Origin of the sequence: Bordetella genomosp. 5, assembly GCF_002261475.1 — a bacterium.
In the GTDB taxonomy this organism is placed as follows: domain Bacteria; phylum Pseudomonadota; class Gammaproteobacteria; order Burkholderiales; family Burkholderiaceae_B; genus Bordetella.
This window is the reverse complement of record NZ_NEVN01000004.1, coordinates 343,872-458,557: the sequence shown is the minus strand read 5'-3', so window position 1 is coordinate 458,557 and position 114,686 is coordinate 343,872. Positions and strand designations below refer to the sequence as shown.

The 114,686-nt window shown below is 65.7% G+C and carries 101 protein-coding genes and 1 pseudogene (1 of these 102 only partly in view); 50 read left to right on the top strand and 52 right to left on the bottom strand.

Annotated features, from left to right (window positions below):
- Nucleotides 1-104: 104 nt before the first annotated feature.
- The 5 genes from CEK29_RS08525 to CEK29_RS08505 are packed head-to-tail and all read left to right on the top strand — an operon-like array spanning nt 105 to nt 4,690.
- Nucleotides 105-737, top strand: a complete 633-nt coding sequence (locus CEK29_RS08525) for a GntR family transcriptional regulator (RefSeq protein ID WP_094799173.1) — start codon at nt 105-107, stop codon at nt 735-737.
- A 25-nt stretch (nt 738-762) separates the two neighbouring features.
- Nucleotides 763-1,737, top strand: a complete 975-nt coding sequence (locus tag CEK29_RS08520; protein WP_094857832.1) for a Bug family tripartite tricarboxylate transporter substrate binding protein — start codon at nt 763-765, stop codon at nt 1,735-1,737.
- 23 nt (nt 1,738-1,760) lie between these two features.
- Nucleotides 1,761-2,753 carry a Bug family tripartite tricarboxylate transporter substrate binding protein gene (locus CEK29_RS08515; protein ID WP_094857831.1) on the top strand — a complete coding sequence of 331 codons (993 nt, stop codon included), beginning with the start codon at nt 1,761-1,763 and terminating at the stop codon, nt 2,751-2,753.
- A gap of 27 nt (nt 2,754-2,780) precedes the next feature.
- On the top strand, nt 2,781-3,842 hold the full coding sequence (locus tag CEK29_RS08510) for an isocitrate/isopropylmalate dehydrogenase family protein (protein WP_094857830.1): 1,062 nt from the start codon (nt 2,781-2,783) through the stop codon (nt 3,840-3,842).
- Nucleotides 3,842-4,690 carry an amidohydrolase family protein gene (locus CEK29_RS08505; protein ID WP_255176103.1) on the top strand — a complete coding sequence of 283 codons (849 nt, stop codon included), beginning with the start codon at nt 3,842-3,844 and terminating at the stop codon, nt 4,688-4,690. The genes CEK29_RS08510 and CEK29_RS08505 overlap by 1 nt, the downstream gene beginning before the upstream one ends.
- Before the next feature lie 95 nt (nt 4,691-4,785).
- Here CEK29_RS08505 and purL read toward each other — a convergent pair whose 3' ends face one another.
- Nucleotides 4,786-8,835 carry a phosphoribosylformylglycinamidine synthase gene (purL, locus tag CEK29_RS08500; protein WP_094857829.1) on the bottom strand — a complete coding sequence of 1,350 codons (4,050 nt, stop codon included), beginning with the start codon at nt 8,833-8,835 and terminating at the stop codon, nt 4,786-4,788.
- A 385-nt stretch (nt 8,836-9,220) separates the two neighbouring features.
- On the opposite strand from purL, the gene CEK29_RS08495 reads away from it, so the two are divergent.
- The 3 genes from CEK29_RS08495 (at nt 9,221) to CEK29_RS08485 (ending at nt 12,141) form a co-directional block, all read left to right on the top strand.
- Nucleotides 9,221-9,751 (top strand): TRAP transporter small permease, encoded by a 531-nt coding sequence (locus tag CEK29_RS08495; protein ID WP_094799168.1) that lies wholly within the window; start codon nt 9,221-9,223, stop codon nt 9,749-9,751.
- Nucleotides 9,748-11,046, top strand: coding sequence for a TRAP transporter large permease (locus tag CEK29_RS08490; RefSeq protein ID WP_094857828.1), 1,299 nt, complete (start codon nt 9,748-9,750; stop codon nt 11,044-11,046). The genes CEK29_RS08495 and CEK29_RS08490 overlap by 4 nt, the downstream gene beginning before the upstream one ends.
- Nucleotides 11,047-11,115: 69 nt before the next feature.
- Entirely contained in the window at nt 11,116-12,141 is a 1,026-nt protein-coding gene (locus tag CEK29_RS08485) for a DctP family TRAP transporter solute-binding subunit (RefSeq protein WP_094799166.1), read from the top strand.
- A gap of 202 nt (nt 12,142-12,343) precedes the next feature.
- Here CEK29_RS08485 and greB read toward each other — a convergent pair whose 3' ends face one another.
- The 5 genes from greB to CEK29_RS08460 form a co-directional block, all read right to left on the bottom strand.
- Nucleotides 12,344-12,904: a transcription elongation factor GreB gene (gene greB, locus CEK29_RS08480; RefSeq protein ID WP_094799165.1), complete on the bottom strand. Its 561-nt coding sequence runs from the start codon at nt 12,902-12,904 to the stop codon at nt 12,344-12,346.
- Between the two features lie 54 nt (nt 12,905-12,958).
- Nucleotides 12,959-13,804 carry a 3',5'-nucleoside bisphosphate phosphatase gene (locus CEK29_RS08475; RefSeq protein WP_094799164.1) on the bottom strand — a complete coding sequence of 282 codons (846 nt, stop codon included), beginning with the start codon at nt 13,802-13,804 and terminating at the stop codon, nt 12,959-12,961.
- Nucleotides 13,805-13,895: 91 nt separating this feature from the next.
- Nucleotides 13,896-14,840 (bottom strand): alpha/beta fold hydrolase, encoded by a 945-nt coding sequence (locus CEK29_RS08470; RefSeq protein WP_094857827.1) that lies wholly within the window; start codon nt 14,838-14,840, stop codon nt 13,896-13,898.
- A gap of 137 nt (nt 14,841-14,977) precedes the next feature.
- Nucleotides 14,978-15,979: a Bug family tripartite tricarboxylate transporter substrate binding protein gene (locus CEK29_RS08465; protein ID WP_255176102.1), complete on the bottom strand. Its 1,002-nt coding sequence runs from the start codon at nt 15,977-15,979 to the stop codon at nt 14,978-14,980.
- A gap of 51 nt (nt 15,980-16,030) precedes the next feature.
- The gene (locus CEK29_RS08460; RefSeq protein ID WP_094857826.1) at nt 16,031-17,176 is read right to left on the bottom strand and encodes an NAD(P)/FAD-dependent oxidoreductase; all 1,146 of its coding nucleotides are present in this window, start codon (nt 17,174-17,176) and stop codon (nt 16,031-16,033) included.
- A gap of 140 nt (nt 17,177-17,316) precedes the next feature.
- Between CEK29_RS08460 and CEK29_RS08455 the strand changes: the two genes are divergently transcribed.
- Nucleotides 17,317-18,060, top strand: a complete 744-nt coding sequence (locus CEK29_RS08455; RefSeq protein WP_094857825.1) for a helix-turn-helix domain-containing protein — start codon at nt 17,317-17,319, stop codon at nt 18,058-18,060.
- On the opposite strand, the gene CEK29_RS08450 is transcribed toward CEK29_RS08455, so the two are convergent.
- Entirely contained in the window at nt 18,047-18,412 is a 366-nt protein-coding gene (locus tag CEK29_RS08450) for a cupin domain-containing protein (RefSeq protein WP_094799462.1), read from the bottom strand. The two genes, CEK29_RS08455 and CEK29_RS08450, sit on opposite strands and share 14 nt — an antisense overlap.
- 51 nt (nt 18,413-18,463) lie before the next feature.
- Complete coding sequence (locus CEK29_RS08445; protein WP_094857824.1) at nt 18,464-20,920, bottom strand: DNA internalization-related competence protein ComEC/Rec2; 2,457 nt, start codon at nt 20,918-20,920, stop codon at nt 18,464-18,466.
- Between the two features lie 363 nt (nt 20,921-21,283).
- Between CEK29_RS08445 and CEK29_RS08440 the strand changes: the two genes are divergently transcribed.
- The 4 genes from CEK29_RS08440 (at nt 21,284) to CEK29_RS08430 (ending at nt 26,032) form a co-directional block, all read left to right on the top strand.
- Nucleotides 21,284-22,258: a hypothetical protein gene (locus CEK29_RS08440; protein ID WP_094857823.1), complete on the top strand. Its 975-nt coding sequence runs from the start codon at nt 21,284-21,286 to the stop codon at nt 22,256-22,258.
- A 719-nt stretch (nt 22,259-22,977) separates the two neighbouring features.
- Nucleotides 22,978-24,270 carry a hypothetical protein gene (locus CEK29_RS23660; protein WP_141218325.1) on the top strand — a complete coding sequence of 431 codons (1,293 nt, stop codon included), beginning with the start codon at nt 22,978-22,980 and terminating at the stop codon, nt 24,268-24,270.
- Between the two features lie 41 nt (nt 24,271-24,311).
- A complete protein-coding gene (locus CEK29_RS23655; protein ID WP_141218324.1) occupies nt 24,312-24,605 on the top strand; it encodes a hypothetical protein in 294 nt (97 codons plus the stop codon).
- A gap of 452 nt (nt 24,606-25,057) precedes the next feature.
- Nucleotides 25,058-26,032, top strand: a complete 975-nt coding sequence (locus tag CEK29_RS08430) for a hypothetical protein (RefSeq protein ID WP_094857821.1) — start codon at nt 25,058-25,060, stop codon at nt 26,030-26,032.
- Nucleotides 26,033-26,881: 849 nt separating this feature from the next.
- Here CEK29_RS08430 and CEK29_RS08425 read toward each other — a convergent pair.
- The 7 genes from CEK29_RS08425 to CEK29_RS08395 all read right to left on the bottom strand — a co-directional run bounded on the left by CEK29_RS08425 (nt 26,882) and on the right by CEK29_RS08395 (nt 36,216).
- Complete coding sequence (locus tag CEK29_RS08425) at nt 26,882-27,814, bottom strand: putative phage abortive infection protein (protein WP_094857820.1); 933 nt, start codon at nt 27,812-27,814, stop codon at nt 26,882-26,884.
- Nucleotides 27,815-28,297: 483 nt separating this feature from the next.
- Nucleotides 28,298-29,620, bottom strand: coding sequence for a DegT/DnrJ/EryC1/StrS family aminotransferase (locus tag CEK29_RS08420; protein WP_255176118.1), 1,323 nt, complete (start codon nt 29,618-29,620; stop codon nt 28,298-28,300).
- A gap of 5 nt (nt 29,621-29,625) precedes the next feature.
- Nucleotides 29,626-30,378 carry an SDR family NAD(P)-dependent oxidoreductase gene (locus CEK29_RS08415; protein ID WP_176456861.1) on the bottom strand — a complete coding sequence of 251 codons (753 nt, stop codon included), beginning with the start codon at nt 30,376-30,378 and terminating at the stop codon, nt 29,626-29,628.
- A gap of 74 nt (nt 30,379-30,452) precedes the next feature.
- Nucleotides 30,453-32,891, bottom strand: a complete 2,439-nt coding sequence (locus CEK29_RS08410; RefSeq protein WP_176456860.1) for a patatin-like phospholipase family protein — start codon at nt 32,889-32,891, stop codon at nt 30,453-30,455.
- A gap of 39 nt (nt 32,892-32,930) precedes the next feature.
- Nucleotides 32,931-33,575, bottom strand: a complete 645-nt coding sequence (locus CEK29_RS08405) for a dTMP kinase (protein WP_094857817.1) — start codon at nt 33,573-33,575, stop codon at nt 32,931-32,933.
- Nucleotides 33,572-34,096, bottom strand: coding sequence for an NUDIX hydrolase (locus tag CEK29_RS08400; protein WP_094857816.1), 525 nt, complete (start codon nt 34,094-34,096; stop codon nt 33,572-33,574). Before CEK29_RS08400 ends, CEK29_RS08405 begins: the two co-directional genes overlap by 4 nt.
- A 494-nt stretch (nt 34,097-34,590) precedes the next feature.
- Entirely contained in the window at nt 34,591-36,216 is a 1,626-nt protein-coding gene (locus tag CEK29_RS08395; RefSeq protein ID WP_141218321.1) for a P-loop NTPase fold protein, read from the bottom strand.
- Between the two features lie 58 nt (nt 36,217-36,274).
- Here CEK29_RS08395 and CEK29_RS08390 point away from each other — a divergent pair, with 58 nt between their 5' ends.
- From CEK29_RS08390 to CEK29_RS08380, 3 genes are all read left to right on the top strand, one after another.
- Nucleotides 36,275-36,766, top strand: a complete 492-nt coding sequence (locus CEK29_RS08390) for an RNA polymerase sigma factor (RefSeq protein ID WP_176456859.1) — start codon at nt 36,275-36,277, stop codon at nt 36,764-36,766.
- Nucleotides 36,763-37,773 carry a FecR family protein gene (locus CEK29_RS08385; protein ID WP_141218320.1) on the top strand — a complete coding sequence of 337 codons (1,011 nt, stop codon included), beginning with the start codon at nt 36,763-36,765 and terminating at the stop codon, nt 37,771-37,773. Before CEK29_RS08390 ends, CEK29_RS08385 begins: the two co-directional genes overlap by 4 nt.
- A 125-nt stretch (nt 37,774-37,898) precedes the next feature.
- Nucleotides 37,899-40,310: a TonB-dependent siderophore receptor gene (locus tag CEK29_RS08380; RefSeq protein ID WP_255176101.1), complete on the top strand. Its 2,412-nt coding sequence runs from the start codon at nt 37,899-37,901 to the stop codon at nt 40,308-40,310.
- 237 nt (nt 40,311-40,547) lie between these two features.
- Here the strand turns inward: CEK29_RS08380 and CEK29_RS08375 are convergent, their stop codons facing one another.
- Nucleotides 40,548-42,089, bottom strand: coding sequence for an amidase (locus tag CEK29_RS08375; protein WP_176456858.1), 1,542 nt, complete (start codon nt 42,087-42,089; stop codon nt 40,548-40,550).
- A 276-nt stretch (nt 42,090-42,365) separates the two neighbouring features.
- Between CEK29_RS08375 and CEK29_RS08370 the strand changes: the two genes are divergently transcribed.
- The 6 genes from CEK29_RS08370 to CEK29_RS08345 all read left to right on the top strand — a co-directional run bounded on the left by CEK29_RS08370 (nt 42,366) and on the right by CEK29_RS08345 (nt 48,546).
- Nucleotides 42,366-44,099: an acetolactate synthase catalytic subunit gene (locus CEK29_RS08370; RefSeq protein ID WP_094857811.1), complete on the top strand. Its 1,734-nt coding sequence runs from the start codon at nt 42,366-42,368 to the stop codon at nt 44,097-44,099.
- Nucleotides 44,100-44,126: 27 nt separating this feature from the next.
- Nucleotides 44,127-44,873, top strand: coding sequence for an SDR family oxidoreductase (locus tag CEK29_RS08365; protein ID WP_170948406.1), 747 nt, complete (start codon nt 44,127-44,129; stop codon nt 44,871-44,873).
- A gap of 84 nt (nt 44,874-44,957) precedes the next feature.
- Nucleotides 44,958-45,713, top strand: a complete 756-nt coding sequence (locus CEK29_RS08360; RefSeq protein ID WP_255176100.1) for an SDR family NAD(P)-dependent oxidoreductase — start codon at nt 44,958-44,960, stop codon at nt 45,711-45,713.
- A 44-nt stretch (nt 45,714-45,757) separates the two neighbouring features.
- Complete coding sequence (locus CEK29_RS08355; RefSeq protein WP_094857809.1) at nt 45,758-46,723, top strand: tripartite tricarboxylate transporter substrate binding protein; 966 nt, start codon at nt 45,758-45,760, stop codon at nt 46,721-46,723.
- A 69-nt stretch (nt 46,724-46,792) separates the two neighbouring features.
- Complete coding sequence (locus tag CEK29_RS08350) at nt 46,793-47,548, top strand: SDR family NAD(P)-dependent oxidoreductase (RefSeq protein WP_094857808.1); 756 nt, start codon at nt 46,793-46,795, stop codon at nt 47,546-47,548.
- A gap of 26 nt (nt 47,549-47,574) precedes the next feature.
- Nucleotides 47,575-48,546: a Bug family tripartite tricarboxylate transporter substrate binding protein gene (locus CEK29_RS08345; protein WP_094857807.1), complete on the top strand. Its 972-nt coding sequence runs from the start codon at nt 47,575-47,577 to the stop codon at nt 48,544-48,546.
- Between the two features lie 25 nt (nt 48,547-48,571).
- On the opposite strand, the gene CEK29_RS08340 is transcribed toward CEK29_RS08345, so the two are convergent.
- From CEK29_RS08340 to CEK29_RS08330, 3 genes are all read right to left on the bottom strand, one after another.
- Entirely contained in the window at nt 48,572-49,321 is a 750-nt protein-coding gene (locus CEK29_RS08340) for a GntR family transcriptional regulator (protein WP_170948405.1), read from the bottom strand.
- A 124-nt stretch (nt 49,322-49,445) separates the two neighbouring features.
- The gene (locus tag CEK29_RS08335) at nt 49,446-50,501 is read right to left on the bottom strand and encodes an RNA methyltransferase (protein WP_094857806.1); all 1,056 of its coding nucleotides are present in this window, start codon (nt 50,499-50,501) and stop codon (nt 49,446-49,448) included.
- Between the two features lie 125 nt (nt 50,502-50,626).
- A complete protein-coding gene (locus CEK29_RS08330) occupies nt 50,627-52,549 on the bottom strand; it encodes a WG repeat-containing protein (RefSeq protein ID WP_176456857.1) in 1,923 nt (640 codons plus the stop codon).
- Nucleotides 52,550-52,909: 360 nt separating this feature from the next.
- Between CEK29_RS08330 and CEK29_RS08325 the strand changes: the two genes are divergently transcribed.
- Together CEK29_RS08325 and CEK29_RS08320 are read left to right on the top strand one after the other, a co-directional pair.
- Nucleotides 52,910-53,911 carry a cytochrome-c peroxidase gene (locus CEK29_RS08325; protein ID WP_094857804.1) on the top strand — a complete coding sequence of 334 codons (1,002 nt, stop codon included), beginning with the start codon at nt 52,910-52,912 and terminating at the stop codon, nt 53,909-53,911.
- A 180-nt stretch (nt 53,912-54,091) separates the two neighbouring features.
- Nucleotides 54,092-54,559 carry a hypothetical protein gene (locus CEK29_RS08320; protein WP_094857803.1) on the top strand — a complete coding sequence of 156 codons (468 nt, stop codon included), beginning with the start codon at nt 54,092-54,094 and terminating at the stop codon, nt 54,557-54,559.
- A gap of 40 nt (nt 54,560-54,599) precedes the next feature.
- Here the strand turns inward: CEK29_RS08320 and CEK29_RS08315 are convergent, their stop codons facing one another.
- On the bottom strand, nt 54,600-55,292 hold the full coding sequence (locus CEK29_RS08315) for an NUDIX hydrolase (protein ID WP_094857802.1): 693 nt from the start codon (nt 55,290-55,292) through the stop codon (nt 54,600-54,602).
- 150 nt (nt 55,293-55,442) lie between these two features.
- On the opposite strand from CEK29_RS08315, the gene CEK29_RS08310 reads away from it, so the two are divergent.
- The 4 genes from CEK29_RS08310 to CEK29_RS08295 are packed head-to-tail and all read left to right on the top strand — an operon-like array spanning nt 55,443 to nt 60,363.
- A complete protein-coding gene (locus CEK29_RS08310; RefSeq protein WP_094857801.1) occupies nt 55,443-56,333 on the top strand; it encodes an isochorismatase family protein in 891 nt (296 codons plus the stop codon).
- A gap of 15 nt (nt 56,334-56,348) precedes the next feature.
- On the top strand, nt 56,349-57,545 hold the full coding sequence (gene pncB, locus CEK29_RS08305; RefSeq protein WP_094799111.1) for a nicotinate phosphoribosyltransferase: 1,197 nt from the start codon (nt 56,349-56,351) through the stop codon (nt 57,543-57,545).
- A 24-nt stretch (nt 57,546-57,569) separates the two neighbouring features.
- Nucleotides 57,570-59,282 carry an NAD+ synthase gene (locus CEK29_RS08300; protein ID WP_094857800.1) on the top strand — a complete coding sequence of 571 codons (1,713 nt, stop codon included), beginning with the start codon at nt 57,570-57,572 and terminating at the stop codon, nt 59,280-59,282.
- 16 nt (nt 59,283-59,298) lie between these two features.
- A complete protein-coding gene (locus CEK29_RS08295) occupies nt 59,299-60,363 on the top strand; it encodes an NUDIX domain-containing protein (protein WP_094857799.1) in 1,065 nt (354 codons plus the stop codon).
- 72 nt (nt 60,364-60,435) lie between these two features.
- Here CEK29_RS08295 and CEK29_RS08290 read toward each other — a convergent pair whose 3' ends face one another.
- Both CEK29_RS08290 and CEK29_RS08285 read right to left on the bottom strand, forming a co-directional pair.
- The gene (locus CEK29_RS08290) at nt 60,436-61,728 is read right to left on the bottom strand and encodes a type II toxin-antitoxin system HipA family toxin (RefSeq protein ID WP_094857798.1); all 1,293 of its coding nucleotides are present in this window, start codon (nt 61,726-61,728) and stop codon (nt 60,436-60,438) included.
- 9 nt (nt 61,729-61,737) lie between these two features.
- The gene (locus tag CEK29_RS08285; protein ID WP_094857797.1) at nt 61,738-62,085 is read right to left on the bottom strand and encodes a helix-turn-helix domain-containing protein; all 348 of its coding nucleotides are present in this window, start codon (nt 62,083-62,085) and stop codon (nt 61,738-61,740) included.
- Between the two features lie 523 nt (nt 62,086-62,608).
- On the opposite strand from CEK29_RS08285, the gene CEK29_RS08280 reads away from it, so the two are divergent.
- A complete protein-coding gene (locus tag CEK29_RS08280; protein ID WP_094857796.1) occupies nt 62,609-64,228 on the top strand; it encodes a PQQ-dependent sugar dehydrogenase in 1,620 nt (539 codons plus the stop codon).
- 187 nt (nt 64,229-64,415) lie between these two features.
- Here CEK29_RS08280 and CEK29_RS08275 read toward each other — a convergent pair whose 3' ends face one another.
- Complete coding sequence (locus CEK29_RS08275) at nt 64,416-65,438, bottom strand: NAD-dependent epimerase/dehydratase family protein (RefSeq protein ID WP_094857795.1); 1,023 nt, start codon at nt 65,436-65,438, stop codon at nt 64,416-64,418.
- 3 nt (nt 65,439-65,441) lie between these two features.
- Nucleotides 65,442-65,609: a hypothetical protein gene (locus CEK29_RS23850; protein WP_170948404.1), complete on the bottom strand. Its 168-nt coding sequence runs from the start codon at nt 65,607-65,609 to the stop codon at nt 65,442-65,444.
- A 222-nt stretch (nt 65,610-65,831) separates the two neighbouring features.
- Between CEK29_RS23850 and CEK29_RS08270 the strand changes: the two genes are divergently transcribed.
- Complete coding sequence (locus CEK29_RS08270; protein ID WP_094857794.1) at nt 65,832-67,043, top strand: diguanylate phosphodiesterase; 1,212 nt, start codon at nt 65,832-65,834, stop codon at nt 67,041-67,043.
- Between the two features lie 148 nt (nt 67,044-67,191).
- On the opposite strand, the gene CEK29_RS08265 is transcribed toward CEK29_RS08270, so the two are convergent.
- From CEK29_RS08265 to CEK29_RS08235, 7 genes are all read right to left on the bottom strand, one after another.
- On the bottom strand, nt 67,192-68,175 hold the full coding sequence (locus tag CEK29_RS08265; RefSeq protein WP_176456856.1) for a TraB/GumN family protein: 984 nt from the start codon (nt 68,173-68,175) through the stop codon (nt 67,192-67,194).
- A gap of 172 nt (nt 68,176-68,347) precedes the next feature.
- On the bottom strand, nt 68,348-69,712 hold the full coding sequence (locus CEK29_RS08260) for a sensor histidine kinase (RefSeq protein ID WP_094857792.1): 1,365 nt from the start codon (nt 69,710-69,712) through the stop codon (nt 68,348-68,350).
- Complete coding sequence (locus tag CEK29_RS08255; protein WP_094857998.1) at nt 69,712-70,374, bottom strand: response regulator transcription factor; 663 nt, start codon at nt 70,372-70,374, stop codon at nt 69,712-69,714. Before CEK29_RS08255 ends, CEK29_RS08260 begins: the two co-directional genes overlap by 1 nt.
- Nucleotides 70,375-70,489: 115 nt before the next feature.
- Entirely contained in the window at nt 70,490-72,124 is a 1,635-nt protein-coding gene (locus CEK29_RS08250) for a methyl-accepting chemotaxis protein (RefSeq protein ID WP_176456855.1), read from the bottom strand.
- A 280-nt stretch (nt 72,125-72,404) separates the two neighbouring features.
- Nucleotides 72,405-72,980 carry a restriction endonuclease gene (locus CEK29_RS08245; RefSeq protein WP_094857790.1) on the bottom strand — a complete coding sequence of 192 codons (576 nt, stop codon included), beginning with the start codon at nt 72,978-72,980 and terminating at the stop codon, nt 72,405-72,407.
- Nucleotides 72,977-73,204, bottom strand: coding sequence for an RNA-binding S4 domain-containing protein (locus tag CEK29_RS08240; RefSeq protein ID WP_094799095.1), 228 nt, complete (start codon nt 73,202-73,204; stop codon nt 72,977-72,979). The genes CEK29_RS08245 and CEK29_RS08240 overlap by 4 nt, the downstream gene beginning before the upstream one ends.
- 111 nt (nt 73,205-73,315) lie before the next feature.
- Nucleotides 73,316-74,053 (bottom strand): IclR family transcriptional regulator, encoded by a 738-nt coding sequence (locus CEK29_RS08235; protein ID WP_094857789.1) that lies wholly within the window; start codon nt 74,051-74,053, stop codon nt 73,316-73,318.
- A gap of 98 nt (nt 74,054-74,151) precedes the next feature.
- Here CEK29_RS08235 and CEK29_RS08230 point away from each other — a divergent pair, with 98 nt between their 5' ends.
- From CEK29_RS08230 to CEK29_RS08180, 11 genes are all read left to right on the top strand, one after another.
- Complete coding sequence (locus tag CEK29_RS08230) at nt 74,152-75,120, top strand: Bug family tripartite tricarboxylate transporter substrate binding protein (protein ID WP_094799093.1); 969 nt, start codon at nt 74,152-74,154, stop codon at nt 75,118-75,120.
- Nucleotides 75,121-75,209: 89 nt separating this feature from the next.
- Nucleotides 75,210-75,893 (top strand): RraA family protein, encoded by a 684-nt coding sequence (locus tag CEK29_RS08225; protein WP_094799092.1) that lies wholly within the window; start codon nt 75,210-75,212, stop codon nt 75,891-75,893.
- Nucleotides 75,890-76,831: an NAD(P)-dependent oxidoreductase gene (locus CEK29_RS08220; RefSeq protein ID WP_094857788.1), complete on the top strand. Its 942-nt coding sequence runs from the start codon at nt 75,890-75,892 to the stop codon at nt 76,829-76,831. Before CEK29_RS08225 ends, CEK29_RS08220 begins: the two co-directional genes overlap by 4 nt.
- Before the next feature lie 11 nt (nt 76,832-76,842).
- The gene (locus CEK29_RS08215) at nt 76,843-77,913 is read left to right on the top strand and encodes a cyclase family protein (protein ID WP_094857787.1); all 1,071 of its coding nucleotides are present in this window, start codon (nt 76,843-76,845) and stop codon (nt 77,911-77,913) included.
- A gap of 80 nt (nt 77,914-77,993) precedes the next feature.
- Nucleotides 77,994-78,947 carry a Bug family tripartite tricarboxylate transporter substrate binding protein gene (locus CEK29_RS08210; protein WP_094857786.1) on the top strand — a complete coding sequence of 318 codons (954 nt, stop codon included), beginning with the start codon at nt 77,994-77,996 and terminating at the stop codon, nt 78,945-78,947.
- 47 nt (nt 78,948-78,994) lie between these two features.
- Nucleotides 78,995-79,960, top strand: coding sequence for a Bug family tripartite tricarboxylate transporter substrate binding protein (locus CEK29_RS08205; protein WP_094857785.1), 966 nt, complete (start codon nt 78,995-78,997; stop codon nt 79,958-79,960).
- 25 nt (nt 79,961-79,985) lie between these two features.
- A complete protein-coding gene (locus CEK29_RS08200; protein ID WP_094857784.1) occupies nt 79,986-80,972 on the top strand; it encodes a Bug family tripartite tricarboxylate transporter substrate binding protein in 987 nt (328 codons plus the stop codon).
- 34 nt (nt 80,973-81,006) lie between these two features.
- Nucleotides 81,007-81,948, top strand: a complete 942-nt coding sequence (locus CEK29_RS08195) for an SMP-30/gluconolactonase/LRE family protein (protein ID WP_094857783.1) — start codon at nt 81,007-81,009, stop codon at nt 81,946-81,948.
- A 319-nt stretch (nt 81,949-82,267) separates the two neighbouring features.
- Nucleotides 82,268-83,707, top strand: a complete 1,440-nt coding sequence (locus tag CEK29_RS08190; protein ID WP_094799085.1) for an NAD-dependent succinate-semialdehyde dehydrogenase — start codon at nt 82,268-82,270, stop codon at nt 83,705-83,707.
- 115 nt (nt 83,708-83,822) lie between these two features.
- The gene (locus tag CEK29_RS08185) at nt 83,823-84,314 is read left to right on the top strand and encodes a GNAT family N-acetyltransferase (protein ID WP_094857782.1); all 492 of its coding nucleotides are present in this window, start codon (nt 83,823-83,825) and stop codon (nt 84,312-84,314) included.
- Between the two features lie 62 nt (nt 84,315-84,376).
- Complete coding sequence (locus CEK29_RS08180) at nt 84,377-85,174, top strand: hypothetical protein (RefSeq protein WP_094857781.1); 798 nt, start codon at nt 84,377-84,379, stop codon at nt 85,172-85,174.
- 66 nt (nt 85,175-85,240) lie between these two features.
- On the opposite strand, the gene CEK29_RS08175 is transcribed toward CEK29_RS08180, so the two are convergent.
- Nucleotides 85,241-86,797, bottom strand: a complete 1,557-nt coding sequence (locus tag CEK29_RS08175) for an AMP-binding protein (protein WP_094857780.1) — start codon at nt 86,795-86,797, stop codon at nt 85,241-85,243.
- 273 nt (nt 86,798-87,070) lie between these two features.
- Between CEK29_RS08175 and CEK29_RS08170 the strand changes: the two genes are divergently transcribed.
- Complete coding sequence (locus CEK29_RS08170; protein ID WP_176456854.1) at nt 87,071-88,018, top strand: Bug family tripartite tricarboxylate transporter substrate binding protein; 948 nt, start codon at nt 87,071-87,073, stop codon at nt 88,016-88,018.
- A gap of 9 nt (nt 88,019-88,027) precedes the next feature.
- Here the strand turns inward: CEK29_RS08170 and CEK29_RS08165 are convergent, their stop codons facing one another.
- Entirely contained in the window at nt 88,028-88,936 is a 909-nt protein-coding gene (locus CEK29_RS08165; RefSeq protein ID WP_094799080.1) for a LysR family transcriptional regulator, read from the bottom strand.
- An 83-nt stretch (nt 88,937-89,019) separates the two neighbouring features.
- Between CEK29_RS08165 and CEK29_RS08160 the strand changes: the two genes are divergently transcribed.
- Nucleotides 89,020-90,180: an acyl-CoA dehydrogenase family protein gene (locus CEK29_RS08160; RefSeq protein WP_094857778.1), complete on the top strand. Its 1,161-nt coding sequence runs from the start codon at nt 89,020-89,022 to the stop codon at nt 90,178-90,180.
- A 93-nt stretch (nt 90,181-90,273) separates the two neighbouring features.
- Here CEK29_RS08160 and CEK29_RS08155 read toward each other — a convergent pair whose 3' ends face one another.
- The 7 genes from CEK29_RS08155 to CEK29_RS08125 all read right to left on the bottom strand — a co-directional run bounded on the left by CEK29_RS08155 (nt 90,274) and on the right by CEK29_RS08125 (nt 96,616).
- Nucleotides 90,274-91,590: an MFS transporter gene (locus CEK29_RS08155; protein WP_094799078.1), complete on the bottom strand. Its 1,317-nt coding sequence runs from the start codon at nt 91,588-91,590 to the stop codon at nt 90,274-90,276.
- 63 nt (nt 91,591-91,653) lie between these two features.
- Nucleotides 91,654-92,310: a DUF4286 family protein gene (locus CEK29_RS08150; protein WP_094857777.1), complete on the bottom strand. Its 657-nt coding sequence runs from the start codon at nt 92,308-92,310 to the stop codon at nt 91,654-91,656.
- A gap of 122 nt (nt 92,311-92,432) precedes the next feature.
- On the bottom strand, nt 92,433-93,344 hold the full coding sequence (locus tag CEK29_RS08145) for a LysR family transcriptional regulator (protein WP_094799076.1): 912 nt from the start codon (nt 93,342-93,344) through the stop codon (nt 92,433-92,435).
- A gap of 42 nt (nt 93,345-93,386) precedes the next feature.
- Nucleotides 93,387-93,734, bottom strand: a complete 348-nt coding sequence (locus tag CEK29_RS08140; RefSeq protein ID WP_094799075.1) for a hypothetical protein — start codon at nt 93,732-93,734, stop codon at nt 93,387-93,389.
- A 95-nt stretch (nt 93,735-93,829) separates the two neighbouring features.
- Nucleotides 93,830-94,654 carry a TatD family hydrolase gene (locus CEK29_RS08135; protein ID WP_094857776.1) on the bottom strand — a complete coding sequence of 275 codons (825 nt, stop codon included), beginning with the start codon at nt 94,652-94,654 and terminating at the stop codon, nt 93,830-93,832.
- A gap of 32 nt (nt 94,655-94,686) precedes the next feature.
- Entirely contained in the window at nt 94,687-95,391 is a 705-nt protein-coding gene (locus CEK29_RS08130) for an ABC transporter ATP-binding protein (RefSeq protein ID WP_094799073.1), read from the bottom strand.
- A complete protein-coding gene (locus CEK29_RS08125; protein WP_255176117.1) occupies nt 95,384-96,616 on the bottom strand; it encodes a lipoprotein-releasing ABC transporter permease subunit in 1,233 nt (410 codons plus the stop codon). The genes CEK29_RS08130 and CEK29_RS08125 overlap by 8 nt, the downstream gene beginning before the upstream one ends.
- 181 nt (nt 96,617-96,797) lie before the next feature.
- Here CEK29_RS08125 and CEK29_RS08120 point away from each other — a divergent pair, with 181 nt between their 5' ends.
- From CEK29_RS08120 to CEK29_RS08095, 6 genes are all read left to right on the top strand, one after another.
- Entirely contained in the window at nt 96,798-97,739 is a 942-nt protein-coding gene (locus tag CEK29_RS08120; RefSeq protein ID WP_094857774.1) for a hypothetical protein, read from the top strand.
- Nucleotides 97,721-99,421 (top strand): single-stranded-DNA-specific exonuclease RecJ, encoded by a 1,701-nt coding sequence (gene recJ / locus CEK29_RS08115; RefSeq protein WP_094799070.1) that lies wholly within the window; start codon nt 97,721-97,723, stop codon nt 99,419-99,421. Before CEK29_RS08120 ends, recJ begins: the two co-directional genes overlap by 19 nt.
- Before the next feature lie 162 nt (nt 99,422-99,583).
- Nucleotides 99,584-100,688, top strand: a protein-coding gene (gene prfB, locus CEK29_RS08110; RefSeq protein WP_141217894.1) for a peptide chain release factor 2 whose coding sequence is annotated in 2 segments (ribosomal slippage) — nt 99,584-99,664 and nt 99,666-100,688 — 1,104 coding nt in all. Because the reading frame shifts where the segments join, the coding sequence is not laid out codon by codon here.
- 26 nt (nt 100,689-100,714) lie between these two features.
- Complete coding sequence (locus CEK29_RS08105) at nt 100,715-101,467, top strand: SDR family oxidoreductase (protein ID WP_094857773.1); 753 nt, start codon at nt 100,715-100,717, stop codon at nt 101,465-101,467.
- A 6-nt stretch (nt 101,468-101,473) separates the two neighbouring features.
- Complete coding sequence (lysS, locus tag CEK29_RS08100) at nt 101,474-102,994, top strand: lysine--tRNA ligase (protein ID WP_094799068.1); 1,521 nt, start codon at nt 101,474-101,476, stop codon at nt 102,992-102,994.
- An 18-nt stretch (nt 102,995-103,012) separates the two neighbouring features.
- Nucleotides 103,013-103,312 (top strand): hypothetical protein, encoded by a 300-nt coding sequence (locus CEK29_RS08095; protein WP_094857772.1) that lies wholly within the window; start codon nt 103,013-103,015, stop codon nt 103,310-103,312.
- Nucleotides 103,313-103,380: 68 nt separating this feature from the next.
- Here the strand turns inward: CEK29_RS08095 and CEK29_RS08090 are convergent, their stop codons facing one another.
- The 8 genes and pseudogenes from CEK29_RS08090 to CEK29_RS08055 form a co-directional block, all read right to left on the bottom strand.
- Nucleotides 103,381-104,010, bottom strand: coding sequence for a TetR/AcrR family transcriptional regulator (locus tag CEK29_RS08090; protein ID WP_094799066.1), 630 nt, complete (start codon nt 104,008-104,010; stop codon nt 103,381-103,383).
- Entirely contained in the window at nt 104,007-105,164 is a 1,158-nt protein-coding gene (locus CEK29_RS08085; RefSeq protein ID WP_094857997.1) for a thiolase family protein, read from the bottom strand. Before CEK29_RS08085 ends, CEK29_RS08090 begins: the two co-directional genes overlap by 4 nt.
- Nucleotides 105,164-106,954, bottom strand: a complete 1,791-nt coding sequence (locus tag CEK29_RS08080) for an AMP-dependent synthetase/ligase (protein ID WP_094857996.1) — start codon at nt 106,952-106,954, stop codon at nt 105,164-105,166. The genes CEK29_RS08085 and CEK29_RS08080 overlap by 1 nt, the downstream gene beginning before the upstream one ends.
- 62 nt (nt 106,955-107,016) lie before the next feature.
- Nucleotides 107,017-107,820 (bottom strand): ABC transporter ATP-binding protein, encoded by an 804-nt coding sequence (locus tag CEK29_RS08075; RefSeq protein ID WP_094857771.1) that lies wholly within the window; start codon nt 107,818-107,820, stop codon nt 107,017-107,019.
- Between the two features lie 9 nt (nt 107,821-107,829).
- Nucleotides 107,830-108,996, bottom strand: a complete 1,167-nt coding sequence (locus CEK29_RS08070; RefSeq protein ID WP_432759229.1) for an ABC transporter substrate-binding protein — start codon at nt 108,994-108,996, stop codon at nt 107,830-107,832.
- Between the two features lie 59 nt (nt 108,997-109,055).
- The gene (locus CEK29_RS08065) at nt 109,056-110,093 is read right to left on the bottom strand and encodes a branched-chain amino acid ABC transporter permease (RefSeq protein ID WP_094799064.1); all 1,038 of its coding nucleotides are present in this window, start codon (nt 110,091-110,093) and stop codon (nt 109,056-109,058) included.
- A gap of 1 nt (nt 110,094) precedes the next feature.
- Nucleotides 110,095-110,973: a branched-chain amino acid ABC transporter permease gene (locus CEK29_RS08060; RefSeq protein ID WP_094857770.1), complete on the bottom strand. Its 879-nt coding sequence runs from the start codon at nt 110,971-110,973 to the stop codon at nt 110,095-110,097.
- Nucleotides 110,973-111,772, bottom strand: a pseudogene (locus CEK29_RS08055) (ABC transporter ATP-binding protein). Before CEK29_RS08055 ends, CEK29_RS08060 begins: the two are co-directional and overlap by 1 nt.
- A gap of 245 nt (nt 111,773-112,017) precedes the next feature.
- On the opposite strand from CEK29_RS08055, the gene CEK29_RS08050 reads away from it, so the two are divergent.
- The gene (locus CEK29_RS08050; protein ID WP_094799061.1) at nt 112,018-112,818 is read left to right on the top strand and encodes an enoyl-CoA hydratase/isomerase family protein; all 801 of its coding nucleotides are present in this window, start codon (nt 112,018-112,020) and stop codon (nt 112,816-112,818) included.
- A gap of 36 nt (nt 112,819-112,854) precedes the next feature.
- Here the strand turns inward: CEK29_RS08050 and CEK29_RS08045 are convergent, their stop codons facing one another.
- From CEK29_RS08045 to hscA, 4 genes are all read right to left on the bottom strand, one after another.
- Nucleotides 112,855-113,742, bottom strand: coding sequence for a methylglyoxal synthase (locus CEK29_RS08045; protein WP_094799060.1), 888 nt, complete (start codon nt 113,740-113,742; stop codon nt 112,855-112,857).
- Nucleotides 113,743-113,942: 200 nt separating this feature from the next.
- Complete coding sequence (gene iscX, locus CEK29_RS08040) at nt 113,943-114,137, bottom strand: Fe-S cluster assembly protein IscX (protein WP_094799059.1); 195 nt, start codon at nt 114,135-114,137, stop codon at nt 113,943-113,945.
- Between the two features lies 1 nt (nt 114,138).
- Nucleotides 114,139-114,480, bottom strand: a complete 342-nt coding sequence (fdx, locus tag CEK29_RS08035; RefSeq protein WP_094799058.1) for an ISC system 2Fe-2S type ferredoxin — start codon at nt 114,478-114,480, stop codon at nt 114,139-114,141.
- A gap of 8 nt (nt 114,481-114,488) precedes the next feature.
- On the bottom strand, nt 114,489-114,686 hold the end of the coding sequence (gene hscA / locus CEK29_RS08030; RefSeq protein WP_094857769.1) for a Fe-S protein assembly chaperone HscA. 1,665 nt of this gene lie beyond the right edge of the window; only the last 198 of its 1,863 coding nucleotides appear in the window; its start codon lies beyond the right edge, outside the window — the gene reads right to left on this strand; its stop codon occupies nt 114,489-114,491.

The window sequence follows — 114,686 nt, the reverse complement described above, 5'->3', positions numbered from 1 at the left end:
TTTTAAGCCCGGCGGCGCCCGCCCGCAGATACCCGGCCCCGATTTCTCTGCTTGGCCGTGGATTTTATGTATGCAAAAATATACAAAAACACGGACGAGACGCCATGCCCATTTCCAAGGTCAATTCGCAGGCCTATGCGGCCTACACCGAGATCAAGCGCCGCATCCTGGCCGGCCTGTTCACGCCGACCGACCGCCTGCGCGAGATCGAGGTCGCGCAGTTGCTGGAAATGGGCCGCACGCCGGTGCGCGAAGCGCTCAAGCGCATCCAGGATGAAGGCCTGATCACGCACGAACCCGGCCGCGGCCTGGTGGTCACGACCATGAGCCAGCAGGAAGTGGGCGAGCTGTATGCGATGCGGCAGGTGCTCGAAGGCGCGGCCGCCGCGCTGGCCGCGCGCCATGCCTCCGACGCCGAGATCCTGCACATGCAGACCATCCTCGACGACGGCGATGCCGGCGACGCGGTGGCGCAGAACCTGGACTTTCACCAGGCCATCTACAGCGCCGCGCACAACCGCTATCTGATCCGATCGCTGCAGTCGCTCACCGACACCACCTATCTGCTGGGACGCAGCACGCTGAGCTCGCCCGAGCGGGTGGGCCAGTCCAACGAAGAGCACAACGCCATCGTGGCCGCGATCCGCGCGCGCGATCCCGTGCGCGCCGAGGCCGCCGCACAGCACCACATCAACCAGGCCCTGCTGGAACGACTGAAGATGCTGCGCCAGGGATAAAGCCCGGCATCACGGAGACAAAAAAATGTGGAAGCACCTGCGAGCCCGCCTGGCGGCGGGCCTGGGCCTTGTTTTGCCCGCGATTTGTGTCGGCGCCCCCGCCGCCGGCGCGTTTCCCACTCAGCCCATCACGCTTGTCGTGCCGTTCGCCCCGGGCGGCGGCACCGACAGCATTGCGCGCGATCTGGCCCGCACGCTCGCCGAGCGCCTGGGCCAGCCGGTGGTCGTGGAGAACCGCGGCGGTGGCGGCGGCTCGATCGGCGCGGCGCTGGTCGCGAATGCCCGCCCCGACGGCCACACGCTGCTGTTCGCGACCTCCACCTTCGTCACCAACGCGGCCGCCGGCATCGCCACCAGCTACGACGTGCAGCGCTCCTTCGCGCCCGTGGCCATGCTGGGCCGCGGCCCGCTGCTGGTCGTCACCAGCAAAGACCTGGGTCTCAAGAGCGTGGCCGACCTGCGGGCGCGCGCCGCGAAAGAAAGCCTGAACTACTGCTCGGCCGGCAACGGCAGCATCAACCACCTCACGGGCGAACTCTTCACGCAGCAGGCCAGGGTCGAGATGACCCATGTGCCCTACAAGGGCAGCGGTCCCGCCACCGTGGATCTGCTCGCGGGCCGGGTGCAGGTGTTCTTCGCCACGGTGCCCACGATGCTGTCGCAGGTGAAGGAGAACCGGGTCGACCTGCTGGCCGTGACCGGCAAGACCCGTTCGCCCCTGTTTCCGGACACGCCCACGCTGGACGAGGCCGGCGTGCCCGGCTTCGACATCACGACCTGGTGGGGCGTGCTGGCGCCGGCCGACACGCCGAAGCAGGTCGTGGCAACGCTGAACAACGCCATCAACGAGGCCGCCGCGGACCCGCGCGTGAAGGACCGCCTGACGCACGAAGGCGCGCAGACGCTGCGCGGCACGCCGGATGACTTCGGAAAGGCGCTGGGCGAAGAGCTCACGCTCTGGCGCGAGGTGGTGCGCAAGTCCGGCATGCAACTGAACTGAGCGACAGCACAAGGAGACACGCCATGACGCACTTCACCTGCTCACGCCGGCAACTGCTGCGCGCCGGCGCGGCCAGCGCCCTGCTCGCGCTGGCGCCACGGCTGCACGCGCAGTCGGCCTGGCCCGCCAAACCCGTGACGCTCATCGTGCCGTACGCCCCCGGCGGCCAGGGCGACGTGTTCGCCCGCATTCTCGCCGAGCAGCTGGGCAAGCGTTACGGCCAGAGCTTCATCGTGGAGAACCGCCCCGGCGCATCGGGCGCGCTCGGCGCACGCCTGGTGCTGCGCGCAGCGGCCGACGGCTATACGCTCATGCTCGGGCAGACCGGCGAGATCGCGGTCAATCCGTACGCCATGAAAGCGCCGGGCTACGACCCGCTGAAGGAATTCGCGCCGGTGATTCTGGTGGGCGACTCGCCGCTGGTGCTGGCCGTGCCGCAGCAGTCGCCCTATGCCGACCTGCCCGCGCTGCTCGCGGCCGCGCGCGCCCAACCCGACAAGATCGTCTATGCGTCGTCGGGCACGGCTACGCCCGGCCACCTGGCGGCCGCCGCGCTGGCGCTGGCGACGCAGACGCGTCTGATCCACGCGCCGTACAAGGGCGCGGGTCAGGCCATGACCGACCTGCTCGGCGGGCACGTGGACTGCTTCTTCTCGAGCGCATCGGCCGCCATGCCGCACGTCAACGCGGGCCGCCTGCGCGTGCTGGCGGTGTCCTCGCGCGAGCGGCTCGCCATCCTGCCGCAGGTCCCCACCGTGGCCGAGGCGACCGTGCCTGGCTTCCAGTTCAGTCTGTGGGGCGGCGTGTTTGCGCCCGCAGCCACCCCGGCCGCCATCCTCGACGACCTCAACCGCAGCCTCAATGCCATACTGGCCGATCCGGCGATCAAGTCGCGCCTGGAGAGCGACGGCGCCGCGGTGCGGCCGAACGACCGGCCCGAGTTCGCGCGCTTCGTGCAAGCCGAAGCCCTGAAATACCAGCGCCTGGTGCAAGCCACCGGCGTGAAGATCGATTGACCTCCCTCCCCCTACCGGAAGCCCCTCATGAAAATCATCGTTCTGCCCGGCGACGGCATCGGCCCTGAAACCATGGCGGTCGCCGTGGACGTACTGCAAGCCGCCTCCGAGCGCTTTGGCCTGGGCCTGCAGCTCGACTTCGACGTGGCCGGCCACGACAGCCTCAAGCAGCATGGCGCGACCGTCACGCCCGCCCTGCTCGACAAGGTCAAGGCGGCCGACGGCCTGATGCTCGGCCCGATGGCGACCTTTGAATTCAAGGATGCGTCGCGCGGCGAGATCAATCCGTCGATGTGGTTCCGCAAGCATCTGGACCTGCACGCCAACATCCGCCCCGCCCGCACCTACCCCGGCATGCAGGCGCGCCTGGGCGAGTTCGATCTGGTGGTCGTGCGCGAGAACACCGAAGGCTTCTATGCCGATCGCAACGTCGAATCGGGCGGCAGCGAAATGCTCATCACCCCCGACGTGGTGGTGTCGCTGCGCCGGATCACGCGACTGTGCTGCGAGCGGATCGCGCGCTCGGCCTTCGAGCTGGCCATGACGCGCAAGAAGCACGTCACCATCGTGCACAAGGCCAACGTGCTGAAGCTGGGCGATGGCATGTTCATCGACACCTGCCGCGAGGTCGGCAGGGCGTTCCCGGAGGTGACCATCGACGACGTGATCGTCGACGCGATGATGGCGCATGTGGTGCGCGCGCCGCAGCGCTACGACGTGATCGTGACCACCAATATGTTCGGCGACATCCTCTCCGACCTCACCGCCGAACTCTCCGGCAGCCTGGGTCTGGGCGGCTCGCTCAATGCCGGCCGCGACTATGCCATGGGCCAGGCCGCGCACGGCTCCGCGCCCGACATCGCGGGTCAGAACATCGCCAACCCGGCCTCGCTGATCCTGTCGGCCGCCATGCTGCTCAACTGGCACGGCAACAAGCGTGGCGACGCGCGCTTCCAGCAGGCCGCCGCCGCGATCGAAGCCACGCTGGCCGACACCATCGCCGCGCACGAGTGCACGCGCGACGTGGGCGGCACGCTGGGCACCCGGGAAGCCGGCGCGGCATTCCTCAAGCGTCTGACGGCCCGCTGATGAACGCGCCCCCCCTGCCCGCGCTGACCTGCGACTGCCACGTCCATATCATCGGGCCGCAGGCCGACTACGCCATGCTGCCCGACCGGCACTACACCCCGCCTGAGGCGCACCTGGACCAACTGCGCGCGCATCTGAGCGCGCTGGGCGCAAGCCGCGCCGTCATCGTGCAACCCAGTGTCTACGGCACTGACAACCGCCTGCTGCTCGACAGTCTGGCGGCGCTCGGCGAAGACGCCCGAGGCGTGGCCGTGCTGGACGACGACGCCGACGACGACACGCTCGTGCGTCTGCACGATGCGGGCGTGCGCGGCCTGCGGATCAATCTCGAGAGCGTGGGCGCCAGCGATCCGGCCCGCGTCACGCGGGCGCTGTCGCAGTGGGGCACGCGCCTGCGCGGTCAGGGCTGGCACCTGCAGGTGTATGCCTCGCATGGCGCGATCGCGCAGGCGGCGCCCGCGCTGGGCGCGCTGGGCGTGCCGGTGGTGCTGGATCACTTCGCCATGCTGCCGCCCGACGTGGCGCTCGAATCGGTCCGGCCCATCCTGGACCTGATCGCCTCCGGCGCGGCCTACGTCAAGCTGTCGGCGGCGTACCGCATCGGCACCGACGCCGAGGCCGTCGCCACCCTCGCGCAGCGGCTGGTGGCGCTGCGGCCCGATCGCATGCTGTGGGCGAGCGACTGGCCACATACCAACCGCACGCCCGGCGCGGCAGCCACCACGGTCAGCCCCTATCGGGAGATCGGCACCGATCACTTGCTGGGCGAAGTGGCCGCCTGGCTTCCCGACGACGCCGTCCGCCGTGAGGTGCTGGTGGACAATCCGGCCCGGCTCTACGCCTTCTGAGCGATCGCTCGGCCAAAAAGAAAGCGGCTCCCGAAGGAGCCGCTTTTTCGTTCAGGCCCCCGCCGTGAACCACCGGCACAGGCGCGTGCCCCGGATCAACCCAGCCAGACGCGCGCGTTGCGGAAGAAGCGCATCCAGGGCGTGTACACACCGCCGGCATCGCGCTCGCCCCACTGCTCGGGCGCCCACGACATCATCACGTTGCGCGTGACGCGCTCCGGATGCGGCATCAGCACCGTGAAGCGGCCGTCCTGGGTCGTGACCGAGGTCAGGCCCTGCGGGCTGCCGTTGGGGTTGAAGGGATAGGCCTCGGTGACCTTGCCGTGGTTGTCGATGTAGCGAGCGGCGGCCAGCACGCGGCTGGCGTCCCCCTGCTGCGAGAAGTCGGCATAGCCCTCGCCGTGCGCCACGGCCACCGGGATACGCGCGCCTTCCATGCCGGCGAAGAAGATCGACGGCGACGACTGCACCTCGACCAGCGACAGGCGGGCTTCGTACTTCTCGGACTGGTTGCGCGTGAAGCGCGGCCAGAACTCGGCGCCCGGGATCATCGGCGCCAGGGCCGCCATCATCTGGCAGCCATTGCACACGCCCAGCGCGAAAGTGTCGGGACGCGCGAAGTACGCGGCGAACTGATCCGACAGCTTGCTGTTGAAGCGGATCGTGCGGGCCCAGCCTTCGCCGGCGCCCAGCACGTCGCCGTACGAGAAGCCGCCCACGGCCACGAGCCCCTGCATGCCGTTCAGGTCGATGCGGCCCGACAGCAGATCGGTCATGTGGACGTCGACCGCTTCAAAGCCCGACGTGTCGAAAGCCCAGGCCATTTCGACCTGGCTGTTGCAACCCTGCTCGCGCAGGATGGCCACGCGCGGACGCTTGCCGGTGGCGATGAACGGCGCGGCCACGTCCTCTTGCGGGTCGAACGCCACACGCGGCGACAGGCCCGGATCCTTGGTGTCGTTCCAGGTATCGAACTCGGCCTGCGCGCAGGCGGGATTGTCGCGGCGGGCCATGATGCGGTGGCTGACCTCGCTCCAGGCGCGACCGAGATCGGCGCGCGGCTGGCTCCAGATCTTTTTGCCATCGCGATAGAACTCGACCTCGTCGGCGGCGTTCAGGCCGCCGATCACATGCGAGTGGGCCGACAGACCGGCGCCACGCAGCACCTGCATAACGGCGTCGCGCTGCGCGGCCGGCACCTGAATCACGGCGCCGGCTTCTTCGGAGAAGAGCGCCTTGAGCGTGAGCTCGTCGCGCTGCACGGCCACCTGCTCGGGACGGATCTTGTAGTCGCCCCAATCGGCCGAATTCGGATCGAAGGTGAGCATGTCGAGGTTGACCGAGATACCGGTACGGCCGGCGAAGGCCATCTCGGTCAGCGTGGCGAACAGGCCGCCATCGGAACGGTCGTGGTAGGCCAGGATCGTGCCGGCTTCGGCCAGCGTGCGGATCGTGACGAAGAACGTGCGCAGATCCTGTGCCACATCGATGTCGGGCACGGTCTCGCCGACCTGGTTGTAGGTCTGTGCGAGGATCGAGCCGCCCATGCGATGCTGGCCACGGCCGAGGTCGATCAGGATCAGCACGCTGTCGCCCGCGTCGGTGCGCAGCTGCGGCGTGAGGCTGGCGCGCACGTCGGTGACCGGCGCGAACGCGGTGACCACGAGCGACACCGGCGCGACCACGTCACGCTTCTCGCCGTCTTCGGTCCAGGTGGTTTTCATCGACAGCGAGTCTTTGCCGACCGGGATCGACAGGCCCACGGCCTGGCAGATCTCGCTGACGGCCGACACGGTGTCGTACAGCGCGGCATCCTGCCCCGCCACGCCGCAGGCCGCCATCCAGTTGGCCGACAGCTTGATGTCTTCGAGGCGTGCCACATCGGCCGAGACCAGGTTGGTCAGGGCTTCGGCCACCGCCATGCGGCCCGACGCGGGCGCGTCGAGCATGGCGATCGGGGTACGCTCGCCCATGGCCATGGCTTCGCCGCGCACACCCTCGTAATCGGCGAGCGTGACGGCGGCGTCGGCCACCGGCACCTGCCACGGGCCGACCATCTGGTCACGGCTCGACAGGCCACCCACCGTGCGGTCACCGATGGTGATGAGGAAGGTCTTGTTGGCCACCGTGGGGTGGCGCAGCACGCGATAGGCGGCCTCGGTGAGGTCGATGCCGGCCAGATCCAGCGGCGCGCTCACGCCGGGCTGGCGCTGCACGTCGCGCGTCATGCGCGGCGGCTTGCCCAGGATCACGTCGATCGGCACATCCACCGGACGAACTTCGTCGGCGCCCTGCGGACGGATGGCGTCCAGGCCCGGCAGGCCTTCGCCATCGACCACGCGCAACTGGCGCTCTTCGGTCGCGACGCCCACCACCGCGTAGGGGCAGCGCTCGCGCTTGGCGATCGCGTCGAAGCGGTCGAGGTCGTGCGGCTGGATCGCGAGCACGTAGCGCTCTTGCGATTCGTTGCTCCAGATCTCGGCGGGCGACATGCCCGACTCTTCGAGCGGGACACGCTTGAGGTCGAACGTGGCGCCACGGCCGGCGTCGTTGACCAGCTCGGGGAATGCGTTGGACAGACCGCCCGCGCCCACGTCGTGGATCGCCAGGATCGGGTTGGACTCGCCCAGCTGCCAGCAGCGGTCGATCACTTCCTGCACACGACGCTCGAGCTCGGGGTTGCCACGCTGGACCGAGTCGAAATCGAGCTCGGCCGAGTTGCTGCCCACGCTCATGCTCGAGGCGGCGCTGCCGCCCATGCCGATACGGAAGCCCGGGCCGCCCAGCTGCACCAGCAGCGCGCCCGGCGGCAGCGGATCTTTGTGCGTGAGGCCCGCGTCGATGCTGCCCAGGCCGCCCGCGATCATAATGGGCTTGTGATAGCCCCAGCGCGTGCCGCCGGCGGTTTGTTCGAAGGTGCGGAAGTAGCCCAGCAGGTTGGGACGGCCGAATTCGTTGTTGAACGCGGCGCCGCCCAACGGGCCGTCGATCATGATCGACAGGGGGCTGGCGATGCGGTCGGGCAGGCCGTGGTGGTCGGCCTCCCAGGGATTGAGGGCGTCGTCGAAACGCAGGTGCGACACGGTGAAGCCCGTGAGGCCGGCCTTGGGCTTGGAGCCACGGCCGGTGGCGCCTTCGTCGCGGATCTCGCCGCCCGCGCCGGTGGCCGCGCCGGGGAACGGCGCGATCGCGGTGGGGTGGTTGTGGGTCTCGACCTTCATCAGCGTGTGCACGAGCGCGTCGCGGCGCACGTAGCGCGCGGCGTCGGCGCCCTCGCCCGCGATGCCGGGCACGCCGGCCTGGAAGCGCTGCGCCTGGCCGCCTTCCATGATGGCGGAGTTGTCGGAGTAAGCCACCACCGTGCCGGCGGGCTGGGCCTTGTGCGTGGCGCGGATCATGCCGAACAGCGTGTTGGGCTGCTCCGTGCCGTCGATCACCCATTGAGCGTTGAAAATCTTGTGGCGGCAGTGTTCGCTGTTGGCCTGCGCGAACATCATCAGCTCGACGTCGGTCGGATCGCGGCCCAGCTCGGTGAACGAGGTGGTCAGGTAATCGATCTCATCGTCGGAGAGCGCGAGGCCCAAGCTCACGTTGGCCTGTTCGAGGGCGCCACGGCCCTCGGCCTTGACGGCCACGGTGCGCATGGGCTTGCCGGCCAGCGGCGTGAACAGCGTCTGGCCGTCGAAATCGCCCTGCACCACGGTTTCGGTCATGCGATCGTGCAGACAGTCGGCGGCGCGCGCCAGCATGTCGGCATCGATGCTCTTCGCACCCAGAAGCCCGCGCTCGGGCGTGATCACGTAGCGCACGCCGCGCTCGACGCGGCGCACCGCGGCCAGACCGCAGTTGCGGGCGATGTCGGTGGCTTTGGAGGCCCACGGCGAAATCGTGCCCAGACGCGGGATCACCAGCAGCTCGAGCTGCTTGGCGGCGGGTTCGGCGCTGTACGGCGTGCCGTAATCGAGCAGTTGCACGAGGTGTTGCTGAGCCTCGGCCGACAGCTCGCTGTCGGTGTGGACGAAATGCTCGTAGCGGGCGGAGACGTCGGCTACCGGCAGACCGGCCTTTTTCAGTTGTGCAAGCAGGCGCTCGCGACGAAACGGGGAAAGAACCGAGGAACCGGGCAGATGCTGGACTAGGGACACGATGCGGGCGCCGTTGGGGAGGTGGAGATCAAAACGGGATTTTACCTTCTTATGGGGTAAACCCCGGGGCTGCTCGACCCGGGTTGTCCCTGGGATGGGGCCGACGTTACAAAATTGTGGCCGGCAGGCGCCCCGGTTGTTGTTGCGTTGCCGCAATCCCGGCGCTTCGCTGCGCCCCGTGAAGTTCTCCCATGACAACGAGCGAAGCGCGCCGCCCCGCCGCCGCGGGCAATGTCCGAAAGTCGGCGCGGGACCGGGTTTTCTTGCTGCCACGCAGCATGTTGCAGCGCGCCCCACCCGCGGGAAAACACGAGCTATCGGCCGTCCGGGCCGGCGGTAGGATGCACCGTCCCTTCTTTACCAGCCGTCCCATACGCTGTTTGCGATGCAACGCTCCGACGCTCCCGACGAACCCGTCGAACCCATCATCGCCCCCGAGCCCGACCCCGCCGTGAAGGTGCCGCTGGCCTTCGAGGACTGGCTCGCCGTGATCCTGCTGGCGCTGCTCGCCCTGATCACCTTCGGCAATGTGCTGGTGCGCTACTTCACCGATCAGTCGTTCGCCTGGACTGAAGAGATTTCCGTGTTTCTGCTGATCGTGCTGACGATGGCCGGCGGCAGTATTGCTTTCGTCCGCAACCATCACATCCGCATCGAGATCCTGGCCGACAACGGCTCGGCGCGGCGTCAGCGCGTGATGGGCCTGATCGCCAACGGCTGCGTGCTGGCCTTCTTCGCCCTGCTCACCGTGCTGTCCGCCCGGCTGGTATGGGATGAGTACCGCTTCGAAGAAACCTCGCCCGCGATCGGCCTGCCGACGTGGTGGTATTCGATCTGGCTGCCGCTGATGGCCGCGGTGATCACGCTGCGGGTGCTCGGCATCGTGATCCGGCTGGCGCGAGGACAGGCCAAATGATCGTCACGCTGCTGTTCGTGATCTTCATCGCGCTGATGGTGATCGGCGTGCCGGTCGGCGTGGCGCTGGGCCTGGCCGGCACCGTGGCCATCGCGCTGGCCAACCAGGACGTGCCGTGGTTCGGCCTGCTGGCCGTGCCGCAGAACTTCTACGCCGGGCTGGCCAAGTATCCGCTGCTGGCCATTCCGATGTTCGTGCTGGTGGGCTCGATCTTCGATCGATCCGGCGTGGCCAAGCGGCTGGTGAACTTCGCGATCGCCATCGTCGGACGCGGCCCGGGCATGCTGCCGCTGGTGTCGATCCTGGTGGCGATGTTCCTGGGCGGGATCTCCGGCTCGGGCCCCGCCTGCGCGGCGGCCGTAGGCGCGGTGATGATCAGCGCCATGTCGCGCGCCGGCTATCCGCGCCCCTACTCCGCTTCGGTCGTGGCGGCGGGCGCCGCCACCGACATCCTGATTCCGCCGTCCGTGGCGTTCATCATCTACTCGGTGCTGGTGCCGGGCGCGTCGGTGCCGGCGCTGTTCGCCGCCGGCATGATCCCCGGCATCCTGGCCGGCGTGGCGCTGATCGTGCCGGCCGTGTGGCTGGCGCGCCGCCACGGCATGGGCAAGCTCGAGGCCCACCTGCCGCGCCCGCCTTTCTGGGCCAGCCTGCGCGAAGCCCTGTGGGGTCTGGCCGCGCCGGTGCTGATCCTGGGCGGCATGCGCATGGGCTGGTTCACGCCGACGGAAGCGGCGGTGGTGGCGGTGTTCTACGGCCTGTTCGTCGGCATGTGCATCCACCGCACGATCTCGGTGCGCGACCTGTTCCCGATCCTGCGCGAAGCGGCCGAGCTGTCGGCCGTGATCATGATGGTGGTGACGCTGGCCGGCATTTTCGCGTGGTCGCTGTCCACCCTGTCGGTGATCGACCCGATCACCCAAGCCATCGTGAATTCCGGCCTGGGCGAGTACGGCGTGCTGGCCTTGCTGATCGCGCTGCTGATGACCGTGGGCATGTTCCTCGACGGCATCTCGATCTTCCTGATTTTCGTGCCGCTGCTGCTGCCGATCGCCAACGCCTATGGCTGGGATCCGGTGTGGTTCGGCGTGATCCTCACACTGAAGGTGGCGCTGGGCCAGTTCACCCCGCCGCTGGCCGTAAACCTGATGGTGTCGTGCCGCATTGCCCAGGTGCCGATGGAAACCACCGTGCGCTATGTGGTGTGGTTGCTGGCGGGAATGTTCATGGTGCTGCTGGCCGTGCTGGCGTTTCCGCAACTCGCGCTCTGGCTGCCGCATCGCCTGGGCTACTGATTCATCTATGAAAGACCGCGGGCGGCCCGGGCCGGCCCCAAAGAGTCGATAACTGGAGGAGAACCCATCATGAAGATCCGTCTGTTGCTCGCCGCGCTGGCCTGCGGCGCCGCCGCCCTCACCGCGCCGGCGCATGCGCAAAACTACAAGGCCGAATACAAGCTCTCCATCGTGGTGGGCACCTCGTTCCCGTGGGGCCAGGGCGCCGAGATCTGGTCCAAACTGGTGCGCGAGCGCACCGATGGCCGCATCAACATCAAGGTCTATCCGGGTACCTCGCTGGTCCAGGGCGACCAGACGCGCGAGTTCACCGCCATTCGCCAGGGCGTGATCGACATGGCCGTGGGTTCGACGATCAATTGGTCGCCGCAGGTCAAACAGCTCAACCTCTTCTCGCTGCCCTTCCTGATGCCCGACTACGCCGCGATCGACGCGCTGGTGCAGGGCGAGGTGGGCAAGGAGATGTTCAAGCACATCGAGAAGGCCGGCGTCGTGCCGCTGGCCTGGGGCGAAAACGGCTATCGCCAGCTGAGCAACTCCAAGCGTGAGATCAAGCAGCCTTCCGACATGAAGGGCATGAAGCTGCGCGTGGTGGGCTCGCCGCTGTACATCGACACCTTCACCGCGCTGGGCGCCAACCCCACCCAGATGAGCTGGGCCGATGCGCAACCCGCGCTCGCCAGCGGCGCCGTCGACGGCCAGGAAAATCCGCTGTCGATCTACACCGGCTCCAAGCTCTACACCGTGGGCCAGAAGTACCTGACGCTCTGGAATTACGTGGCCGACCCGCTCATCTTCGTGGTCAACCGCGACGTGTGGAACTCGTGGAGCGAGAAGGATCGCGAGATCGTGCGCCAGGCCGCGCTGGACGCGGGCAAGCAGGAAATCCAGATCGCCCGCAAAGGCGTGACGCCCGAGGATCCCTCGCTGCTGAAAGAGATTTCCGGCTTTGGCGTGACCGTGACCTCGCTCGACGCGGGCCAGCATGCCGCCTTCGTCGCCGCCACCAAGCCCGTTTACGACAAGTGGAAGAAGACCATCGGCGAAGACCTGGTCACGATGGCCGAGAAGTCCATCGCCGCACGCAAGAAATAAGCAGCAGCCCAAGGGGAACGGCGGCCGGCGCGTTGCGCAAGAGCCGCCAACGCAAGGAAGGGGCGTAAACCCTGCCAACGCCGCGGGCGCCAGTCACAAGCTGGCGCCCGTTTTTTTGCCGGACGCCGGCATTGCGAACCGCGCCCCATGGCCGCGGCAACCCACTGCGCGACCCGGATGAGACGCCGCGCGCGTGGGCCGCTCAGTCTTTGGGCTCGGGGTAGCGCACCTCGAGGATATCGAGCTCCTGCACGCCGCCCGGCGTGCGCAGCACCACGGTCTCGCCCTCGCGCGCCTTGGTGAGGGCGCGCGCCACCGGCGAGATCCAGCTGATCTTGCCCGCCAGCGGCTCCGCCTCGTCGACCCCCACGATGGTGACGGTGTACTCCTCGCCATCCTGGTCGGAGTAGTGCACGGTGGCGCCGAAAAACACCTGATCGCGGTTGGGCTGCGAGGCCGCGTCGACCACCTCGGCCACATCGAGCCGTTTGGTCAGAAAGCGCATGCGACGATCGATCTCGCGCAGGCGCTTCTTGCCATACAGATAATCGCCGTTTTCCGAGCGGTCGCCGTTGGACGCCGCCCAGGACACGATCTGCACCACCGACGGACGCTCCACGTTCATCAGATGCGCGAGCTCGTCGCGCAGCCGGTGATAGCCCTCGGGCGTCATGTAGTTGCGCGTGCCCTTGGGCAGTGCCTGGGCCTCGGGCAGATCATCGTCGTCGTCGTTGTCCGACTCTTTGACAAAAGCCTTGTTCATACGCGATTGAATGTGACGTGGCCGGATCGCATGCGCGCGCCGGCCGGGGTTCGTTCAGAGCCAGTCGTGCCAGACCGGCTTGAGATCGGGAGGCAGGTTGGGCAGGCTGCCGAGATCGGCCTTGCTCTCGCCCAACCGGTGAAAATCGGAGCCGCGCGAGGCCAGAAAGCCATAGTGACGCGCGACCTGCGCATACTGGCGGGCCTCATCGGCGGTATGGCTGCCGGTGACCACCTCGATGCCCTCGCCGCCCAGCTGCAGGAATTCGTCGAACAGCGCCGCGAACTGCACCGGCGTGTACTTGTAGCGGCCGGGATGCGCGATCACGGCGCGGCCGCCCGCGCCCCGGATCCAGCCCACCGCCTCGGCCAGCGTTGCCCACTGCATGGGCACATGGCCCGCGCAGTCGTCGCCGAGATACTTGTTGAAGACGGTCTGCACGTCGGGGCAGAAGCCGGCGTCCACCAGATAGCGCGCAAAGTGCGTGCGGCTGATCAGTTCGGGGTTGCCGGCATACGGCAACGCGCCCTCGTAGGCGCCCGGCATGCCCATCGCGGCCAGCCGCTCGCCGATCTGCTTGGCGCGGCCCGCCCGGCCCGCGCGCGTGTGGCGCAGGCCCTCGACCAGGCCGGGGTTGGTTTCGTCGAAATTGAGGCCGACGATATGCACCGTGACCTTGCTCCAGGTGACCGAAATCTCGGCGCCCGTGAGATATCGCAGGCCCAGCGCCTCGGCCGCGCGGCGCGCCTCGGCAATGCCGCCGACTTCGTCGTGATCCGTGAGGGCCCAGACATCGACGCCGTTGGCGCGCGCACGCCTGGCCACGTCGGCCGGCGCCATGGCGCCGTCGGAAACCGTGGAATGGCAATGCAGATCGATGTTGAGTTGGGCAGCAGTCATGCACCTATTGTAGGAGCCTGCGCGGCGGGAGGCGAGCGCGGCGGCCGCGCGGGCCGCTGGCCCCGTCCCCCGGGCCGCTCGCCGGCCCCTCTCAGCCCCGCAGGAACGCCTCGACCGGCGCGATCTGCGCGTCGCTCATGAGCGTGGGCGCATGCCCGGCCTCGGGCACCTCGAGCAGACGGGCACGCGGGTTGCGCGCCAGCATCTCCTGGGCGGTGTCGGAGGTGAGCAGGTCGGAGTGCTGGCCGCGCAGGATCAGCACCGGGCAATCCAGCGCGTCGTAGGCGTGCCACAACAAGCGCTCGCCCTCGGCATAGGCCTGCGCGCCGGCCTGAGACCCCGCCTGCAAAGCCAGGGTGGCGGAAATGGCGGGATCGTAGGCCCGGACCCAGCGCCCTTCGCCGTCGCGCACATAGCCATGCTCTGCGAGCTCGCGCCACTCGTCGTCGGTGTGCGGCCCGTAGGCGGCGCACGCGATGCGGGTGGCGGCGACGGCTTCGTCGAAGGTGGCGAACGACGCAGACGTGCCCACGCCGCCGATGATGCGGTCGAGGGCCGGCTGCGCGAGGCGCGGGCCCACGTCGTTGAGCACCATGCGGTCGATGCGGATGTCGCGCTCGGCCGGCAACGCACCGGCGTGCGGATGCGCCGCGTGGGCGGCGCGGGCAAACGCCAGCGCGCCGGTCAGCCCCAGGCCGATCAGGCCGCCCATCGATGTGCCGACCCACGACAGGCGCGCGGGGTTGACCCGCGCGATCAGCGTCATCATGTCGGACACGTATTGCGGCACGTTGTAGAGCGCCGGACTTGCCAGCCAGTCGGATTGGCCGCGGCCCGCGACGTCGGGGCAGATCACCCGAAAGCGATCCGCCAGCCGCCGGGCCAGGCGGTCGAAGTCGCGCCCGTTGCGCGTGAGGCCGTGCACGCACAGCAGCACGTCGCGGTTGGACGGATCGCCCCACTCCCAATAAGCCATCCGATGAAAGCCCATGGGGCTTACGCAGGTGACGACTTCCAGGCGGGGATCCAGCGACATGGGGGCTCCTGTGCGCGCGGCACGCGCCACCGGAAGTGGCGGCGCGGGCGGCATACCGCAGGCATCTTACCGCCGCGGCCAGGCTTGCGGAGTGGGCGCCGGCGGATACCGGACACCCCGACGTCCGCCCGCGTGCTTTATTGCGCCTTGATGCCGGCGCGTCTGGCGATCTCGGCGAAGCGCGGCGTTTCTTGAGCGATCACCGATGCGACGCCGGCGCCATCCATCGGCGTGGCTTCGAAACCCGTGGCCTGCAACTGCGCGCGCGTGTCCTTGTCGGCCAGCGCGGCGGCGATCGCGCGGTCCAGCTTGCTCACCACCTCGGGCGGCGTGCCGCGGGGCGTGAAGACCGCGATCCAGGTATCCATGGCCACATCGGGATAGCCGGATTCGGCCACCGTGGGCACGTCGGGCAGGAAGCTGGAACGCTGCGCGGTCGTGACCGCGAGCGCCTTGATCTTGCCCGACTTGATCTGCGGCAGTGCCGCCACGACAGTGTCGAACAGGATCGGAATCTGTCCGCCGATGAGGTCGGTCATGGCCGGCGAGCTGCCCTTGTACGGAATGTGCGTCATGCGCGTGCCGGCGGCTTCCTGGAACATCTCGCCGGCGAAGTGCGAGACCGTGCCGATGCCGAACGAGCCATAGGAAAACTTGTCGCCAACCTTGTTTGCCGCCGCAACCAGTCCTTTGACGTCGGAGTACGGCTCGTTGGCGTTGGCCACCAGGACGAGCGCCGCGCGGCCCACCATGCCCACCGGCTGGAAATCCTTGGCGGGATCGTAAGGCAGCTTGTCGTAGACGGCAGGATTGACCGTGAACGTGGTGCCGGAGCTCATCAGCAGCGTGTACCCATCGCGAGGGGCCTTGGCCACATACTGCGCGCCGAGGATCGTGCCCGCGCCCGCGCGGTTTTCCACGATGATGGTCTGATTGAGCTCCTGTCCCAGCCGTTTTGCGAGGATGCGGCCCAGCACGTCGCCCGCGCCGCCCGGCGGATACGGCACGACCAGCTGGATCGGCCGCTCGGGGTAACCGGCGGCCTGCGCGGCGCCGCCCGCCATGACCAGGCCGATCGCGGCGCCGGCCGCGATGAACTTGCTGCGTTGCTTGAACATGGTGTTCCCCTTGTTGTTCATGGATGCTGCAGAAGTGGTGGGCAGTGCCGCGACGCGGCCTGCCGACGTGGCTCAGTGACCGGCGCGCAACCGGGCGGGTCGCAGCAGATCGGGGTTCACCCCTTCGCGAGCCAGCGCGTCGGACAGGCCATCGCCCAGCACCAGGCCGCTCGCCAGTTCGGACACCCCGGCGGCCGACTGAATGCCGTAGCCGCCCTGCGCCGCCAGCCAGAAGAAGCCGGGCTGTACGTCGTCGTAGCCGATGACCAGATCGCCGTCGGCCACGAACGAGCGCAACCCCGCCCACACGTGCGAGGGACGGCGGATGGCCAGGGTGGTGGCGGTCTCGATGTGGTAAATGCCGGTGGCCACGTCGAGCTCCTCGGCCACCACATCGTGAGGCGCCACCGGGTCGGCATTGGCCGGCGAGCCCAGCAGCTGACCCGCGTCGGGCTTGAAGTAAAAGCTCTCGTCGATGCCGACGACCGCCGGCCAGGCCGCGATCTCGGCGCCCTCGGGCGCGGCAAACGTGAACGCGCTGCGACGGCACGGCTGCAGACCCACGGGCTGAACGCCGCAGAGCGCCGCCACCTCGTCGGCCCACGCACCGGCCGCGTTGACCAGCAGCGGCGCGCTCGCGGTCGAGCCGTCGCTCAGGCGCAGCACCCAGCCACTGTCGGCCCACTGGGCTTCGCGCAGCTCGGCGTTGCAGCGCAGCTCGGCACCGGCGCGTCGGGCACCGCGCAGAAAGCCCTGATGCAGAGCGTGCACGTCGAGATCGCGCGCCTCGGGTTCGAACATCGCCCCGGCGGCAACCGCCTCGGGGCGCAGACAGGGCACACGCTCGAGCGCCTCGGTGGGCGTGAGGCGCCGCACATTGGCTGCCCGCGCGGATGCAGCGACGATTGCCGCCTCGAGCTCGTCGCGCTGCTCCTCATTGGCGATGTAGAGGCAGCCGCGTTCGTGCAGCAGCTCGGCCTCGGTGAACCCCGTGGGCGGACGCTCGTAAAAGGCGCGGCTGGCACGCGTGAGGGCCTGAATCTGCGCGGTGCCGTACGTTTCCATGAACATCGCGGCCGACCGGCCGGTGGAGTGATAGCCCGGCTGACTTTCGCGCTCGAGCATCAGCACGCGCCGGTGGCCGGCCAGCCGGTACGCCAGCGACGCACCCGCGATCCCCGCCCCCACAATCACCACATCAAAATCCTGCGCACGCATCGTCGGCCTCGTATTGCCTAATTTCTCGGATATGAGAATTCTCAAATATGACAAAATGGCCGTCAATGGTCACAATGGCTAAATCCCAGGTTTTGCACGGGTTTAAGGGAAAGTCCCGAGACCCTGTCCCCAACGAAACGATGCGCGCCTCCTCGCCCGCCCCGCTTTCCCCCGACATCCTCGCCGACCGCAAAAGCCTCGGCATGCGCCTGCGCGCCTTGCGCAAGACGGCCGGGTTCACGCTGCGCGAGCTGTCCGACCGGACTGGCGTGGCCTTGTCCACGCTGTCCAAGATGGAACTGGGCCAGGTCTCGATCAGCTACGAGAAATTCGCGGCGGTAGCCCGCGCGCTCGAGGTCGACATCGGTCAATTGTTCGGGCCGGCCCAGCGCACCACCGAGGCGCCCGGGCCGCTGCGCACCACGATCGACGACGCGCCCGGTTATCACACGGGCCCGTACGACTACAAGCTTCTGGCCGCGCAGTACCCCGCTCGCACCATGACACCCATGTACGGCCGTATCCTGGCCCGGGGTCCGGAGGCGTTCGACGGCTTCGTGCGCCACGCGGGGCAGGAGTTTTTGATGGTGCTGTCGGGCGAGCTGGAGATCCGCTTCGAGACAGGCGAATCGCTGATTCTGGCCCGCAACGAGACGGCCTACTTCGATAGCGGCATCGGTCACATGTACCTCACGCGCAGCAGGACGCCCGCGGAGGTGATGGTGGTGATGAGCGATGCGGCCGGGGTCGCCGGGATCGCCGGTGTGGCCGGTGTGACCGGGGTCGCCGGGGTCGCGCCGATACTGGAGGCCGCCCCTGAAAAACCGACGCCGCGGCGCAAGGCGAGTAAGGCGCCGCAGCGTGCCGGGCTTAAAAGCGCGTGATGAAGTAAACCTTCTTCACGCGCTCGTCCACTTCCCAGTGGCCCGTGTAGCCCTCCGGCATGACGAACGCGGTGCCCGGCGTGAGCGCGTGCACGGTGCCATCGGGGTCCACGAGGCGCGCCGCGCCCTCCAGGATGTAGCCAAACTCGACATAGCCGGTCGTGTTCGACTGGAACGTGCCGGCGGAGCTCTCCCAAATTCCCGACTCGACCTTGCCTTCGCGCGCCTCGAACGCGGTCTGCGACAGAAACGCCGCGTCGCCGGTGAGCGGGCGGCGCGGCTTGCCGGCCACCGGGTTGGACATCGCGCCGGTCGGGATCAACACGGCGTGGCTGGACGAATCTGCGCTCATGACGGCATCCTGCATGATTGACGAAAGCGCAAGTGTAGCCACATCGCGCGCTCATCCGGCCGGGTCGCGATGCCAGTAGCGCCGCCCCGCCTCGCGCTGCGCCTCCACCGCCAGGCCCGCGCCGGCGGAGCGCACCGTGATCGCGCCATCGCGATCCGTGCGCCAGGCGTGCGTTTCCTGCGCGCGCCAGCGCGCGACCACCGCGGCCGTCGGATGGCCATAGCGGTTGCGGTAGCCGGCCTGGAACACCACATGTGCGGCACTGGCCGCGCGCACCAGCTCCGGACCGGACGAGGTGTTGGAGCCGTGATGCGCGGCCAGCACCAGATCGGTAGCGGGCAGCGCAGCCGCCAGCCGCGCTTCGTACTCGCGCGGAATATCCCCCGGCAGCAGCACCGAATGATGGGCGCCCTCCACGCGCAGCACACAACTGCGCGCGTTGGTCGACGCGGGTCCCAGCCCCGCGGGCGGATGCAGAAATGTGAAGCGCACGTCGTCCACCACCCAGGCCTGCCCGGCCATGCATGGCGATACCGTCTCCGGTAACGGAGGCTCGAGGTCGCCGAACGACTCGGCACGTTGACGCAATTGCTGCGCGCGCCAGCGGGCCAGGTCGAACGACGCATAGGCCGTGCGCACCGGCATGGCTTGCAGCAACGCCATCGCGCCGCCCACATGGTCCATGTCGGCATGCGACAGCACCAGGGTGTCCAGCGCCCGCACGCCCAACGCCCGCAACACCGGCACCACCATACGCTCGCCGGCGTCCCAGCCATCGGGCGATAGGGGTCCCGTGTCGTAGACCATGACGTGACGCGCGGTGCGCACGATCACGGCCGTGCCTTGGCCGATATCGAGCGCATGCAGCGTCCAGTCGCCAGGCGCGGGCGCCGGCGCGCGCCACAGCACCAGCGGCGCCAGCGCCGTCCAGCCCCACGCGCGACCGGGCCACCCCGGCGCCTGCAGGGCCCACACGACGCCCGCGCATGCCGCCAATACCCATGGCCATGGCGCCGATGCCACGGCCAGGCTCGCATGCTCGTATCCCGCCATCCATTCCATCAAGGCCATGACCACCCTCGCCAGCCCATCGGCCGGCCACGCCAGCCCCCACGCGACAGCGCCGGCCCACGGCCAGACAGCGCCTACGGCGGCGAACATCGCCACACCCAGGGCCAGCGGCGTCACCAGCATGCTCACCACCGGAATCGCGATCGCATTGGCCACGGGCGACACCAGCGACAATTGCTGCGTCCACCACGCCAACAGCGGCACCATCCCCAGGGTAATGACCGCCTGCGTCCGGCCGAACATGCGCACCCCACGCCACGCCCGCGCCAGGCGGCCCTGGGGCAGCGGCTCTTGCCACACCGCCATCAGCACCGCCACCGCGCCGAACGACAGCCAGAAGCCCGGCGACAGCGGCGCCCACGGGTCGAACACCACCACCACGGCCGCCGCCAGCGCCAGCCCGCGTCCGCGCGACAAGGGCCAGCGCAAACACACCGCCACCCCGAACGCCGCCAGCATGAAGAACGTGCGCCGCGTCGGCACGCTCCAGCCCGCCAGCAGCGAGTACGCGCCGGCCACCAGCACCGTCACCACCATGCCGACCACGCTGGCCGGCTGCCACACACAACACGCCCGGCCGCGCCACCGCAGCCGCCGCCACACCCGGCTCGCCAGCCACCCCGCCACGCCCGCCACCAGGCTCACATGCAAGCCGCTGATGCTCACGAGATGCGTGATGCCCGTGCGATTGAACAGATCCCAGTCGGACCGCGAAATCCCCGAGCCATCGCCCAGCGCCAGCGCCACCAGCAGCGGCCCCTGCCGCATCTCGCCCAGCACCGCCTGCATGCGCTCGCGCGCGACGTGCCGCAGCCGCTCCACCGCAATCGAAAAACTCGCCCACGGCATGTCGTCCACGCGCGCCGGATTACCGCGCACCGACGCCAGCATCCGCACCCCCGCCGCGAACCAACGACCCTCCTGGTCCGGCAGGAAAGGATTGAGCGCGGCATAAGGCTGCCGCACCACCAGCGTCATGTTCCAACGTTGCCCGGGCGCGGGCGTCGGCACCGGCCGGGTATCACCCGGCAGCGCACGCCACGTCACGAGCGCCTGGCGCGGCAAGCCGGCATGCCGCGGCGCATCGATCTCCGCCATGAAGCGGCGCGACCGATCATCGCCTTGCGTGAGCGTGAGAATGCGGGCGGAGGCGACGACGATCTGCTGCTCCAGATGCGCCGGCACAGATTGCGCGAGGCGCGGGAGCGCCTGAGCGATGGCGTTGAGCGTGCCGAGCGCGATACCCAGGCAGCACGCGATGACGAGCCCCAAGATGGCGCCGTGCCGGCTCACGCGCGGCCTCGTGCGCAGGCACGCCAGCAACACGGCAGCGCCCAGCGCCCAGGCGGCGAGTGCCCCGGCATGCCAGAGCGACGCCTGCACCTGCACGATCCCGGCGCCCGCCACCAGCCCCACCATCACCGCCCTGCCCCGCATCGGCGCCTCCTTTGTCAGGAGGTCGAGGCTAGCGGGGCGGGTGGGGTTTGGGGGTGCGGTGGGAGGTTGTTGGCCGGTGGGGGGTGCCGAGGGTGTCGGCGGAATGGGCGCTGATGTTTAGCGCCAAGCTGAATCCAAGAGACTAAGCGCCACGGTCGAGATGGCTCTTCTCAAGATGCGGATTGAAGTAACAGCCTGACGCCTTCAAGCTTATTAATCAGCGCGCATAAGAGCGGGCAACTATAGTTTTTGCGAACTCGGACGTTAAATGATTGCGGCCGAAAACTGGAGATCGTGCAAATCGCTACAAGCGAGACTCCCATCGTCGCCCTCTCTTCATTCGCAGCTTAAAGGAAACTCTATATGTGGTTCAGCGGGGACGTGCATATTCCACGCGCGAGGCAATACGACGTGAAACGTGCCGGCAAGCGCGTGACCTGGAACACCGCTATTGCCCCTTACCGCACCTCGCCGCTAACAGTAGATCCTTTCGCGTTTGCACTGGCCGCAGCTAGAACTTCGATAATTGGCGGCGGTCGCCTCGGACTACGGGGCCAATTGGCCGGCTTTGGTCTCAGTCTTGCCGCTCTGGCGTATCTCGAAAAACGGCCGGGAAAGAAGCTGACCGCCCATGCGCATTTCTCCAAAACTAAAGACTTCATCGGCAAGGCACTCACTGGGGCCATCGGCGCGGCGTTGTACCACCTGGAAATGGAAGCCTTGGGCTACGTTTGGCACGGTCACTGGGAAGACTGCACTAAATCGTCTTCAAAGACCAAGCACCCCGACTTCGTTTATGCCAACACCACCGATGTTTGTATCTCGGACGGCAAGGGCACCTTCAACAAACCAGATACGACAGCAAAGAGTGGCTGGCGAGCGCAAATCCTACCCCATGCGAAGACAGTGCTGACCTTTGGCGGTACGGCAACAAAGGGGATCGTCATTGCGACGGGTTTGCAGTACACGAGGTCCGCGAACCGGAGTGAGCTCGTGATTGCGCATGGCGATTTTGGGCCCCTCCCGCACGCCCGGGCCCTGCCGTCGGCAGTACGTTCCGTGCAGCGCGCCAATTTCATTGCCGCCTTTTATTTGCTCGGGTTGAACGCTTACGCAAGCAAGTTGGCCAACGCTAAGGCGGAGGGAGAAGACACGGCCGAAAAAACTGACAAGAACGGGATACAGGTCTACCTCAGCCGCCCTCGCGCTTCGTTTGTGGATAGCCGTGGCAACGAATGGATCATGCGCGTCGGATGCCGAGCCTCCCTGGTGGATGAGGTATGCGCCACGCTGCTGGGAGCAACGATCGGCAAGCGCTGCTCGAGAAACCGGACATGATTGGCACTCAAAACCAGGGGGAATCCGAAAAGACAGTGATACGGTCCAGTCTGGACGGCTTGATGGGAATTTTCGAACGCCTGTAGCCGCCGACGCTACAGATTGGCAGGTAGGACCACGCAGTAATCGACGTCGCGGCTGCGAGTCTGTTCCGCTCAATTCACCACTGAACTTGAACAATTTTCTTGAGCTGTCCCAACAAAGGCCTGGACGACTGAACAAAAAAATCTCTTCAGCCGCTCAGTTCATGTGCTCATCGAGCAAATAGCTCAGTCATTTCATCGGCTTGAGTACTCTCCACGCCGGATTTGTCAGCAAAGCGCCGTCTCTGTCGCCGCCCAGCCATGCGCCGCAGTCGCCTCTCGCCACTTCGCGCCGCCCTAAGGCACGATGGCGCGTGCGATGAGAAATCAAGGACTTACGTCATCCGCAGAACAATTCGAGTTGAACAAATTGAACTGCGAACAATTTTTTCTGAACCTGCGCCCGGGTACCTTCCATGATCTCGGATAGGCAGCCACCTGAAGAGGTCGTAGTGTGAGAAAAAACGTTGAGAAACGCCTCCGGGAGCGCGGCCATGACTCTGGAAAGTCCACTGTTACATAAGGAATGCTGTGACCTGCAATCCGCGGCAGAACGACTGCCTACCGAAGTCGGGCTCGCACTAAGTTTCCTCCCTGGAAGCCGGGCCCGTCTACGCAGCTCGGGCCGCAAATGCAATGTTTCGGGTCAAAGGGCAGTCGGGGCATCAAACAGATATTCCAGAACTCTCCCTGCTCGATCCTTCAGCAGATATCCGGACTGAGGGTATTCGACACCTCGCTAATCGAGCGCTTCCCAATTGGCCACGTGCGTTAATTTGGCAGGAACGCGTGTCGAGTGCACCGCTTTCTGATAGTGACTTCGAATTAGTGCTGGAAGAGCTGCGACAGCTAGCACAACCAACACTCGCCAGGATCTTACAAAGCCTCCAAAGCGGGGGCTTTAGTATCTCAGAGATAATTCCCAAGGCCACGGCCTACTACGAATCGATCTTGGGATCAATCCCGGAACACATCGGACCTAAGGAGTATGCCGCGGAATTGCTCACACCTCACCTCGCTGCCATCATTGCAAAGAGTCCGCCTTGGGCCCTTAGGTGCCTTCAAGCAGTCTGCGTTACAGAAAGTGTAGATCCGGTGGCTGCCATGGCTTTTGTGTCGAACGACGACCTGTTGACTGCCTTTCAAATAATAGGCATCGGCGTCACTCCTTTCGCTCTAATGGTCACTTACGAGCTATCTAGAGCTCGCGCGTCTTCCGATGAGCGATTTAGCCCGATTTCGCGAGAGGCCCTAAAGCATCTCATCGAGAACGGCGAAAAAGAGGAAGCGCGAATCGAACATGTCGATCTTCTGATTAAGCTAGCGCAACTGACAATGGCTTCGATCAGCCAGGCGAGCGCCCTAGCGCCGGCGCCCGTATTTTGGCGAAGGCTGGCAGCGTTTACCCATGCAACCATCATTCTCGAAACCATTTTCCTGTCCGACGAGGAAGCGCACGATTTAACAAGCCAACTCGACGGCAATCTCGCCGCAGACTACATGACGGTCGAAATGCTTGATCATCTTGCGGAGCCCAGATGGAGCTTTGAGGACCTTAGCCCCCGCCAACCTTGGGGTACCGCATTGCTTCGCGCGACGGACAACGCATCGGCAGTAGGGCTTCCTGCTACACAGACGGCATCGCAGCCCGAAGAACTCGAGTCATACTGTCGACTGCTAATCGGCTTGCCCGACATTATTGATGGTGGTAGGCGCGACTGGGCGCTCCACCCTGCCAAGTCGCTAGACGAGGATATTCTCGATCCCTATTCTCACCTTGAAAGCGAGAGTAAGCAAATGCAGATGTTTACGGCGTTAGCGCATTATGCCCGGGCACACCACTTCAACGAGAGCCTACTATCAAAGCGTGCCAAATTATCAAGGCGTTCTCTCCGCCGACGGAAGACTGTTTTAGGCAAACTGTTTTGACGCTCGAGCCTTGCTGCAAAGCAGCAAGCAGGCAGGGAGATGTGAAACTGGCAGAAGCGGCAGTGGAGAAAATTCTCGAATACTGCGATAACTTGAACGACCCCAAACAAGTTGAGCCCATAGTATGGCTAATCCTGCTAGCTGCCGGCGCAGAAAAAGATAAGATTTCCGCCTCCAAATGGGCAGGAGACAAGTTACTAACCCTCGCCTACAAGTTGCCACGTGGTGCATCATGTTCCGCGCTCGCCGCAATTATCGCGCGTTTTCAACGTCTGATTCCTCTTGGAGAACGACATTGGGGAAAAGCATTGATTACAGCTAGCTCAGCTTGCTAGCTTAGTCGCACGCAGTTTTCCCTAGACCACCTCAAGCGACTTGGCGCTCTGATTTGCTCGCGAAATAAGATCGCCTTCCCAATGCCCTGGCCATGCGCGGTCTTCGATGTCCGTAGGACGACAGCGAATTGAGATGCCGTCGGAAGTGCCGCGCTCTGAACAGCATCTACAAAATGCTACACTATTTTATTTGAATATTTCTACATGCCTCGAAGGTCACAATGCTGCCGTCAATCAGTCCACCCGCCAGTGAGTCCATCGTTTTCTTTGATGCACCCAATAAACAGACGGCTCCAAGACCTCCACCGTCGACCTTGGCGTTCAATTCGAAGACCGAAGCAAGTGCCCGCCGCTTGGTGACAACGAAATGGGACCAGTGGTTCGCACACCCCAAAAACCAAGGGGCCCCGGCTAGAAGCCTGAGCGTTACTCGCGACGCAATCACTGCATGCATGGCTGCTGACGGCACCAAGAATGAGATGCCTATTGCGCTGTATCAGAACTTGTTGGAAATGCTGCTCGAACGTCATCCCGTCACTGGCAAGCTGTTTGTCACCGCCCCAATGGCAACGTCGCCGCCGCATCAGCGCAAATCATTCGGCGAGCTGCTGTCGGTCCCGATTGCGCTTGCCGCGGCGTTAGAGAACGGTTACGTGGACTTCGTTTCTCGACGAGACTTTGACGTGCTTTGGCCGGCACACTATGGCCCCTGGATTAACCGATGGCAGGGGCTGGCGCCAGACTACCTGATGACCCACATGAATGGCGGGCTAGCTTTTTACGAAATAAAAGGCGTTTCCGGCCGGTATCAGGCAAAGCCACGGGGGTACGGCCCTAACAAGACGCAGTCAATTAACGCGACGCTCGGTGCGGTCAAGCCTCGGCATCTGCTGGCGTACACGTACCTGCCGGCGGGCGCGTCGACGATCACGCAACCAGTCTCCGTGCAATGGTTTAACGCAGAGTCGAACCCGCGCCCATCGGCACCCGCACTTCCGTCGCCGGTGGAACAATTGGTACATCTTACCGTTGCGCTGGGCCAGTTGAGGCGCCAACTTCTAGCCTTTGACCGCTCGTTGGAAGAAGTTCTCGATGACACCTCGCACCCAGGATTTCTGCGGCGCGGTCGCGACCTCGTTGAAGCCCGAGACCGTGATGATGTCAGTCCAAGAATGCTGATCTCGCACGGTGCGATCAAGCTGTTTGGCAGACACGCATCGCTGCTGCAACATCTCCGGCTGTTGAGCTCGTCGGTGCTGCTTGACCGAGGCATTCAGGCATCAATCGCGGAGTACTATGATCAGCTGCTCGAACTGCGGCGGAGAGCCCACACCAGCGAGAATGTGCTTTTCGACGCGGAGAGCCCTCCATACAAAGTGCTTTACGGTTACAAGAATGGCACAAGCCTGGTCACACCATTCCGCTAGGCATTCCGCCGGCTCATCCGGATAGTCACCTTTCACCTGCTCCGCTCCGCTAAAGGTGTGTGGCTGGACCACATTGCGTTCGCGAGAAAGCAGGAAATTGCGACTACGCTTTAGGATAAAGACACGAGCTATAGGCTGGGGCGTGTCGAAGCAGCACGATCACGTTTCGGGTTTGGCAAGTGCACATTGTTCAGCGAAAGCGTCTGAAGCGAGACTGGCGCAACTTCTTCGAGTCGTATGATTTGCTCATCTGCGCTGTCTCGACCTCCCCCTAACCGCGCGCAATCGTCGGTGAACGGAAAGAAGCACGACACCACCACTGGTCTCATTTAGACCGGCTACCCTGGAATGATCGGTCTCCCTGCGACGTCGTTCCCATTGGCGCGCACACGCGCGGGTCTGCCCGTTGGAGTGCAGATCGTCGGCCGCACTTTAGCGGATGCAACCGGCATTCGCTTTGCTGAGTGAATGAAAAAAAAGTGGTACCGGTTCACGCCTCCGCCGTTGGAATTCGGCAGGCCAGAATAGGTCCATAGAAGTGCCCTGTGGTGGCCAAGTTTTTGTAAATTGGGAGCCTCGGATTTCAACCTGCGCAGCTTTGCGAACCAGTCCCAGTCTAATTTGCGAAGCGATGTGCTCTGTTGCCCTGCGAAACGGCACATCAGCCAGTGCTTTTACGAGCATCGCGAGACACACGCGACCAAAACCGGATATGACGGCCTGAGCAGCGATATAGAATTTGCCAAAAGATTTTGCTTTCCTTTTCATAACGCCCGACACATCGTTCCAATCTGGCTCTCGTTAGCCGGAGGAGTTAACGACCGTGCGAGCCAGGTGGCACGGCACACCTTAACTGCCGTTTCCGGCTGGACGAGCTAGCCATCTATCAGAGTTCTCCAGCCGCCGGACAAATTCGCTATTTCCGAACGCACAACTTTTATAAGCTTCGCGTGCTTCGAGCAACGGAAAACTATCCTCACCGTTTACATCAAATGGCATATGCTCAAGCAACGAGTATCGCTCAACTAAACACTTGTAAGCCCAGTAAGTCCTATCTTCCGATTTACAATAACAGTTAACCGCCAAGAGCTGAGTTAGATGAGAACTGAGGAACGCTCGCACAATGTTTGCATACTTCTTTTCTTCATCTGATGGTAACTGATCAAGTATAGCGTCCGGCGTAAACCTTCCTCCCAAGGTACTACCAGGACTATTGGTGGCAATGAGCTTGAATAGCTGATAAAGAATTCGAAAATAGTGGCCAACGCTTGCGTCATGGCGCATCAGGAACTGACGCGCAGTGCTCAAATATGAGGCAGACCGCAGTGAGTGATGATGAACTCGCTCGATTTCGCTACTAAAGTCCTCATAGACCGATCGGGCCGACAGACTATCTAAGACCTTATTGTGCTGATCCAGTAACGCAAAAAAAGTATCTTCAAAGCGCTGCTTATCTAATGTCGCTGACTGTTCGCTCATCGCTCGACGGGTTTCGCGCAATTCTGTACGTTGTATTTGAATCGAACGGGTAAGCCAAAACAAAGCTAGAAAGGCTACAACCGGGTTTAGCAAGCCCCCGAAAAAATCGCCAAAGGCTCCCCAGGCAGCTGGGTCAGTAACGTTTATGGGTAGCTCGGCGATCCCATGCCACCACGCAAAATAAGCTGCTGGCACAGTCAAGAGCACTACTAGTACGGCTACGACGGTAATGGTCGTGGACCTCTGTAATCTTTCCTCCTCCCAATTCTCACCCAACGCGTTCTGCCGCAACTTTTGGTCCATTCGCTCTCCAATTTGCACGAGGCCTTTAATAATCGACGGCTCTGCCACTCAGCCAAGGTGACACCAAGCATAGTCACCACCTACAGATGACATGCTAGTGCAAAGCCAAAAGCCACGAAACCGAGGATAAGCGGTAGAACAAGCCGCTTACGGTAAGTTTTCCAGCAAGCGCAGATCTAGCGGGTCAAAGATGTAGGAAGACAGGGTATCATCGAATCAGCAACTGGAAGGCTGGGCAGCAATTACTCGGGCCATGAGAATTTGCGCAGAGGCATGAGGCACGCCCTTACAGGCACTACTACTTGGTCAGTCCTTGAAATCCTAATCCGACGAAGTTATCAGCCTAATGCTGCCCCTAGCGGAGACTTGACGCCTTAGGCGCTCGTTCTCACGCTGAAGTTCGTCTACCTTCGCATGCAGAGCAGCCAAGTCACTGGAACGTCAGAATTTCACATGCCGAGAAAAATAGGGACGCAAGATTTGCTAGTTGTCTTCCAGAAATATGAATAGGCCATCACAAAGCTCGGATATGGGGCGCGTTTTGAGTAAGTGCTCCGCACGAGCACGCGCAAGCTCTGACTTAAGGTCATTGCCATTGACTAATACCTTCGAGACCGCCGCGCACATCGTCTCGATGTCTTTTGTATCCAGGGAGGGGTAGATGGGCAGAACTAGGTGTGTTTTAGAAAACTGCGTCGCCCCCATGAGGCCAGATGGTCCAATTCTTGCACGCTCCTTAACTGTGGGGTGCTCGGAAATCAGGCGAGGAAAATGCACGCCCACTGGGATTCCTTCGGCTAACAGCGCCGCAAGAGCAACGTTACGTTCAATGTGTTTCGGATCCACACATAGAGGATACGTCCACCAAGTCCGAACACCCTCCGCAGGCAATTTCAGACATGAATGGCCTCCCAAAAGCCCATTAAAAACAGCTGCATTCGCCGACAACTTCTGCAAACGCTCGGGCAGCTCGCGCAGCATGACCCGCCCGATCGCGGCTGCTACCGAAAAAGGGCGAAAGTTGAGTCCCGCTTGCACACTGGACAAATGCTCGATCAGATCATTGGTGGTTGGCTGAGTGCCGACGAGTCGAGACGAATTGAGTCTCGTCCATTGCTCTCCCTCATGCCGTGCCAGTCTGAGCCGCTCTGCAAGAGCGTCCGAGTTGGTCGCGATCGCGCCACCTTCACCCAACCTCAATAGTTTGCTCTCTCCGAAACTAAAGCAGGTCGCGCCATATTCCGCAAGCGTGGAGGTGATGCCTCGCTCTCCTAATAATTGCGCGTTGTCGGCGATATACACGGCATTGTGTCGACCACAGAGCTCTACGATCTCGGCCGCGCCGCTGCATAGTCCGAAAAGATGAGCCTGCACTACTGCGCGAATGGAATACTGCTCAAATGCTTGTGCGAGAGACCGAGGATCCATCGACTGAGTGGTCGGGTCGATATCGATCAGAACGGGATGCGCTCCTAGAGCCAATACAGGCATGCATGTGCCAATATACGTGTAGCCAGGCACTGCGACGTGGTCCCCAGGACCTATCCCAGAAGCCATCAGACTCGCCAATATGGCTGTTGTGCAGCTGTTCACCAACACAGTGTGCTTTGCACCCACAAACTGAGCGAATTCCGTTTCAAACGCCGACACCTCGTCCGAAGTGAACATGGACCATCCCCCAGACTGCAGTGCGCGTATAGCCGCATTGCCACAGTCCTCGGAAGCCTTCACTCTATTGCGCGGGAACTGCCGACTGCATGCGAGCGCATCGCCTCCTAGGAGGGCGAGGGTAGAGGGTGATCTCATGTCCGTCATTGGCATAGATATCCACCATCAAGCGGAAGGACGTGCGACGTCGTCATCGTAAGTCCGTGAAGCGCATCGACTGCCACCGCGACATCGGACACCTCGCAGATCCGCCCTAAGGGAATATGCGCGACAAGCTCGCGTTCTTTTCCTGGTTGCGCCAGAAGACTGTCTGCCATCGGAGAGCGGATGATGGTCGGACAGATCGCATTAACGCGAATCCTGTCTCTCGCCCACCGCATGGCAAGTGCACGCGTGGCAGTTACCAAAGCGCCTTTAGAGGCTGCGTAATGCATATCATGGCGGACGCCGACCTCGCAATCCTGTCCGCCACTAGCCACGATTGCATCGGCGGATGCGATGAAAACGACTGAGGGATCCCGCCCCAGAAGCAACAGTGAGCGCAGCCGCTCAGTCAGCAGCATTGGACCTAGATAGTTCGAGCGCCACAACGCTTCCATCGCAGAGGACGACACCGCGACGGTGTCATCGTCATGGAAGACGCCAGCCGCATGAATTAGTAGATCGATGCTCTGCACACACGACTGGATTTTTCCAACAGCCTCATCAATGGCCGACATGGAAGCGATATCACATTCGATATAACGGTCCAACGCAGCTTCATCGTGGTCTGAGGCACGCGGTAGGCGATCGATGCCGATCACCGTCGCGCCTTCTCGCAGGTATTTTTCAACCAGATGCTTTCCCACGCCGCCTTTGCTGCCCGTCACCACCACCTTCATTGGAGTTTCTCTCATTTTTATATCGAAATTTGAACAGGGTTTTCCTCCGGACTTAGTCATAAGCGCGACTGTCCGCACATTTACTCTTGTTAATACAACAGAAATAAAACCCCACCGAGCACGGCGGCGACTACTGTAACCGTCCAGCTTGCACCGTCTCGGATGCTCCATAGACGACAGCGTCGCTTCGCTGACTTCATTAGATGTTTTCGCAGATGATCCGTTGCTTTGGCCCGTGACTTCGTCAGTAAGCTGGCACCTGCCGAACCATGCTCTTTCGCCGATTTTGAAGCCAAGTCGCGGCACATAGGAAACGGCACACCGCATGGGTCTTTCGGCACAAAATCTGCACTCAGTAACGAGTCGTCCTTTAACGTGCGAAGTCCGACCTCATAGCCATGGCGCATGAGCGAACACACCTCCTCCATGGAGAACCTGTCGAGATCCGTACGAATTCCCTTAGTAAGTTTCTGGATCACGATGTCCTGCACGCAGTATCCATTGGCGCCTACCGTGCCGGTAGGCATCTCCTGCACGGTGTCTTCGATCTTGACCACAGTAACGAAGGGTTCGTTTCCTTGTGTCTGCCGACTGATATTGCGTGCAGCTCTTTCGGCTTCAAGCTCAGCCACTCGCTTCATCAAGATGTCGGTTGTCCTAACAGTCCGTTTTACCATTGAGCTAAAGCTCTCTGGCCCGGACCATTCAAAAGGAGCCGACGCATCGCTCACCAGCGCAAGATTGCACCAATCCTCCTCTCGTAGCGCTTCCGCCTCTGCGAGCATTCTTGTCAAGCCTAGGTTGTCAAAAACTCCTCCGTCGGTAAGCCGTTCCGTTCGCGGAAACGATTCGACGCCTGACATCGCATCCTTGGCTGATAACGCAATAGGCGGAAAGAGTGGAGGAAACGCCGACGATGCAGAAACCGCGCTCGCCACGGAAAGATGCGAACTATCATGCAGCGTGGTGCCGTCGTTGAAGCCCTTTTTCGTAAATGTGACTAGCTTCCCCGACTTCATGCTGGTAGCTAAAAAATTGAAGAACGGCAACTCGGGAAGTTGACCAAGTTCCGCTTTACCAAAGACTGCGTCAGCTTGGAAAAGTCGTTCTAGATAAGCCGTGCGCCACCGCCCAAGAAACGGCAGAAAGAGCCAAAAGCGGCGCACTATGCGGCCTCTAACATCGGTACGTGCCAACCTAAAGAGGGCTGAGGCCGCTTCAAAGAATGCCTCGTCATCTTGTCCCGAAGCGTAGGAATCCCAGTTCAGCGCTAGGTTTGCAGCGAGAATACTCCCACCCGATACTGAATAGACCGCGTTCACCCGGCTCAAAAGTCCTGCATCTCTGAGCAGCTTAATCAGGCCTAAATGGAAGAAAGTTGCGCGAAAGCCTCCTCCGGAGAGACACAGTCCTATCCTGACGTCGGCTTGCGGTCCGGTGAGGTCCGCACGGCGTTCCGCCGGCCTGGTCAGCAGCGTTATATCTTCTGCTTCTAACGCCTTTCGGTACTCAATAATGCGGCTCGACAGCTCCATCACCTGTGCCGCGCGAGTTGTACGGCGATTCTCAAAGGGCAGAAGCCATCGTTGATACGACTCTAGCGCTTCGTTCGTAGCGGCCAGCAGACGCTTATGAATAACTTCCGGCTTGTGCGTTAGAAAAATTGCCTTTGAGCGCTCGGAGAGTTCCATCGCACTGCCTCCTTGAGTGGAAAGCAATGGCGCAGCAAAACACATCTCAGGCCAAACGACTTCCCTCCCCGATTCCTGCTGAGTCCGCAATCCGATATTGAGGAAGCAACGATGTGTCATCCAAGAATAGGCGCTACGGTTCGCTTCGAAAAGGACTACTTGCCGTGATGGTGAATCTCTTTGCCGCTCTTCCACATAAAGAGAGAGCCACGCCGCCATATCGCCCATCCAGAACGCATCGAACCATTTCGGTCGTCTAACCGAGGCGTAGAGACTCGAAAGCAACTCGGCTGACGAAATAGTTGGACAACGAAGCTTTAACTTATCGACGAATCTCTGAACATCTAAATCCAGACACACACTTTCTTGAAAGGCACGAAATTGAGGCAATACATTTTGCACGGAACTCGGGGGTCGATACTCCTGAATGCATTCCCTGAACTTCTGCGCACCCCGCACCGCAGAGTTGGTAAGCCGAGTGAACTCATCTGGGTCTTTCCGGAACAAATCCTCGACGGCCTCACTCATCAACCTCGTTCTAATTGAGCTGTCTGCCAACGCCCGAATGAATCGTTGCGTAACACTGATATCACGCCCAGGCTTGGTCGCACCTCCTCCCACCAACGTCCGAGATTCAGAATCGCAGATGAAGGCTTGTACAACGCAACCCTTTGCTGCTAACTCGTTCATCATCCTGAGAGTGCCAAGTTGTCCTAGATGATATCTGAGCACATCGGAGGGATAGGCCGGCTCAACACTCCAGAAAGTGAGCACATCGATATTGTTCGGGTCACCCCCGAACTTCTCGATAAAAACGTCGGCCTGAGGGTCCAGCAACAAGGTTCCGCTACTTTCCCGTAACATTCGTTTGCGCACTCATAAATTTATTTTGGCCTGCACAATCTCCAACGCCTCTTGGAGAACTTCTTCTACCTCGCCGCCTGCATTTAGTCTCACGAAGCGTGGCCGGAGGGCCGCCACCTCCACGAACTTATCCTGAAGCCATAATAGATATTCGAGTTCGGCGGGCATTGGGGCGCGACCGTTCCGCATCTCAAGGCGATGTGCAAGCTCTTGCGGCGAAAGTGTCAGCAGTAAGGTGCAATCAGGAAGCCGCAGCCCAAGACTCGAATACAAATTCTCCACTGCCAACACCACTTTATTTGCATCGAAAGACCCCCTCGAGTGGAGCGACGATCCTTGATAGATGCACGCTGATTCAGGCCCCCGATCACTGACCAACACGTCGCAAGTTTCAGCCGTGTCCGCAATAGCTGCCAGTTCGGCATATAGCATGAAAAAGAACGCGGCGGCCGGGCCTGACGAAAAGCCTTCGCTGATGAAGGGAGAACGTTGCAGCGCCTGCTCAATTTCGTTGGAAATGTTAGACGAGGCTGGAAACTCCGACTTAATTGCGGCCCGCACGCCGCGCCCTATCAAATCCGAGCGCAGTTTCTGAACGAGTGTCGTCTTGCCGACGGCATCGACGCCTTCGACGCTGAGATAAAATTGGGAACTCATAACTGCTCGCGAGGCAACATCATTGTATGGCCGATGACCTCCAGCATATTAGTGTCGTCGGCTGACCGATTTTCTTTGAGAATATGTAGATCGCTGCTAGAAATCCAGCGATATTCTACGAAGTCGTCTCGCGCCATGCAAACTTCCTGACCAGTTCGAGAGAGGGTTACTCTGAAGTCGAACTGGCGCACCTTGCGTATGCGTTGGGCTCGTTTGACCTGCCACTCCCAGATCGCGGTCAATGTGTCAATGGCGCCAAGTTCGAGCCCCACCTCTTCGAATACTTCTCGTCGAAGCGCCTGCTCGAGTGTCTCACCCGGCTCAACATGACCGCCCGGCAAATCCCAACACGATGGCAAGAAGGACTTCCACGGTGCGCGTCTGAGTATTAGAACTCGTCCCCAATCGTCCAAAATAATGGCATTGACCACACAAAGGCGGCCTGATCGCACGGCAGACCGTTGCAGCGACTCATAATACGAATCCGGTTCACCATTAGAACGGCGGCACAATAATTGCATGATTTTTAGCGAAATTTGCAGGTGGATGATTGTTGCTACAATCTACTATTGTACCGCGTGCCTTCAATATTGTATAAAAGGGCGACTAACTCAATGCCCACTGTCTAGTTGCCAATGCGACCCAAGACCGTTTCCGCAATAGTGCCTTATCCACTCAAGTCGTCCGCATGAAAACTTAGAAATTCAGGGTTCCAACCTGGGCGCGTTCCGGACAAATATATCGGACTGTTCCGCTTCGATTCACAAATCGCCTCTTCCCAGTTTTGCACTGTCCAATATGTGAAGAAACATCAGCCGACGTATGCCAAATCTTGGAATGGTTCTTTTCCTACCAATGCCTCAAATACTTTGCGGGGTGCATATTCGAATTCTCTCCTAAATGCTAACGCGAGGTTGCCTTGCCACATTAGGCCCGCTCAACGCAACGGCCACGTCAAATCCCTTGAATTAGACACGTTCGACGCGCACCGGCACCAGATTGAGAAAATACCCAACTAGAAATCGAACGGGTCCGGCTCACGGAGCCCGAGCCAAGACTCCAGGGATATCTTCAGTTTTTCCAGCTCGATTTGATTCTCTGCAAACGCGGCAAAATCAATTGATTGAATGCGAGTATTGGCTGCCTCGATGCCTATGAAGTCCTCAACGGTTGAACGATTGAATCGGATATGCGAGGTGGACACTCTATCGCCATGGGTATGCGATGTCCCACGCGTGGCCATTCTCGACACGACGGCCACGAACCCCGCATCAGTCCGAATTCTCTCAGCAACCCATGCCTTTGGTACATCCAAAGACCCCTCGAATTTCGCCCATCGAGAGAGATGCGAGAAAAGGTCGAGATCGCTTAGGAGATCTTCGCCCCGCGCCGCGCGATCTGTGATCAGCCGAAGCCATACCGCCTTCATGCCCTCGAGTCCCTCAGCATTCATGGCTGGGGCAAAACCAGCACGACGCTCCTCCGGCAGATCCGCGGGATCACTAAGATGAATCAGCACGGCCCCTACCGACAACGCCCCAGAGCGCTCCAGGGCAGCGAGCGCGCGCTCTGCCCGCTGTTCTTGAGGAATGCGCTTTAAGTACCAATTCGTTGCTCTCCAGGCCGAGATCCAAGGTGAGCTGAACGCGTCTCCAACGGGCTGCCCTGCAAATTTTTGTGCGAGGGAGAACATCGCGGGAAGCAGAACAGCCGCGTTCTCGATCGGCAAGCGATCAACGGACTCATCAAGGCGCTTGACTAGCGAACTCAGCAAGTCATCACGCTCAAGCCCCTCTATGACCTGAGCGAGTCGCTCATCTGACTCCGTACTTTCAAGAAACAAGACGAACCGTCGCTCTGACACCTCGCCAGCGGCCGTCTGTAGTTCGAAGTAGCGAGCAAAGTAGCGGGGCGAGCACACGCGCTTCTCTGCGAGCCACATCGCGTGAAAATCCGCCCCGTAGCTCACTCCGCCAAAGAACCTGGCCAGTTGAGGAAACAGCTCTACAAGAGCATCCCGGGTGGCTTCTCGCCTTGCCAAAGAAGCAGACTCCAGCAGATTTTCCACTGCGGCCCGTGTTTGATCTCGCTGACGATCATCCATTCTCCCTCGTAGTTGAAGCACTAAGTCTCTTTCCCGGAATAGCGCGCCGTGAACGTTCGGTTCTGCGACCCGAATCGCCTCCAGAAGCAAGAAATCCACGAGGTTGACTTCGAATACATCGTCGGCCATATGCATTGGCAGGTGAACCGATATGGACGACAGAAGCCGCCGCGCGTCCCTCATGTTGCTCAATAGTGGTTGGATGGACCCTATGAAGACGTTTCCCCATCGAGTCTCGGAAAAACCGTTCTGCTCCGTCGCATGAGCGCCAGCTAAAACTCCGAGAGTCTCGCCGAACAGTCGGTGAACGGTGGACACTGGAACTGCTGGCAAGTCGAAATTCGTCTGCACAATCTTCTCAAGGAAAGCGCGGCCATCGCCACCAGCTATGTCCTTAAGAGCCGCTTCAACGATACTTGGTTGAAAAAGGAGCACAAAGACAATATTGGGCAGATTGGCATTCGCTTTTACCTGCCGAAGGAGCCGTGCACCCACGCGCCCATGGAAATTGAAATCATTGTCATTTACAATTTCCACCCTTCCCGCCTGTTGGCCTTCCGACCGCTTCCGTCACGTGAGTTCCGAACTTGAGTCCGTGCGCTTCTACAAGCTGCACCGGAGCGATCTGATAAGCTACGCCGACAGTTTCGTGCGGGACCGCGCCTGCGCCGAAGACATCGTGCAAGACGCCTGGGAACGCGTGCAGGCGGTCGAGCAAGGGCGCTCGCTGGCTGAGCCGTTGGGGTATTTCTACCGCACGGTGCGCAATCTGGCGCTGGATTGGCTGCGCGCGCGCAAGCGCGATGGCGCCGAAACCGACAGCGATCCCACCGAGCTGGCCGCCACGCTTCAAGACCAATCCCCCTCGCCGGAAGCGACCGTCTCGGCACGCAAGGACCTCAGCATGGTCCTTGAAAGCCTCAACGAATTGCCCGAGCGTTCCCGCCTCGCCCTCACTTTGCACACCGTCGACGGACTGAAATTGCGAGAAATTGCCCAGCAACTGGGTCTCTCGGTGACCTTCACGCATCAGCTGATCGCCGAAGCGAAGATGCATTGCATCCAACGTTTGTCGCGCCGCCTGTGAAGCACGAAGATCACGACGCCGCCTGGGATGCCGCGCTGCGCGCCGCGGTGGATTGGAGCATCCTGCTCGACGACGACCCCGACGATCCCGATCTGCGCGCGCGCTTCGAGGCGTGGCGCATGGCCGACCCGCTGCACGATGGCGCCTGGCGGCAAACGGCTCACGTCGACGGCCTGATCCGCCAATCGCACGCGGCCAGCTCCGTGCCACATTCCGCGCCCCAGCCCACGCCCGTGTCCGCATCCGTTGCGCCCGCTCCACCTCGCACGCCGACGCGGCCGCGCGTGCGGCACATCGCCGCCGGCGTCTGTCTGGCGGCCCTGGCCTGGTGGGTGGCGCCGATCGTCTGGCTGCAGGCCCAGGCCGATGTCATCACCGACTCCAAGAGCCAGGCGGAGATTCGTCTGGAGGACGGCAGCCTGGTGCGTCTGGCGCCCGGCAGCGCATTTCGCGCCAACGTTTCCGCCGCCGGACGGGAGGTCACGCTGTATGCGGGAGAAGCGTTCTTCGAGGTCAGCCCCGACCCTGCCCGCCCGTTCAAGGTCGAGGCCAATGGCACACAGGTGCGAGTCCTGGGCACCGGCTTCAATGTGCGGATCGGCGAGCGCGACACCGATGTCGCGGTCAAGCACGGCCGCGTGCAGGTCGAATACACCTCGCCTCCTGCCCCGGCCGAGGTGCTGACCGGCGGCCAGTGGGTGCGCATGTCGGCGAAAGGCGGTGCCGTCCGGGGCGATGTCTCGCCGGATGTCGTGGGGAGCTGGTCGGGCACGCGGCTGGTGGCCGTCGACCGTCCGTTGCCCGACGTCATCGAGGATCTGGGCCGGCGCTATGCCGGCCGGATCGTGCTGCTGGGCGACGCGCCGCAGGATCTGAGCGTGACCGGCATCTTCGACACTCGCGACGCGGCCGCCGCGGCCGAGCTGATCGTGCGGCCGCACGGTGGCCGGGTACGTCAGGTCACCCCGTGGCTGCTGATTGTGTCGCTGGACGGCCAGGCCTCCTGAGCCCTTTCCCCTACGCATCGTAGGGAAATACCGAAAAAACCGTGCGCTGCTTCGTTGTGTGGATAGACCCCGCTCGGAACACCTGATCCGAGCCGCGGGATTTCGCACAATCGGAGTCAATGAAAATGAAGAAAAAAGTGGGGATGCGCCTGGCGTATGGCGTCGCAACGAGCACCATCGCCATCGCCGGGCTGACCATCGGCGTGCCCGGCCAGGCAATAGCGCAGCCGCGCGCCGCGCAGGGGGTCTCGTTCAACATCCCGGCGCAACCGCTCGCCGACGCCCTGGTGATCTTCGGTGCGCAGTCGGGCTATCAGGTGACGGTCGACGGCGCGCTGATTCGCGCAGCCCGCGCCAGCGGGGTGCAGGGGCAGATGCCCGCCTCGCGCGCGCTGAACGAGATGCTCGCCGGCAGCGGCTTCACCCATGACATCTCCGGCAACGTGGTGACGATCCGGCCACTGCCCCGGGGCTCGGACAGCACCACGCAGCTGGCGCCGGTGCTGGTCGAAGGCGGCGCATCGACGGCCTATGGCCCGGCGGATGGCTATATCGCCTATCGCAGCGCGACGGCGACCAAAACCGACACGCCGTTGATCGAGGTGCCGGCGTCGGTGTCGGTGATCACGGCCGAGCAGATCGAAGCCCAGCAACCCAAGACTGTCACGCAAGCCTTGCGCTACACGCCGGGCGTGACCAGCGAAGTGGCCGGCGGCCAGATCATCGCCGACCAACTCATCATCCGGGGCTTCCAACAGGGCACCGGCCGATTGTTGCGCGACGGATTACGCGGTTTTCCGAGCGACTATCTGGGATGGGACGCGCCGGAGCCGTACGGACTGGAACGAATCGAAGTGCTGCGGGGCGCCAGCTCGGTGCTCTACGGTGCGTCGGATCCCGGCGGACAGATCAACCTCGTGACCAAGCGTGCGCCGCGCACGCCCTTGTATCAGGTGCAGGTGCAAGGCGGCAGCAACGGCTATTCGCATGCGGCGTTCGACATCGGCGCGCCGCTCGACGCCGAAGGGGTCTGGTCGTACCGTCTGACCGGGCTGGTGCGCAGCAATGACGTGCAGGTCGACAAGATCCACAACGAGCGCACGTTCGTTGCGCCCACGTTCACCTGGCGGCCCAGCGCGGCGACCGAGTTCACGGTGCTGACCGAGTACCAGAAACAGACCGGCAACTTCGCCAATGCCCTGCCCGCCCAGGGCACGGTGCTGAGCAACCCGAATGGCACCATCCCGCGGCATCGCTATATCGGCGAGCCGGACTTCGACCGTTCGGTCAACGAGAAGACCTCGATCGGCTATCTGTTCGAGCACAAGTTCAACGACACCATCACCGTGCGGCAGAACCTGCGCTACTCGCATGTGCGCCACAGCAGCGATGAGTTGTTCCTGCTCGGTTGGGCGGATGCGGACCAGCGGGTGGCCAACCGTTTCGCGGACTCGCGGCGCGGCAGTGGCGACGTGCTGGCCATGGATAACCAGCTGCAATCGAAGTTCAGCACGGGCCCGATCGATCACACGCTGCTGACCGGCCTGGACTACAGCCGCATCCAGTACTCGCAATGGCAGCAGCTGGGCATGGCGGCGCCGCTGGACCTGTTCCGCCCGGTTTACGGCAATACCGACATGATGATGTTTCCGGGCAGCGACTACCGCCAGACGGTACAGCAGACCGGCCTCTACCTGCAGGACCAGCTGAAGTTCGACAAGAAATGGGTGCTGTTGCTGGGCGGCCGTTATGACTGGGTGCGCAACGAAAATTCCGCCACCTGGGCCTCGGCACCGGTGCAGAACGACGAGAAGTTCACCGGGCGCGCGGGGCTGGTCTATCTGAGCGATAGCGGCCTGGCCCCTTACATCAGCTACTCCGAATCGTTCCTGCCGGCCACGGGCCGCACGTTCGATAACCGCGTCTTCAAACCGGAAATGGGCCGGCAGTACGAGATCGGTGTGAAGTACGAGCCGCCGCAGTCCAACGCGATGTACACGCTGGCGCTGTTCGACCTGACCAAACGCAACGTCAGCACGCCCGATCCGGCGAATCCGGGGTTCAACATTCAGGAAGGCCAGACACGCTCGCGCGGCGTGGAGCTGGAGGCCAAGGTCGGCCTGACGCGCAACGTGGATCTGCTGGCGAGCTACACGTGGAACGACGTCAAGGTGAAGCGCTCCACCGAGCCTGAGATTCAGGGCAACCGGCCCATCCGCGTGCCCGAGCACATGGCGTCGGTGTGGGTCGATTACCGCCTGCCGGCCTCGGGACCGTTGGCCGGACTGCGCGTCGGTGGCGGCGTGCGATATGTCGGCGACAGCTACGGCGACCGCGAGAACTCTTTCAAGGTGTCGTCGTACACGGTCATGGACGCCATGGTGCGCTATGAATTCACGCCGGGACGCGGACTCGCGCTCTCGCTGAATGCGTCGAACCTGTTCGACAAGAAGTACGTGGCGTCTTGCTACAGCATGATGGGATGCCAGTACGGCCAGGGTCGGACCATGTACGCCACGATGGAATATGCGTGGTGATGCGGGTGTGATCGGGGTGTGATGGTAAAGCGGGCGCTCAGTCGAGCGCCCGCAAAAATGCAGTCTGACACCTTAAAAAAGGTACCAGTACGGCCAGGGCAGGACCATGTACGCCACGATGGAATATGCGTGGTGATGCGGGTGTGATCGGGGTGTGATGGTAGAGCGGGCGCTCAGTCGAGCGCCCGCAAAAATGCAGTCTGACACCTTAAAAAAAGGTAGTCAGACACCATCAACCTACTTCAGCGGCGGCGTGCTTTGCGGCGGTTTGCGCACCGATGTCGCCTGCTCGAGGGCGTAGGCGTACCCGAGCAGCTTGCCTTCCGAAAAGTCCCGCCCGAGCAGCTCGCCGCCGATCGGCACGCCGAGCGGTGCGCGATCGGTCGGCGACGAGAAGCCGGCCTGGAACGTGACCGCCGGCATACCCGTGCCGTTGGACAGCACGCCGTTGCGCTCGGGTTGATCCTGACGACCGGCCTCCGTGACCAGGATGCTCTGCATCGGATACATGATCGCATCCAGGTCCAGTTCGGCCATCTTCGCCAGCAAGGCAATCTTGAGCTTCTCGCGGTTCAGCATGCGCGTCTTGTACGCGTCGCTCTGCATGCCCGCCTCGATTGCGAACTCCTTCTCCAGCGTCGCCTGGATTGCAGGGGAAGCGCTTTTGGTTTCGATCAGCCGGGCGAACGACGTGATCGGCGCGTTCGCGGGCAAGGTGGCGAAGTAGCTGTCGAAAGCGGCCTTGGCTTCGAACGAATCGGTCGCGACCTCGCTCGTCAACGCGCGAAGATCCTTCATGTCGAATTCGACAACGGCCGCGCCCTGCTTCTGCATCGCCGCGGCGGCCGACTTGATCGCCTTGTTGACGTCGGCGTGGCGCTCTTCCTTGCCCATCAGCGTGGTCAGCAGTCCGATCCTCGCACCCTTTAGCGCCTTCGTATCGAGGGCCTCGACATACGAGCGCGGATGCTGGTCCACGCCCAGCGCCGTGATCGGGTCATTCGCGTCGAACCCCACCATCACGTCTAGCAGCCGCGCGGCGTCGCCGACGGTGCGTGCGATCGGTCCGATCTCATCCTGGGTGTAGCTGTTGGGCATGACGCCGCCGCGGCTGACCAAACCCCGCGTGGGCCTAACTCCGACCAGGCTGTTGGCCGAGGCCGGCGAACGGATCGACTGCCCCGTATCGCTGCCCGTGCCGACCAGCGCCATGTTTGCTGCCAACGCCGCGCCCGTGCCGCCACTCGAGCCCCCCGGATTGCGGCCGAGGTCATAAGGGTTCAGCACCTGACCACCCAGGCTGCTCACGGATACGCCGCCACGCGCGAACTCTTGCAGATTCGACTTGGCCAGGATCAGCGCACCAGCTTGGCGCATCTTCGCCACCGTAAATGCATCACGTTGGGGCCGCGAGTCTTTCATCGCCACATTCCCGCTGGAGGTGGGCATGTCCGCGGTGTCGAAGTTGTCTTTCAGGACGATGGGCACGCAGTGCAGGCTGCCGACGGCTTTGGGATTCGCCGCGAACTGACGATCCATCTGCCGCGCCTCGTCGAGCGCCTTGGCGTTGACGCTGATGATGGCGCGCAGCGCGGGCCCTTGCAGGTTGTACGCCTCGATGCGTGCCAGGTAGCCCTGGACGAGCTTCTCGCACGTCAACGTCTTCGCGCTGAAGGCTCGATGGACGCCCTCTATCGTCGCCTCTTCGATCTTGAAGGGTGCGGCGTGCGATGAAAAAGCGGCGGCGGCAACGACAGCGCCGCCTAGAACAGTCTGCATCCTGGGCATTCGAAACTCCTGAGTGAACTACGAAAAATCACTCAGGAAAAAAGCAATATCCATGCCATGTCATGGATAACCAGCGCGGCTGGCGTCGGCCACGCACTCGATGCCTTCGTCGTTGCGCCAGCCTCGGCGCGCACGTGCCCGCTCCGCATGGATCGCTGCCCACCTCCCCTGGCTCCCATTGCCAACCTAGGGCTAACCAGAATTAATTTATAAAATAATTCACCTAAACTGCGTTCGATACCTCGACCCAAAAAGCGGAGACGACGCATGACCAGCCCATTGACGAAGACGGGATTCACCAAGCAGGACACCGTGGCGCACCTGCTCGCCGCGGCGCTCAAGAAGCATGGCGTGACGCACTTTTTCGGCCAGAGCCTGCCCAGCATGTTCGTGCTCGCGGCCGAGCAGATCGGCATCAAACAGGTGTCCTACCGCACGGAAAACGCGGGGGGGTATATGGCCGATGCCTACGCCCGCATGAGCAACACCCCCGCCATCGTCACTGCCCAGAATGGCCCGGCTGCCGCGCTCCTGGTGGCTCCGCTGGCCGAGGCACAGAAGGTCTCGATTCCGGTGATCGCCCTGGTGCAAGACGTGAACCGGGACCAGCACGACAAAAACGCGTTCCAGGATCTCGATCACATCGCGATGCTGGGATCGGTCTGCAAATGGGTGCGCCGGATCGATCTGGCCACCCGCGTCGAGGACTACATCGACCAAGCCTTCGTGGTAGCCACGTCGGGGCGTCCGGGGCCCGTCGCACTGCTGCTGCCCGCGGATCTGCTGCAGGAGCAAGCCGTCCCCGCCCCTTTCGCCCGCACCCTCTCGCTCGGCCGCTTTCCGCTTGATCGCCCTTGCGCCAACCCGCAGGCCATGGAGAAGGCGATCGCGCTGCTCGCCTCGGCCAAGCGGCCGGTGATCGTGAGCGGCGGCGGCGTGCATGTGTCCCAGGCGGCGCAGGAGCTCACGGATTTCGCCGAGGCGATGAGCGTGCCCTTGGCCACCACCAACATGGGCAAAGGTGCCATACCCGACAGCCATGAACTGGCGCTCGGCGTGATCGCCAACTGCCTCGGCCCGAACGGCTCGGGCCGCTACCTCAAGCCCTTCATCAGCGACGCCGATGTCGTGCTGCTGGTGGGCAATCGCACCAACCAGAACGGCACCGACAGCTGGGCGTTGTATCCGAAGAACGCAACCTATATCCACCTGGACATCGACCCCCAGGAGATCGGGCGCAACTACGAAACCCAGGTGCGGCTGGTTGGCGACGCGAAGGCAACGCTGCAGGCCATGCTGCAATTGGCCACCAAAGCCGATCTGCGCGAGCGTACGGCCGCGCGCAAGGATGTCGCCACCGCCATCGCGCGCGGCCGCGACCGGCACCAAAGTGAAGTGGCGCCCCTGCTGCAGAGCAACGACGTGCCGATTCGGCCGGAACGCATCATGGCCGAGCTCGACGCGCTGCTGGGCGCCGACGACACGGTGGTGGCGGATGCCAGCTACTCCACGCTGTGGGTCACCAACTACCTCAAGGTGCGCAAGTGCGGCCAGCGTTTCCTCACGCCGCGCGGCCTCGCGGGGCTGGGCTGGGGCATGCCGATGGCCATGGGTGCGCGCGTGGCGAATGAAGCCGGCACCACGTACTGCCTCGTCGGCGACGGCGGCTTCGGCCACGTGTGGTCGGAAATGGAAACCGCCGCGCGGATGGGCATCAAGGTGGTCACCATCCTGATCAACAACGGCATCCTCGGGTATCAGAAGCACGCCGAATGCCTCAAGTACGGCTCGCACACGTCGGCGGTGCACTTCGCCTCGGTGGATCACGCGGCCATCGCTCGCGCGGCGGGGCTGAACGGCGTGCGGATCACCGACCCCGCGCAGCTTCGCGACGCCATCGCGACCGCGGCGCGGCATGACACAGGCACGCTGATCGAAGTGATGTGCACGGATCAGGCCTACCCGCCCATCACGTTCTACACGCCCGATGCCCAGGTCTGACCCGCCAACCGCCATCAGAGACCCCATATGAATAAAGTCGCACTGGTCACTGGCGCCGCCAGTGGCATCGGATTCGCCACCGGCGTGGCGCTGCTCGAGGCGGGGCACACGGTGTACTTCACCGATCGCAACGCCACGGATCTCGACAGGATCGACGCGTCGCTACGCGAACGCGCCCGGGCCGTGACGCTCGACCTGCAACATCCGGACGAGCAGCAAAAGGTGACCTCGGACGTGCTGGCCCGCCATGGCGCCATCGACATCCTGGTCAACAACGCCGGCATCTCGATCCGAGGCGCCAACGGACAGCCGCAAAGCCTGCTCGATGCCACCGAGGCGCAGTTTTTCGACATGATGCGCATCAATACCCTGGCGCTGATGCAAATGACCCAGCGGGTCCTGCCCGGCATGATGCACAAGCGCTGGGGTCGCATTGTGAACGTCGCCTCGTTGGCCGGCCGAAGCAAATCCATCGTGTCTGGCCCGCTGTACATGATGAGCAAGTCGGCCGTCCTGGGCCTGACTCGCGCGACCGCCGCCGAGATGGGCCCGCACGGCATCACCTGCAATGCGGTGGCCCCCGGCCGTGTTCTGTCGGCGATGACCGAGAACGCCGCGCCCGGCGTCAACGAGGGGTATGCGGAGCAGATTCCCGTGCGCCGCATTGGCCAGCCCGTCGAGATCGCCGCCGGCATCGCCTACCTCTGCAGCGAGCATGCCGGCTTTACCAACGGCGCGGTCATCGACATCAACGGCGGATTCTTCATGAGCTGATGAGGCGGGCAGCCGGATGGCGTCGACGCGCGCCCGGCTGCCTCGCCCTCGCGCGATGCGCAATCGCTATTTCCAGGAGCAATGATGGGCCACGACAAGTTCAAGGTCGCGCTGGTCACCGGCGCCGCCGGCGGGATCGGCGCGGCGACGGCCAGGGAGCTGCATGCCAGCGGCTTCAGGGTGGTGATGTGGGATGTCGCCGGACAATTTCCGGCGGAGCTGGAGAACGACAAAGAGCGCGTCATGACTCAGACCGTGGATGTCACCGACGCGAGCCGGATCGACGCGGCACTGGCCGAGGTGCGCGACAGATGGGGCGGGATCTCCGTCCTCATCAACAATGCCGGCATTTCGCCGAAAACACCGGATGGCACGGGCCGCGGAATCCTGGACGTCTCGGCGCAGGAGTGGAAAAGCGTGGTGGACATCAACCTCACGTCGCTGCTCACGCTGATCCAGAAGACCGCCCCGGACATGATGGGCCAGGAATGGGGCAGGATCGTCAATCTGTCTTCGCAGGCCGCGCGCACCCGCTCAACCGTGCCTGGCGTGGCGTACGTCTGCACCAAGACCGCCGTGCTCGGCCTGACGCGCTACGCCGCCGAAGAGCTCGGCCCCTATGGCATCACGTGCAACGCGGTGACGCCGGGCCGCATCGCCTCGCCCATGACGGCCTCCGCGGGCGCGGAAGTCACGGCACGCCTGAACAGCAGCACACCGCTGCGCCGCATGGGCACACCCGAAGAGGTCGCCAAAGCCATTGCCTTCTTCTGCGCGCCGTCGGGTGATTTCATCTCCGGCGCCGTACTCGACGTCAATGGAGGTTTGTTCATGCAGTAGCACAGGGCGGTACCACCCGCAGCACCATAAAAAAGGAGACAAACATGAAACACAAAGCCATCGGCCCGATCGCAGCGATCGCCATCCTTGGCGGCTTCAGCGTGTCGGCGCAGGCGCAAACCGCGTATCCCATCCGGTCCATCGAACTCAGCGTGCCGTATGGCGCGGGCGGCGCCACCGACGTCATGGCACGCAAGTTCGCGACCTTTCTCGAAAAAGAGCTGGGTCAGCCCATTGTGGTGGTCAACCGCCCCGGCGCGCAGGGCACGCTGCAAATGAGCCACCTGGCCAAGGCCAAACCCGATGGCTACTCGCTCGGTGTAGCCGGCTACAACGCCCTGACCTATACCGCGCAGCGCATGTCCAAGCCTCCCTTTACGGTGGACGACTTCACCTACTTCGGCGAGATCGGCACGTTTTCCTATGGGCTGGTGGTGCCCAGCTCCTCGCCCATCAAGAACATGGACGACTACATCGCCGCCAGCAAGAAGCCGAAGGGCATCACCTATGGCGTGACGGGTGCGCCGAACAACATCCCGTATGCCACGCTGAAGAGGACCACCGGCGGCACCTTCGAGGAGGTGAACTACAAGTCCGGCCTCGAGGCCGCGACGGCGGCCGCGGGCGGCCATGTGGAGTCCGCGCTGCAAAACCCGCAAGACCTTCTGCCGCTGGTGCAGTCCGGCCAGTTGCGCCTGATCGCCTCCATGACAGAACAGCGCATCGCAGGCCAGGAGAGCGTGCCTACGGCGCGCGAACAGGGCTATGACGTGCAGGTCTACAGCAGCCTGGGCCTCGCAGCGCCCAAGGGAATTCCGGCGGACATCGGCAGAAAGCTGCAGGCCGCCACGCTGAAGATCCTGGCCAATCCGCAATACGTGGAGTTCATGAAAACCCAGCACATGTACGTCAATCAGGTCGACGGCCCGGCCTTCGCGCAGAAGCTGCGCGACGGTTACGTGAACATGGGCGTGTTCATCAAAGAAATGAACATCCCGATGCTGAACTGAACCGGCGTCACGGCAGCCCGCGGCGGCAAGCCTGCCGCCGCACCCTACTTCACCGCGGAGACACGCAACATGCATTCCTCAGGCAAGCTGGCGCTCATCACCGGCGGCACCCGCGGCATCGGGCTGGCCAGCGGCATCGAACTGCTGCGCCAGGGTCATATCGTCGTGCTGACCGGCCGCTCCGGCCGCGTGCATGGCGACATCCCCGAGGCCCTGTCGAGCCGGGCTCATGTGATGTCGCTCGACATGACGCAACCCGATACGTTCGGCCCCTTCGTAAACAAGCTGGCCAGCGATCTCGGCGATATCGACATCCTGGTGAACAACGCCGGCGTCAGCCTGAAGAACCCGCGCGGCCTCTCCAACGGCGTGCTGACGGCGACGGCCGCCGAGTTCGACGACACCATGCGTGTCAATGCACTGGCGCCCATGTTGCTCGCGCAACACGTTCTGCCTCGCATGCGGGAGCGTCGCTGGGGCCGCATCGTCAACATCGCCTCGCTGGCCGGACGCAGCAAAAGCGCGGTCTCGGGTCCGACCTACATGATGAGCAAGGCGGCGCTGCTTGCCTGGACCCGTGCTGTCGCGCTCGAGATGGCGCCCTACGGCATCACCTGCAACGCGATCGCACCCGGCCGCGTGCAGACCGACATGGCGATGCAGGGCGGCGCGGAGCTCAACGCGCGCCTCGCCAGCGCCATCCCTGTCGGCCGCATCGGACAACCTGAAGAGGTTGCCTACGCGGTTGCCATGCTGTGCGCCGAGGCCGCGGCCTTCACGACCGGCGCATGCCTGGACATCAACGGTGGCGTCTTCATGTCCTGACGCCACCACCCACCAAGGAGACAACCATGACGACAAATAGAATCATCGTGGCGTTGGCGACCGCGATCGGCGCCACGCTGGCATCGTTCGCGGCCGGCGCCCAGCAAGCCGCCGACTACCCTGCGCGTGAGCTGAACATGTACGTGAACTACGGCGCGGGCGGCAACACCGACGTCGCCGCCCGCGGGCTGGCCCGGGGCATGGAGGCCATCCTGGACAAGCCGGTCGTGATCCAGAATCGCGCCGGCGCACAGGGCACGCTGGGCGTATCGCAGCTGGCGCGGCAAAAGCCCGATGGCTACACGTTCGGCATCGTGACGTACTCGACCATTTCCATCACGCCGCATCTGATGAAGGTCGACTACACGGCCGACAGCTTCGACTTCGTGGCGGGGGTCGGGCGATTCAAGTATGGCGTGGCGGTGCTCGCCGATTCGCCGTACAAGACCCTGGACGATCTGGTCGAGGCCAGCAAGAAAGGCAAAGGCGTCTTCTTCGGCGCTCCGTCGGCGCCAAACAACATCGCGATGTACGAGCTGGGTCGTAAAACGGGCGGCACTTTCGAACAGGTCAGCTACAAGTCGGGTGCCGAAACGGTGTCCGCGCTGCTGAGCCGCCAGGTCGATGTCATCGTGCAGAACCCCTCCGACATCATGCCGCACGTCAATGCAGGAAAGATGCGTATGCTGGCGAGCGCGAGCCCGATGCGCTGGACCGAGCTGCCCGATATCCCGACGATGAAGGAACAGGGCTATGACGTCGAGGTGGACTCGTGGCTGGGCCTGGCCTTTCCCAAAGGCGTGGATCCGGCCGTGCGCGACAAGCTCGAGCGCGTCGCCATCCAGGCGCTGAAGTCGCCGGAAACCACGAAGGTCTTTGTGCTGGGCGGCATGGAGCCCGTGGCCGTCGATGGCGCCGAGTATCACAAGATGCTGGTCGACGGCCGCGAGTTCATGGGCCAGGCGATCAAGGCCGCCAACATTCCCACCAATCTCTGAACCCTGCCGCCGGCCTCGGGCCGGGCTAGCCCAGTTGCTGCAACTGACGCCCGGCGCGCTGGCGCGCACGCACCAGCTCCATCTTCTTGAAAGGCTGCACGGTCAGCGCCTCGGGGCTGAGCTTCTGGTGCAGTACCTCGATGATCTTCGTGCCCGATCCGGACAGGTCCCGGATCAGCGCGCTCTCGAGTAGCGCCGCGTCGCGGGTTCGCAGGGCCTCGAGCATATCCTCGTGCGGATGCGTGCCGCTGAAGATGGCCGGCGAGCCCTTCTCGTAGAGAAACCCCACGCTCGGCCCCGTGATGGCCCAGAGCGTCTGGATCATGGTCTTGAGGTACGACTTCTCTTCCACACGGCACAAGGCCATATGGAACAGGGCATTCTGCTTGAGCTGGCTCCGCGCATCGCCGCGCGCCTTGGCCTTTACCAGCGCCACGTGCAGGCTCTCGAGCTGCGCGATCTGCCGGGGCGTCCAGGCGTCGAGCGTCTGCAGCGCCGCCATCACCTCCAGCTTGGTACGGATCGCACGCACTTCGGTCAGGTGCTCGACGGACGGAATCGGGACGCGCACGCTGAAGCCGCGTTGACCGATCAGGATATCCTTGGCCACCAGCTGCAGCAGCGCCTCGCGGATCGGGGTTTGGCTCATGCCCTGGAACGCCGGGTCTTCGAGCAGCTCGCGCAGCTTGAACGTGTGGCCAGGCATGTACTCGCCATACGTGAGTTTGGCGATCAGCGTTTCCCTGACGGTATCGGTGTGGTTGACTTTGGACATGGCGGCACAGGCCCCCGGATCAATTCCGGTCGTCATTTTATAACCTAACGTCGCCCTGTTGATGCGCGCCGATCAGCCGTCGCGTGCCGGCCGGCATGCGCCATCGATACGGTAGAAAGCCGGCTTACGCCGCGTTCACGCGCACGGTGCGCTGACGGCGCAACGCGACTACCTGCTCCGCCCCGACCGCGCGCGCCCGCAGCTGACCACAGCCGGCATCCACGTCCTGGCCCGCGCTGTTTCGCACCTTGGCCAACACGCCGCCCTGGTGCAGGTATCGCACGATGTCGCGGATGCGTTCGGGATCGGGGCGCTGGTAGTCGTCGCCCTCGAGGCTGTTGAACGGGATGACGTTGAGCACGCCGTACTTGCCCTTGAGCAGGCGCAGGACGGCGTCGAGCTCGTCGTTGCCGTCGTTGATGCCCTTGAGCAGCGTCCACTGATACTGGATCGGGTAGCCGGTGTCGCGCGCGTATTTCTCGCCGAGCGCGATGAGCTCGTCAGGCGCGATCCGGGGTGCGCGCGGCAGCAGGTGTTCGCGCAGCTCGGCCTTGGTCGTGTGCAGCGAGAGCGCGAGCGCGGGCTTGATGCGCTGCTGCGGCAGGGCATCGAACACACGGTGATCGCCCACGGTGGAGAACACGAGGTTCTTGTGGCCGATGCCGCCCTCGGTGCCGAGCAGATCGATGGCCTCGAGCACGTTTTCCAGGTTGTGCGCGGGCTCGCCCATGCCCATGAAGACGACCTTCTTCACGGCGCGCTGGCGGCGCGCGAGCACCACCTGCGCCAGGATCTCCATGCTCGACACCTGACGCAGCAGGCCGCTCTTGCCGGTCATGCAGAAACGACAGCCGACCGCACAGCCGACCTGGGTCGACACACAGAGGCCGTCGCGCGGCAGCAGCACGCTTTCCACCATCTGGCCGTCGGCCAGCTCCACCAGCAGGCGCGAGCCGTCGTCGCCGGCGTGTTCGGAGCGGATGCGCGCCAGGCCGTCGAGTTCGGCGGTCACGCCGGGCAGGCCCTCACGCAGCGAGAGCGGGAGGAAATCATCGGAATGTCTGCGCCGGGTGCCCGTGTCGAGCGCCTGACCGTTCAGCCAGACGCGCACGACCCGGCCGCGATGAACGGGCCGGGCGCCGAGGGCGGTGAGGCGTTGGTCGAGATCGGAGAAGCGCATGGGGAGCGGATTTTACTCTGGTCGCGCCACGGGCCCGGCCCGACGCGGGCCACGGAGGCTGCACGCGCCAGGGCAGGTGCTCGAATAGGCGCCAGGCCTGGCGCCAGACGTTGGGCCACACGTCTTCAGGCAGCCGTCTCCCGGCCGTCCGGATGCAGCAGCACCTGCTCGCCCGTGTCGCCGCGCACGGCGGCGACCGGCAGGCCTTCGTTCCAACGCCGCACCAGCGCGGGCGGGCCGTTGTAGATCCCCGCGGCCGTCTGCAGCGATGCGGGCGCGCCGATCCAGGCATAGACCGGCGCGTGCAGCCACGCGCCGTCCGGATGCGCGACACCGACCAGCAGGCCGTCCTCGCTGTGCGCGCATGCGTCGTCGGGCGCCTGAAGCACGAGCCAGCCGTAGCCGTCGTTCCAGGCCAGCCCGAACGTAAGGACGTACGCGCAGGGCAGCACTTCGCGGCCCCGCGTGCAGTCGTAGACGCCCTCGGACCCGGCCATGTCGTCGCCTGCCGCGGCGGCGAGCACGCGCACGTAGCGAGCCGCCTGGCCCGACGGCGCGGGTTCGGGAACGCCGGGCAGACGCGAGGGCAACCAGGTCACCTCGCCGACGTCGGCGTATACCAGGGGTACCAACACCTCGCCCGCGCCATCGACGACGCCGCGGCGCTCGTCGGTGGTCAGCACGTTGATCCGCATCACGCCACGATCCCATTGTTCGGCCAGATCGGTCTCGGTGTCCAGGGCCGACACGCCGACGTGGCAGGCGTCGAGCACCAGACGTCCCGCCGCGTCGACCACGCCGTTCAGCGCGTCGCGTTGCACCACATACGCGTGCAGCTCTTCTTCCCAGAAGATCTCTTGCCAGGTGGGCGCGACCACCCACGCGCCCTGGCGATCGATGAGCCCCCACGCCTCGTTCTCGTAAGCGGGCGCCAGTCCGCCGGGCTGGAACGACCCCGCGTCCTCGAAGCGCGGCGTGATGGCCCATTGTCCGTCCTTGCCGACATAGCCCATCAGGTCGCCGACGAGCGCGATCACGAGACCCTGGGCGCAGCGCCAGGCCTCGTCCAACACGGGCGCCATCACCACGCGGCCATCCGCCGCGACCAGCCCGACCTTGCCGCCGGATTCGACGCTCGCGATGTCTTCCGAGAAATCCCACACGGCGTCGAAACGCGGCTCGATGAGCACCCGCACGCGCTGGTCGTCGGCGTGCAGCAGCCCGATCAGCCCCTCGCGGCGCATCCACAGCACACCTTTATCCGTCGCGTCACCGGACCAGATGGCGTCCCATTCCGGTTGCAACAGGGTGCGCCAGCATTCGTCCTCGGATTCGGCACCGGCGTCGTCGAGCGCGCGCAGCCCCCAGCGCCCGTCCACGCAAAAGGTGTAGCGCCTGCCGCCCAGCCACTCGCCCTCTTCCTGCCCGTCCTCCGCGTCGAAGTCCTCGAAGCTGACGCTACGCACCGGCTCCTGCTCGTGGAAGTAAGGATGCGAGAGCCCGCCGAAGCCGAAGGTCCAGGCCCAGCCCGGGTCGTCGTCGGCATCCTGGACGCACAGCAACGCGAACACGCCGGCCACGTCGTCGGCACCCATCCCCCGCTGCAAGGCAGCCCAGAGCGCATTGCTCGTGCGGTTTACATGCGCCGCATAGGCGTGGGCGCCATCGCCATGCAGCCATGAGAGCTCGTTCAGGTTTGCGCTGAACCGCAGCGCCTCGGTCTCGTCGTGCTCGTCGATCAAACCCGCCAGATACCGGACGGCGGCGTCGAGCTGCAAGCAGAGCGGCGCGTCCTCGCGGCCCGCGTGCCGCGACAGAAACGCGGCCAGCTCGCCCAGGCGGTCGTACGCGGCGCGCGCATCGCTGGCGACACCGGCCGCGCCGCCCTCGTCCATGATGTCCTGGGCATCGACAGGCAGGGCCTCAGCACCGCTCGCCAGCAGGACCTGCCAGAGCGTGGGCAGGTTCCCGTTCGCGCTGGCGACTTCCGTGGGCGGCGTGTCCTCGGTCGAGTCGGATTGCAGATACAGCCAGGCGCGATTGCCCATTTTTTTCCTTGGTGTTGCGGACGCCACGGGCGTCGGGTCTTGCGTTTCAACGGCGGCCTGACAGGGTTCGGCCGGATGATCCGGCTCGCGCTTTCCCGTGCAGGCGCCCGTGATTGTAGTGAGGCCATGAAGACGGCTTGGCGACGAACGCCGCGGCACGCTGCCGACCGCCCGCGCCGCCGGAACGCACTCGTCCGATAGTGGCCCTGTACGAGGCGATCTGCCCTCCCCTTTGCGCATCGTCAAGGATCCGCTCGCGCGCGCGTCCTGGACTCGAATGCCTTGATGCGGCGCAAGCGGCCGGCGCGCCGCGCTCGCTGTAATGACCCTGTGCCGTCAAGGTGTTTAGAGGAGAAGTCGATGAGAAAGCACAGTGTGTCGTGGGGTGTGGGCATCGTATTGGCCTTGTGGGCGGGTCAGGCCATGAGCGCATCGCAAGAGCCCATCCAGCCGATCGAGCCCGTCGTGATCAAAGAGCCCGCGAAGGTCGAGCTGGGCAAAATGCTGTTCTTCGATCCCCGTCTGTCGCGGTCCGGCGCGATCTCCTGTAATTCCTGCCACAACCTGGCCATGGGCGGCTCCGATAACCTCAAGGCGTCGATCGGCCACCAGTGGCAGATGGGCGGCATCAATTCACCCACCGTGCTCAACTCGAGCCTGAACATCGCCCAGTTCTGGGATGGGCGCGCCAAGGATCTGCGCGAGCAAGCCGGCGGCCCGATCGCGAATCCGGCGGAGATGGCCTCCTCTCATGAGGTGGCGGTGCAGGTGCTCAACTCCATTCCGGGCTACCGGTCGGAGTTCAAGCGCGTGTTCGGCAAGGATGGCATCACGATCGACGAGGTGACCAGCGCGTTGGCCGCGTTCGAGGAAACGCTGGTCACGCCGAACTCTCGCTTCGACAAGTGGCTCAAGGGTGACAAGAACGCGCTTACCGTGCGCGAGCTCGCCGGCTATGAGCTGTTCAAGAACAGCGGTTGCGTGGCCTGTCACAACGGTGCCGCGGTCGGCGGCAACTCGTTCCAGAAAATGGGCCTGGTTTCGCCGTATGTCACCGACAACAAGGCGGAGGGTCGAGCCGGCGTGACGGGTCAGGACGCCGACCGCTTCAACTTCAAGGTGCCGACACTGCGCAACGTGGCCCTGACCTACCCGTACTTCCATGACGGCGAGGCAGCCACGCTCACGCAGGCCGTCGACGTGATGGGCCGCCTGCAATTGGGGCGCACGTTCACCGACGAAGAAAACGGGCAGATCGTGGCGTTCCTGAAAACCCTCACGGGCGATCAACCGGTTATCCAGTACCCGGTGCTGCCGCCGTCGGAAGACGACACGCCGCGTCCGGAACCGTTCGTGAAATAAGAGGCGCGGCGCGCACGGATGTGCGCGCGCCAGCGCAGCGCCCCCCGCACATCGCGCGCGGGGGCAGCGGCTGGCGGCGGGTGACCGGCGGCGGGCAAGCCCCGCTGCCGGTCGCCCGCAACAGCCAAGATCGAGCGCATGTGGCATGCTTCGCCGCCAGCCCTACGCCGACCGACCCCCATGCCCGTGTTGCTCGCCCGCATCCTCGACCTTCTCATCCTCGCCGCGTCGGCGGCGCTGTTCGGCGCCTGCCTGACGTCCGTGCTGACGACCGGTGCTTACGGCTGGGCCGCCCCCGTCGCGCCGTACATGTACGAGGCCAGCGACTTCTATGCGGACGCGGCACTCGCGGGCACGGGCGGCCTGTTGGCGCTGCTGGCGTTGGAGCGGTTCGCACGGGTGCGCGCATCCGAATCGCTGCGTGCCGCGGCGTTTTTCATCGCGGCGCTGCTCGCGCTGTATCTCGGACCACCCTCGCCCCAGGTGTTCGGCAATACCTGGGCGCCGGGCGAAGCGACGCGGGAATTGTTCCTCGCGCAGCTGGACATGGTGGTGCCCATTGCGCTGGCGGCCGTGGTGTTGCGGTGCGCGGCACGCGCCGTGTGGCGTCGCGTGACGCGCCCGCGGCGGCGCGGCTCATCCGAGTGAATGCGGCACGCGGCGCGGCGGCACCTGCCGGGGTAGCGCCCTAGCGTTTGGGCCGAGGTGCCAGCGACGGCTCGAGCTGAACCGCTTCCTTGCCGGAGCGCACGCGGTATACCCGGGCGGGCCGATGGCCTTCGGTCTTGGTGTCGCCGGTTTCTTCGAGGATGTCGAGCTCGTCGATGCGGCGAATGAAGCCGCGGGGCTCCAGACGGCCGCCCAACAGCTGCTCGTAGACCGCCCGCAGCTCCGACATCGTGAAGGTATCCGGCATCAGGTGCACCGGCAGCGCGGAGTAGCTGGTCTTGGAGCGCACGCGTTCGACCGCGGCGCGCAGAATCGTGGTGTGGTCGAACGGCAAGGTGCGCGACAGCGCCTCATCCACGCGCGTCCAGGCGAAATGAGCGTTGTTGTCCGGCGCGATGTGAGACGGCACCAGCGCGTAGTAGGCGATCGACGCCGACCAGCCGCGCGGATCGCGCGACGCGCCGGTGAAGGTGGCCAGCTGCTCGAGATACGGGCTCTCTACCGCCGCCTTGGTGGCGAGCACGCGGCGGGCGGTGTCCATCGCGTCGAGATCCTGCTCCGGACGGATGAACCCGCCCGGCAATCCCCACGCCCCAAAGTAAGGTTCGCTCTCTTGCGTGCGCCGCACCAGGCCGACATGCAGCGCCTCCTCGAGCAGCGTCAGGAGGACCACGTCGACCATCAGAAGCGGGCGGGGGTTTTCATGGGCCATGCGCCATTATAGCGAAATCGCCGTAAGTATCTCCCCGCCTGCCAATGTCTTCAGCGGTTCCGGCAACATCCAGCATCAATTACTTACGGCGTTTTTGCCTTAAGCCGGCGTATAGTGGGAACCAGCACGCAACATATCGGAGACCGCATCATGACCCGCACCGCCAAACTCCTCGTCATCGACCCGCAGAACGACTTCTGCGATATTCCCGCGGAGCTGCTGCCCACCCTGGGCGGTCAGGCCGGCGAGGTCACCGAGACGCCGGCGCTGCCCGTGAGCGGCGCCCACTCCGATATGCTGCGCACGGCGGATTTCATCACGCAGGCGGGCCGCGCGCTGGCCGGCATCACCGTCACCCTCGACTGGCACCCCTTCGTCGCCATCGAGCGCACCACCTTCTGGCAAGACGCCGCGGGCAAGGAGGTGGCGCCGTTCACCCCGATCACCGCTGCCGACGTGGCGGCCGGCAAGTACCTGCCCGTCAATGGCGAACGGATCGAGCCCCTGAGCGGCAAGCCGCTGTCGGCGCGCGTGATCGAGCTGCTTGGCCGGCTCGAAGCGGCGGGCCGCTACACGCTGATGGTCTGGCCGGTGCACTGCGTGGCCGGCACCTGGGGCGCCAACATTCACCGTTCGGTGGCCGACGCGCTGGCCCAATGGGAACGCGGCGCCGACGCGCCCGTCATCAAGGCGCACAAGGGCGAGTACTTCCTTACCGAGCACTACGGCGCGTTCGAAGCCGAAACGCCGCTGGACGAAGTGCCGTCGACGCAGTTCGATACGGCGCTGGCGCAGGGTCTGACCGAGGGCGTGGACACGCTCTACGTGGCCGGCGAAGCCTCGAGCCACTGCGTCTCCGCCAGCGTCGACCAGCTCATCCGCTATCGCAATTCCGGCAAGGGCATCGTGCTCATCACCGACTGCATGAGCCCGGTCGCCGGCTTCGGCGCGCAGGCCGATGCGTTCCTGGACCGTGCGCGCGCCGCCGGCTGCGAAACGCTCACCGCCGCGCAAGCCTTGCAACGCCTGCGCGCCAACTGAATCGGAGTGCCGACCATGACCACCTTTCGTCCCATCATCAACTCGCTGCTCGAGACCGATCTCTACAAATTCACGATGTGGCAGGCGCTGCTGCACCGCTTTCCGACGAACACGGCCAGGTACCGGTTCGTCTGCCGCAGCGTAACGGCCTACCCGCTCGCCACCCTGGCCGACGAAGTGAATCGCCAGCTCGACTGGCTGTGCAACCTGCGCTTCTCGCCCGATGAGCTCGACTACGTGGGCAGCCTGCGCTTCATCAAGCCGGATTTCATCCAGTTTCTGCGCATCTTCCAGCTCAACCGCGGCTTCATCTCGGCGCGCGCCGAGGGCGACGAGCTGGTCATCGAGGCGGAGGGGCCGCAGATTCACGTGATGCCGTTCGAGATCTACGTGCTGGCGATCGTCAACGAGCTGTATTTCCGCACGCTGGGCGAGGTCGATCTCGCCGAGGGCCGGGCGCGGCTCGAGGCGAAGATCGGCATGCTCGTCGACGCCTCGTGCCAGCCGGCGCTGCGGCACCCCTTCGAGTTCTTCGACTTCGGCGTGCGCCGCCGCTACAGCGGCGCCTGGCACGACGAGGTGGTGTCCACGTTGAAGGCGCGCGTGCCGCAGTTCTTCAAGGGCACCTCGAATGTCTACCTGGCCAAGAAGTACGGTCTCGTGCCGATCGGCACCATGGCGCACGAATACCTGCAGACCTTCCAGGCCGTGGGCGTGCAACTCAAGCTGTCGCAGAAGGCCGCGCTCGAGGCCTGGGTGCAGGAGTACCGCGGCGATCTGGGCACCGCCCTCACCGACGTGGTCGGCATGGACGCATTTCTGGCGGATTTCGACCTGTACTTCGCCAAGCTGTTCGATGGCCTGCGCCACGATTCCGGCGACCCGGGCGTCTGGGGCGAAAAGGCCTTGGCGCACTACGCCAAGCTCCGCATCGATGCGCACAACAAGCGCCTCACCTTCTCCGATGGTCTGGACATCCCGAAGGCGCTGGAACTCTATCGGCAGTTTGGCGACCGCGTGCAGCTGGGTTTCGGCATCGGCACCAACCTGACCAACGATGTAGGCCCGAAGCCGCTGAACATCGTGATGAAGCTGGTGCGCTGCAATGACCAGCCGGTGGCGAAGCTTGCCGACACGCCGGGCAAAACGCTGTGCGACGACCCGACCTTCCTGGCGTACCTGCGCAGTGTCTTCAACCGCACCGAAGACTGAGCCCCTTTTCAGCAGAGCCGTTGTATGCAGAACTCTCTCACCGTCACGTTAGGCCAGATCAACCCTACCGCCGGGGATCTCGATGGCAACATCGCCCTGATGCTGGCGGCCGCCCGCAAGGCCGAGGCCGCCGGCGCGCACCTGGTCGTATTTCCGGAGCTCTCGCTGACGGGCTACTCGCCCGGCGATCTGCTCGACGACCCCGCCTTCCAGGAGCGTCTGCGCACCGCGCACGGTACGCTCATCGCCGCCAGCCGCCAGACGCCCGGCCTGCACTGGGTGGTCGGCCTGCCGCTGCCCGCCAGCGAGCGCCGCTACTTCAACGCGCTGCAGGTGTTGCGCAACGGCGAGGCGGTGCTTACCTATCACAAGCAGTTGCTGCCCACCTATGGCGTGTTCAACGAACACCGCCACTTCGAACCCGGCGCCGACACGGCCAGGGTGCTGCGGGTGCAGGGGGTGTCGGTCGGGTTCCTGATCTGCGAAGACGCCTGGAACGACGACGGGCAGGACTACCCGGTGAATCCGTTTCAGCGTCTGGCCGACGCCGCCCCCGATCTGGTGATCTCGATCAACGCCAGCCCGAGCGACAAAGGCAAGCGCCGGCGGCGCCACGACGTCATGGCCAAGGCCTGCGCGCGCCACGCGCTGCCGCTGCTGTATGTGGCGCAGGTCGGCGGGCAGGATCAGCTCGTGTTCGATGGCGCTTCGTTTGCGGCCGATGCCACGGGCGCCATCGTGTTCGAGGGCAAGCGCTTCGCCGAAGACACGAGCACGCTGATCTTCGACCGGGGCTCGCGCAGCTTTCGCAATGCACGCGGCGTGGCATTGAGCGGGGTGCCCGCCGCAGGGCTGACGGACATAGAGTTCTATCGCCAGCAGATCGTGCTGGGCCTGCGCGATTACGCCCGCCGCTGCGGCTTCACGCAGGTGGTGGTCGGCTCGTCGGGCGGGATCGACTCCGCCCTGACGCTGGCGCTGGCCGCCGAGGCGCTCGGTCCGGCCAACGTGACCGCGATCACCATGCCGTCGGTCTATTCCAGCGAGGGTAGCGTGGCCGACTCGGTGGCGTTGTGCCGCAACCTCGGCGTCACGCTGCACGAGGTCGCCATCAAATCCATCGTGTCGGCGTTCGCGGGCACGCTGGGGCAAAGCAGCGTCGGCGCCGAGCCCGCCGGGCTGGCACTGGAAAACCTCCAGGCGCGGGTGCGCGGCACGCTGCTCATGACCTACTCCAACCAGTTCGGTCCGCTGGTGCTCACGACCGGCAACAAGTCGGAGCTGTCGGTGGGCTACTGCACGCTCTATGGCGACACGAACGGCGGTCTGGGCTTGCTGGGTGATCTGTACAAGACCGAGGTCTTCGCCCTGTCGCGCCACATCAACAGCACCGCGGGTCGTGAATTGATCCCGCAGGCCATCATCGACAAGGCGCCCTCGGCCGAGCTGGCGCCCGACCAGAAAGACTCTGACTCGTTGCCGCCGTACGAGGTGCTCGATGAGATCCTCAAGGTGCTCATCGAAGGCTCCCTGCTCGAGGCCGACGAGCACGATCACGCCCATGCCGTCGTGCAGGCGCTCGGCGAGACGGCCGAGGGCCGCGCGACGATCGCCAGGGTCAAGCAGCTGATCGCTCGCAGCGAATACAAGCGGCGCCAGGCCCCGCCCATCATCCGCGTGCGCGCTCGCGCCTTCGGCACCGGCCGGCAAGTGCCGATTACCGCGCGGCAATACTGAATCCACGGAGATCCGAATGACCCCCGACACCCCGCAGTACGCCGCCGCCGTCGTGATCGGCCGTTGGCAGCTTCCCCACCTGGCGCATTTCGACCTGATCCAGCGCGCGCTGGCGGTGGCGCAACGTGTGAGCATCGTGATCGGCTCCGCGCACCGCTCGCGTAATCCCAAGAATCCGTTCACCGAAGGCGAGCGCCAGGCCATGCTGGAAAGCATGCTGAGCACCGAGCAGCGCCAGCGCGTGAGCTTCGTGATGGTGCAGGACTACGGCAATGACAAGCGCTGGGCCGATGCGGTGCAGGCCGCCGTCATCGAGATCCATGGCCAGACGCCGGTCTGCCTGGTCGGCTACCAAAAGGACCCTTCCAGTTACTACCTGACCCTGCCGCAGTTCAAGTCGTGGACCTTCGTGGACGCGGGCAGCACGCGCGACGTGGACGCGACCGGTCTGCGCGACGTGTACTTCAGCGACGCGTCTGTCGCGGCATCGCTGGATGTGTTGCGCCCCTATCTGCACGAAGGCGTGCTCGACTACCTGCGTGCCTGGGCCGAGCTGCCCGTCTATGCCGCCTGCCGCGACGAGCATCTGGCCGTGAAGGCCTACCGCCTGAAGTACACCGCCCCCGTGTACCTCACGGCGGACGCGGTGGTGCGGGCCGCCGACCACGTGCTGCTCATCAAACGGGCCAACATCATCGGCCGCGGCCAGTGGGCCCTGCCCGGCGGCTTTCTGGACAAGGACGAGCGCTGGTTCGACGGAGCGGTACGCGAGCTCGGCGAAGAAACCCTTTTTGAGCTGCCCTCGTCCGTGATGGAGCACGCGCTCAAGGACCAGGCGATCTTCGACAACCCCGGCCGCAGTCCGCGCGGCCGCCTCATCACGCAGGCGTTTTACTTTGCGTTGAAGAGCGAGCGCCTGCCCGAGGTGAAGGGTGCGGACGACGCGAAGGAGGCGCGCTGGGTGCCGGTATCGGAACTGCCCGGCATGGTCGACCAGCTGTTCGAGGATCACGCGCTGATCCTCGATCGGTTCCTCGGGATCCTGAGCTCGCAGGCCACGATCGTGCCGGCGCACGCGTAAGGCGTCGGGCTGGGTGGCCGCCGACCGACGACGGTACGAAGCGGCCACATTCCATGTGGGGCTGCATCAGTTTCAATGCCAGGCGGTCAGCGTTGCTTCCAGGCGCTCGATCTCGATCGGCGACAGGCCCGCCGCCTCGTAATACGTGCGGCGCTCGGCCACCACGGCGCGCACGCGGTCCACGATCGAGGCCGCGGCCGCCTCCGAGCGCAGGCCGAAGCGGCGGTAGTCGCTCAGCACGTTATCGAAGGTGCTCTCGCGTCCCAGCGTGCCCACGTGCAGGTAGTGCTTTGCCGAGCCCTCCTGCGTGACGACGTCGAAGAGCGGCGAGAGTCGGTAGGTTTCCGCGCCGTCGTCTTTGACGAAGCCGAAGTTTTTCAGATGGTCGTCGGTGTTGTGGACGGCCACGTTGAGCGCCATGCGCGCATACAGCTCCTTAAGGTCGCGGACCGGATTCGAGGAGATGCGGCGCACGACATCGGCCAGGCGGCCATACGAGAAGGTGGCGCGTCCGCGAGTGCCGTCGAGTTCGCGCTTGCCGATCGAGACCGACGGACTGATGAGCGACGCGCCGCTCAGGAAGTGCCGCCGTGCCACGACCGGCGCGCCCGCCACGTCGGGTCGCACGCGGTAGCGGTCGAACCGGTGCGTCAGCAGCACGGCGCCCAAAGGCGTCTCTTCGAGCCTGATTTCAGGCACCGTGAGACCGATCGCGCTCGCCATCCGGAGGTTGGCGAACTCCACCCGCTGCCGGTCGTAGCTGTCGCCGCGGCGCGGAAACTTGGCGATCCACATCTCGCCCTCCGCGTCGCGCACGATGGTCTTGGGACGCGCGCCGCCGATATCCCACGAGCTGCCGAGCAGATCGCGATACAGCTTCTTGGGCTTGATGCCCTGATCGACATCGGCCAGCAGGCTGCCAAGCGTCTCGAGCTCGGTCATTTCGGGCAGGCGGTAGGTCTTGCGCATGTTGGGTGTGAGCTGGACCGCGCTGAAGAACAGCGCGCCCACGCCCATGCCCCGCCCCTTCAGCAGCACCTGATCCTCGGACACGCGCGCGCCCGTGTCGACCGCCATGACGTTGCGCCCCCAGGCGTCGGGCGCGGCATCGAAGATCGCGCCCAGGACCTCGTAGCGGCTGGTGGTGCGAAACGTGGTGCGCGAGTCGGCGAGCGGCAGATTGATGGGGTCGAGCGAAAAGCCGCGCGGGTCTCGCACATAGGATTCGACATAGGTGAACTCCGCGTAGAAGCTCTCCTCGTCGGAATCATCGAGGCTCAGGACTCCGGCAAGCACTGCCTCGCCCGCGATATCCACGTAGACGAAGAGCGGACTCTCGACGGGCTTGTCCTTGCGGCTTGCCATGGGTGCCGCCTACAGCAGCCGCGGATCGACGGGCCGGCGCGTGCCCGCCGCGCGGCGCGAACCGCGCTCGGGGCGGCGCTGCGCTTCGAGCCGTTTGCCGACGCCGTCGGTGTCGGGATCACCGAGCCCCTCGGTCTGCGCACCGAAGCCGTAATGGCCCAGGGCTTCGAGCAAGAGCGCGGCCGAGACGCCGCCGTCGCCGCGCTCGAGCCGCGCGATCGTCGCGCGTGCCACACCCAGGCTGTCGGCCAGCGCGGATTCCGTCTCGCCGCGGCGCAGACGCGCCGTGCGGATGTTCTGCCCGATCTGCTGAAGCGTGAGCTCGGTGGCGAAAGAGGGCTTGAGCTTCTTTTTCATGACTAATTAATAGCACATAAATCAACTTAATGAACAATTAACAGGCCAAATGGAAGCAAATGTGGCTTGTCGCGCCGGTCGCACCCCGAGGTTACGAGGGGGCAATGTGGGCCCCACGCGCGCCGCACCGACCTTCATCCCGCCGCTGCCGTTTCCCCACAATGCATCATTAATGGCGCACTAACCCTATTTATACTTCTTTAATCATGCCTGCGGGGAAGGGCCGGCCGTAGCTCGAGCGGGCTGCTACGGTACAGAGATCCCCACCGGCGGTGGCAGGCTCCAGGCACACTGCGGGTAGCCTACGGCCGGCGGCGCAGGAATACGGGCTCGCAGTCGTCGCGAAACCGCCGGTGAAAGACGCCGATGCCGAGATCCCCGTCGTGTCGCGCCGAGGCGCCAGGCGTACGCGCGGGCTCGTCCGCCCGCGTGCACGGTGTCGCACGTGTGCGGATGCGAGTCCGGCCCTGCGCGCACGATTGACCCGCCACGCCCCTATTCCCGCATTTGCCCACGCCCTGCAATGGTCACCAAACTCCGCCACCTCACCGCCCTCCTCGCCGCCGCCCTTCTGACAGGCGCTCTCGCCAGTGCCGTGCAGACGCAGGTGAGCCTGAGCGCCCTGCTTGCGCTCGGCGCGCCGCTGACGACGCCGCTCTGGCTGATCACCACGCTGCAGGACGTGGCGACCTTCGGGCCCGTGATGACGGGCATCGCCCTGGTGGCGCTGCTGCTCGCCTTTACCGTGGCGCACCTGCTCTTGCGCCTCACGCGGATCCAGGCCCGCACCGCGTTGTTGAGTCTGGCGGCCGTGGCCGGCCTGGCAACGGCATTCGCCTTGATGCGCTGGGTGATTCCGATGCCCGCGCTTCCCGGTACGCGGGGGATGCCCGGCTACGCGCTGATGTCGCTCTGCGCGCTGCCGGCGGGCTTGCTGTATGCCCGGATGACCTCGCCCGTGCGGCTCGCCGCCCGCGCACAGCGCGGACTGTCGGCGTGGCGCGAAGGCGCGGCAACGGGCGTGCTGGCGCTCATACCCGCAGCGCTCTTTGCGATCGCGGCCCCTCGCGCGGGCGCGAAGCCCGAGCCCGTGGATCCGGCGAGCTATGCGGTGCAGACGGTGGCGAGCGGATTGAATCGCCCTTGGTCGGTGGCGTTCCTGCCTGACGGCCGCGTGCTCGTCACGGAGATGGCGGGACGGCTGCGCACGATCGCGCGCGACGGCTCGACCGGCGACATCGCGCTCACCGGATTGCCGCCGATTTTTCATCAGGGCGGCGTGAGCGGCCTGATGGAGGTGGCGCTCGACCCCGACTTCGCCAGCAATGCCCGCATCTATCTCACGATGGGCCACGGCGAGCCGCGGGCCAATGGCACGCGTCTGGTCAGTGCGCGACTCGTGCACGACCGGCTCGAGGACGTGCGCGTGCTGTTCAGCGCCACCTCGAAATCCACGGCGGGCAACAACGGCGGCCGGCTGGCGTTTCTCGGCGACGGCACGCTCGTGCTCACGGTGGGCGACGGCAATGCGCAGCGCGAAGAAGCGCAGAACCGGGCCAACCACCTCGGTACCGTCGTGCGGCTGACGCATGACGGACAGGTGCCCCACGACAATCCCTACGCACAACGAGCCGGCGCCGCCCGCGAGATCTACAGCCTCGGCCATCGCAACGCGCAAGGCATCGCCGTTGACCCCGAAAACGGCGAACTGCTCGTGACCGAACACGGTGCGCGCGGCGGCGACGAGGTCAATCGCGTGGTCGCGGGCGGCAACTACGGCTGGCCGCTGATCACCGGCGGGATCGACTACCCGTTTGCCCGGATCACGCCATTCCAGACGCTGGCCGGTTATCAAGACCCGATCCTCGACTGGACGCCCTCGATCGCGCCGGCCGGGCTGGCGATCTACCGCGGCGCGCTGTTCCCCGAATGGCGCGGCGATCTGCTGGTCCCAGCGTTGAAGGAACGCGCGGTACGCCGCGTGATGCGCGAGGGTCAGCGCATCACGGGCGAGCAATTGCTGCTATCGGAGCTCGGCGAGCGCATGCGTGACGTCAAGGTGGCACCCGACGGCGCGATCTATGTGCTGACCGACGGCGTGGATGCGCGGCTGCTGCGGGTGACGCCCGCGGCGGCAAAATGAGGGCCGAGCGCCACGAGCTCATCATGACCGGCGTGGCCGAAGAAGGCGGCCGCGTCATCGCAGTGCGTTCACCGGCGCTCCCGCTGCCAGCCGCCGTCGGCAGGTCCACTGAGTACGGCGAGAGCATCCGGCGTCGAGCGGCGCGGCATACGCCGGTGCCGCGACGCCGGATGAGCAGGACCTTACCTTAGCCCGCGGATGCCGGCACGCCGGTGTCCGCCTGCCGCCGATCGCGCAATTCCTGCAGGCCCTGCTCGCGATCGATGGGCGGCGCGTAATCCAGCTCGCGCCGCGCCTTGGAAATATCGAGCGTGACTTCGACCGCCGACGTCGCGAACTGCTGCAACGTGACGGGCGGCGGACGATTGCCCCGGCTGGTGGTGGCGGCCCAGGTACTCAAGGTGGCGATCGCACGCAGCAACCAGCGCGGCACGCTCTTGTCCGGCGCCGTGCGCCCCTGCGTGGCGAGCAGCGCGGTGATGAAACCGCGAAACTCGACGGGCTCGCCATCCGTGATGAAGTAGACCTCGCCCGCTTTGCCCGCCCGCAGCGCGCGCTCCACCCCATGCATCAGATTGCCGATGTGCGTGGTGGACGTCAGATAACGCCCGCCATCGACCCAGGCGAATCTCTTTTTCTCGACCGCCTTGAGCAACTGCGGCAAGGCCGTGGTGTCGTCGCGGCCCCACACGAAACGCGGTCGCAGCACGATGACTTCCATCCGCGCATCGTTGTGGGCCAGCGCGATGCGCTCGGCCTCGGCTTTCGTGACCGAGTATCCGCCGGCGGGCCGGCGCGGATAGGGCTGCGATTCGTTGGCGCTGATCAAAGGCCGGCCGTCGAGCAGGACCGACTCGGTGCTGAGATGCACCACGCGTCGGATGCCGGCCTCGCGCGCGGCGGCGAGGATGTGCTGAGTGCCTTCGACATTGACACGGCGTTGCGCGGGCGTGGGCAGACCATGGCCCGTATGCGCCGCGGCATGGATCAAGGCCTGGCAGCCTTGCATTGCCTCGCTCATTCCTTCGGCAAGCAGATCGCCCTGCACGGCTTGGGCGCCGAGCGCTTCGACCGTTTCGCAGGCGCGATCGTTGCGTGCGAGCGCAACCACTTCGACACCGAGCGCGACGAAATGCCGGATCAGATTGCGGCCGACATAGCCGCTGCCGCCCGTGAGAAACAGGCGCTGTGGCAACGCAAGATCCTGCATGGCTCAGTCTTTCTTGCCGTAGATCTGCGACACGATCGCAACGATGGCACCCGCGCCGACGCCGATTCCGATATAGATCGGCAGCGTCAGTGCATCGGGCTTCACGGCCAGCAGTACACCCACGACGATCACGGCGGGCACGATGCCCGCGAGGTAGTAAATCGGCTTCAACACACACTCCTGGACGACACGTTCCGCAATAAACCGGAACAAAAAAGAAGACAGGCAAGTATTTTGCATGAAGTATGCAGAAAACGTTCGCATAAAGCCCTGCAATTCATGAAGTGCCCCGTATCTCCCCCTCATTTCATGCATATCGGATGCCATCCTGCTGATATGCTAGTCCCGTACCCCGGCGACCTCTCCGCCTGCAGCGCACTCACAGAGGATGCCATGCTTTGCACGTTGATCTACCGCAGTCGCCTCAGCGCGCCACTGCCGCTGGAAGAGTTCGATCGGCTGCTCGATGCGGCCCGGCAGCGCAATGCGGCGCTGGGTGTCACCGGCATCCTGCTCTTCGATGGCGTGCATTTCGTGCAGCTGCTCGAGGGGCCGGAAGCCGCGGTGACGTCGTTGTACGACTCGATCAAGCGCGATGATCGACATTGCAACGTGGTGCAGCTGCTGCGCGACAATGCGCCGACGCGGCGCTTCGACGGCGATGAGATGGCGATGCTCGACCTGCGCGACAGCCGTCCCGACGACGTGCTGTCCGCCGTGCTCGACAAGATGACCAAGAGCCCGAGCCGCGATGACCGCGTGGTCAATATCCTGCACGTCTATGCCAAGGCACGCTGGACCGATCACATCGTCGAAGGCGACGATGCGCGCGAGTGGCAGTTCACCACGGCGGGCCAGCCCGCGTCGGGGCCCGGACGGCTTCTGCCCGGCCCGCCCTGCCAATTCGCGCTGCAGCCCATCGTCGAACCACTGCGACGCAAGGTCACTTCTTACGAGCTATTGATCCGCAGCGACACGGGCGGCTCGCCGGACGAGTATTTCGCGTCGGTTCCGCACGAAGCGCGCTACATGGCCGACCTGCAGTCCAAGGGCGTGGCCTTCGACGCGGCAAAGCAGCTGGGCATCCAGAGCACCAAAATCTCGGTCAATCTGTTTCCCATGTCGTTGATCACCGTGCCCGATGCGGTGGACTGTCTGCTGGCACAGATCGCGGAGAGCGGATTGTCGCCGCGACAGGTCATCGTGGAAGTGACGGAGCAGGAGGCCATCTCCTGCCTGAGCACGTTCGGCGCTTCCATCACGCAACTGCGCAAGGCGGGCATCGGCGTCGCCATCGACGATTTCGGCGCGGGTTTCGCAGGGCTGTCGCTCCTGGCCGAATTCCAGCCCGACAAGCTCAAGATCGACCGCAAGCTGATCCAGGGCATCCACACCGACGGACCGCGTCAGGCCATCGTGCGCGCCATTCTGCAGGCCTGCGCCGCGATGGGCATCACCCCCGTGGCCGAAGGCGTGGAAGAGGTCGAGGAGTGGTGCTGGCTTCAGGCGGCGGGCGTGGAGCGATTCCAGGGCTATCTGTTTGCCCGCCCCGCGCTCAACCGCGTGCCCGCGATCCATTGGCCCGAGCGCCAGCCGCTGAGCTGACTTAACCCCTCGCGAGAGGGGCGGGCCGGGCCGGGCAGGTCGCGTAGGCCGAGCGGGGCCGCGCAGGTCGCGTAGGCCGGGCCGGGCCGCGTAGGCCGCATAGACCGCGCAGGCCACCCTGGCCGCGTAGCAGCTACCCTTCCCTGCCTCACCCGCCCTGGCGCGGCGGCACGGGCGCCCCGTCCGCCGGCAGCGCGATGGGCTTGACCGTGTAGCCCGCCTGCGTGAGCTTCGGCAGCAGGCCATACTCGCCGCTCAGCTTGCCGGCATCGAACACCACCAGCGCGTTGCCCTGACCGAGATGAACCTCGAGCTTGGGCAGTATCGCGTCCACCGCATCGAACACCATCAGCCGATCGAACCGCTTCTGCTCGGACGCTGACAGTCCGCTCGGCTTCGAGGCTTGCGCCAGCGCATCCAGATCGCCGGCATTGAGCGCGTCGACGAGGCGCTGCAGATCCTGGCGCGCCAGCGGTGTCAGGGCGTTTTGATAAAGCAGGGTCCGGAGCAGCGCAATCGGCGTCGACCAGTAGCGGGCATAGAGCTGCGTGGTACTGTCCACCGCCACCACCGGCACGTCCGCCGCGGCGGCCGCCTCACGCAGAACGGACTCGCGCGAACGCGTGCCCGGCGGCATGCAGTGCGCGGCGGCCAGCGCCAGCGCGAAATATGGATCACGCCCACCCACCGCGATGCGCAGCCAGTACTCGGCATCGCTCGCGTCCAGCGCGGGATCGACGGGCTCGCCCTCCTCCTCGGCGGCTTGCCGCATGAAGCAGCGCGCGTTGGTGCGCATCTGGTCGATCTGTGCATCCGTCAGCTTGCTGGCCCAGGGCGCCCGGCCCAACCCGCCGGTGCGGCCGGTCTCCGCCATCGCCGCCGGGTCGACAAACGCGGGCCCCGGCTCGAAGGGCTCCGCTTCGGCGGCCCTGTCGAGCATCAACACCAGGCGCGACTTGCCCTGGACCACGGCGGGCGCCGGCATCAGCAGCCCGGCGGCCGGACGTTGCAGGCCACCCAGCACGATGCTGGTGGCGCCCGAAGGCGCGGTCACCTCCCAGGCGGGCACGCCTGCGGGCGCCGCCGCTGCCGGGCCGCCGCAGGCCAGTCCGAGTGCGGTTCCGATTGCCAACAGCCCACGCCACGCCATGTTCCCTCTCCACTGAAATCGATGCAGGGAAAAGGTACCACGGCGGACATGGCGTCCGTATCCGCCGCTCTGCCCCTGCCCCCCCGGCCTGGAACCTGCGGTCCACACTGTCACTCACCTGGACTAACGGCCGCAGGAAACCTCGCGCCCCGGCTCAAGGCAATACCGGAAACCGCACGACAAAGCACGCCCCGCGACCGTCGCGCGTGTCCGTCACGGTCACCGTCGCCCGGTGCAACGCCGCGATGCGGGCCACCAGCGCGAGGCCGATGCCGCTGCCGTGGCTGGGTGCGCCCGGCAGGCGGTAGAACGGGTTGAAGACACGCGTGCGCTCCGCCGCGGGGATGCCCGGGCCGGTGTCGCACACGACCAGCAGAATCTCGTCGCCTTCCTGCCGGATGCACAGACCCAGCTCGCTGCCCTCGCCGCTGTAGCGGCTGGCATTGTCCAGCAGATTGCGCATCAGGGTGCCCAACGCGTCGACCTGCCCCCACACCCGCAGCGACGGCAGCTCCGGGCGCAGCGTCTGCTCGCGCTCGTCGATCGCCGATTGCATGTCCGATATCACCAGGCGAGCGACTTCCGCCAGGTCGACCGCCTCGAAGCGCATCGTGCTGCCCTGCGAGTCCATGCGCGCCATATCCAGCAGCTGTTCCACGATGCGTGTGCTGCGCCGCGTCGTGTCCGAGATCTTCTGCATCAGGAGCTTTGCCTTCTCGGGATCACCCGTACGATACGCGGTGTCGGCGTAGACGGCCAGTACGGCCAGCGGCGTGCGGAGCTCGTGCGCGGCGTCGCCGATGAAGCGGCGCTCGTTGGCGATCAGCTCGAGCACCCGGCGCTGCCGCTGATTGATGGCACGGATGAGCGGGCGGGTCTCGGTCGGTACCGCGCGCTCGTCGAGCTCGACACCATCGGCCGGGTCGCGCGCGCTCAGGTCGGCGCCCACGCGGTTCAACTCGCGCAGCGAGCGCCACACGATCAGCACCGCGATGCTGCCGATCGCAAGAAACATCACCAGCGTCACGAACGAGCCCAGCCAGAACCGCGAGACCAGCTGTTCGTAGAACCGTCGGGTCGGCGCGCCTGCCATGATCTCGTAGCGCGCGGATGCGTCGAGCGAGGTGTAGACGCGCCAGGACTCACCCGCCACGTCATGGGTGACGAAGCCCCCCGATTGCTCCGGTGCCATCCGCACGGCGGGCGCGCGCTGCGACGACAGGACGAGCTTGTCCGCCACCAGATCCCAGATCTGGAACTCGGCCGGCCCGATGCTTTGCAAGGGATGGCGGCCGGGCGCGGGCGTGCCCCATTGAAGCGCCTGCCCCGGCGGCACCGTGGCAAGCAGAAACCCGATGCTGCGCGCCGCGGTGCGCAGCTCGTGGTCTCGGACGCCGGATTGCTCGCGCGTATGGCTGCTCCAGTAAAAACCGAACTGCACCAGCCATGACACCAGCATCGCGCCGAGGATGCCCACCAGCACCTGCACGCGCAGCGAGCGCTGCACCGCGATCCTCATCACATACCCCTGCGCATGCGATAGCCCTGACCGTGGACGGTCTCGATCAGGTCGTTGCCGAGTTTGCGCCGCAAGGCATGGATGAAGACCGCGACCGTGTTGCTCGCGCCCGTGTACTCCTGCCCATAGATGCCCGCCTCCAGTTCTTCTTTGGGCACCAGCCGGTTCGGATTGCGCAGCAACACCGCCAGCGTGCGGTGCTCCTGCTCGGAGAGGCGCAGCTCGATGCCATCGACATGCAGGCAATGGCGGGCGAGATCGAGTCGCAGGTGTTGCCACACCAACACCTGATCCGATCCCGTGTTGCTCCGGCGCAGCAGCGCCCGCATCCGCGCGAACAGTTCGGAGGGCTCGAACGGCTTGGTCAGGTAATCATCGGCGCCCAGGTCCAGGCCCTTGATGCGATCGCTCAGCGCGTCGCGGGCCGTGATCAGGATCACCGGTACACAGTCGCCGCGGTTTCGCACGAACCGCAGCACGTCCAGCCCCGAGCCGCGCACCAACGCGATGTCCAGCAACACCACGACGAAGTCGTGCGCGAGCAGCATCACCTTGGCGGCCTGCACGTCCTGCACGATGGTCGCGACAAAGCCCTGTTCTTCCAGGGCCAGTGTCAACGCATCGGCAAGCATGGCGTCGTCCTCGACCAGCAGGACTCGCATCAATTCCTTTCTCCTTTTATTGTGCCGGCATCATAGCCGCGCCGCGCCCGCCGGGGCGCGGCGGGTGTTCCTGCCACGGCGGACGCATCCCGCGCCGGCCGTGGCGTCATCGCGCTTACAGCGCGGAATGCGCGAGCGCGAGGCGGGCCGTGGCACCGCTTGCGGCGGCGCGAGGCGGCTGCACGCGCCCCGCCTGTGCGTGCGTCTTGAAGCGGGCCACCGCGTTCAGGAGCTCGCGCGCCTGCGTGGCCATCGCGCTCGCCGCCGCGGCGGACTCTTCGACCAGGGCCGCGTTTTGCTGCGTCATGGCGTCCATCTGCGCCACCGCCACATTGACCTGCTCGATCCCGCCCGTCTGCTCGGTCGAGGCGGTGGCGATTTCCGCCGTCACTTCCTTCAGCCCCGCGACGGCGGTGAGCACCTTTTCCATCTGGTCACCCGCACGCCCAGCCAGGCCGGCGCCGCTGTTCACGGCCTGCTTGGAGTTCTCGATCAGAACCTTGATCTCCTTCGCCGCCGTGGCACTGCGCTGCGCCAGGGCGCGCACTTCGGTTGCCACGACCGCGAACCCGCGGCCCTGCTCGCCTGCGCGGGCCGCCTCGACGGCGGCGTTCAGCGCCAGGATGTTGGTCTGGAACGCGATGCTGTCGATCACCGCGACGATCTCGCCCACGCGTTCGGCATCACCCGAAATGGCGCCCATCGAGGCGACCACCTCCTGGACCACCTGGCCGGCGGCCTCGGTCAGGCTGGTGCAGTCCAGCGCCAGGCTGCTGCCGCTGACCGCGTTGTCCTGGTTCATGCGGACCGTCGAGGTGAGCTCTTCGATGCTGGCGGCGGTTTCTTCAAGAGAGGCAGCCTGCTCTTCGGTGCGCTGCGACAGGTCGGCGTTGCCTTCCGCGATCTGCGCCGACGCGGTCGAGATCGCCTCGGCGGCGACCACGATGGTGCCCACGGTTTCCGCCAGTTGACCGCGCATCGCCTCGAGGGAATGCATCAGGCTGCTGCGGTCTTTGGGGTCCAGCTGCAGCGAGGTGGTGAGATCGCCCGCGGCGATGGCACCGGCCAGGCGCTGCGCGTCGGCGGGCTCGCCGCCCAGCTGCTTGAGAATGCTGCGCGTGATCAGCATGGCGGCCGCCACGCCCAGCAATAGCGCGATCACCATGGTGACGACGATGGTCGACTGCAAGGTCGTCACCGTGCCTGCCGCAAGATTGGCGGCCTCGTCGCTCAGCTTGCTTTCGAGCTCGCTCAACGCGTTCAGGTGCCCCAGCCACGCATCCTGCTTGGCGCGGAGCTCATCGCGCAGGATGCGCGCGGCCTCGGCGGCGTCGTTGCGGATGCCGGCATCCATTGCCCGATTGAAGATCGGCAACGCTTCCTGCTGCGCCTGCCGCACGGCGCGGAACAGGCGATGCTCCTCCTCGGTGGTGCCGCTATCTGCCGCGAACATCTGCGCCAGCCGATCGCTGGCCTCGCTGTAGGCGCTGGCAGCGGTGGCCGCGCGCTTGGCCTCGCGATCCACCACCTGCGCGTCGGTCGACAGCACCACGTTACGCACCGCGATGGCGCGATCCTGAATCCGATCCGTCATGGTCAGCGCCAGCTTCATCTGCTGGTTGTTCACGAAAGCGATCTCGTGAATGGCGGCGTCCAGCGTACGCAGGGCGTAGATCGACAACACGCCGAGGAACGTCAATGCCATGACCAACGTCAGAAAACCCAATGCGAGGCGCGACCTCACTTTCATCGCTGCAAGATTCATATTTAGCCTGTCTGTCTGGATGCCCGGCAATGCGCGCATGCTGCGATCCGCGCCGCTCGTACCGGCCGATTTGCGGGGTCGGCGCACGCTCAGCACACGCCGACCGGCGGCACTATACGAAGCGACATTTAACAGATCGTTAACGACAGGCCAGGCCCGGCCCAGAAGGCAAACGCCCGCGGCGGGCGCGGGCGTGCAGAAAGAAATACCGGTGGCGTGAAGCGCCGGGGCCTCAGAAATACCGGCGGCCCCGGGGCCCTGGAGGCTAGAACTTGTGGTGGCGCAGCAGCTGGGCCAGCTCGGGCGCCCGCATGATCGCCACGTCGTGCTGCCTGGCGTATTGCCAGGCATTGTCGGAAACATCGCCCAGCGTGATGAAGATTGCCTCGCGTGCACCCTGCTGTTCGCGCAGCGCCTGCAGCTCGCGCAGATGCTCCACGCCCACGCGTGCGATTTTCCAGCGCCTGGCGCTGACCAACGCCACGTTGCCGTCCTTGGTGAGGGCGAAGTCGGCGCCGGGGGTATTGAGATGCCGCACCTCGCAACCGTCGCGCATGAACCCGCCCTCGACCAGCGGCCGGAACCGGTCCCAGTGCAGGGTCGCCACCGCTTTGACCACCACCTCGATGCGTGCCTCGGACGGACGCTTCGCCTGCTTGTAGCCCGCGATGATCGCGATCACGGCGAACGGCACGGCGGCAAACACGCCCATGGCCGCGAAATCGCGCGGCAATACGGCAAAACCACCAACGCAGAGCAGCAGAGCCACCCCCGCGCTCATCCACCACGACGAGCGCAGCAGCACCGCAAAGATGGAGTTTTTCGCCATCTTCAATTTCATGATGCCGCCCGCACCACGATGCGCACATCGCCGCAGTCGACGATCTGGCCGTCGCGGATCTTGGCGGTCTTGCGGGTCTCGATCACGCCGCCCACGCTGACGTAGCCCTCGGCCACGAGCGCCTTGCCCGCGCCACCGCTATCGCACACGCCAGTGGCCTTAAGCAGCTGGTTGACTTCGATGTAGGGGCTGCCTTCGGCAAGCGTAAATTCGATGAGGGGCATGCGACCTTCGGAGGAGAAAAAAAGCCTGCGCAAGTGTACCCGACGCCTGTTCGGCCGCCGGCGGCACGGCAGCGGTGGAACCGCGGCAGCGCGAGCCTGGACGACCCGCGCCTACCGGCCCTCGCCCTGCCGCACGCCCATCATCGAACGCGATAACTGGCTGGCGGCGCCGAGGATCGACTCCTTGTGCTCGAGCAGCACGGATTCGGTCAGGCGGGAGAGCGGCCCGGAAATGCAGATCGCGCCCAGCAGCGTCCAGTTGATGCCGTACACCGGCGCCGAGATGCTCGACACCTCGGCGTCGCGCTCGCCCAGCGAAATCATGTAGCCCGCGCGTCGAATCGATTCGTAGGGCTCGCCGGCCTCGCCCGCGAACGCCAGCAGCACTCGTCCGGGGCTCCCCTGGACCAGCGGCAGCGCGGCGCCGACGCGCACGTGATGCCGGATGGACCGTGGCCCTTCCACCCGCGCCATGCAGATGCGCTGATTGCCTTCGCGCACATAAAACGTGGCGCTCTCGCCCGTGGCCGCCGACAGCTCGCGCAATACCGGCTGCACGACATCGACCACATTGAACGTGGCCTGATAACAGGCGCCCAGCCAGCCCGCCGCGCGGCCCAGACGCCAAGTGCCGTCGGCACGCTGCGCCAGGTAATCGTCGAGCGCCAGCGTGCGCGCCAGGCGCAGCACCGTGGATCGGTGGCATTCGGTGCGGCGGCTCAGCTCGGCCAGCGACAGATGCGTGTCTTCGACGCCGAAAGCTTCGAGGATGCGCATGGCGCGGCGCACCGCGACTACGCCCTCTTCGGCCGGATCGGCATCCGGATCTTGGCTTGGATCAGTGTTCATTGTACGAGACATGTTTCGCTATACGAACATGGATTGTATTGGGTGGAACACGCGACCACAATCCCTTTCACCAAAAACAAATTCATCGGAGACAAATCATGAAGAGGATCGTGCGCCTGTTGTCGGGCCTCACCTTGCTCTGCGCCACCGGGCTCAGCCTGGCGCAGGACTTTCCGAACAAGCCCATCCGCCTGATCGTTCCGTTCCCGCCGGGCGGCGGCACCGACGTGCTGGCCCGCGAGGCCGCGCTCGGTGTGGCACGCAACACGGGCTGGAACATCGTGGCCGAGAACCGCCCCGGCTCCGGCGGCAACATCGGCGTGGACGCCGTGGCGAAGGCCGACCCGGACGGCTACACCCTGGTGCTCGGCCAGACCAGCAACCTGGCCATCAATCCCACGCTGTATCCCAAGCTGCCGTACGACCCGGAAAAGGACCTCACCGCGATCGGCCTGATCGCCGACGCGCCGCTCGTCATCGTCGTGCCGGCCAACTCGCCGCTCAAGTCGCTCGACGACATGATCGCGGCCGCCAAGGCCAAGCCCGACATGCTGAGCTACGCCAGCTCCGGCAACGGCACCGTCTCGCATCTGGCTGCCGTGCAGCTGCAGAACGCCGCCGGCATCAAGCTCATGCACGTGCCGTACAAAGGCGCGGCGCAGGCCTCCAACGATCTGATCGGCGGGCAGATCGACATGTACCTGTCTTCGGTGCCCACGCTCATCGGCCATGTGCGCAACGGCAAGATGCGTGCGCTCGCGGTGACCTCCGCGCAGCGCGTGCCCGACATGCCCGACGTGCCCACCATCGCCGAGCGCGGCTATCCGGGCTTCGAGGCCGTCACCTGGTTCGGCCTCGCCGCGCCGGACGGCGTGCCGCCGGAGATCGTGAAGCGCCTGAACGCTGAGTTCAACAAGGCGCTGAAGACGCCGGATCTGGCCAAAAAGTATCAGGAGCAAGGCGCGCGCGTGCTGACCAGCACGCCCGAGGAGTTCGCCCGACTCATCCATGACGACCGCATCCGCTGGGGAAAGATCGTCAAGGACTCGGGCGCCCGCGTCGAGTAATCCCCCACCTTCCCTTCGATTTGCAGTCGGCGCCCGCGCGTGGCGCCGGCCGCTGGCCGCCCTTACCTTTCTCTACCCTGGAATTTCTCATGGCAAACCCGGACATCATCAAAGACTTCCCCCGCGTCAGCGCCGACCTCGTGCGCCGTGCCGCGGATCTGCAACCCGCCATCCTGGCCGACGTGGCCGGCCGCCGTGGCGCGCTGCACGGCCGCATCCGGCCGCTGCACCCGGGCATGAAGCTCGCCGGCACGGCGTTCACCGTCGAGGTGCGTCCCGGCGACAACCTGATGATCCACGCCGCCCTCTCGCTGGCCAAGCCGGGCGACGTGCTCGTGATCGACGGCAAGGGCGACCTGAGCGCCGCGCTCATGGGCACCATCATGATGAACGCCTGCCGCCAGCTCGGCATCGCCGGCGTGGTGATGGACGGCGCCGCCCGCGACGCCACCGAGATCATCGAAATGGACTACCCGGTGTTTGCCGCCGGCACGAATCCCAACGGCCCGACCAAGAACGTCCCGGGCCGCATCGGCCACCCGATTTCGCTGGGTGGCGTGACGGTGCACCCGGGTGACTTCGTGATCGGCGACGCCGACGGCGTGGTCGTGGTCGAACGCGAAAAGCTCGAAGGCCTGCTGCCCGCCGCCGAAAAGAAGGTGCGCGACGAAGCCGCCCGCATCGCCGCCATTCAGGGCGGCGACACTGAGGCCAAGTGGCTCAATGCCGCCCTGCGCGCGGCCGGCGTCCTCAAAGAAGGAGAATCGCTGTGAATGCCGTCGCAAAGCCCGCGCTTCTCGTTACGGCGGCCGACCTGGCGCCCGAGGCTCTCGCGCTGCTCGACGATTTCCAGGTCGTGTTCGCCGGCAAGACGCCGTCCGAAGACGACATTGTCGCGCTGTGCCGTCAGCACAACCCGGTGGCAATCATCGTGCGCTATAGCAAGGTCGGCGCGCCCGCGATGGACGCGGCCCCCGCGCTGCGCGTGATTTCCAAGCACGGCAGCGGCACCGACACCATCGACAAAGTGGCCGCGAAGGCGCGCGGCATCGAGGTCGTCGCCGCGATCGGCGTGAACGCCGCGGCCGTCGCCGAGCAGGCGCTGGCCCTGCTGATGGCCTGCGCCAAATCGGTGGTGACGCTGGACGCCCGCATGCGCGGCGGTCACTGGGACAAGGCCACCCACAAGAGCATCGAGCTCGACGGCAGGACGCTGGGGCTGGTGGGCCTGGGCGCGATTGGCATGCGCATGGCCGCCATGGGCCAGAGCCTCGGCATGCGCGTGATCGGCTACGACCCCTACGCCAAAAACCTGCCTGCCTACATCGAGCCCGTGGCGCTCGACGCCATCTGGCGCGAATCGCATGCCGTCTCGCTCCATTGCCCGCTCACCGATGACAACCGCGGCATGCTCAACGCCGCCACGCTGGCGGCCTGCCGCCCGGGCGTGATCGTGGTGAACACCGCCCGTGGCGGCCTGATCGACGAAGACGCGCTCCTGGCCGCCGTGCGCTCGGGTCACGTGCACGGCGCGGGGCTGGACAGCTTCGCCACCGAGCCCATGGCCGCCGGCCATCCGTTCCAGCAGGAGGCCCGCATCCTGCTGAGCCCGCACATCGGTGGCGTCACCAGCGCGGCCTACGTGAACATGGGCGTCGCGGCGGCCCGCAACGCCCTCGAGGTGCTGGCCCGCCAGCCCACGCACGCATAAAGGAAAGCGCCATGTCGCAACGTTGGAAACACGCGCCGCCCGACAGTCATTGGGGCGAATTCGGCCCCGATGATCAGCGCGGCCGCATGAATCTGGTGGACCGCGCCAAGGTGCTGCAAGGCATCGCCGAGGCGCGGGAGGGGCTGACGTTCTGCCTGTCACTCCCGCTCGACGTGCCGGGCGGCATGGCGCTCAATCCCCGGCGTCTGCCGCCGCAACGCTATGCCACGCTGCGCGACGGCAAGAGCGCCGGCGTGCAGGGCTACTGCTGGTCGTATGCGTCCGAAGATCCGCAGCTCACCGACGTGGTCTGCGACGATGTGCTGCTCATGAACACGCAGTACTCCACCCAGTGGGACAGCCTCGCCCACATGGGCAGCCGCTTCGATGCCGACGGCGATGGCCATGACGAAGCCGTGTTCTACAACGGCTACCGCGCCGGCGAACACGTGCACGCGGCCACCGAAGATCCGCGGGCACCCGCCGACTGGGCCCGCTTCCCGGGTCCGCGCGCCGATGCGCTCGGCATCGAGCACCTGGCCGAGCACGGCGCGCAGGGTCGCGCGGTGATGATCGACCTGGAAGCGCACGTGGGCCGCACGCGTACCGCCGTGGGCTACGACGCGCTCATGCGCATCCTCGAAGCCGACGGCGTCGAGATCGAGTCCGGCGACATGGTGTGCCTGCACACCGGCTTCGGCGAGACCTTGATGTCGATGAACCGCCAGCCCGATGTCGCGCACCTGCACGCGACCGGCAGTGGCCTCGACGGCAATGACGCGCGTCTGCTGCGGTGGATCGTGGACGTGCGCCTGGCCTGCCTGATCGCGGACAACCCGGCGGTCGAGCTGCCGCAGCCGCTCAATCTCGCAGGGGGTGGCTCGCCGCTGCGCCGGCCGCGCCTGCCGCTGCACGAACACTGCCTGTTCAAGAACGGTATCCACCTGGGCGAACTGTGGTGGCTCACGCCGCTGGCCCGCTGGCTGCGCGAACATGGCCGCCATCGCTTTCTGTTGACCGCACCGCCGCTGCGCCTGCCCGGCGCCGTCGGCTCGCCGGCCACGCCTATCGCCACCGTCTGAGTCCGCCAACCCGAAACCTTACGCCCCGCGGCGCAGCGGCCGGCACAGGCCGCGCGACCGCCCTCTCACGAGGAGACACCATGTCTTTTATCCGTCCTATCCTGGCCGCGGTCCTGGCCCTGTCCGCCGGCGGCGCCCCGGCGCAGTATCCCGAGCGTCCGATCAAGCTGGTGGTGCCCTACTCGGCCGGTGGCGCGGCCGACGCCCAGGCCCGCCTGGTCGCCATGGCCCTGGGCACCCGCCTGCAACAGACCGTCGTGGTCGAAAACCGTCCCGGCGCGAGCGGCACCATCGGCGCCGCCAATGTGGCGCACGCCGCGGCCGACGGCTACACGCTGCTCTACGATGCCACCGCGTTCGCCATCAATCCCTCGCTGTACAAGTCGCTCAGCTACGACAGCAAGCGGGATTTCCAGCCGATCTCGCTCGTCAGCCTCACGCCCAACCTGCTCGTCGTCGCCGCCAAAGCGCCGTACCAGAAGGTGGCGGACCTGACGGCGGCGGCCAGGGCCGGCCACCTCACCTTCGCCACGCCGGGCCAGGGCACCGCGCAGCACATCGCCGCCGCCTGGTTCGCGCAGGGCAACCGCATCGCGCTCACGCACATCCCCTACAAGGGCGGCGCGCCCGCGCTCACCGATCTCATGGGCGGCCAGACCGACATGATGTTCAGCAACATGGCCGCGTCGTATCCGCTGATGAAAAGCGGCAAGCTGCGCGCGCTGGCCGTGAGCTCGCCCAAACGGGTCGAGGCGCTGCCCGACGTGCCCACGGTCGCCGAGAGCGGCGTGCCCGACTACGCGGTGTACGAGTGGAATGGCGTGCTTGCTCCCGCGGGCCTGCCCGCCGAGGTGGCGTCACGCATCGAGACCGAGCTGCGCGCCGTGCTGCAGGACCCCGCCGTGCGCAAGAGCCTGCAGGACCTCGGCGCCGAGCCGGTCGGCTCCAGCGCCACCGAATTCAAGGCCTTTATCGACGACCAGATGCAGCGCTCGGCCGGCATCCTGGCACGCGCCGGCATCACCAAAGAATGACGCGGCGCGAGCCGCGTCATGCGATCCATCCGCATCAGGAGACAAACATGAACAAACCCCTGCTCGCGCTGAGCCTGGCCATTGCCGCCGCCTGCGGCGCGACCGCGCATGCGGCCTATCCCGAGCGCCCCGTGCGCGTCGTGGTCGGCTTCTCGCCCGGTGGCCCGACCGACGTGGTGGCGCGCGCGTTCGCGTCGTACGCCGGCCAGGCGCTCGGCCAGACCTTCGTCGTCGAGAATAAACCCGGCGCCAACACGATCCTGGCCGCCGAGGCGGTGTCGAAGGCCGCGCCCGACGGCTACACGCTGCTGGTCGGCGCGACCAATCACACCATGATTCCGGCGCTCTACAGCAACCGGGTGAAGTTCGACGCGCTCAAATCCTTCACGCCGCTCTGCGCCTTCGCCGTGAGCCCCACCGTGCTGGTCACCAGCCCCGCGATGGGCGTGAACTCACTCGATGCGTTTCTGGCCAAGGTGCGCGAGGCGCCGGGCCGCATTACCTACGCCACGCCCGGCACCGGCAGCTCTGGCCATTTCGCGACCGAACAGTTTCAGCGCCTGACCCAGACGCAGATGAATCACATTCCCTACAAGGGTGCGGCGCAGGCGATCTCGGACCTGATGGGCGGCCAGGTCGACAGCTCGTTCGCGACGCTGGGCTCGGTGCTGCCGCAGGTGACGGCCGGCAAGCTCACCGCCCTGGCCGTCGCCGCGCCGCAGCGTCTGCCCCAACTGCCGCAGGTGCCGACCTTCGCCGAGGCCGGCGTGCCGGGCTACTCGGCCGACGCCTGGTACGGCGTGCTCGCCCCCGCCGGCCTGCCGCAGGACGTGCGCGCCACGCTCGAAAAAGTAGCGCGTGACTTCGCCCAGGCGCCCGCCACCCGGGCCAGTCTCGATGCGCTCGGCGTGCAGCCGCGTCAGACCTGCGGCGACGCATTCACCACACAGCTGTCGCAAGAGATCGATACTTACCAAAAGCTGGCGAACGAGCTCGGCCTGAAAGCCGACTGAGCCACGAATAACGAGGATGACAACCATGATCCGCTTTTCCCGCACCGGCGCCGTCTTGGCGCTCGCCGTCCTTCCCTTCACCGCGCCGTGGCTGCCGGCCGCGCAGGCCGCCGACACCTGGCCTGAGCGTCCCGTGCATATCGTCGTGCCCTACGGTCCCGGCGGCGCGGTCGATGTCGCCACGCGCAAGATGGCGCAGATGCTGTCCACGCAGACCGGCCAGACCTTCGTCGTCGAGAACAAGCCCGGCGCCACCGGCACCATCGGCGTCAGCCAGGTGGCCCGCGCCACGCCCGACGGCTACACGCTGGTGGCCAACGACACCACCTATTCCCTGCTGCCGCATATCTTCAAGAAGCTGCCGTTCGATCCGGCGCAGGACCTGCAACCCGTCTCGGCGTTCGTATTCGCACCCATGGGTCTGGCCGTCTCCGCCGACAGCCCCTATCGCACGCTGGGCGACCTGATCGCGCAGGGCAAGGCCAAGCCCGGCCTCGTCACCTATGGTTCGGGCGGACCGGGCACCACGCCGCACTTCGCCGCCGAAGGCCTGGCCGCGGCGACCGGCGCGAAGTTCATGCACGTACCCTTCAAAGGCGCCGCCGAGGCCACGCAGGCGGTGATGGGCAAGACCATCGATTTCCAGTTCGCCTCCACCACCGGCATCATGGGCCCGGTGCAGGGCGGACAACTCCGGCTGCTGGCCGTCAGCGGCGACAAGCGCCTGGCCGTGCTGCCCGGCGTCCCCACCTTCGCCGAGGCCGGCGTCAAGGATTTCGGCGTGGTGAACTGGACCGGACTCTGGGTGCCGAAGGGCACGCCCGCCGAAGTGTCCGCCCGGCTGCAGCGCGAAGTGGCCAAAGCCATGGCGTCGCCCGAGATGAAGGCGTTCGCCACCAAGATGGGCGCCGAGCCGCGCGCGGCCGACACCGCCGAGTTCACCCGCATCCTGGCCGACAGCAATACGATGTGGGGCAACGTCGCCCGCACCATCGGCTTCGACGCCAAGTGATCCCGCGCGATCGCCCACCGCCCAAGGAAACCGCATGTTCTATCTGAACCCTCCCGAACTCATCGAGTTCGAGATCTGGACCTCGCTTCCCGAGTCGCTGCGCCGCGCGCGCCGCAGCGACTGGGCCGACGCCAATCGCGGCGGCGTGCCCGCGGACTCGTTTCTCGAAGGCCCGGTGTTCGATCGCGCCGGCAATCTCTACGTGACCGACATCCCGTGGGGCCGCGTCTTCCGCGTCTCTCCCGCGGGTGAATGGTCGGTCGTCGCCGAGTACGACGGCGAGCCCAACGGCATGAAGTTCATCGACGACACGCACCTGCTCATCACCGATTACAAAAACGGCCTGATGAAGCTGGACGTCCGTACCGGCGAGGTCACGCCGTTCCTGCAGCGGCGCAACAGCGAGCGCTTCAAGGGCGTGAACGATCTGATCTTCGACGCGCAGGGCAATCTGTACTTCACGGACCAGGGCCAGAGCGGGCTGCACGATCCCAGCGGCCGCCTCTACCGGCTGCGCCCCGATGGCCAGCTCGACCTGCTGCTTGCGAACGTGCCCAGCCCCAACGGCGTGGCGCTCTCGCCCGACGGCCGCGTGCTCTATCTTGCCGTCACGCGCGGCAATTGCGTCTGGCGCGTGCCGCTGCTGCCGGACGGCAGCGTGAGCAAGGTAAGCCAGTTCTTCACTTCGCACGGCCCGAGCGGGCCCGACGGACTGGCCGTGGACACCGAGGGCAACCTGCTGGTCTGCAACCCGGGACTGGGCTACGTGTGGCTGCTCGACCACCGCGCCGAGCCGCGCATCATCTGGCGCAGCCCGGCGGGCCAGTCCACCACCAACCTCGCGTTCGGCGGCGCCGACGGCCGCACGGTGTACTGCACCGACTCCACGACTGGCGCGATCCTGACCGCCCAGGCGCCGCATGCCGGTCTGCCGCTGGCGCGTGGCGTGACCAGACCCGCGGGATCGTCGCCCTGAGCGCGCCGCCGGCCCGGCTCCCGGGCCAGTTTTCCCGCCCCCCGTAACAGAATATGAAGTCTCGCGGCACGCCGACCCGCGGCGTAATCCGCCCCCATCGACTCGCCGCAACGCGACAATATCCAACGTTTTCCATGACTTAGCGCGTCCTGCGGGCACCGCCGCCTCATGACCTTGGCTCCATGGTCTCCGGGGCCAATCGCGCTGCCCCTCGCCTCCAGGCCCCTGCCCTGTTTACACTAGACGCTTGTGGCCGCCGCAGTGCTGCGCATTGCCCGACGACCTGCACCGTAGTTCCCCATTCAACTTAGGAGCACCCATGAGCAGTTACCCCGACACCCTCTTGTTGATCGACAACGAGTGGCGCGAAGCCAAGGGCAACAAGCGCATCGACGTCGTCAACCCTGCCACGGGTGGCAAGATCGGTCAGGTCGCCAGCGCCAGCCGCGAAGATCTGGACCTGGCTGTCGAAGCCACGCAGCGCGGGTTCGAAACCTGGCGCGCCATGTCGGCCCACGAACGTTGCGCCATCATGCGCAAGGCCGCCGTGCTGCTGCGCGAACGCGCCGACGACATCGCCCGCCTGCTCACGCAAGAACAAGGCAAGCCGCTGGTCGAAGCGCGCGGTGAAATCCTGGCCGGCGTCGAGATCATCGACTGGTTCGCCAACGAAGCGCTGCGCATCTACGGCCGCCTGGTTCCGGCGCGCAACGCCGCCGCCACGCAGATGGTGCTGAAGGAGCCCGTGGGCCCCGTCGCCGCCTTCACCCCCTGGAACTTCCCGGTCAACCAGATCGTGCGCAAGATCGGCGCCGCGCTGGCCTCGGGCTGCTCGTTCCTGGTCAAGGCCCCTGAAGAAACCCCCGCCTCGCCTGCCGCCCTGCTGCAGTGCTTCGTCGATGCCGGCATCCCCAAGGGTGTCGTGGGCCTGGTGTTCGGCTCGCCCGCCGAGATCTCGAGCTACCTGATCGCTCACCCGGTCATCCGCAAGATCACCTTCACGGGCTCGACCCCGGTCGGCAAGCAGCTCGCCGCCCTGGCCGGCCAGCACATGAAGCGCGTCACGATGGAGTTGGGCGGTCACGCGCCGGTGATCGTGGCTCAAGACGCCGACGTCGAGCTCGCCGTCAAGGCAGCCGGTGGCGCCAAGTTCCGCAACGCCGGCCAGGTCTGCATTTCGCCCACTCGCTTCCTCGTCCACAAAGACGTGAAGTCCGCCTTCGAGCAGGCCTTCATCGCCCAGGCCGAGAAGCTCAAGCTCGGCGACGGCCTGGCTGACGGCACGACGCTCGGCCCCCTGGCCAACGACCGCCGTCTGGCCGCCATGGACAAGATCGTGAAAAACGCCGCCGAAAAGGGCGCCCGCGTGGCCACCGGTGGCCAACGCATCGGCACCGCCGGCAACTTCTTCGCGCCCACCGTCCTGACCGACGTGCCCCTGGACGCCGACATCTTCAATGAAGAGCCCTTCGGCCCGGTCGCCGCCGTGCGCAGCTTCGAGTCGCTCGACGAGGCCATCAACGAAGCCAACCGCCTGCCGTTCGGCCTGGCCGCTTACGCGTTCACCAAGTCGTTCAAGAACGTCACCGAACTGTCGCGTCGCCTGGAAGTCGGCATGGTCTGGATCAACCAGCCCGCCACGCCCTCGGCCGAACTGCCGTTCGGCGGCGTGAAAGACTCTGGTTACGGCACCGAAGGCGGTTTCGAAGCCCTCGAGCCCTACCTCGTCACCAAGGCGGTGTCGGTGGTCGGCGTCTGATCACTCAGGCCACTGCTCGACACTGACGGGTCTTGCCTTCGGGCAAGGCCCGTTTTTCTTTGGGACACGCGCGCCGCTGTACCATGTCCGCCGCCATTCAATTCACGCCCGCATCATGAGCAACCTCCTTTTTCGCCCCGCCCGCCCCGCCGACGCCGACCGCTGCTACGACATCGAAATCTCCGCCTACGAAGGCGACGAAGCCGCCACGCACGCCAAGATCGTCACCCGCATCGCCCAGTATCCCGAAGGTTTCCTGATCCTGGAGCAGGACGGCCGCGTCATCGGCTTCATCAACTCGGGCTGCGCGCACGAGGTGGTGATGTCGGACGAGGCGTTCAAGGAACTGGTCGGCCACGATCCGGCCGCGCCCAACGTCGTCATCATGTCGGTCGTGATCGATCCCGCCGAACAGGGCAAGGGCCACGCCGCGCGCCTGATGCACGAGTTCATCGCCCGCAATCGCGCGATGGGCAAGGCCACCATCCACCTCATGTGCAAAGACCGCCACGTGCCGCTGTACGAAAAGCTCGGCTATACCTATGTGCGCCCGTCGGCCTCCGACCACGGCGGCATGGCGTGGCACGAGATGGTGATGACGCTCTGAACGCGCAGCGCGCACGCGTACTTCGTTTACGATGAGGCCCTCACGAGGAGGCCGACGCCGCGATGTCCGAACACCATCAGTTTCTCTTCCCGTTGCATCCGCACCTGCCGGCCCCCGACTGGCGCGCCCTCGAGGCGCGCCTGCGCGAACAGGGTTATGTGCTCAAGCCCGAAGGAGACGGTGTTCCGCCGCGGGAGTTAGACAACCTGAGCTTGCGGCTCTCCCGCGCGCTCTATTGTGACTACCAATACGACGCCCGCACGCGCACGCCGGCCGACGTGCTGGCGCTCTACATGCGCGCGGGCGCCCTGCCCGCGGATCTGCCGCTGCATGCCAACGCGGGCATGGCCGACACGCTGGCGCTGCTCATCTCCCGCGGCATCGCCTTCGACAATACCTTCGCCGACAATGAAGGCAGCGATTGGCGCAGCCCGTACTACCGCATGGGCCCCGCCGCCCGCGCCCTCATGAGCCCGGATGCCGCGCAAGCCTACGACGCGGACCCGCGCCCGTTCGGGCTGCTGCTGCTCGCCTATGAGGGCCCCGATCCCGCGGTCCACGTGGGTGAGAACCTCAGCGTACCCACGCTGCCCGGCAGCACCCAGCCCCTCGACGACTTGCCGCCCTACGGCAGCTATCTCGACTTCATCGGCGCGGCCTACGCCGACCCGACCGTCCAGTGGCACGCCCCCGACGGCCGCGCGTACACCATCCTCGAGCTCGACTGGCAATACAGCTTCGCGTTCGGCTACCGCATGATCCGCACCGACGGACTGGACGAAGCCAGCGCGAGAAACCTGGCGAACGCGATCGGCGAGATGCTGGGTGTGCCGATGGGATGCAGTCATCGGCATCTATGACCGCGTGTTCCGGCGCCGGAGCGGACGCGGCCGCACAGGCGGCCTGCGGTTCACACGACAGCCATTTCACCCCACCTTGCGTTCCTGCCCCTCCCAGTAGGCGTCGCGCAACGGCTTGCGCGCGAGCTTGCCGTTCGCGTTCTTGGGCAGCTCTGCCACGATGTCGATACTGCGCGGCTTCTTGAAATCCGCCAGATGCGCGCGGCAGTGCGCCATCAGCTCGGCCTCGCCGGTTCGTGCACCGGGCTTGAGCACGAGCACCGCCTTGATCGCCTCGCCCCACTTATCATCCGGGATGCCGAACACGCAGGCCTCGTACACATCGGGATGCTGATACAGCGCCTGCTCCACTTCGGTGGGATACACGTTGAACCCGCCGGTGATGATCATGTCTTTCTTGCGATCCACGATGTAGACGAATCCTTCATCGTCCATTCGGGCGAGGTCGCCCGTGTGCAGCCAGCCGTCGCGCAGCGCCTGGGCAGACAGTTCCGGCTCGCCCCAATACCCCGCGAACACGTCCGGGCCGCGCACGGTGATTTCGCCCACCTCGCCCTGTGCCACCGGCCTGCCCGCCTCGTCCGCCAGCACAAGCTCCCCCTCGCCAAAAAGGCGGCCGCAAGACGACAGCCGCTCCGGGCATGACGCGAGCGCATGCGCATGGTCGAGCGTGCTCAACAGCGCCAGGCCGCCGGTGGTTTCACCGGTGCCGTAGCCCTGGCTGAGCTTCGGCCCCAGCGCGTCCCAGGCCTCGCGGATGCGCGCCGGCGCCATGGGCGCGCCGCCATAGGAAATCTGCCGCAACGCGCTCAGATCGTGCCGGTGCAGACTGGGTTCGGCGATCAGCATGTTGACCATGGTGGGCACCATGAAGCTGAAGGCAGCGCGATGCCGCGCCGCCGACGCCAGGAATGTCTCGGGATCGAATCGGTCGTGCAGCAGGATCGTGCCGCCCTGGAATAGAAACGGCTGCATGAACATGCCACTCGCATGTGTGATCGGTCCCGCAAGCGCCAGCACCTCGCCGGGGTTGGCCCGCATGCGACCCATCACCACCTTGCGCAGCGATGCCATACGGTTGCCCACAGTCTGCATGGCCGCCTTGAGCTTGCCGGTGGAGCCGGACGTAAAGTGCAGTACCGCCAGATCATCGGCCGCCATGTCGACATCCGGGTTGCGATCGGCACCGGCTTCGATGAACGATTCGTACGACGTCCATCCGTGCATCGACGCGCCCCCAGTCACGATCATGTGCCGGACCGCCGTCAACTCGCCCGCGATCTCGGCCACGCCATCCCCGTGTGCAGGGTCGACGATGAATACGCCAGCCTGCGCATTGTTCACTGTCTCGACGACCTCGCGCAGAGAGAGCCGTGCGTTCAGCGCCACTTTCACCAATCCGGCCTTGTACAGCGCGCACTCGAGCTCGATGATTTCCGCGCAGTTCCAGGCCTGAATGGCCACGCGGTCCCCCTTGACCAGACCCAGGCCCAACAGGGCGTTGGCCAGGCGATTGGAGCGGGTTTCCAACTGGCCGAAACTCACCGTCCGATCACCGTGGATGATGGCGGGACGGTCGCGCCAGTACGCCGCGTTGCGGGTGGTATATCGTCCTTGATTCATGGAAAGCCTCCGTCGATGTGTAGCGGCATCGTGAGGCAAGCGGTCGGGCCATGGCATAACGCCGCATGCGTTTCCGATACCGCAGCGTTATCGGCCGACTCGATGCCCGCTGATTATCGAAATCAGCCATTGCGGCATCGCGAGGCGGAATCGGGCGCGTCAAATAGGTGGCAACAGGCGACTACGACAGCCTGGCGTGACATTCCAAATCAGGAGACAACTGTGTACCTACCCGACTCCCGTCCGAGGCCCCTGCTGCGCGCGATCCTCGTCATGTTCGCCGCGGCGCTGACCCTCTTGCAGCCCGCGCTGGCGCGTGCGGCGGACTACCCCAGCCGGCCCATCCGGCTGATCGTTCCATTCACCGCCGGCGGCCAGTTCGACTACATCGCCCGGCTGGTCGCCGAGCCGCTCGGCCGCGAGCTCGGTCAAAACATCATCGTGGAAAACGTGGGTGGAGGCGGGGGCACCATCGGCGGCGCCAAGGCCGCCAGCGCGGCGCCCGACGGCTACACGCTACTGGAATACGGCGGCAACTTCGCGATCGCCAAGCACTTGAGCCCCAAGTTGCCGTTCGACCCGATTACCGACCTCGTCCCCGTCGGCGGCATCAGCGTGTCGCCGCACGTGATCCTGGTCAACAGCAGCCTGCCGATTCACAACCTGGCCGAACTCGCCGCGTATGCCAAGGCGAACCCGGGCAAGCTCAGCTACGGCAGTCCCGGCGTCGGCTCGTCGATGCATCTCACCTTCGAAGCGGTGAAGCAGCACTTCGGCATCGACGCCGTGCATGTGCCGTACCGGGGCGGCAGCAACATGCTCAATGACCTGGTGGGCGGGCAGGTCGGCGTGGGCATCATCGCGGTTGCGCCTGCCCTGCCCTTCATCCAGGGCGACAAGGTGCGGCCTATCGCGGTGACGAGCGCGCAGCGGGCCATTTCCCTGCCCAAGGTGCCCACGGTCGCGGAGGCGGGCTATGCAGGCTTCGAGAGCGGCAGTTGGGGCGGCATCGCCGTTCCCAAGGGAACGCCCCAGGCCATCATCGATCGACTCAATCTTGCGCTGAACAATGCGGTGGCTCAGGAGGCCATCAAGGAGGCCCTGCAATCTCAGTCGTTCACGCCCATCGCGGGCACGCCGGACGACTTTCGCAAAATGATCGCCGACGAGTCGAACCGATACGGCCCGTTGATCCAGAAGCTGGGGCTGCAGGCAAACTGAGCGGCCGCGTCAGCGCGCGGCGCGCTTTGCCGCGCGCTCGCGCAGAATTTCGATGAACCGTTGCGCCAGCGGCGACAGATAACCGCCGCGTCGCGTCATGATGCCGATCTCGCGATGCCAGGTCACATCCTCCAGCGGTACCGCCGAGAGTCCCTTGCCTGCCTCGGAGCGCAGCGTAATCTCGCTGATCACGGTCAGCAGATCCGTGCCGTGCAGCACACTCACCAGGCTCGATACCGACGAATTCGACTCGATCACGATCTCGGGAGGCGCGGCTCCCCGCTGCTCGAAACGCGTTTCGAGCCAGCGCCGCGAAGCCACCTGCAGGCCAGGCAACATCCAGCCAAACCCGATCAGATGATCGAAACGAATCTTTGCTCGGTCGAACAGCGGATGCCCCGCCCGCGCGGCAACGAACAGGCTGTCGCGAAACAGGGGAATTCGATCGAACTCCGCGGGCGCCGCGGAATCGTGTAGCGAGCTGATCGAGAAGTCGAGCTGCCCCTGCCGCAGCGCGGGGATCAGCGCGTCGTTGAGCGAGACCGTCACATTGATCTTGGCCGCTGGCCGTTGTGCCATCAGATCCACGCAGGCGCCATTAAAGACGGGGTCGACCAGCAAGGGCGTCACGCCCACCCTGACGAGCCCGATGCTGCCGCGATGCAGATCGCCCGCCTCCCGCAGCGCGTCGTCCAGATCGCGGCGCGCCTGCAGGCTGCGCTGATAGAACACCTTGCCCGGCATGGTGAGCTCCATCCCCTTGGGCGTGCGCACGAACAGCTGCAGTTGCAGCGCCTCTTCCAGGCGACGTATGCCCTTGGTCAGCGCGGGCTGACTGATACCCATGCCATCGGCGGCGCGTCCCACATGGCCCGCCCGCGCGACCGCCAGAAAGTAGTCCAGATCCTCGAGCCGCATGATTCCGCCTGGTTATCAAGAAACAGAAGACGATAATTGCGAACGCTAGGAACGCTGTCAAGCTGGCACTATCCCAAGGAGACATGATGATCCAGCCTGCCCCGCCCCTTGCCGCGCTACGTGAGCGCCTGCATCACTACCTGCACGACGAGCTGATCCCCCTCGAACGCTCGCTCGGGCTTGGCTATGAGGATAAATTCTCCCGCGAACTGGTCAGGTCCGTTTGGCGGCGCTCCCGCGAACTGGGTCTGTATGGCCTGCAGTTGCCCCGCGATCTGGGCGGTCAGGACCTGCCCTACCGCGATCTGTGCGTGCTGAAAGACGATGTCGCGGCGTCCGGCGCCATCCTGTTTCCCCATGTGCTGGGCGACTGGGGCGGGCCGTCGCGGATCGGCAATCTCGTCGCCCACGCCACGCCCTACCAGCTCGAGCGATACATCATGCCGGTGATCCGCGCCGAACGTGGTGCGTGCTTTGCCATGACGGAGCCGCAGTCCGGATCGGACGCCACCAATCTGCACACGCTGGCTGTGGAAGACGGCGACGACTACATCGTCACGGGCGTCAAACACTACATCTCCGCATCGACCTTCGCTGATTTCGCCGTCACCCTGTGCGTGACAGACCCGGACAAAGGCGTCGATGGCATCTCGGCCCTGCTGATCGATCTCGACGCACCCGGCGTGCGGCTAACCTTCGACTGCGTCCCGATGACCGGCCAGTATGTCGATGCCGACATTGTGCTCGACAAGGTGCGGGTGCCCAGGAAGAACCTGATCGGCACGGCCGGTGGGGGCTTTCGCATCGCCATGAACCGCATCAGTGTGAATCGGCTGCTCCACTGCCCCACGATGATCGGCCTGGCGCGCCAGGCATTTCGCATGGCCCTGGACTACGCCAAGACACGCCAGCAGTTCGGCGGGCCCATCAGTCGGTTCCAGGCCATCCAGCACATGCTGGCCGACATGGCGACGGCGCTGTATGCCTGCGAGCAGATGGTCCTGGCAGCGGCCGAGCGCGCGGACGCGGGCGAGGACGTCAGGGAGCTCGCCGCCATGTGCAAACTGTTCGTCTCGGAGCGCTGCTTCGAGATCGCAGACAAGGCCATGCAGATCCACGGCAACGTCGGCGTCACCAAGAACCACCCCGTCGAGTTCATCTTCCGGCGGCTGCGGCTCTACCGCATCGTCACCGGTACCAGCGAGATCCAGCGCAACACCATCGCGAAAGGACTGCTGGCTTGATCGGCCTGCCGGAGATCGAGTCCCACACGACTCAGAATGGACAACGCCCGCCGGACCTCTCGATCCGGCGGGCGTTCATGCCGACCTGCTGCCTTACTGCTGCAGCGGCCGCTTGGCGGTCTCGCGCGCCGCGAGCAGCGACACGGCGGTCAGCGCCAGCGCGAACACGACGTACAGCGACACGGCCAGGGTCGATCCCCACGACTTGAACAGGCTCGCGATGATCAGCGGAGCAAAGCCGCCGCCGACGATACCGGCGAGCGTGTAAGCCAGCGACGAACCGGCATAGCGCACGCGTCCCGGGAACTGCTCGGTCACGAACGCGGCTTGCGGGCCGTACATCATGGCGTGGATCAGCAGCCCGCCGACCACGGCGATGCAGATCAGAAACGGGCTGGCCTGGTCCATCAGGAAGAAGAACACGAACGCCCAGGCCATGCCCAGCACGGCACCGGCCAGGTACACCGGACGACGGCCGATCTTGTCGGACAGCGCACCGAAGAGCGGCACGGTCACGGCATTGACGCCCGCGCCGATCATCGTGGCCGTCAGGGCCAGCGGACGCGACAGGTTCAGCACCGTCGTCACGTAGGTCAGCGTGAACACCACGACCAGTGCGTACAGCACGTCGCTGCCGATGCGCGAGCCACCCGCGATCAGCAGCTGGCGCCAGTACGTGACCAGCACCTCCTTGATCGGCGTCTTGGCGGTCTCGCGCTTCTCTTCCATCTCGCGGAACACCGGCGTTTCTTCCACGCCGCGGCGCAGCCACAGGCCGAACAGCACCAGCGCCACGCTCGAGATGAACGGAATGCGCCAGCCCCAGGCCTGGAACTCTTCCGGCGACAGCAGGGCCGAGATCACGGCGATGAAACCGGTGCCGATCAGCGTGCCGCACGACGGACCCACCTGGGTGAACGAGGCGTTGCGGCCACGTTGATTCGGCTTGCCATGCTCCATCGACAGCAGCACCGCGCCGGCCCATTCACCACCCAGCGCGACGCCCTGCACGAAACGCAGCGCCACCAGCGCCACCGGCGCCCACAGGCCCCAGGTGGCGTAAGTGGGCAGCAGGCCCATCAGGCCGGTCGACACGCCCATGATGACGAGCGTGGCCACCAGCACGAACTTGCGGCCAAGACGGTCGCCCAGGTGACCGAACACGAAACCGCCCAGCGGCCGCGAGATATAGCCCACCGCGTAGGTCGAGAAGGCCAGGATGGTTCCCGTGAGCGGATCGAACGACGGGAAGAAGATCGCGTTGAAGACCAGCGCGGCCATCAGGTTGTAGACGGTGAAGTCATACCATTCGAGCGTGGTGCCCACCGAGCTGGCCAGCGCCAGTCGACGCATCTTGTGCTTGTCGCCTTCGGCGTGTTCAGCCGGTGCGTTCAGTGTGTGTTCTGCCATGGCAGTGTCCCTTGCATGTTGCGCGCGCGCTCACAGATGGCGCGGTCGAGAGTTCTTCGGTGCTCAGCCCAGGTCGGCGGTCGTGAGTTTCCAGCCGAGTTCGAGCAGCCAACCCTGTGCGGCCGGCACCCCGAGGGCCTTGGCGGCCTGCTCGCGCAACGCACGCGCGGCCACGGCCGTGCTGGCCTCCACCACGAAGATCGGCAGCAGCTGACGGTTCTCGGTCGACTCGCGCGGCAGCGGCGAGCTCAGCGTGTTGTCGGGCGTCAGCAGGTACGAGTGCACGAAGCCATCCTGCCCGGCGAGCGTTTCGCCCAGGCGCGCGGCGGACTCGGCCTGCACCGCGCCATCCAGCGGCAGCACCACGATGTGTGCGCCGCTGCCAAAGCCCACGGCGCCCTCGACGGCGCACACGCGGCGCATCGGATTGCGCATGCGATCCAGGTTGGTCACCGACCAGGGCGTCTGCTGGCCAAAGGCCGCGCGATAGGCGTCGGTGGTAAACGCGCCGAGCGATTCGGTGCGGTACAGGCCCAGATACTTGCGGCCGCCCTCCACGCTCGAGTAACGCGCACCGGACACGAAGCCGGGAATACGCACCCGCTCTTCGACGTGTTCACGGTCGTACCAGCGGTTGAAATCGAGTTCCTCGGCGGCGTCCACGTCGGTGGCGACGAAGAGCATGCCGTTCGGGGGAGAGAGTTCGGACTTGGAATTCATGGCAGGTAACGCCTTCCTTGATGACGGAAGCCGTTATCTTCCCGCCGGGGCCCCGACCCGGACAAACGAGTTATTTTGTTGAGCGCGCAATAAAATTTATACGCGCGAACTCAGGGTAAGCCCTATTGCGTGCTACCCAAACGCGGGGCCTTCACCGAGGTGGTGAACTGATCCGAGGCCAGGCAGGCCAGCTCGGCGACAAGGCGGATGGCATCGGAGGCCGCGCCCTCGAGGTAGCTCACCACCAGCCGCTGCGGCGGCACCGGCAGATCGGTGCGCAGGATCTGCACTTCGCCGCGGCCCACATACTCATAGATCGGCGGCAGCGGCACCAGCGCCCGGCCGAAATGGCTGCGCACCAGTTTGGCGAGCGCCGCGATCGAGCTCACGCAATGCACCTTGCCCAACGGGATGCCGGCGTCGCGATACAAGGCCTTCAGTGCTTCGTGCGGCTGCGATCCCGGGCTCATGGTCAGCACCGGCTCGCGCAGCAGGTCTTCGACACGAACGCTCTCGTCGCTGCCCGCCGGACCGACCCACCCCATCTCCATGGGCAGGCACGGCACATTCACGATGCCCGCCTCGGTGACCGCATCGGTCTGCAGCGCGATATCCAGCGAGCCCTCGCGCAGGCCGCGATGCAGCGCGCGGGTGGTCTCCGAAGTCAGCTGCACCTCGATGCCCGGATAGGTGGAGCGCAGGTTCGTGAGAAAACCGATGAGCCAGGTATGCACCACCGTCTCGATCACGCCGATACGCACCAGGCCCGAAACCTCGTCGGCGCTGCGGCCCAGCGACAGGATCTGCTGGCGCAACTCGAGCAGCCGCTCGCCGTAGTCGAGCAGGCGCGTGCCCACCGCGGTCAGGCGCAGCTCCTTGGCGTCCCGGTCGAACAGCCGTGCGCCGATGTCTTCTTCCAGCGAGGCGATGCGGTTGGCCACCGCGGCCTGCGTGATGTGCAGGCGATCACTGGCCGCGCGGAAACTGCCCAGCCGCGCGGACCACAAAAAAGCTTCGACGAAACGCGTATTCATGACGACAATCCAGGCCCCGCTGGCCGGTCAGCCCGCAAGGGTTCAGGCGCGGCGCGCGCGCTCGTGCGGATCGTCGATCTCGCGCTGGAGCTCGGCGATCAACCATTCGAACCATTGATGTTCGGCACGCGCATAGACCGCGGCCGCGGGCGTCTTGCCCTGGCGCCAGCCGGTCTGGTGCACGTCGAGCCAGAGCGCCAGGCTCTTTTGCGGCGCGAGCAGCCCCGAGAGCCAGGTCCAGAGATACTTGGCCAGCGACCGTTTGTAGCCCTTGGCGCACTGATACAACGTGGGCTCGAGCGGCAACTCGCCCGCGCGCGCCAGACGCTGCTGCACCCGGCGCAGGATCTCAACAGCGGCCTGCAGATCTTCGGTGCTGAGCTTCTTCATGACAACATCTCCTGGAGGTCAAGGGCCGGCATGCGGCGGCAATACGCAGGATTATCGCCGTCCGCGCGCGGGGACGGAAGCCCCATGCACATCGGTCAGTGCGCGTCGCGCCCGGCCAGCCAGGCGTCCAGCCGGGGCAGCACGCGGCGCGCGGCCGCGGTCGTGCCCGCCTCGATCTCGGCCACATCGGCGCCACGCAGTTCGGCCAGCACCGCGCCGATGCGCGGCAGATGCGCGGGCGTGTTGCGGCGATCCGGCTCGTGCAGCCAGGCGGGCGGGATATCGGGCGAATCGGTTTCGAGCACGAGATGCTCGAGCGGGATGTCCGTCGCGTGCCGGCGGATCTGCAGCGCGCGCTCGAACGTCATCGCGCCACCCATGCCCAACGCGAAGCCGTGTTCGACAAAGGCCTGCGCCTGCTGGGCGCTGCCATTGAAGGCATGGGCGATGCCGCCCACCAGATCACGCTGGCGGCGCAGATACTTGAGCAGAATGTCCTGCGAGCGGCGCACATGCAGCAGCACTGGCAGGCCGTACTCGGCGGCCAGCGCGAGCTGGGCGGCGTAGAAGCGCTCCTGGCGTTCGCGCGGCGCGCCGCTGGCGATGTCCTTGACGAAGAAGTCCAGGCCGATCTCGCCGATCGCGACAAAGCGCGGATCGGGCAAGGCCGCCTCGATGGCGCGCCGGAGCACGTCCAGGTCGGCGTCGTGGGCCCGGGCCACATACAGCGGATGGATACCGAGTGCGTAGGTCCCGCCTTCGAACTGGCCGGCCAGCGTGGCCACTGTCTCGAAGTTGGCCGCCTCGATGGCCGGAATCACGATCGCGCCCACCCCCGCATCCTGCGCGGCGTGCGCGACGTCCAGCCGGTCCGGATCGAACTCGGCGGCGTCGAGATGGCAATGGGTATCGATGAACACGCGCGGCTCCGCTGGCAGGACGCCTGCCCGGTTCAACCGGCCAGCAGGCGCCCGTTTTCCATGTGCAGCTGGCGATCGGCACGCGCCGCCAGCTCCGGGTCATGGGTCACGATAGCAAAGGCCGTACCCGATTCCTGGTTGACGCGGGTGAGCAGCTCGAACATGGCCTGCGCGGTGTGGCGATCGAGGTTGCCGGTGGGCTCGTCGGCCAGCACGCAGGCCGGCCGCGTCACGAGCGCGCGCGCCAGGGCCACGCGCTGCCGCTCGCCGCCCGACAACTGCCCGGGGAAATGCCCCTCGCGCGCCGCCAGACCGACCAGCTTGATGACCTCGCGCGCCTCTTTGCGCGCCGTCTCGCGATCGACCCGGCGCACGATCAGCGGCATCGCGACGTTATCCAGCGCCGAGAACTCCGGCAGCAGATGGTGGAACTGATAGACAAAGCCGAGGCTGCGGTTGCGCAGCGCGCTCTTGCGCGCCTCCGACAGACCATGGGAATCCACGCCGTCGACATGCACCGTACCTTCGGACGGCACGTCGAGCAGGCCCAGGATGTGCAGCAGCGTGCTCTTGCCGGAGCCGGAGGCGCCGACGATGGCCACCATCTCGCCACGCTCGACGGCGAGCGACACATCGTCGAGCACCAGGATGCGCTCGGGGCCTTCGTCGTAGACCTTGGTCAGGTGCTCGGCCAGCAGCGCCGGCGGCGGCGTCAGTTCGCGGGAAGTATCAGTCATGGCGCAGCACCTGTGCCGGTTGCAGGCGCGACGCGCGCCAGCTGGGGTAAAGGGTGGCCAGCAGCGACAGCACCAGCGAGGTCACGCCGATGATGGCGATGTCGTTGACTTGCGGATCTGAGGGCAGCGCGCTGATGAAATAGATCTCGCGCGGCAGGAAATGCACGCCGAACAGGCCTTCGATGAAAGGCACGATCACGTCGACGTTGTACGCGATCAGCATGCCGCCGGCCACGCCCGCGATGGTGCCCACCACGCCGATCAGGGCGCCCTGCACGAGGAATATCCGCGCGACTTCTCCCGGGCCGGCGCCCAGGGTGCGCAGGATCGCGATGTCGGACTGCTTGTCTTTGACGGCCATGACGAGCGACGACAGCAGGTTGAACGCCGCCACCGCCACGATCAGCGCGAGGATCAGGAACATCATGCGCTTTTCGGTTTGCACGGCCGCGAACCAGGTGCGGTTGTTGCGCGACCAATCCGATGCCATCACGTAGGGCGGCAGCACCTTGGCCAGCTCGGTGGCCACCTGCGGTGCGCGCTGCATGTCGGCGATGCGCAGACGCACGCCGGCGGTGCCGCTGTCGCGGAACACGCGGGCGGCGTCGTCGTCGTCCACGAACACGAGCGACGAGTCGTACTCATAATGGCCGGACGAGAAAATGCCCACCACCGTGAACTGGCGCATGCGCGGCGCGAAGCCGGCGGGGCTGATGGACCCCTGCGGCGCGAGCATCATCACGGTGTCGCCCACCTTCACGCCCATGTCGGTGGCGAGGTCGCTGCCGAGCACGGCGCCGAAGCCGCCCGGCTTCAGGTCGGTGATTTTGCCGGTCACCATCTGCTTGGGCAGATCGGAGACGTTGCCCTCGCGCTCGGGATCGATACCCCGCACCTGCACGCCGCGCAGCGCCTGGCCGCGCACGAGCATGCCCTGGGCGGCGACGAAGGGCGCCTCGCCCCGGACCTCGGGATTCTGTTTGGCCGCGGAGCCGAACTGGTCCCATTGCGCCAGCACCCGGTCGGGCAAGGCCCCCGGGACGTAGAGTTCGATGTGGGGCAGCACCGAGAGCATGCGGTCGCGCACTTCCTTCTGGAAGCCGTTCATCACCGACAGGACCACGATCAGGGCGGCAACGCCCAGCCCGATCCCGGCCATCGACGTGGCGGCAATAAAGGAAATGAAGCGGTCACGGCGACCGCTGCGCCGACCGAGGCGCGCCATGCCCGCGTAGCGGGCGCCAATCCAGAGTTCGTAAGGTATTTTCAGCACAGCGCATTATGGCATTAACGGCAGTCGCCCGGCGTGCCGCCCCGGCACCCGTCGCTACCTGTTCCATCAGAGCGCGGCGGGGCCGATTTGTTCCGCCCGGCGCCCGGTCCGGCGGCGGCACTACAATGCCGCCATGCTGATCGTGATCCCGGGCGCCCTGCCCGACCTCTCCGTGGCCGGCGAACTCGCCCGGCACCTGCCGCAACGCGCGCCGGTACTGCATGCCTGGTTGCAGGCCGGCCGTGCCGAGTCCGAATCGTTCGATGTGCGCGCCCAGGGCTGCACGCCGTTCGAGGCGTGGCAGCTCGGCCAGGCCGGGTTCGCGCCCGGCCCGGATCAGGCGCTCGGCGCCGGCCTCGGGCCGCTGCGCGCCCCCGAGGCCAGGCCCGGCGAGCCCGTCTGGCTTGCCGAGCTGGTCCACCTTGCGCTCGGCACCGACCAGGCCACGCTGATGCCGCCCGATCAACTCGATCTGCGGGCGGACGAAGACGCCGCGCTCTACGCGCTGGCCGCGCCCCTGTTCGGCGAACAGGGCTTTGGCGTGGAGCGTCTCGCCCCCGGCCGATGGCGCGTGCGGCTGCCCGACGGCCTCGCGCCGCGGAGCGCCAGTCCCGCGGCCGTGGCCGGCCAGCGGCTCGACGCCTGGTGGCAGCACGACGCCGCCACGCGGCCGTGGCGGCGTCTGCTCAACGATATTCAGATGGCCTGGCACGAGCAGCCCGTCAATGAGGCTCGCGCCGCGCGCGGCGTCGCCCCCATCAATGGTCTCTGGCTTTATGGCGGCGCCCTGCCCTGGACGCTCACGCCCGGCGAACCGGCCCAGGTCCTGTCCGAGCTCGAGCGCTCGCATCGCGAAGGCGACTGGGGCCGCTGGCTCGAGGCGCTGGCCCGCCTGGATGCCGAGCATCTCGCGCCGCTGGCCGACGCGCGTCACGCGCCGCGCCAGCCGCTGACCTTGCTGCTGCTGGGCGCCGACCGCCGCGCCCGCCTCACCCTCAAACCGCGCTCGGGCCTGGCCAAATGGCTGCCCGCGCCCAAGCACAAATGGAACGCCTGGTGGTCACACCCCGTCTAACCGTCCGCTCCGCCGCCTTCGACGCCTGCCAAACGCTCGAAGCCGCCGGCATCCATCCTTTGCTGGCGCGCCTGTGGGCCGCCCGCGGCGTCACGCACCCGGACCAGACCCGTCTCAATTGGCCCGCGCTGCTGCCGCCGGCCCACCTCACGCACTCCGCTCACGCGGCGTCCGTGCTGGCCGACGCGATCCAGGCCAACAAGCGCCTGTTGATCGTGGCCGACTACGACTGCGACGGGGCCACGGCCTGCGCGGTCGGCCTGCGCGCGCTGTCGGCCATGGGCGCCGATGTCGATTTCCTGGTGCCCAATCGCTTCGAGACCGGCTATGGCCTCTCGCCCGCCGTCATCGAACTCGCCTGCCGTCATCGCAACGGCAAGCCCGACATCATCATCACGGTGGACAACGGCATCGCCAGCGTCGAGGGCGTGGACGCGGCGAATGCCGCCGGCATCGGCGTGGTCGTGACCGACCATCACCTGCCGGGCGACACGCTGCCGGCGGCGCTGGCCATCGTCAATCCCAATCAGCCGGGCTGCGGCTTCCCGTCGAAGAACCTCGCCGGTGTGGGCGTGATCTTCTACATGATGCTGGCGCTGCGCGCCGAGCTGCGCCGCCGTGGGGTATACGCCGCCGACGGCGGGCCCCGCCTCGATGCGCTGGCCGATCTGGTGGCGCTCGGCACGGTCGCCGACGTGGTGCGGCTGGACGCCAATAACCGCCTGCTCGTCACGCAGGGCCTCGCGCGCATGCGCTCGGGCCGCATGCAGCCGGGTCTGCGGGCGCTGTTTGCCGTGGCCGGCCGCGAGCCGCGCAATGCCAACAGCTTCGACCTGGGCTTCGCACTCGGCCCGCGCATCAACGCCGCCGGCCGCTTGGCCGACATGAGCCTGGGCATCGCCTGCCTCACCACCGACGATGAGGCCCAGGCGCTCAACATGGCGCGCGAGCTCGACAACATCAACCGCGAGCGCCGCACGATCGAGGCCGAGATGCGCGAGCAGGCCATGGCGGCGATGGAAGCGCCCCAGGCCACGGCCGGCGCCACCGTCTGCGTCTACGATCCGGGCTGGCACCAGGGCGTGGTGGGACTGGTGGCCTCGCGCCTGAAAGAAAAATTCTGGCGGCCCACGCTGGCCTTCGCGCCCGCCGGCGACGACGAAATCCGCGGCTCGGGCCGCTCGATTCCGGACGTGCACCTGCGCGACGTGCTCGACCTCGTGTCCAAGCGCCACCCCGGGCTCATCCGCAAGTTCGGCGGCCACGCCATGGCGGCCGGCCTCACGCTCGGACGCGACGGTTTCGCGCAGTTCGCGCCGGCCTTCGAGGCCGCCGTGCGCGAACTCACCGGACGCGACCAGTTCGAGCCCCTCATCGAAACCGACGGGTCGCTCGAGACGGGCTATGCCAATGCCGAAGTCGCGGGCCTGCTGCAGCAACAGGTCTGGGGCGCGGGTTTCGCGGCCCCGCTGTTCCTCGACGAATTCACCGTGCGCAGCCAGCGGCTGGTCGGCGAAAAGCACCTCAAGCTCTCACTCGAGCGCGGTGCGCAGCGCTTCGACGCCATCTGGTTCGGCCACGACCAGTCCCTGCCCGCCCAGATCCAGGCGGCCTACCGCCTGGAGCAGAACGTCTGGAACGGCATGGTCTCCGTGCAGCTGGTGATCGAACACGCCGGCTGACGCCGGCCAGCGGGACAGTCCGGCCGGCGCCGGCGCGGCACCGGCCGCCGCTGCACCGGCCGGCGCAGCACCGGCCGCGGGGGCACCGGGCGCCTGCCGCAGCAAGACGGGCTCAGGCACGCTAAAATGCCAGGTTTCGCATAAAAGTCACCAGGATCAATCATGGAAGCCGAACGTCAGAACCAGATCGCCGCCCGCCTTGCCGACTACGCGGAGCGCGAACAGGCTCTACGGAGGTATCTTTGACTACGATGCCAAATCCGAACGCCTGCATGTCGTAAACGCCGAGCTCGAAGACGCCTCGGTCTGGAACGACCCCAAGCACGCCCAGGACCTGGGCCGTGAGAAGAAATCCCTCGAAGACGTCGTGGGCACGCTGACCGAGCTCGGCTCGGGGCTGGCCGACGCACGTGAGCTGTTCGAACTGGCCGCCGCCGACGAAGACGACGCCACGCTCGAAGCCATCGAGGTCGATGCCAACGGCTTCCAGGAAAAGCTCGAGACGCTGGAATTCCGCCGCATGTTCTCGAACGCGGCCGACCCGCTCAACTGCTTCGTCGACATCCAGGCCGGCGCGGGCGGCACCGAGGCCCAAGACTGGGCCTCCATGCTGCTGCGCCAGTACCTGAAGTACGCCGAACGCAAGGGCTTCAAGGTCGAAGTGCTCGAAGAGTCCGAAGGCGAAGTCGCCGGCATCAAGTCCGCCACCATCAAGATGGAAGGCGAATATGCCTTCGGCTACCTGCGCACCGAAACCGGCGTGCACCGCCTCGTGCGCAAGAGCCCGTTCGACTCCTCCGGTGGCCGCCACACATCGTTCGCCAGCGTATTCGTCTACCCCGAGGTCGACGAGTCCTTCGAGGTCGAGGTCAATCCGGCCGATCTGCGTGTCGACACCTACCGGGCCAGCGGCGCGGGCGGTCAGCACATCAACAAGACCGACTCCGCCGTCCGGATCACGCACATGCCCAGCGGCATCGTGGTCCAGTGCCAAAACGACCGGTCGCAGCACCGCAACCGCGCCGAAGCGATGCAGATGCTGAAGTCCAAGCTGTACGAGCTCGAGATGCGCAAGCGCATGGCCGAGCAGCAGAAGCTCGAAGACTCCAAGACCGACGTGGGTTGGGGCCATCAGATCCGTTCGTACGTGCTCGACCAGAGCCGCATCAAGGATCTGCGCACCAACGTTGAAATCTCCAACACCCAGAAAGTGCTGGACGGCGACCTGGATCCCTTCATCCAGGCCAGCCTGAAGCAAGGCGTCTGACCGCAACCTCTCCGGAGCCATCCGACATGATCGACACGCTTGCCATCCTGACCGGCGCCTCGCGCGGCCTGGGCGCTGCCCTGGCGCGGGGCCTGCTCAAACCCGGTACCCGCCTCGTCACGCTGGCGCGCCGTACTGATCCCGACCTCGCCGCCCAGGCCAACGCCGCGGGCGTCGAGCTCGAGCAGCTGCCTGTCGATCTGTCGGATCTGGCCGTGGCCGGCGCCACGGCCGAGCGGCTGGCCGCGGCGCTGAAGCAGGCCCGCCGTTATGTGCTCATCAACAACGCCGGCACGGTCAACCCGGTGGCCAATACCGCCGAGCTCACCGACGCCAGCGCCATCGCGTCGGCCTTCAACCTCAACGTCACGGCCGTCATGCTGCTGACCGCGCGGTTCCTGTCGGCCCTGCGCGGCCAGGGCGCCGACGTGCGCATCATCAACATCTCGTCGGGCGCGGGCCGCAATCCCAACGCCGGCTGGGGTGTGTATTGCGCCACCAAGGCGGCGCTCGACATGTATACCCGCGTGCTCAACGCCGAACACGCCGCGCAGGGCGTGCGCGCCGTCTCGCTCGCCCCCGGCATCGTCGACACCGACATGCAGGCCACCATCCGTTCCAGCGACGAAGCCAGTTTTCCGGCGCTCGCGCGCTTCCAGGAATTCCACGCCACCGGCAAGCTGTCGGCGCCCGCCGACGTGGCCGCGCGCATCCTCGCTTATCTCGATCGCGACGATTTCGGCAAGACCGAAATCGACGACATCCGCAATTACAACTGACCCACCATGACTGATCACTCGCCCGCGCCCGTCGCCCAGGATGAAAACCGCTTGATCGCCGAGCGGCGCGCCAAGCTGGCCAAGCTGCGCGAAAGCGGCGTCGCGTTCCCCAACGATTTCGTGCCGGACGCGCAGGCCGCGCAGCTGCACGCCAAATACGACGACCAGGAGCAACAGTCCCTGGTCGACGCCGCCGTGCACGTCAAGGTGGCCGGGCGCATGATGCTCAAGCGTGTGATGGGCAAAGCCAGCTTCGCCACGCTCCAGGACGGCACCGGTCGCATCCAGCTCTACCTCGAGCGCGGCACGCTGGGCGAAGAGGTCTACGCTTCGTTCAAGCAATGGGACATCGGCGACATCATCGCGATCGAAGGCACGATGTTCAAGACGAACAAGGGCGAGCTCTCGGTGCATGCCACCAGCGCGCGCCTGCTGTCCAAGTCGCTGCGTCCGCTGCCCGACAAGTTCCACGGCGTGTCCGACCAGGAGCTGCGCTACCGCCAGCGCTACGTCGACCTCATCATGACCGATGCCACGCGCAAGACCTTCGAAGCGCGCAGCAAGGCCGTCGGCAGCATTCGCCGCCTGATGCAGGACGCCGGCTTCCTCGAAGTCGAAACGCCGATGCTGCACCCGATTCCCGGCGGCGCGGCGGCCAAGCCGTTCGTCACCCACCACAACGCCCTCGACATGGAGATGTACCTGCGCATTGCGCCGGAGCTCTATCTCAAGCGTCTGGTGGTCGGCGGCTTCGATCGCGTGTTCGAGATCAACCGCAACTTCCGCAACGAAGGGGTGAGCCCGCGCCACAACCCCGAGTTCACCATGATGGAGTTCTATGCGGCCTACGCGGATTACCGCTGGCTCATGGACTACACCGAAAACCTGATCCGTCAGGCGGCCATCGACGCCACCGGCAGCGCCGTGCTCACGTATGGCGAGCGCGAACTCGACCTGGCCAAGCCGTTCGACCGCCTCACGATCTGCGAAGCCATCCTGAAGTACGCGCCGCAATACACCCAGGACCAGCTCGATGACATCGAGTTCGTGCGAGGCGAGCTCAAGAAGTTCGGCGCCGACGTCAAGGGCCCCGTGCTGTCGCGCGCCGGTCTGGGCGCGTTGCAACTCGCCCTGTTCGAAGAAACGGCCGAATCGCAGCTCTGGAACCCGACCTACATCATCGACTACCCGATCGAGGTTTCGCCGCTCGCCCGCGCCTCCGACACGCGTGAAGGCATCACCGAACGCTTCGAGCTGTTCATCACCGGCCGCGAGATCGCCAACGGCTTCTCCGAGCTCAACGATCCCGAAGACCAGGCCGAGCGTTTCCGCTCGCAGGTCGAGGCCAAGGATGCGGGCGACGAAGAAGCCATGTATTTCGACGCCGACTACATCCGCGCGCTCGAGTACGGCATGCCTCCCACGGGCGGCTGCGGCATCGGCATCGACCGTCTCGTCATGCTGCTCACCGATAGCCCCAGCATCCGCGACGTCATCCTCTTCCCGCACCTGCGCCGTGAAGACTGACCCTCACCAGGACCGCGCATGATCGTCAAATTCCTGCTCATCATCGCGTTCCTGGTGCTGGTCATGTACGTGGTCCTGCCGCGGCGCGGCGCCAACCAGCCCGTTGATCGGGCGCGGCGCCTCTTCATCGCGCTATGCGCCGGCAGCGTCGGCGCCCTCACCGGCTCGCTGATCACGCTGGTGCTGTGGCTCGGCACCAATGCCGGCCCGACCGACAGCCACCGCGGCGGTGGCGACGCGCTGCTCGGCCTCTCCGGCCTGCTGCTGGTGATCAGCCTGGGCTGCGCGGTCGGCGCCATGATGAAGCGCGTGAAATAACACCTGCGGCCACGCGCGCCCCGGCCACCGCCTTCGGACGGTCGCCGAGCGCCGTGGCCCGGCAATTCCTAGTGCGGATTGCCCGCTCCGGCCCGCAGGGTCGGCAGCGTCGCCACCAGCAAGGCATCCACGAACTCCGCCGGCGCCAACCGGCCTTGCGGGCGATACCACTGCACCGTGAGATTCATCGCGCCCAGGATGCTGCGCTTGATGATCGCGGGATCGCCGCGCAGCGTGCCGTCCGCCACGGCCGCCTCGACCGCGTGCTGCCAGATCGCTTCGTACGCGTCGCTCAGGCGCTTCACACCCGCCTTGTTCTCCGCCGACAGACTGCGCCACTCGTACACCAGCGCATTCATCGCGTCGCCGCCGTCACCGCGCAACATGCTCCACATGTGCACGCGGAACAGCGCAGCAAGCCGATCGCCGGGCGCCTCGAACCGGGCCATCGCCGCGCGGCCACCGTCGATCACTTCCTGGATGCCATTGCACATCACCGCCACCAGGATCTCTTCCTTGCTGCGGAAATGATGAAACAGGCTGCCGGACTGCAAGCCCACGGCGCGTCCCAGATCGCGCACGGTCGTGCGCTCGTAGCCCTGCTGGCGGAACAACCGGCCCGCCGCGCGGATCAGCTCCTGACGGCGGGTCGTGTCCGCCTGCGCTGGCGCCGCGTCGCCGGCCGTCGGCGTGTTCACAGGCGCTCCACCACCGTCGCGGTGGCCATTCCATGCCCGATGCACATCACCTGAAGGCCGAGAGTACCGTCCGTGCGCTCGAGTCCGCTCAGCATCTTGGCCATCAGACCGGCGCCGGTCGCGCCGAGCGGATGCCCGTGCGCGATCGCCCCACCCCAGGGATTCACGCGGCGCGGATCGGCATCGAACTCGCGCAGCCACGCCAGCACCACCGACGCGAACGCTTCGTTGATCTCGATCCAGTCCAGATCGGCCAGCGCCAGGCCCGCCTGACGCAGCGCGCGCTCGGTCGCCGGAATCACACCGGTGAGTTGCAGCAGCGGATCGGAGCCCACCACGACGCGCGCCAGGAAGCGTGCCCGTGGCCGGATGCCGTCGGCCAATGCCTGCTGCCGGTCTCCGACGAGAATGGCGGCCGCGCCGTCCGCGAGCTGGCTCGCATTGGCCGCCGTGACCCGCCCGGGGCCCGCGGGATCCAGCACGGGACGCATGGCCGCCATCCGGGCAGGGTCGACGTGCTCGCGTATGCCTTCGTCTCGCGGCGTGCGCTCGCCTGAGGCGCCCGCCGTCAGCTCGTCGTGCCAACCCTGAGCGCTCGCGTGCCAGGCCCGCGCATGGCTCTGTGCCGACCACGCATCCAGCGCCTCGCGGGATAGCTGCCATTGCGCCGCGATGCGCTCCGCGCTCTCGATCTGATGCGGAATCGGGTAGCGGACGAGCAGATCGGGATGCAGACCGTCGAAGCCGGTAAAAGGCCGCGCGCCCAGCGTCACGTCGAGGAACATGGGCACGCGCGTCATGCTCTCCACCCCGCAGGCCAGCACATAACGGGCATCGCCCGCCGCCACCGCCTGCGCCGCGAAATGCAGCGCCTGCTGGCTCGATCCGCACATGCGGTTGAGCGTCACGCCGGGCACCGACTCGGGCAGGCCGGCGAGCAGCGCGGCCTGCCGCGCGATGTTCGCGCCTTGCTCGCCGGCCTGGCTCACGCAACCGCAGATGACGTCGTCGATCGCCTCCGGGGGCATGCCCGCGCTGGCCGTCACGTCGCGCAGCACGCCGGCCAGCAGCGCATCGGGGCGGTGCTGCGCCCACTGCCCGGCCGGCCGCCCGAATGGCGTACGCAAGGCCTCCAGGATCACCGGTTCGGTCATCATGCCGCCTCCTGCTCACGATAGAGCGCCTCGATCTCGCTGGCGTAGGCGCGGTGAATATTGGCGCGGCGCACCTTCATGGTGGCCGTCACTTCGTCGTCGTCATGATCGAGTTCTTTCACCAGCAGATGAAAGCGCTTGATCTGCGCCACGGGCGCCAGCCCCTCGTTGGCCGCATCGATCTCCTGCTGCACCATGCGCCGGACCTCCGGATGCTCGGCCAGCGAGCGGAAATGCGTGAACGACAGCCCCCGCAGTTCGGCCCATTTCGCCACCGTGTCGAACTCGATCTGGATCAGTGCGCACACATAACGCCGGCCGTCGCCGATCGCGATGCACTCTTTCACATACGGGCTGCCCTTGACCGCGCCCTCGATCTCCGTCGGCGTGAGATTCTTGCCGCCCGCGGTGATCATGATGTCCTTCAGGCGATCGACGATGCGCAGTTGATCGCCGTCCACTCGCGCCACGTCGCCGGTATGCAGCCAGCCGTCGCGCAGCGTCTGCGCCGTGGCCTCGGGATTGCGGTAGTAGCCCGCGAACACCATCTCGCCGTGCAGCTGCAGCTCGTCGTGCTCGCCCAGCCGCCATCGCACGCCCTGCGTGGCCTCGCCGACGGTGCCCACGCGCACCGCGTCGGGCCGCTGGCCCAGGACCATGCCGGTGGATTCGGTCAGGCCGTAGACCTCGATGAGCGGCACGCCCAGGGCCCGGAAAAACCGCACGACCTGCGGCGAAATCGGCGCCGCGCCCGTCAGCGCGACGCGCACCCGCCGAAGCCCGATGAAGTTCTGCAGGGCACGCAGCACGAGCCAGTACCAGAATCCGTGCACCAGCCGCTCGCGCAGGCTGCGCTGATGCGCGGCCTTCTCATGAAACGGCATGCAGGCCGCGAGCGCATGACGCAAGAGCGCCCGCCGCAGCCGGCCCGATTCCTGGGTCTTGATGCTGATCGCGGCATGGAGCTTCTCCCAGATCCGTGGCACGCCCAGAAACACCGTGGGCGCGACCTCGCGCAGGTCCTCCTGCACCGTACGGATCGACTCGCCGAAGTTCACCTGCGAGCCCAGGTAGATGGGCACGAAGCTCGAGAGCATCTGCTCGGCCACGTGGCATAGGGGCAGATACGAAAGATGCACGCTCCCGGCACTCATGCCGAGGCGCTCCGCGATGCCCGGCGCCACGCCGCGCATATTGGCGTAGCGGATCATCGCGCCCTTGGGTTTGCCGGTGGAGCCCGAGGTGTAGATCATCAGCCCCACGTCTTCGAGCGACTGCCGTTCGAGCGCCGCCTCCAGATCGATGCGGGCCTGGGGCGCGGCCTGAGCGCCGCGCGCCCGCAGTTCGGTAAAGGGCACGATGCCGGCGCGGACCTCGTCGGGATAGCTGCCCAGACCCTTGGTCTCGATCATGATGATCGCGCGCAGGCGCGGCAGCCGGGCCCGCACCTCGAGCACCTTGTCGACCTGCTCCTGATCCTCGCAGACGACCAGATCGACATCCGCGTGTTCCAGCACGAACCCCACTTCCGCGGCCGGGCTCGTCGCGTACACGCCCACGGTCACGGCGCCGAGGACACCCGCGCCCAGTTGCGCCAGCAACCACTCCTGGCGGTTTTCCGACATCACGGCGACGTGGGCGCCCGGCCCCAGTCCCAGCGATTGCAATCCCAGCGCGACCTCGACGCTGGCTTCCCAGTAGGCGCGCCAGGTGAGGGGCCACCAGATGCCGAACTCCTTCTGGCGCAACGCCACGCGCTGCGGCATGGCGCGGGCCTGCTCGCGCAGCATCTGCGGCAGGGTCAGGGCGGGCAGGGTGAGAGGCGTCGGTGTATCGGCCACGGCCAGCTCCTTCACGACAACCAGCGCTTGCGGCGCTTGTAGTGCTTCAGATCGCGAAAGCCGCGGCGCTCCCCGCCCCCGCCCACACCCAGATAGAACTCCCGCACATCGGCGTCGCCGGCGAGACGCTCGGCGCTGCCGTCGATCACGATCTTGCCGGTCTCCATGATGTAGCCGTAATGGGCGACCGCCAGCGCGACCGAGGCGTTCTGTTCCACCAGCAACATCGACACGCCCTGCTCCGCGTTGATGCGCGCGATGATGCGGAAAAGGCTCTCCACCAACATCGGCGACAGACCCAGCGAGGGCTCGTCCAGCAGCATCAGCGACGGCTTGGCCAGGAGCGCTCTGCCGATGGCGAGCATCTGCTGCTCGCCGCCGGACAAATAACCGGCCAGTCCGCGCCGGCGCTCGTGCAGCCGCGGGAAGTAGCCGTACACGAGGTCGAAGTCGGGGCGCTGCCCCCGGCCCGTCAGCGCGTAGGTCGCCGCGACGAGGTTCTCCTCGACCGTGAGGTCTTCGAACACCCGGCGCCCCTCCATCACATGCGCCAGACCCGCGCGCACCAGCGACTGTGGCGCCAGCCGCGCGGTCTCCTGCCCCAGAAAGCGGATCTCGCCCTGCACGCGCTCACCGTCTTCGAGCGCCAGCAGACCGGACACCGCCTTCAGCGTGGTCGACTTGCCCGCGCCATTGCTGCCCAGCAGCGCCACGATCTGGCCGCGCGGCACCGCCAGCGACAGGCCGCGCAACACCTGCACGGCCTTGTTGTAGACCACTTCGACGTTGCGCACCTCGAGCACGGTTTCAGACATGGCCGGCCTTCAGTTCAACACGATCCAGTCGGAGGCCGGCACCATCTTCTTCTGCTTGGTATCGGCACGATAGATGCGCCCGACGGGGATCGAGTTACCCTTGATGGTGATGGGCACGCCGATGATGCCGCCGGTGTCGAAGTCCTTGATGCCGTCGAGCGTGGCCTTCATGTTGGCGGCGGTCAGGTCCTTGCCCGCGTCCAGTGTTCGCTTGGCCGTCTCGGTGAACAGCATCGCAGCCAGGAAGCCCTGCATATAGCCGGTGCTCTGATACTGCGGCCGCATGGCGCGGATCTTCTCGAGCATCGGCGCCTTCTCCGAGTCATCGTAGTAGTAGCGGTAAGGCATCACGCCCATGAATCCCTCCGCGTCCTCGCCCATCTGCATCACGGTGGAGTTGTCCATGGTCCAGAACGTGCCCATGTAGCGCGTCTTCAGGCCCATGCGCTTGCCTTGCCCCACGAACTCGGGAATCGGCGCCAGCACGTAGCCATGAAAGATCGTGAAGTCGGGGTCGGCGCGGCGCAGCTTGATCACCTCGGTCGACACATCCACGCTGCCCGGCGGCGTCATGATCTCGGTGGCCACCTTGAGCCCGAGCTTTTCGGCCACGCCGCGCGAGCTGGCGATCGGATCGCGGCCGAACTCGGTATCCGAGTACACGAACGCCACCTTGGCGCCGGGCTTTTCCTTGGCGATGTAGCGCAGCAGGATGCCGAACATTTCGGTGTAGTCCGGGCCCAGCATGAACTGATTGGGATACTTCTTCGGATCGTTCAATTCGGTCGCGAACGAGGCGCCACTCATGATCATCGTGCCGGCGCGATCCAGCTCGGCGTTGATCGTCTTCGAGAAGCCGGTCGAGTCACCGTAGTAGAAGTTCACCTTGTTCTGACTGGTGATCTTCTTGAACGCGGCCACCGAGGCATCGACCTTGTACGCCGTGTCCTCGGGCACATAGACCACCTTGCGGCCCTTCACCCCGCCCTGCTCGTTGATCATCTTCACGTAGTCGCCGATGCCCGCGTGAATGCCCTGCCCCGCGAAGGCGAACACCCCGCTCAGCGGGATCGAGCCGCCGATCACGATGTCCTCGGCGGCATGCGCCGCGCCCGCCGGGCCCAGCGCGGCGGCCATGGCCAGCGGCGCCAGCCAGCGTCGCCATCCCTGCATCATCCCGTGCTTCATGGTGTGTCTCCTCTTGGGTGTTGTCATCTGGCCGGCTTGGCGCCGGCTCAGGTCCTGAACGGCCACAAATGGAAGAAGCGCCGTACGCGCCGCCACATCTCGGCGAGCCCGTGCGGTTCGAAAATCAGGAAGCCGACGATGAGGGCACCGAACACGATGGTGCGCACCGGCGACAGCAGGCTCAGCGCATCGCCGCCCAACGGCAGCCAGCCCACGATCAGCTTGAGCACTTCGGGCACCATGGCCATGAAGGCCGCGCCCAGGATGGTTCCGAGCACCGAGCCCATGCCGCCGACGATGATCGCCGCCAGGTAGAAGATCGACAGGATGAGCGGAAAGCTCTCCGGCGTGACCACGCGAAAGAAGTACGCCCACAGCCCGCCCGCCACGCCGGCGTAGAACGAGGACAGCCCGAAAGACAGCAGCTTGTAGCGCAGCAGGTCGATGCCCAGCACCTCGGCCGAAATGTCGCGGTCGCGGATCGCGATGAACGCACGTCCGATGCGCGTGCGGAACAGATTCGCGGCGCCCAGCAGCATCAGCACCATGATCGGCACGATGAGCCAATAAATGCGAAACGAGGTGTCCAGATCGATGCCCAGCGCACGCGCCGGCGCGACCTGCAGGCCGGCCGTCCCGCCCGTGAAACTCAGGTTGGCGAACAAAAAGTGCGCGATGAAGGACGCCGCGATGGTCACGATGGCGAGATACAGGCCCTTGACCCGCAGCGAGGGAATGCCGACCAGCACGCCGCCCAGCATGGCCACCACGCCGGCCGCGGGCAGCGTGATCCAGAATGGCAGTCCGAACCGAGTCTGCAACACGGCGACGGTGTAGGCGCCCAGGCCCATGAACGCCGCCTGCCCCAGACTCACCAGGCCGGTGTAGCCCGTCAACAGGTTCAGGCCCATCGCGCTGATGATGTGGATCGCGACCAGGCAGGCCAGATAGAGCCAATAGGCATTGGCGAAGAACGGAAAGCCGATCAGGGCGAGCGCGAGCAGGCACAGCCAGACGTGCTGCGTGCGGCTGTCGAAGAGCGCCTGGTCGGCGGCGTAGCTGGTCTTGGCCGTGGCGATGCGCATGCTAGAGCCTCTCGATGTCGCGGGTGCCGAACAGCCCGTATGGCCGGATCATCAGCGCCACTACGAGCACGACAAAGGTCGCGAGCAGCTTGTACTCGCCGCCGAGGTAGGCGCCTGCCCAGGATTCGAGCAGGCCGACGAACACCCCGGCCAGCAGCGCCCCGGCCACGCTGTCCAGCCCGCCCACGATCACCACGACGAGCACCGACAGCCCGAACGTGCCCATCGAGGAAGAGATACCACCGATGGCGCCCACCACGATCCCGGCCACGGCGGCCAGCACACCCGCCGCCGCCCACGCCAGGGAAAAGACGCGCGGCACGTTGATGCCCATCGCATACGCCGCCCCCTGATCCGAAGCGGTCGCGCGCAGCGCCACGCCCCCGCGCCAGTAGCGGAACACGGCCAGGGCCAGCGCCGACAGCACCACCGCGACCAGGAAGCCGTAGAACACCTTGGACGCCACGAAGGCTTCACCGATCATCACGGGCGCGCGCGGCATGAACTCCGGCAGCCGGCGCTGATCCGCTGTCCAGACCAGCTCCACCACGCCCACCAAAATCGACGCCAGCCCCACCGTGATCATGAAGATCGAGATCGGCGACTCGCCCAGCATCGGCCGGATCGCGACGCGCTCGACCAGCGCACCCAGCAGGCCGGAAGCCAGCAAGGCCGCGGTCACCGCCGCCCAGATGGGCCATTGCAGATCGGCCGCGAAGGCGTAGAAGAGATACGCGCCCATCATGAGGAACTCGCCGATCGCGATGTTCACCACCCGCGTCGCCTTGTAGACGATCACGAATGCGAGGCCGGCCAGCGCGTACAGGCCGCCTGCGCCCAGACCGGCAAGACTCACCTCGAAGAGAAACAGCGCATCCATCAGGCCGCCTCCGCGCGCAACCGGGCACGCAGGTCGCCGACGTCGCCGGTGCCGAGATACGCCTTGATCACGTCCGGATCGGCCTGCACGGCCTGCGGCGTACCGCTCGCGATCACCTGGCCGAAGTTGAGCACCACCACGTGGTCCGAGAGGTCCATGACCATGCCCATGTCGTGCTCGACCATGAGCACCGTCAGCCCCCACTCGGCGCGCGCGTCGAGAATGAAGCGCGCCATGTCCTCGGTCTCTTCGCGATTCATGCCGGCCACCGGCTCGTCCAGCATCAGGATGCGCGGCTGCATGGCCAGGGCCCGCGCCAGCTCCACGCGCTTTTGCAGGCCATAGGGAAGCGACGCCACCGGGAGATTGCGGATGTGGTCGATCTCCAGAAAGTCGATGATGCGCGACTCGATCTCGGCCCGCAGCGCCAGCTCTTCGCGGCGCGCGCGTCCGGCATAGATCAGGGCATCGAGCACATTGGTGCGCAGGTGCGCATGACGGCCGAGCTTGATGTTGTCCAGCACCGTCATGCCGCGGACAACGCGATGTTCTGGAACGTGCGCGCCAGACCCAGGCGTGCACGCACCGGCGCGCTCACACGGGAGATGTCCTGTCCGGCGAAGTGAATGCGCCCGACGCTCGGGCGATAGAAGCCGGAAATGGTGTTGAACAGCGAGGTCTTGCCCGCGCCGTTGGGCCCGATGACCGTGGTGATGGTGCCCGCCCGCACGTCGAAGCCCACGCCGGACAGTGCCTTCACGCCGCCGAAGGCGAGCGTCACCCCTTCGACCCGCAGCAACGGGTCTGGCTCGATACGATCCACCTGCTGTCTCCTCGCTTTTTTATGTACTGCGACTGCGGTACTGCGAAGTGCTGCGTGGCGAATCCCCCTGAGACCTGCGCGGCGATGTCGCTGCGCCTGTCCGCGACGAGCGGGGATGCGGTACGCTAACCCGGCGTAGGACCGAGCAAGCGCTTGGTTGCGAACATAGCATTCCGGTTTTTGGCTCGAACAGTAGGTACTTACCCGAAACGGAGACCTTCATGGACCATGCTGATACGCAGTTCCAGACCCTGCGGCTCGATACCGACGACGCGTGCGCCACGCTCACGCTCGACCGGGCCGCCGCGCTCAACGCCATCGACGTCGAAATGGGCCGCGAGCTGCAGCGCGCCGCGGATCAGATCGCCGCGCAGCCTCGCATCCGCGTCGTGATCCTCCGCGGCGCGGGCAAGGTGTTCTGCGCCGGTGGCGACATCGGCATGTTCGAGGGCGACGCAGCACGCATCCGCGCCACGCTGCAGGCGTTATTCGTTCCGCTCAATGATTTCGTCGCCCACATCGCGCGCATGGACAAGATCTGGCTGGCCGACGTGCATGGCGTGGCCGCGGGCGCGGGGCTGTCGCTCGCGCTGGGCTGCGACCTCGCGTGGGCCACCGAAGATGCGCGCTTCGCGACCGCCTATCTCAAACTCGGCGCCACGCCCGACGCCGGCATGACGCACGCGCTGGTACGACTGGTCGGCCGGCGGCGCGCGATGGAGTTGTTGCTGCGCACCGAACCGATCGACGCCAGTCGCGCCCTGCAATCCGGGCTGATCAACCAGGTCTACGATGCCACCGACGGCGATCCCGTGGGCGACTACGCCCGCACGCTGGCATTGCACGCGCCGGCCAGCATCGCCGGGCTCAAGCGCCTATTGCGTCAGGCCGCGCTCACGCCGCTCGAAACCCAGCTCGGCGATGAATCGGCATGCTTTCTGGCCAATGCGGGCAGCGCGGACTTCGCGGAAGGCGTGCGTGCGTTCCGCGAAAAAAGGCCCGCGCGTTTTACGGGGCAGTAAAGGCGCGCACGGCCGGCAGGCCGCGCAAGCGAGGCATCAGGCCGCCGCGCGGGCGCGCACGGCGCCGGCCCAGCGGCGCGCCACCGTAGGCGAGGTGGCGCACGCGGCGGAGCCCGTCACCACACGCACCGCACGCTCCAGCAGCTGGATGTCCGCTTCGTGCTGACGCGCCACGTGCGGATCCTCGAAAAAGATCACGCGCTGGCACTGGTGTTCGAGCACGAGCTCGGCAATCTGCGCATCCCCGCCCAGCGGGCCGCTCAGGTAGCGGTGCACCCAGGGCTTGTCCTGCGGCCAGCCGCGCGACCACGCCAGCTCGTTCAAGCGGCCGCCCGTCGTGCCGGTCGCCACACGCCGCGAGAACTGCGACAGCACGTCGAAGTACTCGTCCGCGAACGCAACCATCTCGTCTTTGAGCGCATCGTGCGCGATCAGCGCGAGCGTCTGGCCGGTGAAATCGAAATTGCGTGACAAGGCCGGATCCGGCGCGAGCCCCGCGAGCACGCGCTCGACCTCGATCCATTCGATGGCGCCGGCCAGTGTCGAGATGAACGGACGACCATGCGTGATGCACTGGCGCTTGAGCGCAAGCGCCTCGGGAAAGATCGACGACGGGTCGACCGGGTCGATCAGATAGATCGCACCGTCGAACGGCGCTTCGCCGTCGCGCCCTTCGGTCACGCGGGCCACCAGCTTCATCAGTCCGCCCTCGCGGCCGTAGGGGTAACGGATCAGGCCGTTGTAACCCTGCAGCATGCCCTCGCGCACGATGGCATCGTGCGTGCGGCCGACCGTGTGGAGCTGGATGCCCATTTCGCGGATGGTGGCCGAAGACGCGCGCAGCCAGGTGAAAAGCGCCGCGTCGGGCGTTTCATGGTGGAGTCGGTTGGCCGCGAGGCCAAAGCGCAGTCGGGGAGCGGTCATGGACAGTGCACGATATCAAGGGGCCAGCGCCGGGCCGCACGGTTGCACGCGCGATTGCGTGCCTGCCGATGATACCGCTTGGCCGATGACAGTGTGCGCAGGCGCCCCGCTCCCGCAATGCGGGAAGGCGCAGCCCGCACGCCCGCGCCGCATACAAGAAACCCCGCACGCAGCGGGGTTCGGGGTCAGACGCCCTGCACTCAGTCGGCTTCGTCGATCCAGGCCTGCTGAATGGCTTCGAGGATCTTCTCGCCGCTGTGGGCGGGATCATCGTCGAAACCCGGCAGCTCGAGCACCCACGCGCGCAGCTGCGTGAAGCGCACCGTCGTGGGATCCACGTCGGGATAGGTATCGGCCAGCGCCGTGGCAATCTCGTAAGTGTCGACCCACTTCATGTCAGTGATCTTCCTTGGCGTGATTGATCGTGTACTTCGGGATTTCCACGGTCAGATCGGCATCGGCGATGAGGGCCTGGCACGACAGACGCGAGGTCGAGGTCAGGCCCCAGGCCTTGTCCAGCAGATCCTCTTCGGAATCGGTCGCGTCTTCGAGCGAGCTGAAGCCCTGGCGCACGATGACGTGACACGTGGTGCAGGCACAAGAGAGCTCACACGCGTGATCGATGTCGATATCGTGATCCAGCAGCACGCGACAGATCGACGCGCCCACCGGCGCGTCATCGATGACGGCGCCTGCGGGGCAAATCTCGGGATGGGGCAATACGGTCAGTTTAGGCATAACGGATATCAGGCGAGTTCGTCGAGTTTGCGGCCGGCGAGCGCGTTACGGATGCTGCGATCCATACGGCGGGCGGCGAAATCCTCGGTCGCATCGGAAAGGGCTTGTACCGCGGCGCGCACGGCGTCCACGTCGGGGGCATCGCGCGCGGCGGCGGCGTCGGCGAGGGCGGCGTCCACCCGCGCACGTTCGTCGGCGTCCAGCAG

What these genes read in the sequence shown, in the direction of transcription:
- CEK29_RS08525 (WP_094799173.1), top strand. Translation starts at nt 105, where the DNA reads ATGCCCATTTCCAAGGTCAATTCGCAGGCCTATGCGGCCTACACCGAG.
- CEK29_RS08520 (WP_094857832.1), top strand. Translation starts at nt 763, where the DNA reads ATGTGGAAGCACCTGCGAGCCCGCCTGGCGGCGGGCCTGGGCCTTGTT.
- CEK29_RS08515 (WP_094857831.1), top strand. Translation starts at nt 1,761, where the DNA reads ATGACGCACTTCACCTGCTCACGCCGGCAACTGCTGCGCGCCGGCGCG.
- CEK29_RS08510 (WP_094857830.1), top strand. Translation starts at nt 2,781, where the DNA reads ATGAAAATCATCGTTCTGCCCGGCGACGGCATCGGCCCTGAAACCATG.
- CEK29_RS08505 (WP_255176103.1), top strand. Translation starts at nt 3,842, where the DNA reads ATGAACGCGCCCCCCCTGCCCGCGCTGACCTGCGACTGCCACGTCCAT.
- CEK29_RS08495 (WP_094799168.1), top strand. Translation starts at nt 9,221, where the DNA reads ATGCAACGCTCCGACGCTCCCGACGAACCCGTCGAACCCATCATCGCC.
- CEK29_RS08490 (WP_094857828.1), top strand. Translation starts at nt 9,748, where the DNA reads ATGATCGTCACGCTGCTGTTCGTGATCTTCATCGCGCTGATGGTGATC.
- CEK29_RS08485 (WP_094799166.1), top strand. Translation starts at nt 11,116, where the DNA reads ATGAAGATCCGTCTGTTGCTCGCCGCGCTGGCCTGCGGCGCCGCCGCC.
- greB (WP_094799165.1), bottom strand. Translation starts at nt 12,904, where the DNA reads ATGAACAAGGCTTTTGTCAAAGAGTCGGACAACGACGACGACGATGAT.
- CEK29_RS08475 (WP_094799164.1), bottom strand. Translation starts at nt 13,804, where the DNA reads ATGACTGCTGCCCAACTCAACATCGATCTGCATTGCCATTCCACGGTT.
- CEK29_RS08470 (WP_094857827.1), bottom strand. Translation starts at nt 14,840, where the DNA reads ATGTCGCTGGATCCCCGCCTGGAAGTCGTCACCTGCGTAAGCCCCATG.
- CEK29_RS08465 (WP_255176102.1), bottom strand. Translation starts at nt 15,979, where the DNA reads ATGAACAACAAGGGGAACACCATGTTCAAGCAACGCAGCAAGTTCATC.
- CEK29_RS08460 (WP_094857826.1), bottom strand. Translation starts at nt 17,176, where the DNA reads ATGCGTGCGCAGGATTTTGATGTGGTGATTGTGGGGGCGGGGATCGCG.
- CEK29_RS08455 (WP_094857825.1), top strand. Translation starts at nt 17,317, where the DNA reads ATGCGCGCCTCCTCGCCCGCCCCGCTTTCCCCCGACATCCTCGCCGAC.
- CEK29_RS08450 (WP_094799462.1), bottom strand. Translation starts at nt 18,412, where the DNA reads ATGAGCGCAGATTCGTCCAGCCACGCCGTGTTGATCCCGACCGGCGCG.
- CEK29_RS08445 (WP_094857824.1), bottom strand. Translation starts at nt 20,920, where the DNA reads ATGCGGGGCAGGGCGGTGATGGTGGGGCTGGTGGCGGGCGCCGGGATC.
- CEK29_RS08440 (WP_094857823.1), top strand. Translation starts at nt 21,284, where the DNA reads ATGTGGTTCAGCGGGGACGTGCATATTCCACGCGCGAGGCAATACGAC.
- CEK29_RS23660 (WP_141218325.1), top strand. Translation starts at nt 22,978, where the DNA reads ATGTTTCGGGTCAAAGGGCAGTCGGGGCATCAAACAGATATTCCAGAA.
- CEK29_RS08430 (WP_094857821.1), top strand. Translation starts at nt 25,058, where the DNA reads ATGGCTGCTGACGGCACCAAGAATGAGATGCCTATTGCGCTGTATCAG.
- CEK29_RS08425 (WP_094857820.1), bottom strand. Translation starts at nt 27,814, where the DNA reads ATGGACCAAAAGTTGCGGCAGAACGCGTTGGGTGAGAATTGGGAGGAG.
- CEK29_RS08420 (WP_255176118.1), bottom strand. Translation starts at nt 29,620, where the DNA reads ATGAGATCACCCTCTACCCTCGCCCTCCTAGGAGGCGATGCGCTCGCA.
- CEK29_RS08415 (WP_176456861.1), bottom strand. Translation starts at nt 30,378, where the DNA reads ATGAGAGAAACTCCAATGAAGGTGGTGGTGACGGGCAGCAAAGGCGGC.
- CEK29_RS08405 (WP_094857817.1), bottom strand. Translation starts at nt 33,575, where the DNA reads ATGAGTTCCCAATTTTATCTCAGCGTCGAAGGCGTCGATGCCGTCGGC.
- CEK29_RS08400 (WP_094857816.1), bottom strand. Translation starts at nt 34,096, where the DNA reads ATGCAATTATTGTGCCGCCGTTCTAATGGTGAACCGGATTCGTATTAT.
- CEK29_RS08380 (WP_255176101.1), top strand. Translation starts at nt 37,899, where the DNA reads ATGAAGAAAAAAGTGGGGATGCGCCTGGCGTATGGCGTCGCAACGAGC.
- CEK29_RS08375 (WP_176456858.1), bottom strand. Translation starts at nt 42,089, where the DNA reads ATGCAGACTGTTCTAGGCGGCGCTGTCGTTGCCGCCGCCGCTTTTTCA.
- CEK29_RS08370 (WP_094857811.1), top strand. Translation starts at nt 42,366, where the DNA reads ATGACCAGCCCATTGACGAAGACGGGATTCACCAAGCAGGACACCGTG.
- CEK29_RS08365 (WP_170948406.1), top strand. Translation starts at nt 44,127, where the DNA reads ATGAATAAAGTCGCACTGGTCACTGGCGCCGCCAGTGGCATCGGATTC.
- CEK29_RS08360 (WP_255176100.1), top strand. Translation starts at nt 44,958, where the DNA reads ATGGGCCACGACAAGTTCAAGGTCGCGCTGGTCACCGGCGCCGCCGGC.
- CEK29_RS08355 (WP_094857809.1), top strand. Translation starts at nt 45,758, where the DNA reads ATGAAACACAAAGCCATCGGCCCGATCGCAGCGATCGCCATCCTTGGC.
- CEK29_RS08350 (WP_094857808.1), top strand. Translation starts at nt 46,793, where the DNA reads ATGCATTCCTCAGGCAAGCTGGCGCTCATCACCGGCGGCACCCGCGGC.
- CEK29_RS08345 (WP_094857807.1), top strand. Translation starts at nt 47,575, where the DNA reads ATGACGACAAATAGAATCATCGTGGCGTTGGCGACCGCGATCGGCGCC.
- CEK29_RS08340 (WP_170948405.1), bottom strand. Translation starts at nt 49,321, where the DNA reads ATGTCCAAAGTCAACCACACCGATACCGTCAGGGAAACGCTGATCGCC.
- CEK29_RS08335 (WP_094857806.1), bottom strand. Translation starts at nt 50,501, where the DNA reads ATGCGCTTCTCCGATCTCGACCAACGCCTCACCGCCCTCGGCGCCCGG.
- CEK29_RS08330 (WP_176456857.1), bottom strand. Translation starts at nt 52,549, where the DNA reads ATGGGCAATCGCGCCTGGCTGTATCTGCAATCCGACTCGACCGAGGAC.
- CEK29_RS08325 (WP_094857804.1), top strand. Translation starts at nt 52,910, where the DNA reads ATGAGAAAGCACAGTGTGTCGTGGGGTGTGGGCATCGTATTGGCCTTG.
- CEK29_RS08320 (WP_094857803.1), top strand. Translation starts at nt 54,092, where the DNA reads ATGCCCGTGTTGCTCGCCCGCATCCTCGACCTTCTCATCCTCGCCGCG.
- CEK29_RS08315 (WP_094857802.1), bottom strand. Translation starts at nt 55,292, where the DNA reads ATGGCCCATGAAAACCCCCGCCCGCTTCTGATGGTCGACGTGGTCCTC.
- CEK29_RS08310 (WP_094857801.1), top strand. Translation starts at nt 55,443, where the DNA reads ATGACCCGCACCGCCAAACTCCTCGTCATCGACCCGCAGAACGACTTC.
- pncB (WP_094799111.1), top strand. Translation starts at nt 56,349, where the DNA reads ATGACCACCTTTCGTCCCATCATCAACTCGCTGCTCGAGACCGATCTC.
- CEK29_RS08300 (WP_094857800.1), top strand. Translation starts at nt 57,570, where the DNA reads ATGCAGAACTCTCTCACCGTCACGTTAGGCCAGATCAACCCTACCGCC.
- CEK29_RS08295 (WP_094857799.1), top strand. Translation starts at nt 59,299, where the DNA reads ATGACCCCCGACACCCCGCAGTACGCCGCCGCCGTCGTGATCGGCCGT.
- CEK29_RS08290 (WP_094857798.1), bottom strand. Translation starts at nt 61,728, where the DNA reads ATGGCAAGCCGCAAGGACAAGCCCGTCGAGAGTCCGCTCTTCGTCTAC.
- CEK29_RS08285 (WP_094857797.1), bottom strand. Translation starts at nt 62,085, where the DNA reads ATGAAAAAGAAGCTCAAGCCCTCTTTCGCCACCGAGCTCACGCTTCAG.
- CEK29_RS08280 (WP_094857796.1), top strand. Translation starts at nt 62,609, where the DNA reads ATGGTCACCAAACTCCGCCACCTCACCGCCCTCCTCGCCGCCGCCCTT.
- CEK29_RS08275 (WP_094857795.1), bottom strand. Translation starts at nt 65,438, where the DNA reads ATGCAGGATCTTGCGTTGCCACAGCGCCTGTTTCTCACGGGCGGCAGC.
- CEK29_RS08270 (WP_094857794.1), top strand. Translation starts at nt 65,832, where the DNA reads ATGCTTTGCACGTTGATCTACCGCAGTCGCCTCAGCGCGCCACTGCCG.
- CEK29_RS08260 (WP_094857792.1), bottom strand. Translation starts at nt 69,712, where the DNA reads ATGAGGATCGCGGTGCAGCGCTCGCTGCGCGTGCAGGTGCTGGTGGGC.
- CEK29_RS08255 (WP_094857998.1), bottom strand. Translation starts at nt 70,374, where the DNA reads ATGCGAGTCCTGCTGGTCGAGGACGACGCCATGCTTGCCGATGCGTTG.
- CEK29_RS08250 (WP_176456855.1), bottom strand. Translation starts at nt 72,124, where the DNA reads ATGAAAGTGAGGTCGCGCCTCGCATTGGGTTTTCTGACGTTGGTCATG.
- CEK29_RS08245 (WP_094857790.1), bottom strand. Translation starts at nt 72,980, where the DNA reads ATGAAATTGAAGATGGCGAAAAACTCCATCTTTGCGGTGCTGCTGCGC.
- CEK29_RS08240 (WP_094799095.1), bottom strand. Translation starts at nt 73,204, where the DNA reads ATGCCCCTCATCGAATTTACGCTTGCCGAAGGCAGCCCCTACATCGAA.
- CEK29_RS08235 (WP_094857789.1), bottom strand. Translation starts at nt 74,053, where the DNA reads ATGAACACTGATCCAAGCCAAGATCCGGATGCCGATCCGGCCGAAGAG.
- CEK29_RS08230 (WP_094799093.1), top strand. Translation starts at nt 74,152, where the DNA reads ATGAAGAGGATCGTGCGCCTGTTGTCGGGCCTCACCTTGCTCTGCGCC.
- CEK29_RS08225 (WP_094799092.1), top strand. Translation starts at nt 75,210, where the DNA reads ATGGCAAACCCGGACATCATCAAAGACTTCCCCCGCGTCAGCGCCGAC.
- CEK29_RS08215 (WP_094857787.1), top strand. Translation starts at nt 76,843, where the DNA reads ATGTCGCAACGTTGGAAACACGCGCCGCCCGACAGTCATTGGGGCGAA.
- CEK29_RS08210 (WP_094857786.1), top strand. Translation starts at nt 77,994, where the DNA reads ATGTCTTTTATCCGTCCTATCCTGGCCGCGGTCCTGGCCCTGTCCGCC.
- CEK29_RS08205 (WP_094857785.1), top strand. Translation starts at nt 78,995, where the DNA reads ATGAACAAACCCCTGCTCGCGCTGAGCCTGGCCATTGCCGCCGCCTGC.
- CEK29_RS08200 (WP_094857784.1), top strand. Translation starts at nt 79,986, where the DNA reads ATGATCCGCTTTTCCCGCACCGGCGCCGTCTTGGCGCTCGCCGTCCTT.
- CEK29_RS08195 (WP_094857783.1), top strand. Translation starts at nt 81,007, where the DNA reads ATGTTCTATCTGAACCCTCCCGAACTCATCGAGTTCGAGATCTGGACC.
- CEK29_RS08190 (WP_094799085.1), top strand. Translation starts at nt 82,268, where the DNA reads ATGAGCAGTTACCCCGACACCCTCTTGTTGATCGACAACGAGTGGCGC.
- CEK29_RS08185 (WP_094857782.1), top strand. Translation starts at nt 83,823, where the DNA reads ATGAGCAACCTCCTTTTTCGCCCCGCCCGCCCCGCCGACGCCGACCGC.
- CEK29_RS08180 (WP_094857781.1), top strand. Translation starts at nt 84,377, where the DNA reads ATGTCCGAACACCATCAGTTTCTCTTCCCGTTGCATCCGCACCTGCCG.
- CEK29_RS08175 (WP_094857780.1), bottom strand. Translation starts at nt 86,797, where the DNA reads ATGAATCAAGGACGATATACCACCCGCAACGCGGCGTACTGGCGCGAC.
- CEK29_RS08170 (WP_176456854.1), top strand. Translation starts at nt 87,071, where the DNA reads ATGTTCGCCGCGGCGCTGACCCTCTTGCAGCCCGCGCTGGCGCGTGCG.
- CEK29_RS08165 (WP_094799080.1), bottom strand. Translation starts at nt 88,936, where the DNA reads ATGCGGCTCGAGGATCTGGACTACTTTCTGGCGGTCGCGCGGGCGGGC.
- CEK29_RS08160 (WP_094857778.1), top strand. Translation starts at nt 89,020, where the DNA reads ATGATGATCCAGCCTGCCCCGCCCCTTGCCGCGCTACGTGAGCGCCTG.
- CEK29_RS08155 (WP_094799078.1), bottom strand. Translation starts at nt 91,590, where the DNA reads ATGGCAGAACACACACTGAACGCACCGGCTGAACACGCCGAAGGCGAC.
- CEK29_RS08150 (WP_094857777.1), bottom strand. Translation starts at nt 92,310, where the DNA reads ATGAATTCCAAGTCCGAACTCTCTCCCCCGAACGGCATGCTCTTCGTC.
- CEK29_RS08145 (WP_094799076.1), bottom strand. Translation starts at nt 93,344, where the DNA reads ATGAATACGCGTTTCGTCGAAGCTTTTTTGTGGTCCGCGCGGCTGGGC.
- CEK29_RS08140 (WP_094799075.1), bottom strand. Translation starts at nt 93,734, where the DNA reads ATGAAGAAGCTCAGCACCGAAGATCTGCAGGCCGCTGTTGAGATCCTG.
- CEK29_RS08130 (WP_094799073.1), bottom strand. Translation starts at nt 95,391, where the DNA reads ATGACTGATACTTCCCGCGAACTGACGCCGCCGCCGGCGCTGCTGGCC.
- CEK29_RS08125 (WP_255176117.1), bottom strand. Translation starts at nt 96,616, where the DNA reads ATGGCGCGCCTCGGTCGGCGCAGCGGTCGCCGTGACCGCTTCATTTCC.
- CEK29_RS08120 (WP_094857774.1), top strand. Translation starts at nt 96,798, where the DNA reads ATGCTGATCGTGATCCCGGGCGCCCTGCCCGACCTCTCCGTGGCCGGC.
- CEK29_RS08105 (WP_094857773.1), top strand. Translation starts at nt 100,715, where the DNA reads ATGATCGACACGCTTGCCATCCTGACCGGCGCCTCGCGCGGCCTGGGC.
- lysS (WP_094799068.1), top strand. Translation starts at nt 101,474, where the DNA reads ATGACTGATCACTCGCCCGCGCCCGTCGCCCAGGATGAAAACCGCTTG.
- CEK29_RS08095 (WP_094857772.1), top strand. Translation starts at nt 103,013, where the DNA reads ATGATCGTCAAATTCCTGCTCATCATCGCGTTCCTGGTGCTGGTCATG.
- CEK29_RS08085 (WP_094857997.1), bottom strand. Translation starts at nt 105,164, where the DNA reads ATGACCGAACCGGTGATCCTGGAGGCCTTGCGTACGCCATTCGGGCGG.
- CEK29_RS08080 (WP_094857996.1), bottom strand. Translation starts at nt 106,954, where the DNA reads ATGCTGCGCGAGCAGGCCCGCGCCATGCCGCAGCGCGTGGCGTTGCGC.
- CEK29_RS08075 (WP_094857771.1), bottom strand. Translation starts at nt 107,820, where the DNA reads ATGTCTGAAACCGTGCTCGAGGTGCGCAACGTCGAAGTGGTCTACAAC.
- CEK29_RS08070 (WP_432759229.1), bottom strand. Translation starts at nt 108,996, where the DNA reads ATGATGCAGGGATGGCGACGCTGGCTGGCGCCGCTGGCCATGGCCGCC.
- CEK29_RS08065 (WP_094799064.1), bottom strand. Translation starts at nt 110,093, where the DNA reads ATGCGCATCGCCACGGCCAAGACCAGCTACGCCGCCGACCAGGCGCTC.
- CEK29_RS08060 (WP_094857770.1), bottom strand. Translation starts at nt 110,973, where the DNA reads ATGGATGCGCTGTTTCTCTTCGAGGTGAGTCTTGCCGGTCTGGGCGCA.
- CEK29_RS08050 (WP_094799061.1), top strand. Translation starts at nt 112,018, where the DNA reads ATGGACCATGCTGATACGCAGTTCCAGACCCTGCGGCTCGATACCGAC.
- CEK29_RS08045 (WP_094799060.1), bottom strand. Translation starts at nt 113,742, where the DNA reads ATGACCGCTCCCCGACTGCGCTTTGGCCTCGCGGCCAACCGACTCCAC.
- iscX (WP_094799059.1), bottom strand. Translation starts at nt 114,137, where the DNA reads ATGAAGTGGGTCGACACTTACGAGATTGCCACGGCGCTGGCCGATACC.
- fdx (WP_094799058.1), bottom strand. Translation starts at nt 114,480, where the DNA reads ATGCCTAAACTGACCGTATTGCCCCATCCCGAGATTTGCCCCGCAGGC.